Source organism: Streptomyces sp. NPDC014727 (genome assembly GCF_043083485.1).
Lineage (GTDB): Bacteria > Actinomycetota > Actinomycetes > Streptomycetales > Streptomycetaceae > Streptomyces.
In genome coordinates this window covers 225,714-334,106 of the sequence record NZ_JBIBYR010000001.1, presented here as the reverse complement: position 1 = coordinate 334,106, position 108,393 = coordinate 225,714, and the positions used below count along the sequence as shown (strand labels likewise).

The window sequence follows — 108,393 nt, the reverse complement described above, 5'->3', positions numbered from 1 at the left end:
CGTCGGCGCAGTCGTCCCGCCACCGGTCGTCGGCGCAGTCGTCCCGCCACCGGTCGTCGGCGCAGTCGTGCCACCACCGGTCGTCGGCGCAGTCGTGCCACCACCGGTCGTCGGCGCAGTCGTCCCGCCACCGGTCGTCGGCGCAGTCGTGCCACCACCGGTCGTCGGCGCAGTCGTCCCGCCACCGGTCGTCGGCGCAGTCGTGCCACCGACCGTGTTACCGCCGCCGACCGTATTACCGCTCCCCGCGATGACGGAGCCACCGATGGTGGAACCGATGATCTGGTTCAGGTTGTTGGTTGTCTGATTGACGACTTGGTTGATCACCGTCTGCGACAGGCCAAGGCTTCTCCCCGTGGCCTGTGCCGCCGCTACGCCCTGCGCCCTCGCCTCTTGCGGGGAAGCGCCCCTGCTTCTCGCCGCTTGTGCCGCGTTCGTTCCGGCAGCTGCGGCAGCGGCTGCACCTGCTCCTGCCGATGTCGCCGATCCCCCGCCGGTGCAGGCCACAGGGCCTACGGCGAAGCTGCCCGCGCCCGTTACGGCGGTCGGTCCGATACGACCGTCAGAAGAAGGTCGCACCATCATTCCCCCGGGGGAGACGGTGAACGTCCCCTTGGGATCGAAGTTCTCTCCCGTCAAGGTACTTGCTACCACCCGACACGTCGCGGTCGGGGCAGCGGAAGCAGGTACGACAGTGGTCGCAGCCAGTCCTCCGACGAGCGCGACTGTTGCGGCGGAACTCAGGACGACGTTTCCTCTCACGGTTTTCTCCTTTTCGGCACTGTGCTTGCTTTTCCCGTCACCGTCGTGAGCGGCGGCCACAGCCACGGCGTGGCTCCGGCGTAACGCTGACGTAGTGACGGAACTGGGCAGCAGCAACTCCGAGCGGAATCCCGGAATCCCTCCTCGTACAGCTTGCGCGTCCTCTTTGAAAATGTCGCGCCGAAATCTTTTTTCGTATTCAACCAGCCATGACTGGGGAGTTGACTCCGGCGACCGTTCACTGGGCACCGGTACGGTGTGCGCGGGAAAAACCGAAGAACAGGAGAAGGATGAGAAAATGTACGCGAAGGCACTTCGACGGCTGGAACAAGTGCCGTACGAGGCGCAACCCGGAGAATGTGACCCAGCTGAACGAGACGGGCCAGCAGCAGGCCGGACCGAACGCTACGATGATGGTCGACGCCCAGTACCAGTTCTACGAGAATCGTCCCCGTTGAGCCATGATGCCGGTGCCACCGAAGCCTCGGCGCGCTGATGGGACGTTCCAGTTCACTCCGAGCCTTTGGGCTGATGAACATGAAGAAGACAACCTTGCGAAACATCGGTGTCGCAGCGGCGGCCTCCTTCTTGGCGGCCGGCATATTGGGCACAGCAGCGAGCGATTCCGTTGCCTCACCGAATAATTCCCAGGTCGCATCGTCGGCAGCCGAGTGCTACACAGCCATTAACAATCCGAACAAGACTGTTTGCTACCGGGTTTCGCAGCGGGCTCTGAATACGGGCAGTCGGATTGTATTCCTGCCCTTCCTCATTCAGGTGCCCACTCCTTCGAATCCACCAACTCCGGCCGTCGTGAATGTTTTGCCGCCACCCCCGCCGGATCTGCCTCCAGGGGATTCCTCCGACGGCACCGGGCAGTCGCTCCAGCCACCAGCCGGCTGAGACCGTCCTCACCGCGGGGACCGGCGGGCTGCCCCCGGCAGACCGTGGGCCCGGCGCACCCCGGAGCCTGAGGGCTGTCCCGTAATCCCTGGCGGGCAGAGCAGCGCTGTTGTGGTGCGATCAGTGCCGCAGGGCGGTTGCCCGCGGACCTCGCGCGACTTTCCTCGTCATCGCGCCTCCCAGCACCGGCCCATCCCCTCAGTCAAAAGGACGGCGGCCGGGACCGCATGCCGTGTGCGCCGGACGGGTGAGGTCCGGAGCAGCAGTGGCACTCAGGGAAGGGCTGCCCCTGGAGTTGCGGCGTCCCGGAGGCCTGCGTCGTGACGGCGGACGGACGGGACCGCCCGGACGGCCTCGGCGTCCGGGGGCCGTGCCACTGCCACCTGCGGGGGGCCGATCCGGGTGCGGTCGTACGTGCCTGTGCCCCCGGGGATTCCGAGGGCACAGGCTTCGCGTGTGCGAGCAGTCGATCGTCAGCGGCCGTATCGGATCAGGGCGCGGACCATGCGGCAGGTCGTGTCGGACGGCGGATGGATGCCGACGCGCTCGGCGATCGTGTGTATCTTGTCGTTGGTCGCGGTCGACGGGTAGTAGACGCCCGTGTCGAGCAGGGCGATCGCCAGGCGCATGGCCTTCAGGCGGCGGTTGTGGGTGACGTACCACTCGCGGGGCCGGCCCGCGGGGAGCGGCTTCTTCCGCAGCGGCTTGTGGAGCGGCTCGGTCGTGACTACGGCAACGGCCATGGGCAACCTCCTGGCACGGTCGTGGAACCCTCACGAACTCCCTCTATTTTACGGCCCACCACTGACAATCGTCGCTGGCCGGCGGGGCTTTCGGAACGTCATTCCCGTACCGTTGGCCCCATGGAGATCTGGATCAATCCCGCCTGTTCGAAGTGCCGCGGCGCGGTGGAACTGCTCGACGCGGAGGGTGCTGAGTACACCGTCCGCCGCTACCTGGAGGACGTGCCTTCGCCGGACGAGATCCGGGCGGTGCTCGACCGGCTCGGGCTGGAGCCGTGGGACATCACACGGACGCAGGAGGCGGAGGCGAAGGAACTCGGGCTCAAGGAGTGGCCGCGCGAAGCCGGTTCACGAGAGCGGTGGATCTCGGCGCTCGCCGGGCATCCGAAGCTGATCCAGCGTCCGATCATCACGGCCGACGACGGGACCGCCGTCGTGGCACGCACGGACGAGGCGGTACGGGACGCCATGAAGCGCTGAACGCGTCGCGGGGCGGGAGCGGCCGGGTCATCGCAAGCTCTCGGCCCTCAGGAAGTCCTCCATCCTGCTGTTCAGTTCGGTGGCCGTCGGCTCGTGCAGCGGCAGGGTGTGGTGTGTCGCGCCGGGGATCACCGCCGTCCGCGCGTGCGGGATCAGCCGGGCCGCCGCCGCGGCGACGCGGGCCGCGTCATGGGCCCGGCTGCGTTCGGCGAGCAGGATCAGGGTCGGCACATCCAGTCCGCCCAGGGACCCGGGCGCGGGGCGGGGTCCGGTGACGGGGCGGGCGGACGGGAAGCCGACTGCGGCGCAGCGCAGTTGCAGCCACACCGGGTCGAGTTCGGCATGACCCGTCTCCCACTCCAGGAAGGCACGCGTCCGTTTCGCCCCGGGGCGGAGCAGCATCGGCAGCGCGTGCAGCAGATAGCCGGGGCGGAAACCGGCGAAGCACCGGGTCGGGTCGAGGAGGATCAGTTTCCGGACGCGGTGGGCCGGCGCGTGCAGCACATGGTGGAGGGCGATCCAGGCTCCGTACGAATGCCCGCACAGTGCGCCCCCGTCGGCGTTCAGGCCGTCCAGTACCGCGTCGAGCCACGTCGTCAGGTCCTCCACCGTACGGATCGGGCGCCTTCCCGCGACGCTGCGGCCCGGGTCACCGACGAGGTCGACGGCATGGACGCGATGGGTGCGGCCCAGATGGGCGGCCTGGGCGTACCAGACGGTGGAGGTACAGCCACCGCCGGCCAGCAGCACCAGGGACGGGGCACCCTCGGGACCATAACTGTTGACGTGGGTGGTGCCGTACGGGGTGGGGACCCGGGTGCTGCGGGTGCCCGTCGGCCACTTGGCCGCCAGGACCTCGTCGTACGCGGCGAGGAATGACGTAGCGGTGGTCATGGGAGGCCTCCCCGGTCGGATACCGACGATATTATCTCGCTCAGCGAGACAATAAAGGTGATCGGAGAAAGGAGGCGCCTGCATGACCGACCAGGGGCCCGAGCTGGAGATCGTCCATCTGCTGCGCAAGGTGACGGTCGAATTCGGCCTGCGCCAGGCCGAGTTCGCCACCCGGCACGGCATGCATCCCACCGATGTGCGGGCCCTGATCTGTCTGCTGGACGCCGGGCGGGCCGGCACGGACGCGACGGCCGGGTGGCTCGGTGCACAGCTCGGACTCAACTCCGCGGGCACCACGTCACTCATCGACCGCCTGGAACGCCTGGGCCACCTCGCTCGCGCCCGTGACCCGCGGGACCGCCGACGGGTCCTGCTGAGCGTGACGCCACGTGCCGTGGAGCTGGGCCGGTCCTTCTTCGGGCCGCTGATCGACGACACGGTGGCAGTGCTGCGCACATTCGACGAGAGCGAGACGGTCGCGGTCCGACGCTTCCTGCACACCGCTCACCGGGCCGTCGCACCACCTCCCCCGTCCGGGCGGGGTGCTGACGGGGCGGGCGGAACGGATGGATAGTTCCTCATGCGCAGGGACACGCCCGCCGCCCCACGCCCCGCTCCCCTTACTTCCCCGCCTGCTCCTCCGCCTCGGCCAGCAGCTCCGTCATACGCAGGCCGAACCGTACGTCGCAGGGGTGCGGCTCCCCTGTGCGCACCGAGTCGATCAGGGCGTCCACCGCTGACCGGAAGGAGCCGACCGGATCGCTCCACCGCGGCAGTGCGACGGTTCCTTCTTCGCCCCTGAGTTCGATCTCCGCGCCCACCGCGCCGACCGGGGCGCCCAGCGCGAGCGTCACCGTGCTGGAGGCACCGGAGGTGTGGCGGAGGATCAGGTGCGTGGTGTCGGACGGACCGCGGGCCGCGGTCAGTTGTGTGACGTCGCCCAGGATGGGGATCAGGACCGACAGGACGTGCGGGCCGACGTCCCACAGACCGCCCTTCTCGCGGCGCCAGGGGGAGGCAGCGTACTCACTGGTCGTGCCGGGGGCGAAATGCGCCCCGATCCACTCGGCGCGGGCGGTGAACCAGCCGTCCACGGCGGCCTGTTCGGTGACCCAGTCGGATGTCTCGGCCGCGAAGCGCAGGGTGCAGAAGACGATGGACGCCGCCCCCGCGTCCTCCGTGGCCCGGGCGACCTCGCGGGCTGCCGTCACGGTGGTCGCGACCGGCTTGTCCAGCAGCAGATGACGGCCGGTGGCGGCGGCGCGGGCGGCGAGCGGGGCCTGGACGTCCGGCGGCACGGCGAACGCGATCGCGTCGCTGGCCGCGAAGAGCTCGTCGATGCCCGCCTCGCCCGTGTACGGCGTGGTGCCGTGGGCGGCGGCCAGCGCGTCCGCGGCTTCGCGCCGTCGGCCCCACACGCCGCTCAGAGCGACGCCGGGGTGGGCTGCGAGGGCGGGGGCCTGGGTGTTCCGGGCCCAGGGGCCCGCACCGACGAGGCCGATACGCAACGAGGTCGGGGGAAGAGTCGTCATGGGGCAAGTCTGCCGGGTTCGCCGGACCGCTCCCGTATTGAACTGGCGCCACGTGGACTTCCTGGCTACGTTTGCGGTGCCGGCCGCGGGACTCCGGCGCGACTTCCGGGACTTGCCTCTGAAGCACTGATTTCGCTGTTCGCGCCCCCATTCCCCGGCCGGCGTTCCGCCCCTTCGCACCAGGGCGGGCGACACCACGGGGGAAACCATGACGACCAGCGGCGAGACCGCGCGCGCCGGGGCCGGTTCCGGCCTCGTCGCCGCCGAGGACGTGCTCCTCTTCGTCAACGCGGCGATCACCGCGACCGGACAGCGCGAGTTCCGTACGACCGCGTATCAGCAGCAACTCTCGCTGGACTTCCTCCATGAGTACGTACGGGTCAACTACCGTCGCGTGTACGCCGCCGCGCTCGCCCTCGACATCAACGACCACAACGCCGCGCGCATCGTCCAGGGGCTGCTGGAGACCGCCGCCGACGCGACCGCCGAGGAGAAGCGCACCGAGGGCCGGCTGATCGCCGCCCGGCTGGCGAAGCTGCCGCCGCAGCGCGTCTATCGGCTGTTCCGGGCGCTGCGCGGGGCGAAGGTGAACAACCGGCGGACCCGCGCGATCGTGCGCGACTGGCTGGCCGCCCGGCCGGACAAGGCGCACGACGCGGTGAAGTACCGCTCCGGTCTGAAGACCGCCGCGCGCCATGTCCACCTTCGGTTCGACGGGCCGGACGAGCCGGACGAGACGGGGGACTTCCTGTTCCGGCCGGGGCGTCGGCCGCGCTACCGGCACCGGCTGCTCGACGCGTGGCGGCGCGCCCACTACGAGCAGGGGGCCGTCGACGAGCTGCCCTTCACCGTCGCGGAGGGCTTCGCCGCCCGGCACGGGATGAAGCGCGAGGTGTTCCTTGAGCGGGCGGTGCCGAGGATGACCCGGCTGGAGCGGCTGCGGACCCTGGGCCGGCGCACCGCCGGGGACGAGGCTCCGCTGCCCCAGGGCGTCGACCTGACCGTGATGCCGCTGACCCGGCTCGCCCTGTACGTCCTGTCGCTCGGCTTCGGGGCGCGCCGGCTCCACCGCGAGGAGCTGACCCATGCCCTGCGGGCCGCCGCCCGCCGTACGGCGGGACCGCATGCCGGGAGCTGGGGCCGGGTCGCCGCCGTACTGGACGACAGCTACTCGTCGTCCGGATCGGGCGAGAAGCGGCGTCGTCCGCTCGCCGTGGCGCTGGCCTGCCACTTCCTGCTGGAGGCGCTGGCCGCGCCTGGGGCGTACACCGCGCTGTGGACCTCGGGCGGCACCGATCCGCTGCTGGCCAGGCCCTGGGGACCGACCCCACTCGGCATCCGGGTACTGGACGCCCTGGAGCGCGGTCCGGACCGGCTGGTCATCGTCTCGGACGGCTGGGACAACGCGCCGTCCGGACTCGCGGGCGAGGTGCTGCGAGTGTGGCGGACCCGGCTCGACCCGGACCGGCGCACGGCGGTGGTGCATGTGAACCCCGTATACGACGCGGACGGATTCGACGTGCGGCACCTCGCACCGGGCGTCCCCACCGCCGGTATCCGGGACGCGGAGGATCTTCCCGCGCTGGTGGAGATCGCACAGTTCGCCGAGGGGCGTACCGGTACAGCGGCCCTGTACGCCTATCTGGACCGCCAGGTCGCACGTTTCACCGGTGAGCACAGAGGGGCAGCGGCGTGAACAGGCTCGAACTGTCCGGGCTCGCCGCCCGCCCCGCGCAGGTGTGGGGCGGCATCCGGCTGGTGCCGCTGGTGCGTGAGCAGCCGGTCGAGGGACTCCGGCTGCACCGGGTGCTCTACACGGGGTACGGGAACGGCGTCGTGGACATCGGTCCGCGCTCGCGCTACACCTCGTACATCCCCCACGGCTTCGTCGCCGACTGGTCCGGCGAGGGCGCACAGTCCGCCGCGTACGGTACGCAGCTCGGCGCCGGACCGGGCGCCCCGGCCGGGAACCCGCCGCCCCGGACCGCCCGGCTCCAGCGCCACCACCACCGGATGGCCAAGCGGCAGCCGGGCGACCGGCTGCGCTTCCTGCCGTTGCACCTCGCGCTGGAGGGCTACCTCGCCCTGCACTTCGGTGGCCCCGCCGTCGCCTGGGAGGAGTGGTCGCGCCGGGCGCTGCGCGACGGGCTCTCCCCGCGCGCCGAGGACGCGTACCTGGGGTGGTCGGTGCGCGGGCTCGGTGACGCGCTGCGGGCCTTCGAGATCCATCCCGGCCAGTGCGGGGTGATGGTGTACGCGGCCGACGCGCTCGCCGCCGCCTTCGTGACGCCGCATCCGGACGACTACCGCCTGCTGCACCCTTCGCTGATCGAGGATCTGTACGGGGAACTGGTCCACCAGTACGCGCTGTACGGTGCGCCCGTCCCGGAGTTCACGGCGCGCATTCCCGACGGTCCGCGGCTGGGAACGCTCGCCGGTCTGCGGGCGGCGGCGCTGGCGCAGGAACGGGAGTGGGCCGAGGCGCACGGCACGCTGTTCGCGAGCGAGCTGCTGGACACCCCGTACACCTTCGACCGGGTGTACCGAATGGGTTCGTTCACGCTGTGGCGGTTCCTGCCGCCGTTCCTCCGTAACGGGGAGGGCCGCCACATCGGCGAGACGATCACCGACCACAAGGGGCAGGTCGCGTATCTGAAGACGTTCCGGCTGTCCGAGGCCCAGATCCGGCGCGGACATCTGCTGCACCGGCTCTCCGACGCCGACTGGCGGCTCGCGCGGGCGGCCGAGGCGCTGGGCACCAGTGAGGAAGAACTGGTGCGCCGGATCCGCGCCGCCGGTTTCGAGACCCTGCTCAGAGCCCGCGCGTAACGCGGAAATCCTCGGTAACACGGGGTTCACATTCGGGCAACGGACGGGAAATCGCGTCTTGCGAAGCTGCGCTGCAGAGACCGGACCGCAGCACCGCAACACCCGCGAAGGATGGCTTCCGTGACGTTCAAGGCCGAGTACATCTGGATCGACGGCACCGAGCCGACCGCCAAGCTCCGTTCGAAGACGAAGATCGTGGCCGGGAGTCCGTCGCAGGATGTGGCGGAGCTGCCGATCTGGGGCTTCGACGGTTCGAGCACCAGCCAGGCCGAGGGCCGCGCCTCCGACCGGGTACTGAAGCCGGTCTTCACGTGTCCGGACCCGATCCGCGGCGGCGACGACATCCTCGTCCTGTGCGAGGTCCTCGACATCGACATGACGCCGCACGAGTCCAACACCCGTGCCGAGCTTCGTCCGACGGCCGAGCGGTTCGCCGGCCAGGAGCCGGTCTTCGGCATCGAGCAGGAGTACACCTTCTTCGACGGCCACCGCCCGCTCGGCTTCCCCGAGGGCGGCTTCCCGGCCGCGCAGGGCGGCTACTACTGCGGGGTCGGTGCCGACGAGATCTTCGGCCGCGACATCGTCGAGAAGCACCTCGACAACTGCCTGAAGGCGGGCCTCGGCATCTGCGGCATCAACGCCGAAGTGATGCCCGGCCAGTGGGAGTTCCAGGTCGGCCCGCTGTCCCCGCTGGAGGTCTCCGACCAGCTGTGGGTCGCCCGCTGGCTGCTGTACCGCACCGCCGAGGACTTCGGCGTCTCCGCGACCCTCGACCCGAAGCCGGTCAAGGGCGACTGGAACGGAGCGGGTGCGCACACCAACTTCTCCACCAAGGCGATGCGCGAAGGACCTGAGGGCTATGCCGCGATCATCACCGCGTGCGAGTCGCTGGGCGAGGGCTCGAAGCCGATGGACCACGTCAAGAACTACGGCGCGGGCATCGACGACCGTCTGACCGGTCTGCACGAGACCGCTCCGTGGAACGAGTACAGCTACGGCGTCTCCGACCGAGGCGCCTCGGTCCGCATCCCGTGGCAGGTCGAGCAGGACCAGAAGGGCTACATCGAGGACCGCCGCCCGAACGCCAACGTCGACCCGTACGTCGTCACGCGGCTGATCGTCGACACCTGCTGCACCGCGCTGGAGAAGGCCGACCAGGTCTGATCCTCGACCGTCGCCAGCACGAGGGGGCGTCCGACCGGCCGGTTGGACGCCCCCTCAGCGCCTTCGCCGCCCCGCGGGCCCGCCTCCCGGACAGGTGAGGACATAACGCCAAAGGTCCCGTGTCGACGGCTGAGAGAGGCCTGCTGCGCCGTCACGTTCTCTGGTTCAATGGGGTCATGGCCAGCATCCAGCACACCTCGACAGGTCGCAGCGACCTCGAACCGTTCTGGCCGTCCCGTCAGCATCACGACTTCGACCGGGTGTGTTGCCGCGCGTTGAACGCGCAGGCCCTCTAAAGCCGCTCACCCCGGCCTTCGGTCCGCGCGCCAGTAAGTCCGTCCCTCGACGACTCCTTCGCGCGAAAGAGCTGACCCTCATGGCGAACACTGACACCTTCTCCGCCGCAGCCGCTGCCACGGCGTCGCCTCCGGCGGCCGCTGCGGCCACCACCTCCGCCCGCCCGCTCTCCCCCAACCGCCACCGGCTGCGCGCCGTCGCCCCCGACGAGGTCGTCCAGCTGGCCGATGTGGCTGAATTCCTGCCGCCGGGTGCCACCTGGCTGCCCGCACCCCAGCACACCCTTCCGGCGCTGCCGGGCCGCCCGCCGATGATCGGCTACCTGGTGCTCGTACCGGCCGACCAGCAGCCGGCCGTCACCGCGGCCACCGCCGCGGCCGCCCAGTACGTGGTGCCGTCGCCGGTGAAGGACCCGGTCGCGGGTCCGGTGCGCATCGACCCCGTACAGCGCGTCGCCGCGGTCGACGGGAACACGCTCGACCTCACCTACCTGGAGTTCGAGCTGCTCGCCCACCTCGTCGCGCACCCGCACCGGGTGCACACCCGCGATCAGTTGGTGACCACGGTCTGGGGCTACGGACATGTGGGCGATGGACGGACCGTGGACGTCCATGTCGCCCGGCTGCGCCGCAAGCTGGGCGCCGAGCACCGCCGGACGATCCAGACGGTGCGGCGCGTCGGCTACAAGTACGCCCCCTGAGGCCCATTACCGTACGCAGCCAAGCACGACGCTCGGTCGGATTCCTGCTCTCAGCTGCGCATATCGGGCGCCCGTGCCGAGCGGCAGCCCGATCGACTGCCGTTCGGCAGCTCCCCGGTGAGGTCGCGTGCCTCCAGGATTTCCTGGGTCTTCCTGCTGCTCTTCACACCGGTCGGTTTCGCGGCCGGAATCGGTTCGAGCCCCGGGAGACATGGCCCGTAGGGGAGTCCTTGGCCAGGTCCGGGGCGCAAGTGGCCGCCTGCGGGGAGTGTCCGCAGGCGGCCGTCAGCCGAGCCCGGTCACGCCGACGTCACGCCGCGGTGATGCCCGGCACCCCACTCTGGCTGGTGCAGGCAAGCGCAAACCCGCTTTCACACGCAAGGAATCCACCATGATGAAAAGCATTCGGCAAGGAATTCCCCGCATCATCGGCGCGTCGTGCTTGGCCGCGGCCCTCGCGGGCGGCGTAGGCGCGACAAGCGCCGCAGCAGCGCCCCAGACCCCGCCAACGGCCCCGTCCGCAGTCTGCAATCGGTTCCAGCCACAGTTCTGCAACGGCAACGTCCTCCAGCAGGGCGCTCAGACCGGCCGGGGGCGCGGCAACGTCCTCCAGCAGGGCGCACAGACCGGCCGCGGCAACGGCAACGTCCTCCAGCAGGGCGCACAGACCGGCCCCAACAACGGCAACGTCCTCCAGCAAGGCGCACAGACCGGCCGCGGCAACGGCAACGTCCTCCAGCAAGGCGCACAGACCGGCCGCGGCAACGGCAACGTCCTCCAGCAAGGCGCACAGACCGGCCGCGGCAACGGCAATGTGCTGCAGCAGGGTGCTCAGACCGGCCGCGGCAACGGCAACGTCCTCCAGCAAGGCGCACAGACCGGCGGCAACGGCAACGTCCTCCAGCAGGGCGCACAGACCGGCCCCAACAACGGCAACGTCCTCCAGCAGGGCGCGCAGACCGGCCGCGGCAACGGCAACGTCCTCCAGCAGGGCGCTCAGACCGGCGGCAACGGCAACGTCCTCCAGCAGGGCGCGCAGACCGGCGGCAACGGCAACGTCCTCCAGCAGGGCGCGCAGACCGGCGGCAACGGCAACGTCCTCCAGCAAGGCGCGCAGACCGGCCCCAACAACGGCAACGTCCTCCAGCAAGGCGCACAGACCGGCGGCAACGGCAACGTCCTCCAGCAAGGCGCGCAGACCGGCCCCAACAACGGCAACGTCCTCCAGCAAGGCGCACAGACGTGACCTCTGGCGCGAGCTGACCACGCACACCTACCGACCAGATTCGACAACGCGAACCCGCCACTGGGCAGTGGCGGGTTCGCCATTTCCGTGATAAATCCGGTCCCTCGGACTGTGGAGCCATTCCGATGCAACCAGCTCTGCGGCGAGGCCGGTCCGGTACTGGCGTTGCCCTGATCCGGGCCTCGGCCCGGATCTCAGGCCGGCCGGGGAAGGTATGACGGTGGACGTACTTGGCCTAAGAACTCGTCACACGATCCTGTTGAAGTGTGCCTCGCATCCGCCGACGCAGCGTCGTACGGTTGCGCCGGCTCCGAGATCGATTCGTACGCCCTCAAGACCAGCGGCGGGGTGACAAACGGGACCATCCACCTGTTCTACGACTCATCGTCGGGGAGAACTGTGCGGTGGCCGTGGCGACCTCGACGGGAGGGTACGGCACGCCCACCCTGAAGATGGTGTGGCTGATGAAGTGCCCTGCCGGGTACAAGGCGTGGGCGTCGTGCGACGACGCCCACGCTGCGTACGTACAGGACCCCGCCGTAGGCAGCTCGACGAAGTACTCCCGGTATGCGGGGCCCGTTTCGCTGAGTGCAGCCGGGCGGTGCATCTCCGTCGGCGGGAGCATCACGTCCCCGAGCGGGACCAATGCCCATTACAAATCCATTTCTGGTCTGCCTACTACGGAACCTTTGGTTCTGCGCCTGATCAAGGGCTGTGTCGAACGCCCCGCTCAGCTGTGTCTCGTCGCGGGTGCACAGCCGGTACGCCAGGGCTGTGGCTGATCTCGCGGTCGGTGGCAGCCCGGTGGTGATCGAGCTGTCGGTACGGCGCTTGCCCCGAGACAGACGCGCTGTCACCCTCATCAGGAAAATCTCGCGGCACCCGACCCCGTTCAAGTGAGCGGCCATGCACGTCGGCTCGTACGCCGACGTGCATGGCCGCTCACGCAGTCACAGCTACAGGGATCCGTTGCCGGGGCGCGACTGCTGCAGTTCGGACACGAGCCGGCGCAGCCGCGGTGTGGGCCGAAGCCCCAACTCGTCGTGGAGGTGCTGCTCGTAGCGTTCGAAGTTGCACAGCGCCTCGGACCGGTTGTCCTCCGCCAGGTGCGCGCGGATCAGCAGAGCCTGGCTGCTCTCCCGCAGCGGATCCGCTTGGACGGCCGCATGGGCGGCCGTCACAGCCCCGGCGAACTCCTTCGTGTCGATGAAGACTCCCGTCAGTGCCTCAAGGGCGTGGAGTCGAAGTTGCCGCCACTGCTCCGCCTCCGGCAACATCCACTCGTCGTACCAGCCGGGCAGCAAGTCGACGGAGAGCTGGTCGACGGTCGCCGCGTTGAGGTCGAGCTCCTCGGCCGGGACATGGGGATCGAGTATGTGCTGGGCCAACGACCGAGCTCGGTACAGGTCGACGGTGGCTTCCCGCGCGAGGCGCAACTCGGCGGGGCAGATGTTCAGCGCTTGCTTCCCGAGGCCCTGCAGGCGTGAGAGTGCCGACCGCAGGTTCGTGTTCGCACCCTGCTCGGATGCTTCGGGCCAAAGACTCCCGGCGACCAGAGCCCGAGGGACAGCAGCCCGGTAGTTGAGCGCGATAAACGCCAGAAGTCGCTTCGAGCCGACTGGGACGGTCACCGGTTCATCGCCGACCACGATGTCGAAACCGCCGAGAAGAGAGATGCTCACGGGCGGCTCGAGCCTGGTGGGCGGCGGAGAGAAAGCGAGATCATATGAACTCATGGCTTTGGGATCGCGTAGGGGTCGGTATACCCGGCGCCCGTCGACCGGCCGCGCCGCCATTGCTGAGGGCCAGCGATCTTTACACCTCCCGCTTAGCCATGCTGCTCTACCCGTCGAGAGTTGTCGAATTGTCCCAATCCGTCCCACGAAATGGCGCCCTCCGGCCGAGCTTTTGCAGGTATGGCGCACGAGCCGAGCCGACGGGCGGTGGCCACGGTCAGTGCACGGCACAAGTGCGCCGGGGTGACCATCGCACCATTCGCTCCTTCTGTTGAACGTATAAACACTGCCGGCGGTATCTGCCGCGGCCGCCCCGGCCGGTGGTGAGCAGGCCGGGGCAGTCGGTCAGCCGCGCGTCCCCGACATCGCCAGTGCCTCGGGCGTACCCGTCTCCGGCTCGCCGTGCTCCAGGCCCGGCAGCCGGGCCAGCCCGCGCGGGGTCCGCCAGTTCCGCTCCCCCAGCAGGGCCATCACGGAAGGCAGCAGGATCATCCGTACGATCGTGGCGTCCAGCAGTACCGCGACGGCGAGGCCGACGCCCATCTGCTGCATGTCCTGCATCGACAGCGTCCCGAAGACGGCGAACACCGCGACCATGATCATGGCGGCACCGGTCACCGCGCCCGCCGTCCGCCGGATGCCCTCGTCGATGGCGGCCCGGGTGCCCAGACCGCGGTCACGGGCCTCACGGATCCGGGAGACCACGAACACGTGGTAGTCCATGGAGAGTCCGAACAGGACGACCAGGACGAACAGCGGAATCCAGGCCTCGATCGCGCCGACGCCCTCCGAACCGATCAGCGAGGCCCCCCAGCCGTGCTGGAAGACGGCGACCATCACTCCGTACGCGGCGGCCACGGAGAGCAGGTTGAGCACGATCGAGGTCACGGCGATGACGTACGAGCGGAAGCAGAACAGCATCAGCAGGAAGGTCACGGCCGTGATGAAGACGAAGACCGGGACGATGCCGCGCTTCAGCTGGTCGTTGAAGTCCACGGACCCGGCGATCTCCCCGGTCACGTACACCTGGGCCCCTGTGCCGTCGAACGCGGCGGGCAACCGCTTCTCGCGCAGCTCGGAGAGGTCGGCCTCGCCGCCGGGGAGCGGTACCTCGATCTCTGCGACGTTCTGCGCCGTGTGGACGGTGACCTTGTCGAAGCCGTCGAACGCCTTGCGCAGCGCGGGTGTCCCGATGTGGTCGGCCTTGATCACGACGCGCGCCGGGGCGGGGCCGCCGGGGAAGTTCTCGTTGATCTGCCGGTAGGCGACCGAGAGCTGCGAATCGGAGCCGAACTGCTTCTCCAGGCCCAGCTGTTCGGTCTTCATGCCCAGGGCGGGCGCGGCGAGGGCGAGCAGTACGACGACCGAGGCCGCCGCGAAGGTCTTCGGCCGCGACAGAACCGGCTTCAGCACCGTGCCGGCGAATCCGCCGCTGGTACGTGCGCGCCGGTTCCCCCGCCGGTTTTCCCGGCCCCCGAGGAACGGCACCCGTCCCGCGTCGGTCCGGTCGCCCAGCCAGGACAGCAGTGCGGGAAGCACCGTCACCGAGCCCAGCATCGCGATGAAGACCACGATGATCGTGGCGAGCGCGAAGCCTTTGAACAGCATCAGCCCGGACAGGAACATGCCGGCCATCGCGACCATGACCGTGAGTCCGGAGACGAGCACGGCCCGGCCGCTGGTCGCCGCCGCGATCCGCAGGGCGGTTTCGGCATCGCGCCCCGCCGCCCGCTCGTCGCGCTCGCGCCGCAGGTAGAAGAGGCAGTAGTCGACGCCGACGGCGAAGCCCATCAGGAACATCACGGAGTACGTGGTCTGGAACAGGTGCAGTTGGTGGCTGGCGAGCGAGAGCAGTCCGAAGGCGGCCATGCAGGCGGTCAGTGCCAGCCCGACCGGGAGCAACGCCGCGACGACCGCCCCGAAGGCGACCAGCAGAATGCCCAGGGCCAGGGGTACGGCGGTGAACTCGGCCTTCTTGAAGTCCTCGGACAGCAGGTCGCCCAGCCACTTCCCGGCGCTGGCCTCGCCGAACTGGTGGACGGTGACGCCGGGGTGGTCCGCCCGGACGCCGGACACGGCGTCGAGCACGGGCTGCACCCTGTCCGGCGCCGTCGCCGCGTCCCCCTTCATGTCGAAGGTGATCAGCGCGTCCTTGCCGTCCTTGGAGGGGATCGGCGCCGCGACGCGCGTCACCTCACCGGTCCTGTCGAGGGCCGCGGCGATCTCACGGGCGGCTCCTCGCCAGTCGTCCGCCTTCGCGGTCGACACCATGACCAGTTCACCGGCCGGCTGCCCGAGCCCGGCGTCGGCGAGAATGCGCTCGGCCCGCGCCGAATCGCCCGCGGCGTTCTCCGCGTCGTCCATCTCGACCAGGCCGGATGCCCCGCCGATGGCCGTGGCGAGCACGACGAAGAGCAGCCAGCCGAGAATGGCGGTCTTGCGGTGGTGTGCGCTCCACCCACCGATGCGTGCCGCGAGGTTGCGCCTCATGGCGTGTTCGCCCCCAGAAGTCGGATCGAAGTCAATGGCAGCCGACGCCGGACGCGTCGCTGACGGACGCTGATGAATCTAGGAACGGCCGGCCGGCCGCCCCAGCCGTCGGGCACCCCTCTCACGGAGCCGTAGGGCGAAGGCGTCGGGGTGGTGCTGGGTACACCCCCGCCCGGGTGGCGAAACGGCTGCCCCCCGGAGGGCCGTCCGGGTGAGACTGTCCTCGGACGGGCCCGGCACGAGGGCCCGGCGAGGGGAGACGGACCGAGATGAACCCGATACGGACCCGGACACGGGGCGCGCTGCTGGCAGCCTGGCGGGGCGTCGTGGTGTCGATCGCCAGCCTGGTCGGGTCGATCACCCTCTTCGTGTGGGCCGTGCTCTCCATCGTCTTCATCCCGCTGGGCATCGGCCTGGTCACGACCCCCTACGTGCTGGAGCTGGTCCGCAAGCACGCCAACCGGCGCAGGCTGCTCGCGGTCACGTGGTGCGACGTCCGCATCCCGGTCCCGTACCGGCCTTTCCCGAAGGATGTGCGCACCGGCTTCACCGGGCAGGTGGAGCGGACCACGCTGTTGCTGAAGGACCCGGCGACCTGGCGTGACATCCAGTGGCTGCTGGTCGACATGACCGCCGGCTACGTGGTAGCGGTCCTGGCCTCCGCGCTGCTGGTGTACCCGGTGGAGGGTTTCGTCCTGGCGGCCGGGTTGTGGCGGGTCTTCACCGACGACCGTTACTGGTACGCGTTCGTGCCGGTCGACAGCCAGGCGACGGGACTTGCCGCCGCCGCGCTCGGTGTGGTGTTCTTCGCGATCGGTCTGCTGGTCGGCCAGCCGCTGCTGCGGCTGCACTTCGTGATCGCGCGCGCGATGCTGGCTCCCACCCAGGAGCAGGAACTGGCCCGGCGCATCGACCGGCTGACCGAGACGCGGCACGAGGCCGTGGACACCGCCGCCTCCGAACTGCGGCGCATCGAGCGGGACCTGCACGACGGGGCGCAGGCCCGGCTGGTCGCCATGGGAATGAACCTGGGCGCGGTGGAGGCGCTCATCGAGAAGGACCCGGAGCAGGCGAAGAAGCTTCTTGCCATGGCTCGCGAGTCGTCGGCCGAAGCCCTCACGGAGCTGCGCGATCTGGTCCGCGGCATCCACCCGCCGGTCCTCGCCGAGCGCGGACTGGGGGACGCGGTCAGGGCGTTGGCGCTGCGGCTGCCGATCGAGTCGGAGGTCCGGGTGGAGATGAGCGGACGGGCGGACGCCGCGGTCGAGTCGGCGGCGTACTTCGCGGTGAGCGAGACGCTGACGAACACCGCCAAGCACTCGGGGGCCGACCGGGTCTGGGTGGACATCCACCACGCGGACGCCAAACTGCGGGTCTCCGTCACGGACAACGGCCAGGGCGGTGCCGCGGTCGGATCCGGCTCGGGTCTGAGCGGAATCGAACGCCGACTCGGTACATTCGACGGCATCATGGCCGTCAGCAGCCCCGCGGGCGGTCCCACCATGGTGACCATGGAGATCCCTTGCGAGTTGTCCTAGCCGAAGATCTCTTCCTGCTGCGCGACGGCCTGGTCCGCCTGCTGGAGGCGTACGACTTCGAGATCGCGGCAGCTGTGGAGACCGGGCCCGAACTGACCCGGGCCCTGGCCGAGGCGGCGCCGGACGTCGCGGTCGTCGACGTCCGGCTTCCGCCGTCGCACACGGACGAGGGCCTGCAGTGTGCGCTGGCGGCCCGGCGGGCCAGGCCGGGGCTGCCGGTACTCGTGCTCTCGCAGCACGTGGAGCAGTTGTACGCGCGCGAGCTGCTGGCGGACGGCAACGGCGGCATCGGCTATCTGCTCAAGGACCGGGTCTTCGACGCCGACCAGTTCATCGACGCGGTGCGCAGGGTCGCCGCGGGCGGCACCGCGATGGACCCGCAGGTGATCTCGCAGCTGCTGTCGCGGCGCTCGCAGGACAAGCCGATGGGCGGGCTGACCCCGCGTGAGCTGGAGGTCATGGAGCTGATGGCGCAGGGCCGTTCGAACGCGGCGATCGCCTCGCAGATGGTGATCACGGAGCGGGCGGTGGCCAAGCACACCTCGAACATCTTCGGGAAGCTCGGCCTGCCGCCGTCCGACGACGACAACCGCCGCGTTCTCGCGGTGCTCGCCTATCTCGACCGGGGCTGAACCGGGCGCGTGGCCGTGGGCCGCGCGGCCCCCGTGGGGTGCGCGGCCACGGTGGTCACGGCGCCGTGGTCAGGTGCAGGGTCGTCGCCCCCAGATGCGGTGTCGCCCGGGACTCCAGCACCTTCACCCGTACCGAGGTGGCGGTGACCGGCGCGGCCAGGGGCAGGATGCGGCGGTGGCCGATCGTCGTACCCTCGGCGATCCGCTGCCAGGTCCCGCCGATCCGGGCCTCCACGGCGAACTTCTCCACCCGCTGCCCGTGCCGGACGTCCTCACGGACGGCGACCCGGTCGAACGTGTACGGGGCCGGGCCCTGCTTGCGTACGTCGGTGTCGTAGATCCGTCGCACGTCGGAACCGAAGGCGGTCAGTGACGCGACATCGGCGTCGTCGATCCGGCCGTCCTTGTTCGGCGGGACGTTGAGCAGCAGGGAGGCGTTGCGGCCGACGCTCTTCTCGTAGAGGTTCATCAGCCGGGCGGGGGACTTGGGCTCCTCGTTCGGGTGGTGGAACCAGCCGGACCTGATCGAGACGTCGGCCTCGGCCGGGTACCACTGCAGGTAGTTGACCGCCGGGTCGAGGATCCTGGCCCTGGAACCGATGTCGGAGTCGGTCGAGTCGTTGGGGAGGCTGCCGAGCCCCGTCCACGGGTCGGTGGTGTGCGGGGTGACGCTCCACTCGGTCTCGCGGGCGACGCCGCTCTCGTTGCCGACCCAGCGCACGCCCTGCGGGCCCTGGAAGACGACGGTGTCCGGCGAGAGCGCCTTGACCATGTCGAACCACTGCTTGACGTTGTACTTCTGCGTGATGCCGGAACCGGACCAGGGGTTGGCGCCGTCGAGCCAGAGTTCCTCGATCGGCCCGTACTGGGTGAAGAGTTCGTAGAGCTGGTTGAGGTAGTACGCGTCGTAGTCGTCGGCCATCACCTCGAAGGTGGGCAGCGTGCCGCGCTCGACCGCGGCGGCCCGGTCGTCGCCGGGGACGAGGGTGGGGATGGTGCGCCGCGTGACCGCGCTGCCGTTGCCGAAGCGGCCCTCACCGGCCGGGGCGCGGTCGCCGTCCTCCAGGGCCATGCGCTCGGGCAGGCTGAGCGGCTTGCCCTCGGCCTGCTTCTTGCGGATCGTGTCGACCCACTGCGCGTGCCAGGCGTGCGGGAGTTCGGCGCCGTCGGAGGGCGAGAGGTAGAGCCCGACCTTCAGGCCCGCCTTGCGGGCGGCCTTCACGTACGCGGCCACTACATCGGGGCTGCCGGGGCTGAGCGCGACCGAGTGGTCGGTGTACCGGCTCGGGTAGAGCACGAAGCCGTCGTGGTGCTTGGCGGTGAGCATGACCTGCTCGGCACCGGCGGCCTTGTAGGCGCGCATCCACTGGTCGGCATCGATGGCCGTGGGGGCGAAGAGCTTCTCGTCCTCCGTACCGGAGCCCCACTCGCGGCCGGTGAACGTGTTCATCCCGAAGTGCGTGAAGGCGGTGACCTCCCGCTGCTGCCAGGCGAGTTGACCGCGGGTGGGAACGATGTTCGCGGCCTTCTCGATGATCCGGTCCGGGCTGTCGCAGGACTCGACGGTCATCTGCGAGGCGGGCTTCACAGGCGCGGTGCACGGGGTGCCCGGCGGCGCCGACCGCTGGTCCACGGGCTGCTGCGCGATGGCCTGTACGGGGACGAGCGCGGCGGCCGCCGCCAGTGCGAGCGCACTGAGCACACGGGTACGTCGTGCCATGGTTCCCTCCCATTCCCGACCAGCATTGGTCGGATCTCTTGGGTGTCGACGTGCGCATGCTGCCGCACGGAACGACTCACGGGAAGTGTGTGCACAACATACGTCCTATCTCTTGCCCTCTAAAGTCCATGCATGAGCCGGGACCGGAGCCCGGCACCCGCCCCGGTCACCGAACCAGCCCGGAACGCCCGGAGTCCGGCACCGGCGCCCACCTCAGTCACCGAACCAGCCCGGCACGTCCAGCCGGAACGCGCCCGCGGGCACCATCGTGCGCAGATCGTCCTCCAGTGCGCGCACCCGGTCCTCGCCGAGCACCCGGACCCACTCGGCACGCAGCCGGTCGAAGCCCTCGGCCGATCCGACCAGGACGTCGACGCCCCGCACGGTCAGCCGGACCAGCTTGCGCCGGCCGTCGCGGGGGTCGTCGACGCGCTCCACATAGCCGAGCCCCTCCAGCTTCTCGACCGTCTTGCCCGCGGCCTGTTTGGAGATTCCGAGCCGTCGGCCGATCTCGCTGGCCGTCGCCCCGTCACGACCGACGGCCTGGAGCGCGAAACCGTGCGCGGGCCGCACATCGGGATGCCCCCGCTCGGCGAGCTCGCGGTGCAACTCATCGATGATCGACCGGAATCCGGCGAACATCAGCAGGGGCAGCTCGAAGCCCGCCCCGGCGCTCGCGGACGACCGGGCCGCCACCCCGGCCCTCGGCTCAGTCATTGCAAAACTCGACAACCTGGTTTACTTTTTCGTCAATCACGTTGTCGAGTTTAGCGTGAGCACCCACGGTGAGAACCCACCACGAGAGGTCACCCATGCCCGCGTCCACGTTCCCCGACCACACCCTCGAATCCGCCCCGCCCGCCGCCCGCCGCGCCATGGAGGCGGTGTCGCGGAAACAGGGCTACCTGCCCTCCGCGGTCGCCCGGCTCGCCTCGTCCCCCGAACTGCTCGACGGCTTCCTGAAGATCAGCGCGCTCTTCGAGTCGACCACCCTGGACCCGCTCTCCCGCGAGGCCCTGATCATGACGATGGCGGTCCGCAACGAGTGCCACGTCTGCGTGGCGATGCACAGCGCGAAGCTCACCGCCCTCGACGCCGCCCCCGAGGTGCTCGCCGCACTGCGCGAGCAGCGCGTGGTCCCGGACGAACGGTTGGAAGCGATACGGCAGTTCACCCTGTCCGCGATCGCGACGGCCGGAGCCGTGGACGACGGGACGCTCCAGGCTTTCCTGGCCCACGGGTACACCACCCGCAACGCCCTGGAAGTGGTCCTGGGCATCGGCGCGTACACGATGTCGACGCTGGGCAACCGGATGACGGGGGCCTCGCTGGATCCCCAAATGGCCGCCTTCGCCTGATCCTTGGCCGCCTCCTGCCCGGGCCGGAGGCGGCCGGGCCCCCCGGCGGAGGCAGCCGGGCCCCGTGGCCGCGACCGGCCCTCCCAGCCGGTCGCGGCGGCCGAACGGCTGGACGCCGCGCGCGCCAATGCGCCGGGGCACACCGTGACGCACCGGGGTGACCATCGCACGATTCGCTCGTTCTGCCGATCGTGCGCCCACTGCCCGAGGTACCTTCCGCAGCCGCCCCGGCCGGGGCGGAGCAGGCCGCGCTCGTCGCGCACTATCCGCGGCTGGTCCGGCTCGGCTATCTCGTGCTGTCGCCGTCCCTCGGCAGCCATCGCCGGGTTCTGACGGCGCACACGCTGGCCCAGCGGTCACTGTTGTCGGTGCGCCGGGAAGGGGGTGCGGCCGAGGGCGGCGTCCCGCTGCCGCGTCGGCCCGGTGGCCCGGCGGTGGACCCGTCCTACGCCCGCGCCCGCGAGCGGGTGCTGCGTGCGGCGCTGACGGCGGGCCGTCCATGGCGCCGCGTCCGGCTGCCGCCGTTCCTCCCGCTGGTGTGGGGGCTGCGGCTGCTGCCGCACTCGGGCGGATCGGATGAACTCGCCCTGGAGCACGCCCTGTCGGCGCTGTCCGGTCCCGGGCGCGCCGCCCATGTCCTGCGCGGCCTGGAGCGGCTGGCCGATGTCGAGGTGCGGCGGGTGCTGGCCGCCGCCGGGGTGGCGGACCCGCATGCGGCGCTCGCGGAGGCGGACGGCGTGTCGGCACCGTACGCGCTCCTCGCGTCCCCGGAGTTCGATCCCTGTTCGCTCCAGGCCCGCCCGCCGGATCTGCCGCGCCGTCGCAGGCGCGCGAAGGCGGCGGTGGCGGCCGTCGCCGCACTGCTGGTGTGCACGGCCCTGCTGGGGCTGCCGGGCGGCGGCTGGGGACGGGACACATCGCCCGCGTCGCGTCCCCGTCAGGCCTCCGCCGTACGGGCCCCGGATCCCGGCGCGTTGGGCCGGGTGCCGGCGACGTACTGGCGACGCTCGCCGCGTACCGACTTCAGCTCCTGGCCCACCCGGGGCGACCGTGCCCGGGACCTCCGGCTGCTGCGCCGCGCGCTCACCGCGTGGGCGCGGCCGGACGGCGCGGTGCGCGTGTCGGCGACCGCGGGCACTCCCACGGGGCCGCCGATGGGCGCCCCTCAGTTGCTGTACGCGGGCGGGGTGGGCCGGGCGACGGTGGTGCTGTTCTACGACGGGCTGCGCGTCGTGCGGTACGCGGAACCGCAGGGTCCCGCTCCGGCCGTGGGCGCGGTGCTCGACTTCGCCCGGGTCGACAGTGCCGACAGGGCCTCGGCGGGCGCCCTGGTCGCGGGCCGTACGGGCGACGGGATCCGCTATCTCACCGCGCCCTGGGTGCGTGCGGTGTCCGTACGGGATCTGCTCGCTCCGGGCGGCGGCGCGCGGCCCCTGCGCCGCACCGCCGACGGCGTGACCGCCGCGCTGAGGAGCACGGTCATGGCCCGGAGCTGTCGCGTCTGGGACGCGATCGAACTGCGGGACGGCTCGACGACCCGTCTGATGACGGACCTCGGCGAGCTGACCCCCGTCCGGCTGACGTCGGGCCCGCCGTCGGCCCCGCACGACGTCGACGGGCGGGCGGAGCGGGACAGTTGGGCGCGGACCGCCTGCCTGCTGCCGGCGGTCCGTTCGCACGGTGTGCGAACGGTGAACTCCTGGCAGTACGCGGAGCAGCCGCTGCCGGAGGACAACGGCTCGGCGCGCTGGCTGTGCACCAGGGCGGAGACCTGGCGGGGCGCCGGGAGCCGGGTGCTCGCCCAGTTCCAGGCCCCGTCGGCCCCGTCCGTGGCGACGGGCGGGCCGCCCGGAGCGGTCGCGGCCCGCGCCGAGGACTCACCGGCGTGCGGAACGCGCGATCCACGGGTGCTGGCCGGGGTGTTGTGGAAGTCGCACGGTGGCCACTGGTACGTACTGGCCGCGGGCAGCGAGCAGTTCGTCTCGCTGACCACGTCGGGCGGGGTGGAGGGGAGGTCCGACGGCCGGTTCCTCGCCGTACCCGCCGGGGCGGGCGACCGGGCACGGCTGAACGGGACACTGGCGGACGGCGGCCGGATGGGCGCCCTGCGCTGAGAGCCCGAACCCCCCGGGGAGGGCCGGGAATTTCGACGCACGCCTCTGTTCCCACGGCTTACCCATCAGTACATTGACACCATGTCTAACACGCAGCCGGCGCCGGTCGCGTCGGAGCGGGCGCAGCTCATGGCCCGCAAGGTCTCCTTCGCCTGGGAGAAGACGCCCCTGCACTGGGTGCCGGGCGATCCGTTCACCACGCACACCATCAATGTGCTCCATCTGCTGCTGCCCGCCGGGGAGCGATGGTTCATCCATGTGTACCGGCAGGTGCTGCCGTACATCCATGACGAGCAACTGCGCCAGGACGTCATCGGGTTCATCGGCCAGGAGGCCGTGCACTCCCAGGCGCACGACGACGTCCTGCCGCGTCTGAAGCAGCTCGGTCTCGATCCGACGCCGTACACCGCGCAGGTCGACTGGTTCTTCGAGAAGCTGCTGGGCGACCGGACGCTGCCGCCGGGCCGGGCGCGCAGATGGTGGCTGTTGGAGCGGGTGGCGACGATCGCCGCGATCGAGCACTACACCGCCTTCCTGGGCGACTGGGTGCTGAACGCCGACGAGCTGGACCGGCGCGGCGCCGATCCGACGATGCTGGACCTGCTGCGCTGGCACGGCGCGGAAGAAGTCGAGCACCGCTCGGTCGCGTTCGACGTGTTCATGCATGTCGACGGCAGCTACCGGCGACGGGTACGGACCTGGGCCACGGCATTCACCGCACTGCTCTTCTTCTGGCAGCGCGGCACGCGATTCTTCATGGAGAACGACCCGACCCTGTTGCAGGGCAAGGCCTCGTTCAAGGAGTTCTACATCAGCGGCAGGCGCGGCACCCTGCCGGCGACCGGTGATCTGCTGCGCTCCATCCCCCGTTACCTGAGCCGGGCCTACCATCCCTCGCAGGAGGGCAGCACCGCCCAGGCCGTCGGCTATCTCGCCCAGTCGCCCGCGGCCACGGCCGCCGAGGCCCGTATGACGGGAACCAGCTGACCATGCCCCTCCCCCTGCCCCGCCCGCGCACCGTCGTCCTCGTCACCGGCGCCGTGCTGCTCGCGAAGCGGGCCATGCGCAAGCGCATCCGGAACTCTCCGCTCTGGCCGCTGCCGGCCCTGGAGAACCCGGTCTCGGGCCACTCCGACCGCAGCTCCACCACCACCCGCCGGCTGCTGATCACCGAGCGGACCACCCCCGCCGAGGGCGTGGTCCGACTCCGCCTGGAAGGCCCCGACCTGCCCGCCTGGCAGCCGGGCGCGCATCTCGATCTCCTCCTTCCCTCCGGCCTGGTCCGCCAGTACTCCCTCTGCGGGGACCCGTCCGACCGCGACGCGTACACGATCGCGACCCGCCTGGTCGAGGACGGCCGGGGCGGCTCCCGCGAGGTGCACACCGGGCTCCACGAGGGCGTGGAGGTCGAGATCCGCGCCCCCCGCAACCGCTTCCCCCTCGCCGAGGCCCCCGCCTACCTCTTCGTCGCCGGCGGCATCGGCATCACCCCGATCCTGCCGATGCTGCGGTCCGTGGCCGCCTCGGGCGCCGACTGGCGGCTGCTGTACGGCGGCCGGTCCCGCGCCTCGATGCCCTTCCTGGACGAGATCGAGAAGCTGGGCGCGGAGGGCGGCCGGGTGACGATCGTCCCCGCCGACGAGATGGGTCACCCGGACGCGGCCGCGGCCCTGGCGGACACGGTCGAGGGCACAGCCGTCCACTGCTGCGGCCCGGAGCCGCTGATGGACGCGGTCGCCGCCGCCCTCCCACCCGGCCGCACCCTGCATCTGGAACGCTTCACGGCGGCGACCACGTCCTCCACCGCCTCCGGCCCCTTCGAGGTCGAACTGCGGCGCTCCGGCCGCACGGTCCGGGTGGCGCCGGACCGGTCGGTGCTGGCTGCGGTGCGCGAGGAGCTTCGTCACGTCCCGTACTCCTGCGAGCAGGGCTTCTGCGGAACGTGCCAACAGCGCGTCCTGGAGGGCGAGATCGACCACCGCGACGAACTCCTGACGGACTCGGAACGGGAGGATTCGATGCTCATCTGCGTGTCGCGGTGCCGGGGGGAGAGGCTGGTGCTGGACCTGTGACGGCGGATGGCCGGATGCCGCCCGGCGCGGTGGGCCGCCTCGGCCCGCCATCTCTCCCCCACAGCCCCACTCGGTACGCTGTCCACCATGACGACCGGGGTGCGGCGCAGGATGGGCGTCGAGGAGCGCAGGCAGCAGCTGATCGGTGTCGCGCTGGAGCTGTTCAGTCACCGTTCCCCGGACGAGGTGTCGATCGACGAGATCGCGGCCGCTGCCGGGATCTCCCGGCCGTTGGTCTACCACTACTTCCCGGGGAAGCAGAGCCTGTACGAGGCGGCGCTGCGACGGGCGGCCGACGAACTGGCGGCGCGGTTCGTGGAGCCGCGCGAAGGTCCTCTCGGGGAACGGCTGTTGAGGGTGATGGGCCGGTTCTTCGACTTTGTCGACGAGCACGGGCCGGGGTTCTCGGCGTTGATGCGGGGCGGACCCGCGGTCGGGTCGTCGACGGCCAACGCGATGATCGACGGGGTGCGGCAGGCGGCGTGCGAGCAGATCCTGGCCCATCTGGGGGTCGAGGATCCCCCGGCGCGGCTGGAGTTGGTCGTGCGGTCGTGGGTTTCGCTGGCCGAGTCGACGGCGCTGATCTGGCTTGACGGGCGGCGGATCGCGCGCGCGGAGCTGGAGTTGCAGCTGGTGCACGACTTCGCGGCGCTGGCCGCGGTGAGTGCCGCGTACAACACGGAGATGGCGGGCGTCGTGCTGCGGGTCCTCGGACAGGAACCGGCGGACGGGCCGTTCGGGGAGCTGTTGGACCGGCTCTCCGCGCTGGCGCCCGCCGTGCCGACCGTTCCCGTGCAGCGACTGCCTTAGACGGGACGGCCTTCAGCCGAGCAGTTCGCCCTGGAGCGCGGCCGCCAGGCCGACCTCCGCGTTGTCCGTCCGCCCCCGCTCGAAGGCGCGCTGGTAGGCGGCGTCGCCGACGGCCGCGCGGGCCTGGCGTTCGCACGCCTCGCGCAACGGGCCCAGTTCCGGGGTGCCGCGCTGCGGATGGCCGACCATGCGCCAGTAGACCTGTCCCGTGCCGTACACCCGGGCGGCGCGGGCGCCCGCGCCCTGCGCGGCGATCGCCGCGGCCAGGATGTCCAGGCCGAGCGCGATACCGAACCTGTCGCGCATGCGGTGCTTGCCCGCGAGCATCGAGCGGGCGTAGGAGGCGGAGGATTCGGCGTCGCCCCGCAGCAGGGCGATCAGGGCGAGTTGGTAGTCGACGTAGCTGCGGGTCCAGCATTCGTCCTGGGCTTCGCAGGCCGCGCGCAGGGCCATGGCCGCCTTCACCGCCTCGTCCAGCCGTCCCAGGCTGGTCAGCGCGAAGACCGTGATGAGGTGGCAGCGCAGCCGGTAGGCCGATTCGAGCGGGGTGGCGGCGCCGGTGATGCGCAGCACCCGGGCGACCTGGCGCAGACTCGCCTCGGGGCGGCCGGTCATCAGATGGGTGAGCCCGCACAGATAGGCGGCGGCGAGGATGCCTTCGTCGGTCCCGTCGTGGGCCGCCGACCGGGTGCACTCCCTGCCCAGGCGCCGGGCGGCCGGGTAGTCGCCCTGGAGCATGACGGTGATGCCCAGCACCCACAGGGCGCGGGTGCGGTGGGGGCCCTCGGCCGGTCCGACGTCCAGGGCGCGCTGTGCGTACTCACGGGTCTGCGGCAGATGACCGCAGCAGCACCAGAAGAAGCCGATCCGGCCCGCCATCTCCTGGGCGGCCGCGGTGTCGTGGACCAGCAGGTGGTCGAGGGCGGCGCACAGGTCGGCGTGCGACTCGGCGATGCGGTGGTACCAGAGGATCTGGTCGTCGCCGGTCCAGCCCGCGTGGGCGTAGCGGGCCAGGCCGAGGAAACAGGCCGCGTGCCGGTCGGCGGCGGCCCGTTCCTCGCCGAGTTCGGCGAGCCACATCCGGCCGTACTCGCGGATGGCTTCGAGCATCCGGTGGCGTGCGCCGTCCCGTCCGACGACGGACTTGGCGACCAGGCCGTTCAGCGCCTCGGTCACACCGTCCGCGGTGAGCGGCCCCTCGGCGCAGACCTCGCGGGCCACGGCCTCGTCGAAGTCGCCACGCAGCACGGTCAGCCGCGCCCAGAGCAGCCGTTCCAGCGGGGTGCACAGTTCATGGCTCCACCCGATGGCGGTACGCAGGGTGCGGTGGCGCGGCGGCCGGATCGACGCGTCGGCCGGTACGTCGAAGCGGGAGCCGATCCGTGCGGCCACCTGCTCGACGGTGTCCCGGCCGAGGGCTCCCGCCGCGAGTTCGATGGCGAGCGGAATGCCTTCGAGGCGGCGACAGATCTCTTCGGCGGCCTCGGCGTTGCCCGGCGCGTCGAGGGCCGGCCGCGGAGCTGCCGCGGCCGCCCGGTCCCGGAACAGGGTCAGTGCGTCACCGGCGCCCTCGACGGGCAGCGGTTGCACCTCGACGACCCGTTCGCCCCTGATGCCCAGGGGCTGCCGACTGGTCGCCAGCACGGTGAGGCCCGGTGACGTGGTGAGGATCTCGCCGAGCAGATGCGCGCACGCGGGGCGCAGATGCTCGCACGAGTCGAGGACCAGTAGCAGTTCCTTGTCGGCGAGCCATGCGCACAGCGCGTCGATGGGCATGCGCAGGGTGTGGTCGCAGAGCCCGACGGCGTCGGAGACGGTCGCGATGAGCAGTCCGTCGTCGTGGAGCGGGGAAAGGTCCGCCCACCACGCTCCGTCGCGGTGTGCGGGCGCCGCCTGCCGGGCCGCGCGGACCGCGAGCCTGGTCTTGCCGACGCCGCCGCTGCCGGTGAGGGTGGTCAGCCGGTGCGTGGCGAGGGTGTGTTCGAGGCGGGCAAGTTCCGCTTTCCGTCCGACAAAGCTCGTTGTCTCCTCGGGAATGTTGCTCGCCATGGTCACCGTCGCCGAAAACAGATGGACCGGCCGGTCCCGGCCCCTGGTTCCGTACGGTCAGGCATGGGAGGACACCTGACGTACCGGAAAGGGGGCCGGGACCGGCCGGGAGTGGGAGGGCGCGCCCGGAAGTGCGGTACTGCGGCACTCCCGGACGGCTGCTGCCTCCCAACGTAGACCGTTTCGGCTCAGCTCAGCGAGAAAACCGCCACTGTGCGTCCCGGGACGGTGAAGCTTCCCGAACTCCGCTCATAAGAGGACTTCTTCACGGTAGGGTCCGCGCCCGCGGCCTGGACGGGATGCAGGGTGTACCGCTTCCCCGCCAGACCGGCGATCCGCTGGGTCTCGGTCCCGGGGGCCGCGTTGAGGACGACCACCAGCCTGCCGAGCCGCATGGTGATCACCCCGGGCGTCTCGTCCTTCCCGGAGAGCGGGAAGGACAGGGCGGACTGCACCTGTCCGGTGGTGGCGAGATCGAAGTCCTTCTCCGTCGCACGGATGGTGAGCAGGTCCCGGTAGGCGGCCGACGCGCCGTCGATCTGCGCACACCCCGGCCTGAGCGCGGCGTCCGCCAGCAGCGGCCGCGCGAAGGACCACTTGGACGCGTTGTCGGCGGCCGGCGGCAGCCCGCGACCGAAGCCGTTGCCGTCGCGGCAGTCCCAGTGCAGGGCGTTGAACCAGTCGCCGCTGTCGTACGAGTTGCGGTCCAGGGACTTGGAGCGCAGCAGGTCGGTGCCCGCCTGGGAGAGCGAGGGGCCCTGCGAGAGGGTGGCCGTAGCCATCGCCAGCACCTGCATGCGGGCCCGGCCCGCCGCCGGGGTGCCCGCCGGGAGCTTGAAGGCGAGTGCGTCGTACAGCGACTCGTTGTCGTGGGCGTCCGCGTAGGCGAGGGCGTCGCCGGGGGCCGCGGCGTATCCGGCGGGGGCGCCGTTGTAGTCGACGCCGGACCCCTTGACGGTCTTCCCCGAGGAGTCGGTGAAGGTGTAGTCGGCGAGGCTGCCGGTGAGGCCGACCTTGATCAGGTCCTGGTAATGGAGCAGCCGGGCCTTCTGTTCGGCCCGGGTGCCGTTGGCGGTCGAGGTGTTGGGGTCGGTGTAGAGGCCGGTGGCGAAGCCCTGCACGCCGGGGTCCTCGTCGAAGGGGCTGCCGCCGCGGACGGCGTCGCGGGCCCGGTCGGAGAAGGTGGCGATGCCGGTGCCGGCCATGTTCTTCTGGGTGGCCTGGACGAAGCGGGCGTCGTCGGCGATCTCGCCGAAGTTCCAGCCCTCCCCGTACAAGATGATCTTCTTCCCGTCGACGCCGTCCTTCGCCGGGGTCAGCGCGTCCAGCGCCTTGCGGACGGCGAGGATGTTGGCCCTGGGGTGGTGGCCCATGAGGTCGAAGCGGAAGCCGTCGACCTTGTACTCCTTGGCCCAGGTGACGACCGAGTCCACGACGAGCTTGCCCATCATGGTGTTCTCGGGCGCGGTGTTGGCGCAGCAGGTGGAGGTGGCGACGGTGCCGTCGTCCAGCAGCCGCTGGTAGTAGCCGGGCACGATCCGGTCGAGTACGGACTTGTCGTCCTGGCCGGAGGCGACGGTGTGGTTGTAGACGACGTCCATGACGGTCCGCAGGCCCGCGCCGTTCAGCCCCTGGACCATCTGCCGGAACTCGACGGTGCGCCGGGTGCCGTTCGGGTCGGAGGCGTAACTGCCCTCCGGGACGGTGTAGTGCAGCGGGTCGTAGCCCCAGTTGAAGCCGTCCCGCGCCGCGGCCTTCGCGACACAGGCCTGCTGCTCCTCGGAGTCGGGGGCGTACACGGACAGGTCGCACGCCGGTTTCCGCTGGTCGGACTTCTTCTCGGGGATGGTGCCGATGTCGAAGGCGGGCAGCAGGTGGACATAGTTCGTGCCGGCGTCGGCGAGCCGCTTGAGGTGCCGCATCCCGTCGGAGCGGGTGTCGGTGAAGGCGAGGTATTCGCCGGGGTGGGTCGAGGTGCGGTCCGCGATGGAGAAGTCGCGGATGTGCAGCTCCTGGATCCGGGCGTCCCGCAAGGGGACGGAGGCGGGCTTCGTCAGTCCGGACCAGCCCTTCGGCGCGAGGCCCGGGTCGTCGAGGTCGACGACGAGGCTGCGTGCCGAGTCCGTGGTCAGGGCGGTGGAGTAGGGATCGGTGACCTTGTTGGTGACCATCTTCTGGACGGTGGGTGCCCAGACGTCCACCACGTAGCGGTAGGGCTTTCCCGTCCACTTCTGCGTGCCCGTGACGGACCACACGCCGGTGCGGTCGTCGCGGCGCATCGGGACGGTGCGGCCGTCGAGTTCGAGGGCGACGGTGCGGGCGGTGGGCGCCCAGACGGACAACGTGGGGCGGCCGTGGTCGAAGACCGGGCCGAGCGAGGCGCCGGCCGCGTTCTTCCCGTAGAGGTCGTCGAGCACGCCCGCGCTCTGTACGCCGGTGGCGGCGAGCAGGGCGCCGTTGGCGGCGCGCTGGGTGGCGATCAGCTGGCCACGCAGCGCCTCGCGCACCCGGTCCCGGTCCCGGACGTCGACGGTGAACGCCGGGTAGTCCTTGAGGTGCGGATACTTCGCCTTCTGGGCGTCGGTCAGCGCGGACGGGGTGAGCCGCAGCCACTGGCCCTCGTCGGAGAGCGCCCCGTCGACGACGGAGATCCCGCCGCCCTGTGCGTGGACGAGCTGCTGGCTGGTGGCCCCGGTGGCCTTCACCTTCCACACGACGGTGTCGGCGTCGATCCACTGCGCCTCGGCCTTGGTGAGGTCGGCCGTGGGTACGCCGCCCGTCTGCGGCAGCAGACAGCCGGGGGTGGAGCCGAGCATCCAGACCTCGTGCCCGTAGGTGGCGAGGTCGAGCGACTGGTCGCTGGGGAGGTCCTTCTCGTCGCCCTTGTGGAGGATGTAGCTGAGCGAGGTGGCGCCGTCGGTGAGCGGCACCTCGAAGGTGAGGCCGGAGGCGTCCTTCTTCACCGGCTGGAGCGGCTTGGCCCAGTCGGTGGGGTTCTTGGCGCCGGTCCAGGTGTGCAGCCCCCAGCCGTCGTAGTCGCCGTCGGCCCGGTAGTAGTGCAGTACGGCCTTCGTCGTGTCCTGCGGCGGATAGGCACCGGCGGGGGCCTCGCCGGCCTGGCCGTCCTTGTCCTGCTCGATCCAGACCTGTCCGGTCCTCGCGAGGTCGACGGTGCGCTGCGGACCGTCGGCGGTGCCGTTCTTCTCCACGGTGTACGGGAGCAAGGAGGCGCCCTCGGCGAGTTTGATCCAGGCGAAGGCGCCGTAGGCGTCGCGCCCGGTGAACGCGGCGGCCTCATCGCCCGCCTTGAGTTGCCAGCCGTCGTAGTCGCCGTCCGCGCGCCTGTAGTGGACGACGGCGTAGTCGCGTTCGACGGCGACGGGCTTCTCGGCGACGGGTGCCTGTCCGGCGGTGGTGGCGGCGAGGGCACTCGCGGTCCGGCCGGCACGGTCGACGACAACGGCCTTGTACCGCAGGGGTGTTCCGGCGGTGGCCTCGTCGCCCACCGTCTGGGTGACCTTGTACGGGGCGTGGTCGGCGGAGCCGAGGGTGACCCACTTCCCGTTGCCCGTCTGGGCGGCGAAGACGACGCGATTGAGCTGTCCGCCGTCGACGTCCGCGGAGATCTCGACGGTGCCGGTGGCTCCGGCGGCGGGCGCCTTCAGGGTGATCGAGGGCTTGGCGGCGGGCCGGCCCATCGTCTTCTCGGCGCGCAGGACGAGGCTGGACAGGGCGGGCACGGTGACGCTGATCTTCTGGTCCGCGCCGCTGCGGACGGTTCCCGAACCGCCGTACAGCGTGCGGAAGTCCATACCGGCGGACGCGGTGGGAAGTTCGACGGTCCGCGGCCCGGTGGCGTTGTTCGTGGCGACGACGTACTCGCGGCCCTGCCCGGCGTCCGTGCGGGAGAACGCGTGGACGGAGCCCTGGGCGTACCGCTCGGTCTGGACGCCGTCGCGCAGGGCGGGGTTCTTCCTGGTCAGCTCGGAGAGCGCGGCGATGTTCCGGTACAGGGGGTGGCTCGTGTCGTACGCGTCGAAGGCGTGGGTGCGGTCGGTGCCCAGTTCGTCGTCGTCGAGGTAGTCGGGGGTCTTCGAGGCGAACATGGTCTGGCGGGCGTCCTTGTCGCCGCCCGCGCCGGTGAAGCCCTGCTCGTCGCCGTAGTAGACGACGGGGTTGCCCCGGCCGAGGAACATCAGCTCGTTGGCGAGCCGGGCCCGCTGGACGAGTTCCGCGTCGTCCCCCTTCGGGTTGTCCTGCTTGAGGAACGACCCGATGCGCCCCATGTCGTGGTTGCCGAGGAAGGTGACCTGCTCGTAGGCGTTGGCCTTGTCGGTGGTGTAGCGGTAGTCGTCACCGAGGACGGCGGCGAGCTTCGAGGCCGGCGCGCCCTGCGAGGCGTACTGCCTGGCCGCTTCCTGGAACGGGAAGTCGAGCGTCGCGTCGAGCCGTCCCCGCGTGACGTAGGGCGAGGTCACGGCCGTGTCGGCGGAGTAGACCTCGCCGAACATGAAGAAGTCCTTGCGGCCGTGCTCGGCGGCGTAGGCGTCCAGCGCCGTCGCCCACCGGGTCCAGAAGTCCAGGTCGACGTGTTTGACGGTGTCGATCCGGAAGCCGTCGATGTCGAAGTCCCTGACCCACTTCTCGTAGATCTTCTCCATGCCGGAGACGACCTCGGGCCGCTCGGTCCACAGGTCGTCGAGCCCGGAGAAGTCGCCGTACGTGGTGGACTCGCCGGCGTAGGTCGAGTCGCCGCGGTTGTGGTACATCGTCGGGTCGTTGAGCCAGGACGGGACCTTGGTCCCGGTGTTCTTCGGGGTGTACGGGAACGAGTCCGCGTCCACCTTCGCCAGTCCCTTGGCGTCGTCGAACGGGCGGCCGTCCCGGTCCAGGTACGGGTAGGCGCCCTTGGGCCGGTAGCCGTAGGTCTTCTCGGCGTAGTCGAGGGTGTCCGCGGTGTGGTTGGTGATGACGTCGAAGAAGACCTTCATGCCCTTGCCGTGGGCCCTGTCGATGAGTTTCGACAGGTCGGCGTTGGTGCCGAAGTGCGGATCGACCTGGGTGAAGTCGGTGATCCAGTAGCCGTGGTAGCCCGCCGAGGCGTCCTTGCCGGTGCCCTGGACGGGGCGGTTCTTGAAGATCGGGGCGAGCCAGATGGCGGTGGTGCCGAGGCCCTTGATGTAGTCGAGCCGCTCGGTCAGGCCCTTGAGGTCGCCACCCTGGTAGAAGCCCTTGTCCGTGGGGTCGAAGCCGGTCTCCAGGCGCGAACCGGTGAGCTTTCCGCGGTCGTTGGCGGTGTCCCCGTTGGCGAACCGGTCGGGCATGACGAAGTAGAACTGCTCACGCGTCAGGTCGTGACGGGCGGGCTCGGCGGCCAGCCGGGCGTCCGAGGGCGGCCCCGGGGGTCTCGGCGCGGCGGACGCGGATGCCGCCGGGACGACGGGGAGGAGCGCGGCGCAGAGTGCGGCCACGGTTCCCCGTCTCAGGGTGGAACGGGACACGGGCAAGGTCTCCTTGTGTGCGGGGTGGGGATCTCGGGGCGGGCGGGACCGCCGGGCGGCGGCTTGGGCGGGGCGGGGGCCCACCAGGGCGTCTCGGCGGACGACACGGACGCGCCCCGCGAGCGTGGGCACGGGGCGCGGGGCGCTGGCTCGGGCGAGCCGCCTTCCGCCGCGTCGCTCCGCGGGGTTCGCCGTGGTGCGCTCCCCAGCCGGTCCGGGGCGCCGAGGACGGGCCCCGGACCGGTCATCGACGTCAGGTGCGCCAGACGTCAGCTGCGCCAGACGTCGCCCGTCAGCGTCGCCCTGCCGGACGACGGCACGGTCGCGGTGCGGTTCGCGCCGCTCTCCCAGGTGACGTTGCCGCTCGCGTCCTTGCGGAGGTACTTGTACTCGAACGAGGTTCCCGCGGGCATGTCCACATCGAGCTTCCAGACCGGGTACGTCGCCGGGTCGAGCTTCAGCGCGCTGCCGGTGTTCCAGTTGCCGAGCGCAGACCGGTTGCCGGTGACGTAGATGTTCTGGCCGAGCTGCGTGGTGGCGTTGACGCCGAAGGAGGCGCCGGAGGTGCCGGTACCGGGGTCCGTGGTGCCGCCGCCCGCGCAGGTACGGGCGTTGGCCTGCAGTGCGACGGCTGTGTCGGCGCCGAGCGTCGCGGTGAACCGGCCCGAGCCGTCGACCGTGACGCCCTTGCCGGACTGGATGTCGCAGTAGTCGCCGGCGGGCAGCGACGTCTGGAACGTACGGGTCAGCGAGGATCCCTCGTGGTTGATCGCGACATACGCCTTGGAGCCGCGGCCGAACGCGATCTGGTCGCCGCCGTTGTCCCACCAGTCGGTGACCGACTCGCCGCGGGCGGTGTTGCGGAAGCCCACCATGGAGGAGATCTCGCGCCAGGCGTGCTGGCACTTCCAGCCGTCGCTGTAACAGGCGTTCACCGTGCCGCCGCCGGGCGGACCGGCGTCCTTGTCGGACCACTCGTAGCCGGAGTGGACGTCGGGCGAGCCGTACGGCCAGGCCAGCATGAAGACACTGGCGAGGGTGTACTTGGCGCCGTCCTTGTAGTTCAGCGTGTCGCCGCCGCGCTCGGTGTCGTGGTTGTCGACGAAGACCGCGGCCTTCGACGAGGGCATGAAGCCCCAGCCCTCGCCGAAGTTCTTCAGGTGGGCGAGGTTCTCGTTGTTGAAGACCTGCTTGAGGCCGCGGGCGTACCGGAACTCCTGGACGTCCCCGGTGCCGGTGTACTCGTCGGGCGAGACGGCCTCGCCCGCCCCGTGGATCGCCTCCTGCTTCCAGTAGGCGTTCGGGTTGCTCAGCCGCGACTTGATGTTGGCGAGGTCGGCGGCGGGCATGTGCTTGGCGGCGTCGATACGGAAGCCGTCGACGCCGAGGGAGAGGAGGTCGTCGAGGTATCGGGCGATCCTCCCGCGGACGTACTCCTCACCGGTGTCCAGATCGGCGAGGCCGACGAGTTCACAGTTCTGGACGTCGGCCCGGTCCTGGTAGTTGCTGATCTGCGCCGTGCAGTCGTCCATGTCGGGCGCGGAGTACACACCGGGGTAGTTGTACTTGGTGTACGAGGATCCGCCGGTGCCGGTGCCCGAGCCCGCCGTCATGTGGTTGATGACGGAGTCGGCGACGACCTTGACTCCCGCGCCGTGGCAGGTACTGATCATGTTGGCGAAGGAGGCGCGGTCGCCGAGCCGGCCGGCGATCTTGTAGCTGACCGGTTGGTACGAGGTCCACCACTGGCTGCCCTGGATGTGCTCCTGGGGCGGCGAGACCTGTACGTAGCCGTAGCCGGCCGGACCGAGGGAGTCCGTGCAGGCCTTGGCCACGGAGTCGAACTTCCACTCGAAGAGGACGGCTGTGACGTCCGTGTCGCCCGGCGTGGACGCCTGGGCGGTCGTGGTGGGGGCCACCAGGGCGGCGGCGCCCGCTGTCAGAGCGAGCGCCGCGGACAGTGGTCTGCGTGCCATGCTTCCTCCTGCTGTGGGGGAAATGCGGGTGACGGTGCAGCCTCACGTGGCAACGCGCCCTGCCCTCAAGGCTCCTGAAGGTTCTTGCTGCAAGCATGCAAACCTTGCTGCGACCGAGACCGTACGATCCTGTCCGGCCGCGGTCAACCCTTTGGACACCGCCCGCTCACATCCGCGAAATACAGCAGTTTTCTTACTGCAAGGCCTTACGCAAAACATTGCAACGCTGTTACGTTTCTCCCGACTCCGGTCCGGTCGGCCGGGGGTTCCGGCGACCCCGGACCCCACGCGCCCGGCCGGCCGGGCCGGTCACGGGAGGCACCCGGAGTCGCTCACTCCCCGCCGGCCCGTTCAGGGCCGACTCCCGGTGCCTCTCCTGTACACCCGGATCCCGTACACCCGGATCCCGTACACCCGGACGCCTCCGGGCCGGGCCTCAGAGGCCGCGGACCGCCGCGGTGGATCCCCGTACCACCAGCTCCGGCTGGAACACGTACTCCGTGCGCTGCACGGGGCTGCCGCCGATCTCCTCCAGCAGGGCGCTCACCGCGGCCGCCGCCATGGCCTGTACGGGCTGACGCACCGTCGTCAGCGGCGGATCGGTGAACGCGATCAGCTGCGAGTCGTCGAAGCCCACCACCGACACGTCGCGCGGCACGTCGAGCCCGCGCTCCCGCGCCGCACGCACCACGCCCAGCGCCATCAGATCACTGCCGCAGACGATGCCCGTGCACCCCAGGTCGAGCAGCGCACCGGCCGCGACCTGGCCGCCCTCGACACCGAACAGCGCGGAACAGACCAGGAGTTCGGCCTCGGCGCGATCCAGGCCCAGCAGGTTCACGGCGGCCTCGACGAAGCCCTCCCGCTTGCGACGGGACGGCACGTAGCGCTGTGGTCCGACGGCCAGGCCGACCCTGCGGTGGCCGAGTTCGGCGAGGTGTCCGACGGCCATCCTCACGGCGGCGGAGTCGTCGGGCGAGACGAACGGGGCACTGATCCGTTCGTTGTAGCCGTTGATCAGGACGAACGGTACGCCGCGTTCGGTGAGCGCGGCGTACCGTGCGGGGTCGGTCGACAGGTCGGCGTGCAGCCCGGAGAGGAAGACGATCCCGCCCACGCCGCGTTCGACGAGCTGCTCGACGAGCTCGTCCTCGGTGGCGCCGCCGGGGGTCTGGGTGCAGAGCACCGGCGTGTAGCCGTGCCCGGCCAGTACCTGTTCGACGGACTGCGCGAAGGCCGGGAAGATCGGGTTGGTGAGTTCGGGCGTCACCAGTCCGATCAGCCCGGCGCTGCGCTGCCGCAGCCGTACGGGGCGTTCGTAGCCGAGGATGTCCAGCGCCGCGAGCACCCGCTGACGCGTGGTGTCCGCGACGCCCGGCTTCCCGTTGAGCACCCGGCTGACGGTCGCCTCGCTGACCGCCGCCTGGCCGGCGATGTCCGAGAGTCTCGGCGCACCGCCGGTTCCAGGGCCCTTCTTCCGGAGGTTGCCGGGCTCGGCCCGATCCGGAGGAGAGGCCCTGGGCAGGGGAACCGTCACACCGTCCACCACACCGTGGTGTCCGCGGGCAGCTCGATCTCGGCGCCGTCGGTGACGACGGGGGTGCTGGACAGCAGGACGGTGCCGCGCACGGGGATGCGCACCGGGCGGGCCGTCGTGTTGATGGTGCAGACGAAGCCGGGGCGGGCGAAGATCAGCAGCCCCTCGGGGGCCTGGAGCCACTCCACCCCGGTCCCGGCGCCGAGCCCCGGGTGCTCCCGGCGCGCGGCGATCGCGGCCCGGTACAGCTCCAGCGTGGAACCGGCGTCACCCGTCTGCGCCTCGACACTCAGCTCGCCCCAGCCGTCGGGCTGGGGCAGCCAGCTGCCGCCGCTGCCGAAGCCGTAACTGCTGCCGTCGCGGGTCCACGGGATCGGGACGCGGCAGCCGTCGCGGAAGCCGTCCTGGCCCTCCGCACGGAAGAACGACGGGTCCTGGCGGGCCTCGTCGGGCAGGTCGGTGACATCCGGCAGGCCGAGCTCCTCGCCCTGGTAGACGTACGCCGAGCCGGGCAGCGCCAGCATCAGCAGGGTGGCGGCGCGGGCGCGGCGCAGGCCCAGCTCACGATCGCCGGCGTTACGGATCTGGGTGCCGAGGCCGGGCGGGTTGGCGAACCGGGTGGTGTGCCGGGTCACGTCGTGGTTGGACAGCACCCAGGTGGTGGGGGCGCCGACCGGCCGCATGGCGTCGAGCGAGCTGTCGATGACCTTGCGCAGCTCGGCGGCGTCCCAGGCGGTGGACAGGTACTGGAAGTTGAACGCCTGATGCATCTCGTCGGGGCGCACGTAGTTGGCGGTGCGCTCGACGGTCGGGGTCCAGGCCTCTGCGACGAGGATGCGTTCCGACGCAGGCCCTCCGGGCCCCCTCTTCGCGGGGTACTCGTCGAGGATGGTGCGCCAGGAGCGGTAGATCTCGTGGACCCCGTCCTGGTCGAAGAACGGCATGACGTCGTTGCCGAGCAGCTTCAGCTGGTCGTGGGTGCCGAGGTCGGGCAGGCCCTCGGCCTTGACGAGGCCGTGGGCGACGTCGACCCGGAAGCCGTCGACGCCCATGTCGAGCCAGAAGCGCAGGATCGAGCGGAACTCGTCGGCGACGGCCGGGTGTTCCCAGTTGAAGTCGGGCTGCTCGGGCGCGAACAGGTGGAGGTACCAGTCGCCCGGCGTGCCGTCCGGGTTCGTGGTCCGCGTCCAGGCGGGGCCGCCGAAGATGGACTCCCAGTCGTTGGGCGGGAGTTCGCCGTCCTCGCCCCTGCCGGGGCGGAAGTGGTAGCGCTCGCGCAGCGCGGAGCCGGGGCCCTCGGCGAGGGCGCGCTTGAACCACTCGTGCTGGTCGGAGGAGTGGTTGGGCACCAGGTCCACGATGATCCGCAGGCCCAGGTCGTGGGCGTCCCGGATCAGCGCGTCGGCGTCCAGCAGGGTGCCGAACATGGGGTCGATGGCACGGTAGTCGGCGACGTCGTAACCCGCGTCTGCCTGCGGGGACGCGTAGAACGGGCTGAGCCAGACCGCGTCCACACCGAGGTCCTTGAGGTGCTGGAGTCTGCCGCGTACGCCTGCGAGATCGCCCATGCCGTCGCCGTTGCCGTCGGCGAAGCTCCGCGGATAGACCTGGTAGATCACCGCGTCCTGCCACCAGCCGGTCTGGTGGGCCGGAGCGTCGGCGGACGTGCCGGTGGAGGGGGCAGCGAGGTGCTGGGTCATGTCGTCCCTGGGGTGTCTGGGGTGGGGAGCGTCGCCGGACCGGGTCGGGATTCCGGCGATCACCCCGGCACGGGGTCGGCCCGTGCCGGGGGCGTGGTCGGTTGCGGTGGGGAAGGTGTTTCCCCGAGGTGCCGGCGGACGCCGTGACTTGGTGCGTGCGGGTCGTACGGGGCGGGCCGCGTCAGCCCTTGACAGCTCCGGCGGACATGCCGGTGACCAGATGGCGCTGGGCGAAGAGGAAGACGAGGGCCGCGGGTATCGCGATCAGCACGGACGCGGCGGTCATCGCTCCCCACTGGGCTCCGTACTGGTTGACGAAGAGCTGCAGTCCGCCCGCGAGGGTGAGGTTGTCCTCGCCGACCATGAAGGCGGAGGCGTACGCCACTTCGCCCCACGCGGTGATGAAGGAGTAGAACGCGGTGACGGCGAGGCCGGGCTTGGCGAGCGGCAGGATGAGCCGCCAGAACGTACCGAACGGGGTGAGGCCGTCGACCTGGCCCGACTCGTCGATCTCGCGCGGAATGGTGTCGAAGAAGCCCTTCATCATCCAGGCGCAGAACGGCACCGAGATGGTGAGGTAGGTGATGACGAGGCCGGCGGGCTGATTCAGCAGCCCCATGCCGGCCATGATGTTGTAGATCGGCACGATGAGGACGGCGACCGGGAACATCTGGGTGATCAGCAGCGTCCACATCAGCCCGCGCTTGCCCGGGAAGCGGAAGCGGCTGACGGCGTAGCCGGTGGAGGCGGAGACGATGACGCCGAGAAGTGTGGTGAGCCCCGCGATGAGCAGGGAGTTGCCGAACCAGGTCAGGAACTTCGTGTTCTGGATCAGGTTCGTGTAATTCTCGAACGTCGTCTCTTTGAAGAAGTCCGTGGTGGTCGCGTACGCGGCGGGCTTCAGCGAGGTGAGCAGGACCCACAGCACGGGGAAGACGGCGATCACGGACGCGGCGATCAGCGTGAGGTGCAGCGCGACGGAGGCGATCGGCGAACGCTCCCCGCGCAGCCGGACCTTGCGCACGGAGCGCCGTGCGGGCGTCGCCGGGGCGGTGGTTGCGGGGGCGGTGGTCACCAGTCGTCTCCCTGGGTGCGCAGGACTCGCCGGTAGACGGCGGCGAAGATCAGCAGGAGTACGAGGATCAGTACGCCCCAGGTGGAGGACTGCGCGAAGTCGCGCGGGCTGATCTCGAAGGAGAACTTGTACGCCTGGGTGACCAGGATCTGGGTGGCCTCACCGGGTCCGCCGCGGGTCAGCAGGAAGATCACCGGGAACATGTTGAAGGTCCAGATGGTGGAGAGCAGGATCACCGTGGTGGAGACCGGCCGCAGTCCGGGCAGCGTGATGTGGCGGAACCGCTGCCAGGCGGTGGCGCCGTCCATCTCCGCGGCCTCGTAGTGCTCGCTGGGGATCGACTGCAGTCCGCCGAGCAGGGCGACCATCATGAACGGCACGCCGAGCCAGACGTTGACGGCGATGACGGAGAACTTCGCCCAGGTGGGGTCGTTCAGCCACGGGACGGCGTCGATCCCGCCGCCGGAGAGGATCTTGTTGAGCAGCCCGCGGTCCTCGTTGTAGAGGAAGCGCCAGGCGAAGACGGAGACGAAGCCGGGGATGGCCCAGGGCAGGATCAGCGCCATCCGGTACGCGGAGCGCCCGGCGATCCGGCGATTGAGGATGTTGGCGAGAGCCATGCCGAGGGAGAAGGTGATGGCCACGCAGGAGACCGTCCACACCAGGGTCCAGCCGAGCGTGCCGAGGAACTGGTCGCCCGTGAGCGCCTCGGTGTAGTTGTCCAGACCCACGAACTTGTACGTGGCGGGCGAGTGGTTGACCCCGATGGACCGGGCGACGTTGCGCTCGTTGGCGTCGGTCATCGACAGGTAGATGCCGCGGACCAGCGGATAGCCGATGATCACGCCGATCACGACGACGACCGGGGCGACCATGGTCCACGCGTACCAGTGGGTCGACAGGGCCCGCCGGAGCCTGCTCGGCGGCGGGGGGTTGCCAGTACCGCGGCTCCGGCCGCGGGCGACGTCGTCGCCCGCGGCCTTCGCCACCGACTGGCTGGTGTGGACAGCCATCAGCCGGCCTGCCTTCCTGTTACTTCCAGCCCTTGAGGAGCTTGCGGTAGGAGTCGCCGGTCGTCTTGACGGCCTTCTCCGGCGTGGTCTGGCCGGTGAGGACCTTGGTGTACTCGGTGACGAGCGGCGCGAAGAGGCTGCCGGTCTCCGGGATCCAGGGGCGCTCGACGGCGGTCTCGACGACGGGCTTGAAGAAGCCGACGATCTCGTTGTCGACGACGTCCTGCTTGGCGTAGGCGGAGGTACGGGTCGGCAGGAGGCTCAGCTCCTTGGTGACCTTGGCCTGGGTGTCCGCGGACGTCATGTAGTCGACGAACGCGTAGGAGGCGTCGAGGTTCTTGGAGCCCGCGTAGACGGCCAGGTTGTGCCCGCCCTGCGGGGCGCCCTGCGCGGCGGAACCGGCCGGGACCGGGGCGATGCCCAGGTTGGCCTTGTCCTTGAACTCCTTGCCGGCGTAGGTGTCGGCGACGGCCCACGGGCCGTTGATCATCATGGCGACCTTGCCGTCCTTGAAGGACGTCTGCATGTTCTCCCAGCCGTCCGTGGCATCGGTCTTGGCCGCACCGGAGTCGACGAGGTCCTTGACGACCTTCATCGCCTTGACGCCCTCGGGGTTGTCGATGGTGACGGACTTGGTGGAGGCGTCGACCATGTCGCCGCCCTCGCCGTAGAGGAAGGAGAGGAACCAGTACGCGTCGTCGCCGCGCAGGTACATGCCGGTCTTGCCGGTCTTCTCCTTGATTTTCTTGGAGACGGTCTTCAGCTCGTCGAGGGTCTTGGGGACCTCGACGCCGGCCTCCTTGAAGATCTTCTTGTTGTAGAAGATGCCCATGGAGTCGATGACCTGCGGCACCGCGTACGTCTTGCCGTTGTACTTGGTGGACGCGGCGGCCTGCTTCAGGAAGTCGTCCGGGTTCTTCAGCGCGGCGGTGCCGTCGAGCGGGGCCAGGTAGTCGAGGTCCGCGAACTCGGGGGTCCAGGCGACCTCGGAGCGGATGACGTCGGGAGCGTCGGAGCCGGACTGGGCCGCGTTCTTGAACTTGTTCTGCGCGTCGCCGAAGGGCACGTTGACGTACTTGACGTGGACCTTCGGGTGCTGCTTGGTGAAGTCCTCGGCGATCTTCTTGAAGACCTTGTCCTCGCTGCCCACGGTGGAGGTGTCCCACCACGTCACCGTGCCGGAGAGCTCGCCCGAGCTCTTGCTCGTGCCGTCGGACTCGCTGTCGCTGCCGCAGGCGGTCGCCGCGAGCGCCAGGGCCGCGACCAGGGCGGTGGCCGTTATGCCACGTCGCATCTGAACTCCTTCAACTGCCGTACCGCTCCGTCGCGGCGCCGGGTCGACGTGAACGTAACAAGGATGAAAGAACGCCGAAAGAGTTTGCGGAAGATTTCTGCAAGCTTCGACGATCGTTACATTCGCGTGTCCTCACGGTTGCCGTCAAGCCTCTTGACGGGAGCAGTCGATCCCTGACAGAGGCAGGCCACAGCCCGTGAACCCGTGGTGCGACGATCTGACCGCAGTCGGCAAACCGGGCCCGCAAGGCTTTGCAAGAAGTTGCCGCGGCGCCCTCCCGGACCGGCGGTCGGTTGCGGCCGCCCGATTCCTGCGGATGGTGGGCAATCCGACATACGCCCGGTACAGTCCACTTCCATGACCGCACGGCTTGCCGATATCGCAACTCAGGCGGGGGTCAGCGAAGCGACGGTCAGCCGCGTACTGAACGGCAAGCCCGGTGTTGCAGCGGCCACCCGTGAATCCGTTCTCGCCGCGCTCGACGTTCTCGGCTACGAACGGCCGGTACGGCTGCGCAGGCGCAGCGCGGGGCTGGTCGGGCTGATCACGCCCGAGCTGGAGAACCCCATCTTCCCGGCGCTGGCCCAGGTCATCGGCCAGGCGCTGACCCGGCAGGGCTACACCCCGGTGCTGGCCACCCAGACCCCCGGCGGCTCCACCGAGGACGAGCTGACCGAGATGCTGGTCGACCGCGGCGTCTCGGGCATCATCTTCGTCTCCGGGCTGCACGCCGACACCTCGGCCGATATGCAGCGCTACGAGCAACTGCGCGCCCAGGGCGTCCCGTTCGTCCTGGTCAACGGCTTCTCCCCCAAGGTGCAGGCGCCGTTCATCTCACCGGACGACCGGGCCGCCATGCGGCTCGCGGTGACGCATCTGGTGTCGCTGGGCCATCAGCGGATCGGCCTGGCGGTCGGGCCCAAGCGGTTCGTGCCGGTCCTGCGCAAGATCGAGGGCTTCCGTTCCACCGTGCAGGAGCAGTTGAACCTCGCTCCGGACGCGGTGGAGGAGCTGATCCAGCACTCGCTGTTCACCCTGGAGGGTGGTCAGGCCGCCGCGTCGGCGCTGATGGAGCGGGGCTGCACGGCGGTGGTGTGCGCGAGCGACATGATGGCGCTCGGTGCGATCAGGGCGGCCCGGCGGCTGTCGCTGGAGGTACCGCGTGATCTGTCGGTGGTCGGCTTCGACGACTCGCCGCTCATAGCGTTCACCGATCCGCCGCTCACCACGATCCGTCAGCCGGTGACGGCGATGGGCCAGGCCGCCGTCCGCACCCTCCTTGAGGAGATCGGCGGGACACCCGCTCCGCACAGCGAGTTCGTCTTCATGCCGGAGCTGGTCGTTCGCGGCTCAACGGCCGCAGGCCCCGGACCCGCTCCGACCGCCGCGGCCGGAACCGTTCCAGGATCGCACGCCCGCTCCTAGCCCGCAGTCCGGGCGCGGACTCCCTGGTTCCGGCGGTCAGATGTGCGGCCCGTTCCCGAGCGGCGGATGATCGGGCGGGAGGAACATTTCTGGCAGACTCTGTGCCTATGGGTGAATTGAGTGTGACGTCACAGGAAGGCCCGTCGGAGGCCACCCCGTCACCCATCGTGGACGAGGCGGCCCCTGCGGCTCACGCGAAGCGGAACGCCAGGCGGCGCGACAGCGGCCTGGCGAGACTGCGTTCCCTGCGATGCCCTCGCCGGCCGCGCATCTGGTTCGAAATCCTGCTCGTCGCGGCCAGTTACTGGGTGTACTCGCTGGTGCGCAACGCCGTCCCGGAGCAGAAGGCCGAGGCTCTGCGCAACGCCGACCGGATCTGGTCGGTCGAGACCTCTCTGGGCATCGCCGTGGAACAGACCGTCAACCACGCGGTGAATTCCGTGACATGGCTGATCGTGTCGATGAACTACTACTACGCGACGCTGCACTTCGTCGTCACCGTCTGCGTGCTGGTGTGGCTGTTCCATCGTCACCCCGGCCGGTACGCGGCGGCCCGGCTGGCCCTGTTCGCGACCACGGCCGTGGCGTTGCTCGGTTACTACCTGTTTCCACTGGCACCGCCCCGCCTGATGAACGGCGGCCATTTCATCGACACCGTCCTGGCCCATCACACCTGGGGTTCGATGGCCTCGGGCAATTTCAAGAACATGTCGAACCAGTACGCGGCCATGCCCTCGATGCACATCGGCTGGTCGCTCTGGTGCGGCCTTACCGTCTTCGCGCTGGTCTCCGCCCCCTGGGCCCGCGTCCTGGGTCTGCTCTACCCGGCGGTCACCCTGCTCGTGATCGTGTCGACGGCCAACCACTTCTGGCTGGACGCGCTGGGCGGCATGACGTGTCTGGTCCTCGGTTACGCGGTCGCACACGCCTGGCACGGCTCGCTGCCGCACCATCTCCCCAAACGGGTGCCGCCGACACGGGGGAGGCTGCGGCCGGCCGGCCTGTCCACGGGCACGTCGGTCCGGACGTCGCGTCCGACGGCGGACGCGACGGTGCGCCGCTGAAGCACCGGCCGGCCGGCCCGAGGACCGAGGCCGGTACGGAGACCATCGGGGAGCAGGCGCCCGGCGGGCCCGCTCCCCCACCGCCTCACCCCCGGTGCACCACACGCCCCCCGCACACCGTGAGCCGCACCGGCGCCTCCCCCAGCTCGTCCGCCGGGGCGGCCACCGGGTCCACCCCGAGCGCCGTCAGGTCGGCCCGGTACCCCACGGCGATGCGCCCCGCGACCCCCTGCTCCCCGGCGGCGACCGCCGCGTGCGAGGTGCAGCCCTCCAGCGCCATCAGCCCGGTCAGCGCCTGCTCGGCGGTGACCGGTTCGGTGTCGTACGCCCCGGGCAGCCGGCGCAGCCGGGCCGTGGCCAGCACCTGCCGTACGTCGTAATGGGCGATCGGCCAGTCCGAGCCCAGTGCCAGGTACGCCCCGGCGTCCCGCAGGTCCCGGCAGCGCCAGGCCTGCCCGGCCCGCTCGTCGCCGAGCCGCTTCGACCACTCGTCGGTGTGGTCGGCACGCGTGTACGCGGTGTGTGTGGGCTGCATGGAGGCGATCACCCCCAGTGAGGCGAACCTGGCCGCCAGACCGTTCGGCACGGTCTCGATGTGCTCGACGCGGTGGCGGAGCCGGCCGCTCTCCCCCAGCGCCTGAACCGTGTCCAGCACATGCCGGACGGCCGCGTCCCCGATGGCGTGCGTGGCGGTCCTCACCCCGGCACGGTGCAGATGGTGCACGGCCGCGGTGTACGCCGCCGGGTCCGGCCAGAACGCCTCGGTGCCCTCCCCGTGGCAGTCGGCATGCTCCAGCCACGCGGTTCCGCCCTCGACGGTGCCGTCCATGAAGAACTTCACGCCGCCGACCCGCCAGAGCCGGCCTGCCTCGCTCTGCACCCGTACCAACTCGTCCAGGGCTTCCTTGTCGGCTCCCGGCATGCACCAGGGGGCCAGCCGGAGCCGTACCGGCAGATCCGTCCGCTCCTCCACGCCGGCCAGCAGCTCGGGTACGGAACCGTCGCCGAGGTCCATCACATGGGCCCCGGTGAGGCCGGTGGCGGCCATTTCGGAGAGGAGTTCCACGAGCCGGCCGCGGCGCTCGGCGGACGAGGGCCTGGGCAGCCGTTCGGCGACCAGATCCATCGCGGCGTGCTCGACGAGATGGCCGGTGGGACGCCCGTCGGGGTCGCACACGACGGCGGAGCGCTGGGCGAAGGCGCGGGTGCCCGTGATTCCGGCGCGTTCCAGGGCCGCGCCGCTGACCAGCGCGGAGTGTCCGTCGTAGAGCCGGATGAAGGCGGGGGCGCCGCCGACGGCGTCTTCGATGAGGGCACGGTCGACGGGCCGGCCGCCGAAGGCGTTGTGGTCCAGCCCCCAGGCGATGACCCAGCCCTCGGTCCGTTCGGCCCCGGCGAGTGCGGCGCGCAGCTGGTCGAGGTCGCGGACGGCGGTGAGGTCGGCGCCGTTGGCCATCTCCAGACCCCAGACGGGGTGGCTGTGCGCGTCGACCAGGCCTGGCGTGAGGGTGGCCCCCGCCAGGTCGATGCGCTCGGTGCCGGTACCGCGCCACTCGCGCAGCCCGGCCTCGTCGCCGACGGCGGCGATCACCCCGTCCCTGACCGCCACGGCGGTGGCCTCGGGCCGGGCCGGGTCGAGGGTGCGGACATGGGCTCCGGTGAGGAGGAGATCGGCTGCGGGCACGGTGGGACTCCTTAGACGGTGAGGGAGGCGGGCGTGGTGGGGTCGGGGTCGGTCGCGGCCCCGTCCTCTCCCGGCGGCGACGGCTCGGCCGCGAACCGGGCGTACACCTCGGGTCTGGTGCGCTTCAGCCGGTACGCGAGTCCGAGCCCGATCAGGAAGACCGCGGGCACCAGCGAGACGAGCACGACGTTCACACCGGTCGAGGCCCCGGAGAACAGGTCGACGTTGTCCGTGACCAGCACGATCGCGGCGGCGAGCAGTACGGTCGCGACAACCGGCGCGACGACGGTGCGGAGCCTGCCCTCGCTGTGGTCGAACCGCCGGAAGTAGAGCGGCACGGCGATCGCGGCGAGCAGTTGCAGCGCCATCAGGCCGATCATTCCCGGGGTGTTGACCCAGAGCAGCAGTTGCGCGTACGGGTCGGCGCCGGCCGCCGCGAAGCCGATGACGATCACGGCGCCGAGCACGGACTGGGCCACGCCGGCCACGTACGGGGAACGGTGCCGGGGGTGGACGCGGCCGAGGGCGGCGGGCAGCACCCCCTCCTCGGCGAGCGCGAGCCCGTAGCGGTTGATGGCGTTGTGGAAGGCCAGCAGCGAGGCGAGCACGCTGGTGACGATGAGGATGTGCATCAGGTCCGCGGCCCAGCCGCCGACGTAGTGGGTGATCGCGGAGAAGAACAGCCCGCCCGGGTCGGTGGCGGCGGCCTTGACGACCTGGGCGTCGCCGAAGGCCTGGATGACGGTCCAGACGATGAACGAGTAGAAGAGCCCGAGGAACGCGACGGCGATGTAGGTGGCGCGCGGCACGGTACGGTCCGGGTTCCGCGCCTCGCGCCGGTAGATCACCGTGGACTCGAACCCGGTGAACGCGGCGAAGGCGCAGGCCAGTACGGCTGCCATGCCCGGTACGAAGACATGGCCGGCCGTGAACGAGGCGAGCGAGATCCCGTCGGCTCCGCCGTCCAGCAGCACACCGCCCGCGAGCAGCACGAGGATGCCGGTCTCGGCGACGAGCAGCACCCCGAGGACCTTGGCGCCGAAGTCGATGGAGCGGAAGCCTCCGTACCAGATGAGCAGCAGCCCGGCCAGGGAGACCGGCAACCAGGGGATGTCGATGCCCCACAGGGCCTGGGCCGTGTCGGCGGTGGCCGAGCCGAGGAGCCCGTAGACGCCGATCTCCATGCCGTTGTAGCCGAGCATCGCCAGCAGGGCGGCGGCGATGCCGAGGGGGCGGCCCATCCCTCGGGTGATGTACGCGTAGAACGCGCCTGCGCTGCGGACATGGCGGCTCATCGTGGTGAACCCGACCGCGAAGACCGCGAGGGTGATGCCCGCCAGCAGATAGCCGACGGGGGCGCCGATGCCGCCGAGCAGGATGGCGATGGGGGCGACCCCGGCCATCACCGTGAGCGGTGCGGCGGCCGAGACGACGAAGAAGGCGATGTCGGCGGTGCCGAGGGTGCCTCTCCTGAGGGTGAGCGCGGACATACGAAAGGAAGCCCTTCTGCGACTGGCGGGGCAGGGACCGGGAACCAGAAACCTAAAGGCTTTCGGTTTTGGCAATGTAGCCTCGCCCATGGGCATCCGGGAAGACCTTTCAGCAGACTTGCCCGCAGGCATACGTCAGGAGAACGGCACATGGGACGGCCGCGCACGCCGCTGCTCGACCGGGAGCGCATCACCGCCACGGCGCTCGAACTCATCGATGAGCAGGGCGAGTTCAGCGTCCCGCAGATAGCCCGGCGACTCGGGGTACAGACCGGGTCGGTCTACCACCATGTGGACGGAAGAGGCGGAGTCGTCGAGCTCGTCCGGGAGCGCGTCTGTTCGGCGATCGACTCCGCGACCCTCGACGTGGAGCCGTGGGACGCGGCGATGACGGCCTGGGCCCGTTCCTACCGTGCCGCGTTCGCCGCCCACCCGCAGGCGATCCCGCTGCTGACCACGTCACCGGTGCGCGCCCCGAAGGTCCTGGAACAGTACGAGCGCGCGGTACGGCTGCTGCTGGGCGTCGGCTTCGCCATGGCCGAGGTGATGACGGTGATCACCGCCCTGGAGAACCTGGTCCTCGGCTCCGCGCTGGATCTGGCGGCGCCGGAGACGATGTGGGAACTGCCGGACGACAGCACGACACCCCGCCTCGCCGAGGCGCTGGCCGCGGTGGGGACGGGCCGGGCGGACGCGGCGTTCGAACTGGCGCTGGGGGCCTTCATCGGGCACTGCCGCGCGCTGCTGGACGAGGACGCGTCGAGCCCGTCCGCCGACTGAGCACCGGGCCTTCCCGGGGCGCGGCCTTCGAAAGCCCCGCGCAGTACCCCCTCACGCCCCGTAGAACCGCTCCTCCACCACCGCCCGCGCCCGTCGCGTGATCCGCCGGTAGTCGTCCAGCATGTCCCCGACATGCCCAGGCTCATACCCCAGATACCGCCCCACCGCGGTGAGTTCACGTGGTCCGGACGGAAACGTGTCGCCCGGCCGCCCCCGTACCAGCATCACCGCGTTGCGGACGCGCGTCGCCAGCACCCAGGCCTCGTCCAGCGTCTGCGCGTCCTCGACCGGGATCAGCTCCGCCGCGCACGCCGCGGCCAGCGCCTCGCGGGTGCGCGTCGTGCGCAGCCCCGGTTCCACCCAGCCGTGCTGCATCTGCATCAGCTGGACCGTCCACTCGACGTCGCTCAGCCCGCCGCGCCCCAGCTTGGTGTGGAGCGTCGGGTCCGCGCCGCGCGGCAGCCGTTCGGACTCCATCCGGGCCTTCAGGCGGCGGATCTCGCGGATCGCGTCCTCCCCGAGACCCTCCATCGGGTAGCGCAGCGGATCGATCAACTCGATGAACCCACGGCCGAGTTCCTCGTCGCCCGCCACCGGTTCGGCGCGCAGCAGCGCCTGACTCTCCCAGACCAGCGACCAGCGCCGGTAGTAGGCCTCGTACGAACGCAGCGTACGCACCAGGGGTCCGTTCTTGCCCTCCGGCCGCAGATCCGCGTCGATGATCAACGGCGGGTCGGCGGTGGGCAGTTGCAGCAGTCTCCGCACCTCGGCGACCACCGCGTTCGCGGCCTGCGCCGCCTCGTGCTCGTCCACGCCCTCGCGCGGTGAGTGGACGAACAGCACATCGGCGTCGGAGCCGTATCCGAGCTCGTGCCCGCCGAATCGGCCCACGCCGATGACGGCGAACCGAGTGGGGAGGGTGTCCCCCCACCGTTCGCGCACGGCGGCGCGCAGGGCGCCCGCGATCGTGACGGCGTTCAGATCGGTGACGGCACTGCCGACCCGGTCGACGAGGGCCCCGGGATCCTCCTCGGCGGGGCGCTCCTCCGTACCGTACGAGCCGATGAGGTCCGCGGCCGTGGTCCGGAACAGCTCCCGCCGCCGCACTCCGCGCACCACGGCGACGGCGGATTCGGCATCCTCCGCTCGCCCCACCGCGGCCAGCACCTCCTGTTCCAGGTGCCCCCGGCTGCGCGGCTTCAGTCCCTGCGGATCGCCGAGCAGCGCCACCGCCTCGGGGGCGCGCAGCAACAGGTCGGGGGCGAGCCGGCCGGCCGACAGCACCCGGGCGAGATTCTCGGCGGCCGCGCCCTCGTCCCGCAGCAGCCGCAGGTACCAGGGGGTCTTGCCGAGCGCGTCGGACACCTTGCGGAAGCCCAGCAGTCCGGCGTCCGGGTCGGCGGAGTCCGCGAACCAGCCGAGCAGCACGGGCAGCAGGGTGCGCTGGATGGCGGCCTTGCGGGAGACCCCGGACGACAGCGCCTCCAGGTGCCGCAGCGCGGCGGCCGGGTCGGCGTATCCGAGGGCTTCGAGCCGGTGCCCGGCCGCCTGGGCACTGAGCCGGGTCTCGCCGGGCGCGAGCTGGGCGACGGCATCGAGCAGCGGCCGGTAGAACAGCTTCTCGTGCAGCCGCCGCACCACGGAGGCGTGCCGCTTCCAGGCCTGGTTGAGCTCGGTGATCGGGTCCGTGCGCATCCCCAGGGAGCGCCCGAGCCGTCGCAGATCCCGCTCGTCCTCCGGGACCAGATGGGTACGGCGCAGCCGGTAGAGCTGGATCCGGTGCTCCAAGGCGCGCAGGAAGCGGTACGCGTCGTCCAGTTGCGTGGCGTCCACGCGTCCCACGTAGCCGCCCGCGGCGAGCGCCCGAAGCGCCTCCAGGGTGGAGCCGCTGCGCAGCGTGGCGTCGCTGCGGCCGTGCACCAACTGGAGCAGCTGTACGGCGAATTCGACGTCCCGCAGCCCGCCGGGACCGAGCTTGATCTCGCGGTCGACGCGGTCGGCGGGGATGTTGTCGACGACGCGTCGGCGCATCTTCTGCACGTCGGCGACGAAGTTCTCGCGGTCCGCGGCCTGCCATACGAGCGGCGAGACGGCCTCGACGTACTCCGCGCCCAGTTCGGGATCGCCGGCCACCGGCCGGGCCTTGAGGAGCGCCTGGAACTCCCAGGTCTTGGCCCAGCGCTGGTAGTACGCGAGATGCGAGGACAACGTCCGGACGAGGGGCCCGTTGCGGCCCTCGGGGCGGAGGTTGGCGTCGACGGGCCAGATGGTGCCCTCGACGGTCGTGTCGGAGCAGATCCGCATCATGTGTGCGGCCAGCCGGGTGGCGGCCTGCACGGCCGCGCTCTCCTCGACGCCGTCGGCCGGTTCCATGACGAAGATGACGTCGACATCGGAGACATAGTTCAGCTCGTGCCCGCCGCACTTGCCCATCGCGATGACGGCGAGCCGGCACAGGGCGGCGTCGCCGGGTGCGGCCGTTCGGGCGATGGCGAGCGCCGCCCGCAGGGTCGCCGTGGCCAGATCGGCCAGTTCGGCGGCGGCCTCGGCGACGTCCGTCGTACCGCACACGTCGCGGGCCGCTATGGCCAGCAGGCACCGGCGGTAGGCGACGCGCAGCGAGTCGGGGTCATCGGCTCCGGCGAGCTCCTGCTCGAATTCGTGCACCCCGGGGTGCAGGTCGGTGGCCTCGTAGGTGACGAGCGCGTGCCAGTCGCGGGGGTGGCGGGCCAGATGGTCGCCGAGCGCCTCGGACGCCCCGAGCACTCCGAGCAGCCGGTCCCGCAGCGGTTTGGCGGTGACGAGGGTGTCCAGCAGGATCTGCCGCTCGTCCGGCTCCTCGGACTCCACCAGCCGGACGACCCCGCGCAGCGCCAGATCGGGGTCCGCGGTGGCACCGAGGGCGTCGAGCAGCACCGGATCGGAGCGTACGGACGACAGCACGGGCAGATCGAGGAGGCGCTCGGCGGCCGAGGGGTCGGTGAATCCGTGCCGCAGCAGTCGGGTGAACGTACTGCTCCTGCGTCCCGGCACCGTCGTCATTCCACGCTCTCCTGCTCGCCGCCCACACACCATCCAGCATTCCGAGCCTAAGGGCTGTCCCGTGATCCTTGGCGGGCGCACGACGACAGCTACGGCACCTCGCCCCATTGTCGGACCATCCGAATACATCCGGTATGCGGATGCCCCTCCGCCTTGCGAGGCACCGCATCCGACGCCGCGCGCCGGCCAGCAGGGATTACAGGACAGTCTTTTGTCCCGCGCCGATGAATCCGGAGCAGGTGCACGGTCCACACTTCGCAGACAGAATGCTTCAAGAACCCGACCGGAGGCCCGCATGTCCACATTCGAACCCGTCGCCGAGCTGGATGCCCGCTACAGCGCCGAGGGGGCGACAGCGGGCTCGTGGCCGGCGGCGGAGTCACTGCTGACCAGGGCGGAGATCTACTGGCTGAGCACGGTCCGGCCGGACGGCCGCCCGCATGTCACCCCGCTCATCGGGGTGTGGTCACAGGGCGCGCTGTACTTCAGCACGGGGGCGTCGGAACGCAAGGGCCTGAATCTGGCCGCCAACCCGGAGGTGGTGCTGACGACCGGTGACAACACCCTTTCGGAGGGGGTCGACGTGGTGGTCGAGGGCCGGGCGGAGCGGGTGACGGACGAGGACCGGCTGAACGGGCTGGCCACGGCCTGGGAGTCGAAGTACGGCCCGCAGTGGCACTTCGACGTCCAGGACGGCACGTTCCGGCACGCGGGCCACGAGGCGCTGGTGTTCGAGGTGTCGCCGCGTACGGTCTTCGGCTTCGGCAAGGGCGCCCTGTTCAGCCAGACGCGGTGGCGGTTCGCCTGAACAACCGGGGCCTCATGTCGACACCCGTGTCCTCCCGGGCCTCCCGTCGCGGGCGTCGGGCGGTGCGCTCTCAGCCACCGGAAGGGGCCGAAGGGCCGGAAGGGTCGACGGAGCCCGGCCGGGTCGCGATGACGACGGTGGCGTACAGCTCGTCGGAGGTGACCACACGCGGGATCAGACCGCTGCGGGCGACGGTCTCCTCGGCCCGTGCCGCCTGCCGCTCGCTCGTCTCGACCAGCAGATGCCCGCCCGGCGCCAGCCACCGCGGCGCCTCGGCGGTGACCCGCCGCAGGACGTCGAGGCCGTCCGCGCCCCCGTCGAGTGCGACGCGCGGCTCATGGATACGGGCCTCCGGCGGAAGCAGTTCGACATCGTCCGTCGGTACGTACGGCACATTGGCGAGCAGGATCTCCACCCGGCCGCGCAACGAACCGGGAAGCGGATCGAAGAGGTCGCCCTCGTAGACCCGGCCCGCGCCACCGACGTTGCGTCGGGCGCACCGTACGGCCGCGGGTTCGACATCGGCGGCGTGCAGTTCGATCCGGTCCAGCGTCGCGGCGAGCGCGGCGCCGAGGGCTCCGGAGCCGCAGCAGAGGTCGACGACGACCGCCCCCGGCCCGGCGAGGGCGACGGCCTGCCCCACCAGGAACTCGGTGCGGCGGCGGGGTACGAAGACGCCGGGGTCCACGGCGATCCGCAGGCCACCGAACTCGGCCCAGCCGAGGACGTGTTCCAGGGGAAGACCGGCGACCCTCCGTTCGACCATGGCCGCGAGTCCGGCGGCGTCGGCGGCCGTGGAGACGATCAACTCCGCCTCGTCCTCGGCGAATACGCAGCCGGCGGCGCGGAGAGTGGTGACGATGGAGGAAACGGTGAGCGGTGAAGCGGAAACCGACATGAAGCGCAGCCTTTCGGGAAGCCGATGGGCGCTCCGCGGTCGATTATGTCGCGTCGACCGTGCGATCGTGCGGGATGAGCACCCAGCCTGATACAGCGGTAATGGGGCTCACCTCCTTGGTCGGTCCCGTGTTCGGGATGGGTCACACTACCTCAGCCGCGGCGCCGTTGGAGGTCACCTCGCACGAAGCGGCCGTCCCGGGCTCGTCCTTGGCGTGTGCGGCGCACATGGCTGTGCCCCGCGCCGTCAGGACGCGGGGCACGGTACGAGAACCGGCCGGGCAAAACCGGCCACGGGTCCACGCAGATCAGCTGCGGATCAACCACAAATCAGTGGGGACCTGCTACAGGTCGACGCTGTCGCGCAGCTTCGTCGGCGTCAGGAACAGCGCGGCGATCACACCGATCACCGCGATGCCCGCCGAGATCAGGAAGATGGTGCCGGTCGCGTCACCGTACGCGGCACGCACCACCTCCTGGATCTGCGGCGGCATCGCATCCATGTTCAGCGTGGAGCCGCCGCCCGAGGACGAGACCGCCGGGTCGACGCCGAGCTTCGCCAGGCCGTGGGTGATCTTCGTGGCGACCTGGTTGGCGAGCACCGCCCCCAGCACCGAGACTCCGATCGTGCCGCCGAGCGAGCGGAAGAAGGTGATCGCGCCACTGGCCGCGCCGAGTTCGCCGAGCGGGACGGTGTTCTGCAGCACCAGGACCAGGTTCTGCATCGACATGCCGACACCGATGCCGACCGCGAGCATGCCGATCGAGACAAGGACCAGTGAGGTCTCGTGGTCGATGGTGGACAGGCCCAGGAAGCCCAGGGTGAGGACGACGACGCCGGTGATGATGTACGGCTTCACCTTGCCGGTCCTGGAGACCAGGCGTCCGGCAACGGTGGAGGAGACCAGCACGCCGAGCATCAGCGGAATGGTGAGGAGTCCGGCCTCGGTCGGTGAGTAGCCGCGGCCGATCTGGAAGTACTGGCCGAGGAAGACCGCGCCGCCGAACATCGCCATGCCGACCGCGAGGCTCGCGACGATGGCGAGCGCGGGGTCGCGGCGGCGTACGACGTGGAGCGGGACGACCGGCTCCTTGACCCGGCTCTCGACCACGACGGCCGCGATCAGGATCAGGGCACTGGCGCCGACCATGACGACGGTCTGCCAGGACAGCCAGTCGAAGTCGTTGCCGACGAAGGTGACCCAGAGCAGCAGCAGGCTGACGCCGCCGGCGATGAGCGAGGCACCCAGGTAGTCGACCTTCGCCTCCGGGCGGCGCACCTCGGTGAGATGCAGGGTGCGGGTGAGCATCACGAAGGCGATCAGCGTGAACGGTACGGCGATGAAGAAGCACCAGCGCCAGCCGAGCCACGAGGTGTCGGTGATGAAGCCGCCCAGGAGCGGTCCGCCGACGGTGGCGACGGCCATGACGCCGCCCAGGTAGCCGTTGTAGCGGCCGCGTTCCTTGGGACTGATCATCGCGGCGATGATCACCTGGACGAGCACCTGGAGCGCGCCCATGCCGAGTCCCTGCACGGCGCGGAAGGCGATCAACTGCCCGGTGGACTGGGCGAATCCGCAGGCGATCGACGCGAGAACGAAGATGCCGATGGATATCTGGAGCAGCAGCTTCTTGCTGAACAGATCGGCGAGCTTGCCCCAGATCGGGGTGGAGGCCGTGGAGGCCAGCAGGGTCGCGGTGACGACCCAGGTGTACTGCGACTGGGTGCCGTTCAGCGAGCCGATGATCTTCGGCAGCGCCACCGAGACCACCGTGCTGCTGATCATGGCCACGAACAGCACGATCAGCAGCCCGCTCAGCGCCCTCAGTACATGACGGTGATCCATTGGCGCGACTTCGGTCGGCGCGGCCGTTTGTGCGCTCACGCGCAACCTCCGGAAGGTTCGAACAGGGGGCGGGAAAGACTTCACCATACATGCCCACTGGGCAATTTTGCTCACTGGGCAATTATGCCCGCCGGGGCGATACTGAACCCATGGAGAGCTCTGTGGGACTGCGGGAACGCAAGAAGGAAGCCACGAGGCAGGCCGTGCACGAGGCGACGCTGCGGCTGACCGTCGAGCACGGCTTCGACCACGTCACGGTGGAGGCCGTCGCGGACGCGGCCGGAATCTCCCGCAGAACGTTCTCCAACTACTTCATGGGCAAGGAGGACGCCCTCCTGTACGGCGAGGAGCAGCAGATCAGGGCCCTCGTCCGGACCGTGCGCGACCGCCCCGCCGAGGAGAGCGCCTGGACCGCACTGCGGGCGGCCATGACACAGTTCGCCGAACGGGTCGCACCGCCGGAGCGCGAGTGGGCCCTGCGGACCAGGCTGGCGATGCGGCACCCCTCGCTGCTCGCCCGGCAACTGGCCAACCACGCGGCGCTGGAAAGGGACTTGGCCGATGCCATGGCGGTGCGCCGGGGCCCGACGGAGAAGGCGGTCCGCCCCCCGGTCCTGGCTGCGGCGTTCCTGTCCTCGCTGCGGATCGCCATGCGCATGTGGATCGAGGAGGACCTGGCCCGGGAGCCCGCCGAGGTGATCGACGAGATCCTGGACGAGATGGGCTGCCGGTTCGACTGACGAGGGGTGCGGCGGAGGGCGGCGCCGACCGCTGGAAACCACCGCCGGCACCGGCCCTCCGCTCTGCGATTCCCGGCGCGGGGGAAGCCGGGCGGGGCGGGTCCGGAGAACGGGACGAATCCGGGAAACGGTGTCCGGAGAGCGGGGCGGGTCCGGAGAACGGGGCCGGGTCCGGAGAGCAGGGCCGGGACCGGAGAGCAGGGCGCCGCCGCCGTCGACCCGGGTCGGCCGGGAGGTGGGGGCAGGGCTCCGTGCCCGACGTACCGGCAGCGTCCTGATCCGGCCACACCGAAGCGGCTATGGTTCCCGGACCGTGTGCCTCGGCCCGTCAACCGCGTTTCTGGGCCTCACGCGCACGGTCACACATGATCCGCATGAGCTGCTCCGCCTGGCGCTCGGAGCCTGCCTCGTCGCGGATCGGCCCGTAGTGCATCTCGATGACGACGGTCCCGACGCGCGCCCTCGACATCAGGTGCTGACCCACCTGAGTGGGGTCTGCCAGGTACTCGTCCTCGACCTGGTACGTGGTCGTCGTGCTCTCGTCGCCGAACTTCCGTGCCGGGAACGGGTACTCCTTCCCGCTCCCCGGGTTCTGCCGCAACCTCACGCGGCCGGTGTACCCCTCGGCCGCGAGCGTGGTGTCCGGGCAGGCATAGGTCAGGAACCGCACCTTCAGATCATTCGGGCCGGAGCCGTTCGCCCCCTCGTACTCCGCCCCGCCCTCGTGGCACTTCCCTTCACCGCTCGCGCCCGGCGCTATGGAGGTCGCCCACGTTCCCGGCAGGTCCGTCAGACCGGGCATCATCTGCTCGGTCTCGGCCACGCTCAGCGCCCGCGCCTTGACGGTTTCGCCCTCGCCGCTCTCCGGTGAGCCGTCGACGACGAACCGCACCCCGCCGTAGACGAGGAGAGCGACGGCGACCAGAAGAGCGGCCGCCAGGGCGAGCATCCCACCTGTCGTATTCGGCTTGTTGACGGTGATCGGCCCGAGCGAGATCTGATTGCCGCGCAGCTTTCCGCCGTTGATGACGACGCTGCCGGTCGTATGACTCACCGACGTGTTCAGATGCGTCTCCAGAGTGCTCCGGAGACCCGGGTCCTCCCGGACCTCTTCCCGGAGCACCGCCTCCGCTTCCCGCCGCGCGCCGGCGTCGCCCGGCACGGCGTCCAACCCGGCCAGAGCCGCCCGGCCCCGCGATGTCGCCCCCAGACGCTCCCTCACGGCCCGTACCAACGCGGACGCGGCCTCCTGCCCGAGGTTGGTCGCCGTCCCCGTCAACGTCGCGGCCAGCACCCCCACAGCCACAGCAGCGAGATCGGTCTCCACGAGCACCCCCCTGTATCACGCGGTAATCCGGAACCATGGTGTTCCCCCGTCCGACGAGGAGCACACCGTTCCGCGATACGGTCCGACATCCGATCGCCATCGGCTGCGTACCGTCCCCGGCCTCCCCGGCTCCACCGCCACGACGATGTGCTTCGCGCGTCGTGCTGCCGGTTGCCGGTTGCCCCGGAAAACGGTTCAACGGTTTTGCGGGATCCTGGCACGGTGGCGCGCCAAGGCGGACTCCGAGCCTGTGACCGCCGCGGACGTACGGCTCATGCAGGGACTGGCGCCGCGTGTCACCGCCACCCGCCCGGACCTGGTGAACAGCGACGCGACGTTCGGCGAGCTGGCCTGGACCCGGGGGCGACGGTGCGGCGGCGGACATCGGGCGCAGGGTGATACCGAGCGCCGCCGATGAGTTCGCCCTGAAGCGATGGGCGGCGCACTGCTATGAGACCGACCCGGCCTCGCTCGGCGACGCCGGGTCATGGACCCAGCTCAACGAGCGGGACCTCACCGACGTGGAACAGCCGGTGCTGCCGGACGGGTTCCGGTTCCGCACCGCGGACGAGGCCGGGCCGGAGGCCGAGGTCCAGGCCCATCACGACGCGCACGGCGCCGGCCTGCGCCTACAGCACCGGCAGCAGCGCCTTCAGCTCGAAGGCCGTGACCTCGGAGCGGTACTCCTCCCACTCCTGCTTCTTGTTGCGCAGGAAGAAGTCGAAGACATGCTCGCCGAGCGTCTCGGCGACCAGTTCGCTCTTCTCCATCAGCGAGATCGCCTCGCCCAGGTTCTGCGGCAGGGGCTCGATGCCCATCGCGCGGCGCTCCGCGTCGGACAGCGCCCAGACGTCGTCGTCGGCACCGGCCGGGAGTTCGTAGCCCTCCTCTATGCCCTTGAGGCCCGCGGCGAGCAGCACCGCGTACGTCAGGTAGGGGTTGGCGCCGGAGTCGATGGAGCGGACCTCGACGCGCGCCGAACCGGTCTTGCCGGGCTTGTACATGGGGACGCGGATCAGGGCGGAGCGGTTGTTGTGGCCCCAGCAGATGTACGAGGGGGCCTCGCCGCCGGCGCCCGCGGCGCGGGAGGAGCCGCCCCAGATGCGCTTGTAGGAGTTGACCCACTGGTTGGTCACGGCGGAGATCTCCGCGGCGTGGGTGAGCAGGCCGGCGATGAAGGAGCGGCCGACCTTGGACAGCTGGTACTCGGCGCCCGACTCGTAGAAGGCGTTGCGGTCGCCCTCGAAGAGGGAGAGGTGGGTGTGCATGCCCGAGCCGGGGTACTCGGAGAACGGCTTCGGCATGAACGTCGCCTGCACGCCCTGCTCCAGCGCGACCTGCTTCATCACCAGGCGGAAGGTCATGATGTTGTCGGCGGTGGAGAGCGCGTCCGCGTACCGCAGGTCGATCTCCTGCTGGCCGGGGGCGCCCTCGTGGTGGCTGAACTCGACCGAGATGCCCATGGATTCGAGCATGGTGATCGCCTGGCGGCGGAAGTCCATGCCGACGTTCTGCGGGGTGTGGTCGAAGTAGCCGGAGCTGTCGGCGGGAGTGGGGCGGCTGCCGTCCACCGGCTTGTCCTTCAGCAGGAAGAACTCGATCTCCGGGTGGGTGTAGAAGGTGAAGCCCAGGTCGGAGGTCTTGGCGAGGATGCGCTTGAGGACGTAGCGGGGGTCGGCGAAGGACGGCGAGCCGTCGGGCATCAGGATGTCGCAGAACATCCGGGCCGTGCCGGGGGCTTCCGCGCGCCACGGCAGGATCTGGAACGTCCCCGGATCCGGCTTGGCGATCATGTCGGACTCGTACACCCGGGCGAAGCCCTCGATGGCCGAGCCGTCGAAGCCGATGCCCTCGTCAAACGCCTGTTCCAGTTCGGCGGGGGCCACGGCAACGGATTTGAGGTAGCCGAGGACATCGGTGAACCACAGCCGTACGAAGCGGATGTCGCGCTCCTCAAGCGTTCTGAGGACGAATTCCTGCTGCTTGTCCATAGCCACATCCTTGCAGTTCAGACGGTCCGTGCACCACCACCCGGGGTAGGGGAGGGGCTCCAGTGTCACGACCCGGGATTTCACCCAGATTACGCACACGACGTGAGAGGGAGCACCCGGCCACCCACTACGATCGGCGCCCATGGTGCGCACGGGGTGGAGCGGCTCCGCGACCGCCCGGTGCACGCCGGTTCTCCCGACCGATTCCTGTCACTTCCCGCCCCTTCGCAGAAGGACCCGACGCCATGAGCTTCGACCGCAGGCCCCGTATGGAGCAGATGCGCAACGCCGACCGCGCCCGCGAGCGCCGCAACCGTGTCCTGGCCATAAGCCTGAGCGTCCTCGTCGTCGTGGGGCTGGTCGGCTTCGGCTCGTACATGGTGCTGGACAAGTCCGAGGCGTCGGAGAAGAAGCGGGACGTCGGGGCCGAGGACGCCAAGGCGCCCTCGACGGATCGGGAGAAGCCGGCCGACGGGCCGATCGAGGGCCTGAAGACGTGGGACGCCAAGAAGCTGACCCGCAACCACGTCACGACGCCCGTCACGTACCCGATGAAGCCCCCGGTCGGCGGTGACCACAACCCCGTATGGATGAACTGCGACGGCGAGGTCTACCGGAAGGCGATCCCCGACGTGAACGCCGTGCACTCGCTGGAGCACGGCTCGGTGTGGGTGACGTACACCGACAAGGCCTCCGACGCCGATGTGGCGAAGCTCGCCGAGCGGGTCGGCCGGACGCCGTACTCGCTGATGAGCCCGTACAAGGACCAGGCCGGGACGATCATGCTGAGTGCCTGGGGCAATCAGGTCACGGTGGACGGCGCCGACGACCCGCGGGTCGGCCAGTTCTTCGCCGCGTTCGTGCAGGGGCCGCAGACCCCCGAGCCCGGCGCGGCGTGCACGGGCGGGCTGGGGGCCCGGTGACCGCTGTACGGCGTGGCCGGCGCGTCGAGTGGGTGGCGGGCTCCACCGTCGGGCTCGCGCTGTTGTTCGCGGGGGTGGCGACGGTCGCCTCCGCGCGGGACGACGGTGCGGGCCATGCCGCCGCCCCCGCCCCGCGCACGCCCGCGGTGGACTCGGCGGACGCCGGTTTCGCCCGCGACATGGCGGTCCACCATCAGCAGGCCGTGGAGATGTCCTTCATCGTGCGTGACCGCACGCGTGACGAGGAGGTGCGCCGCCTCGCGTACGACATCGCCAATACGCAGGCCAACCAGCGGGGCATGCTGCTCGGCTGGCTGGACCTGTGGGAGCTGCCGAAGGCGGCCGCCGGGCAGGAGCCGATGGCCTGGATGGCGGCCGGCGGGCACGAGGGACACGGCATGGACGGCATGGACGGCATGGCGGGGATGGAGAGCACGGGGACCGGGTACCGCGCGCACGACGGCTCCCTCATGCCCGGCATGGCCACCAGGACCGAGCTGGACCGTCTCCGCAGGGCGAGCGGCAGGAGTGCCGAGGTCCTGTATCTCCAGCTGATGACCGACCACCACAAGGGCGGCATCGACATGGCTCGCGGCTGCGCCCGGCTGTGCACGGTGAAGGTGGAGAAGCGCCTGGCCCAGGGGATGGCCGACGCCCAGCAGTCCGAGCTGGACACGATGACGCGGATGCTGGCGGCACGAGGGGCGAAGCCCCGGTCCTGAAGCATTCCCTCCGGGCCGCAGATGCACCCGAACGGGTGATAGCGGTCGCGTCCGCCGAACGGGCCGATGACGATGAGTTGACTCGGGGTCGTACAGCATGCCCGACGGCACGCAGGAGGAATCCCTCATGACCACCGCCAAGGACATCATGCACACCGGGGCCACATGGATCCCCGCGCACGAGACGCTCGACCGCGCCGCACAGCTGATGCGCGACCACAAGGTGGGCGCGCTGCCCATCTCGGCCCACGGCGAGAAGGACCGGATGATCGGCATCCTCACGGACCGCGACATCGTGGTCGGCTGTGTGGCGATGGGACACGATCCGTCGAGGATGACCGCGGGCGACCTCGCCCACGGCACCCCGCGCTGGATCGATGCGGGGGCGAACGTGGAGAAGGTTCTCGAGGAGATGCAGACCCATCGGATCCGCCGGCTTCCGGTGGTCGAGAACAAGAAGCTGATCGGCATGATCAGCGAGGCGGATCTGGCGCAGCACCTCTCCGAGGAACAGATCGCCGCCTGGGCGGAGAAGGTCTACGCCCGCGGCTGACGGTTCCGCGAACGCACCGCTCAATGGCCCGGTACCCCTCGTGCGCGAGAGGTACCGGGTCGCCGTGCTGTGCGCCCCGCCGGGCCCCTCAACACTGAGGAGATACGTTTCAGCACTCCGTCGGCACATCTCCCCGCGCGGTGCATACCCAGCAGGGGTAGGGTGCCTGACATGACACTGAGTAGATGTGCGACATACGGACAGTTGTCTCCGTCCGTCGCGCTGCCCATCGAGGTCGCCCACCTCGTCGGGGGCGGCACGGCGCGAGTGTCGCCGGTTCCCGGGCCGGACGCCCGGCCGGGCCGGACGCGTCGTGTCCCGTTGTCGGTGCTGCGGATACGGAAGGGGCGCCGCCCCTCCCCCAGCAGGCCGTCCACCGACAACACCCCGAGGTGCTCTCCGTCATGCGCACTCCACCCACCCGGCGCGCCGTGCTCGGCGCCGCTGTCGCCACTGCCGGTACGACGGTCCTGGCCGCTTGTTCCGGCGAATCCGAGACGGGCCGCAGCGGCACGAAGGCCGGCGGCGCCGACGCCGACGGCACGGCCCGCGGCAGCGTGAACCACGGAACCTCCCCCCGGAGGAGGTCCACGGGCGAGTACGTCTCCCCCGACGGGGAGGAGGTCGCCGCGGCCGAGGCGAAGCGGCCCTCCGGTCCCTCACGGAAGATCGACCTCACCGCCACCCCGTCCCGTCTCGATCTGGGCGGCGGGCTCGTCGTCGGCTCCTGGGCCTACGAGGCCCGGCTGCCCGGCCGGGAACTCCGGTTCGCGGTGGGCGACAACGTGACGCTCACCCTCGCCAACCACCTTCCGGCCGAGACCACCCTGCACTGGCACGGCCTCAACGTGCGCAACGACATGGACGGCGTCCCCGACCTGACCCAGAAGGCGATCAAGCCGGGCGCGGAATTCGCGTACCGCTTCAAGGTGCCGCACCCGGGGACGTACTGGTTCCACCCGCACACGGGTGTGCAGCAGGACCGCGGGCTCTACGCGCCACTGATCGTCGACGATCCGAAGGAGCCCCTCAAGTACGACAAGGAGTGGGTCGTCGTCCTCGACGACTGGGTCGACGGGGTGGACGGCTCCACGCCCGACTCGGTGCTCGACGAGCTGAGCCGGGGCAGGGGCGGCATGGACCACGGCGGCTCGGACCAGGACGGCATGGACCACGGCGACATGGACCAGGACGGCTCGGACCACGGCGACATGGACCAGCAGGGCGACATGGACGACAAGGGCGGCGCGGGGGACAGCGGACACGGTGGGTCCCCCAAGTCCGCCAAGCGCCGCTTTGGCCCCTCGCGAATCATGACGGACTCCTTCAGCAGACTGCTCGACAGCCACGGGGGCAATGTCGCGTACCCGTACTACCTGATCAACGGCCGCATCGCGAAGTCGCCCTCCTCCTTCTCCGCCAAGCCCGGTGACCGCATCCGGCTGCGCATCATCAACGCGGGCGGCGACACCGCGTTCCGCGTGGCGCTCGGCGGTCACCGCATGACGATCACCCACACCGACGGCTACCCGGTCCGGCACACCACGACGGACGCCCTGCTGCTGGGCATGGGCGAGCGGTACGACGTGATGGTCACCGCCGGGGACGGGGTGTTCCCGCTGACCGCGCTGGCCGAGGGCAAGCGGGCGTCGGCGCTGGCCCTGCTCCGTACCGGAAAGGGCACGGCACCCTCCGCCTCCGTGCGGCCGAGGGAACTGGACGGAAAGCTGGTCGAGGCGGGCGAACTGTCGCCGGACGGGTCCGTGGCGCTGTCCGTCCGCGAGCCCGACCGCACCATCCGGTTCAAACTGACCGGCAGCATGAAGGCGTACGACTGGGCCTTCGACCGCGAGCCGTACAACCCCCGGCGACGCCATCCGGTCAAGGCGGGCGAGCGGGTCAGGCTGGAGTTCTACAACGTCACGACGATGTGGCACCCCGTCCATCTGCACGGGCACTCGTTCGGCGTGGTGGGAGCGGCCGGACCGCAGCACCGGGCCTCTCACCGGCGCGCGGCCACCTGGGCGCGCAAGGACACCGCGATCGTCCGCCCGCACAGCTCGCTGGCCATCGAGTTCGACGCGGACAACCCGGGCCTGTGGATGCTCCACTGCCACAACATCTACCACTCGGACGTGGGCATGATGACGGTCGTCGGCTACCGCCGCTGACCCGCTCCCGGCGGGCCACCCAGCGGGCGCGCGGCCCGCGAGGACATCGCGTCAGTCAGACGATTACACTGGTGCGCGTGCCTCAACTACGCCTCGCACTGAATCAGATCGACTCGACCGTCGGTGATCTCTCCGGCAACGCCGAGGCGATCGTCCACTGGACCCGGCACTCCGCCGAGCAGGGCGCCCACCTGGTGGCGTTCCCCGAGATGATGCTGACCGGCTACCCCGTCGAGGACCTGGCCCTGCGGTCGTCCTTCGTCGATGCCTCGCGTCAGGCCCTGCGCGCGCTCGCCGCCCGTCTCGAAGCGGAGGGCTTCGGGGAGCTGCCGGTCGTCGTCGGTTACCTCGACCGTTCCGAAACGGCCCAGCCGCGCTACGGCCAGCCGGCCGGCGCCCCGCAGAACGCCGCCGCGGTGCTGCACCGCGGACAGGTCGCGCTGACCTTCGCCAAGCACCACCTCCCCAACTACGGCGTCTTCGACGAGTTCCGGTACTTCGTGCCGGGGGACTCGATGCCGGTGGTGCGGGTCCATGGCGTCGATGTGGCGCTCGCGATCTGCGAGGACCTCTGGCAGGACGGCGGCCGGGTGCCGGCCGCGCGGGCCGCGGGCGCCGGGCTGCTGCTGTCGATCAACGCCTCGCCGTACGAGCGGGACAAGGACGACACCCGGCTGGAGCTGGTCCGCAAGCGGGCCCAGGAGGCCGGCTGCACCACCGCGTATCTGGCGATGATCGGCGGCCAGGACGAACTGGTCTTCGACGGTGACTCGATCGTCGTCGACCGCGACGGCGAAGTGATCGCCCGTGCCCCGCAGTTCGCCGAGGGCTGCGTCGTGCTTGATCTGGACCTGCCGGCCGCCGAGGCCGAGACGCCGTCGGGCGTGGTGAACGACGGGCTGCGGATCGATCGCGTGGTGCTCTCCGAGGAGCCCCTCGCGGCGTACGAGCCCGAGCTCGCCGGCGGATACGCGGAGCGGCTCGACGACGACGAGGAGCTGTACTCCGCGCTGGTCGTGGGCCTGCGCGCGTACGCCGCCAAGAACGGCTTCAGCAGTGTGCTGATCGGGCTCTCCGGCGGGATCGACTCGGCGCTGGTCGCGGCCATCGCCTGCGACGCGCTGGGCGCGCAGAACGTGTACGGCATCTCGATGCCGTCGAAGTACTCCTCGGACCACTCCAAGGGCGACGCGGCCGAGCTGGCCCGCCGTACCGGGCTGAACTTCCGCACCGTACCGATCGAGCCGATGTTCGACGCGTACATGGGCTCGCTGGGGCTCACCGGTCTCGCCGAGGAGAACCTCCAGGCACGGCTGCGCGGTACGACGCTGATGGCCGTCTCCAACCAGGAGGGCCAGATCGTCCTCGCGCCGGGCAACAAGTCCGAGCTGGCTGTCGGCTACTCGACGCTGTACGGGGACGCGGTCGGGGCGTACGGCCCGATCAAGGACGTCTACAAGACGTCGATCTTCCGCCTGGCGAAGTGGCGCAACCGGGCCGCCGAGGAGCGCGGGCAGACCCCGCCGATCCCGGAGGCGTCCATCACCAAGCCGCCCAGCGCCGAACTGCGGCCGGGCCAGGTCGACACGGACTCGCTGCCCGACTACGAGGTACTGGACCGGATCCTGGAGCTGTACGTCGACCGGGACCAGGGTCTGGACGAGATCGTCGCGGCCGGGTTCGACGAGGCCCTGGTGACGAGGACGCTGCGGATGGTGGACACGGCGGAGTACAAGCGGCGGCAGTACCCGCCGGGCACGAAGATCTCCCCGAAGGGCTTCGGCAAGGACCGGCGGCTGCCGATCACGAACCGGTGGCGCGAGTCGGGCTGAGCCGTGCGGTACCGGGCCGTCCGGTGGCCGGCCTGTCCTCGGTCACCGGACGCCCCGTGCCGGGCTCGCCCTCCGGGGACCAGCCGGGCCCGACCCGGCCCGCACCTCAGCGCGCGTCCGCCCGGACCTCGCTCCGTACGGTTCGTGCCTCCGCGTCGGCGCTCGCGACGATCCGCGACGGGGACGGTCCCGGTCCAGCAGGCCGGCCACGGCCGCGACCGCCAGGCCCGCGCCGACCAGGGCCAGGGACGTCCAGCCCCGGCCCGCCGCGATCGCGGCGCCGCCCAGCGCCGCACGGGCCGGGGTCGGGCCGGGTGGCGGCGGGCCTACCTCGTACCTGTCACAGCTTCAGGCGTGCGGCGATCGGGAGATGGTCGCTGCCCGTCGACGGGAGCGTCCACGACGACACCGGTTCGATGTCCTTCACCAGGATCTGGTCGATCCGCGCCATCGGGAACGACGCCGGCCAGCTGAAGCCGAAGCCGTTGCCGGCCGCGCCCTGGGTGGACCTCAGCTGCGAGGTGACCGCGTTGAGCGAGCGGTCGTTCATCGTGCCGTTGAGGTCACCGAGCAGGATCACCTTGCCGAGCCGTTCGTCGGCGATGGCCTCGCCCAGGGCGTCCGCGCTGTCGTCGCGCTGGTTGGCCGTGAATCCGGCGTGCAGCTTGACCCGTACGGACGGCAGATGGGCCACATAGACGGCCACCTCGCCCCGGGGCGTCTTCACCGTGGAGCGCATCGCCCGGGTCCAGCCCATCTTGATGTCGACCGGCCGGGTGTCGCTCATCGGGTACTTGCTCCACAGGCCGACGGTCCCCTGCACGGAGTGGTACGGGAAGCGTTCGGCGAGCGCCGCCTCGTACTTCGACACCTGGCGCGTCGGCAGCTCCTCCAGGGCGATGATGTCGGCGCCGGAACCCGCGACCTGCCGGGCGGTACCCGCCGGGTCGGGGTTGTCGGCGTTGACATTGTGCGTGGCCACGGTGAGGTCGCCGCCGCTGCCCGACTTGTCGGTGAGCAGCCCGCCGAAGACGTTGAACCAGACCACGATCGGCAGCAGCAGGGCGATCAGCGCGGTCGCCGAGCGGCGTACCAGACCCAGGATCAGCAGCAGCGGGACGAACGCGCCGATCCACGGCAGGAACGTCTCGGAGAGGCTGCCCAGGTTGCCGATGGTGTTCGGGATCTTCGCGTGGAAGGCCATCACCAGGGTGAGGAGAACCGCGCAGAGGGCGAGCACGATTCCGCGCCGCCAGATGCCCGGGTCGCGGGTCCACTTGTCGCGCAGGTCCCGGAAACGGGATCCGGACCCGGTGCGCTGCGGCCCCGTACGGTCGTTCCCGGTGTCCGCTCCGTACGCCTGCACCATCGCGCTGTCCTCACTGCCTTGCCGTGCGTATCGCCGCGCCCTCGACCCTAGGTGATGGGCGGCGTGTTTCCTGCCGTCCACGACGGCTGTACTGCCACGAGGACGAAGGGCGGGGCCCAAAGGGTTCCTGACAGGAGCGGTGTGCGGGGGCTTGTGACAGAACGATCACACTCGCGCGGGCCCCGGGCGCGTCAGCCGTCGGCGGCCGGGGCGGAACCCGTCCGGGCGGCGAGGCCCTCGGTCAGGGTCCGGATGATGCGGTCGGCGAGGTCCTCGGGCAGCGGAGCGTCGGGCCGGTGGATGGTACGGACGAGCATGGGCCCCAGGAACAGGTCGTTCATCAGCTCCACGTCCAGGTCCCCGCGCAGCTCGCCCGCGTCGACCGCCCGCCGCACGGCGGCCAGCATGGCGGCGCGGCGGGGCGCCATGACGGTGCACTGGTATTCGGACCACAGCTTGGGGTGGCTCTTCATCTGCGCGAAGACGTTGTGGAGCAGGACGGAGGAGCGCTGGGCGAGACCGCGTCTGCGCAGGGAGTCCAGCAGCAGCCGCAGGTCGTCGAGGCCGGCGGTGCCGGAGACGGTGGGTTCGGGGGGTTCGATGTCGCGCAGGACGTCGACGAAGAGCTCCTCCTTGCCGCTCCAGCGCCGGTAGATGGTTGCCTTGCCGACCCCGGCGGTCCGGGCGATCCGCTCGATCGACACGCCGGCGAGGGGCTCACCCGCCTCCAGCAGTCGGACGACGGCGTCCAGGATCGCCCGCTCGGCCGCCGCGCTGCGCGGCCGACCCCTTCGCGGTTCCGGATCCTGCCGGACCGGGTGGTTCCGGCCCTGTGCCTGCGCCTCTACCTGCATCTGAATCCGCCTCTCGCCGCACCGTCCGCTCTTCCGATTCTCGCCGAGGGCGGCGTGGCCCCGGTGCGCCGCCTCCGGGTCCCGGGGCCGGCCGGGACCCGGAGGCGGCACTTTTCAGCTCTCCGGGGCCGTCACCGGCCCGCCTCGGCAGGTATCGAGGGCTCGCCCTCGTCGGAGCCGCTGGAGCTCTGTTCGACGGGTGTCTTCCCCGGAAGGAAGAGCGCGACCACGAGCGTGCCCACCAGGGCGACGGCCGCCGAACCGATGGCGGTGACATGCATGGCTTCCAGGAACGCGTCGTGCGCCGCGGCGACCAGCGGGGCACCTGCCGGGCCCAGCTTGTCCGCGATGCCGAGCGTCGCCTCGATCGACTCCCCCGCCGCCTGCCTGGCGGCGGCAGGGAGCGCACCGAGGTGACCCTCGATATTGCCGCGGTAGACGGTGGACAGCACCGAGCCGAGCACGGCGATGCCGAGCGCCCCACCGACCTGCCGGAACGTGTTGTTGACCGCCGATCCGGAACCGGCCTTCTCCCTGGGCAGTGCCTGCATCACGGAGACCGTGACCGGCGTCATCACATGCGCCATGCCTGTCCCCTGCACGAAGAAGAGCACGCACAGCACCCAGACCGGCGTGGTGGCGTCGAACAGCGCGAAGGCCGCGAGGCCGAACGCGACGAGCAGCATGCCGACGCTGCAGACCAGGCGGGCACCGAACCGGTCGACGACCAGCCGGGCGCGCGGCGCGAAGATCATCTGGGCGACGGCCAGCGGCAGGATCAGCAGACCGGCCTCCAGCGCGCTCCAGCCACGCACGCTCTGCATGTAGAAGGCGGAGAAGAAGGTCACCCCCATGAGCGCGAAGAAGACCAGCGCGATGGCGGCGACGGCCGCGGAGAACGACGGCTCCTTGAAGTACGTGAGGTCGAGGGCCGGGTGGCTGGTGCGCTTCTCGTACCCGACGAACGCGGCCAGGACGATCAGGCCGCCGACGACCGAGAGGAGCACGACGGGGTCGGTGAAGTCGGCGAGCTGTCCGCCGCGGATGATGCCGTACACCAGCAGGACCAGACCGACGATGGACAGCAGCACCCCGACGGGGTCCGTCCGGCCCGGCTTCGGGTCCCTGGAGTCCGGCACCAGCAGCACCATCGCGATCAGCGCGACGACCACCACGGGCACGTTGACCAGGAAGATCGAGCCCCACCAGAAGTGTTCGAGAAGCAGCCCGCCGGTGATCGGGCCGATCGCGATGGCGAGGCCGACGCTGCCGGCCCAGATACCGATGGCCTTGGGCTGCTCGTCACGTTCGAAGACGTTCATCAGGACGGCGAGCGTGGCGGGCATGACGAACGCGGCGCCGAAGCCCATCACGGCTCGCCAGGTGATCAGTTCAGCGGGCGAGCCGGACATGGACGCGAAGGCGGAGCCGACTCCGAACAGGAGGATGCCGAAGAGCAGCACCTTCTTGCGGCCGACGCGGTCGCCGAGCAGCCCCGCCGTGAAGAGGAGTCCGGCGAAGACGAGCGTGTAGGCGTTGATCGCCCACTCCAACTCGCTCTGGGTGGCACCGATGCCGGTGGGCGCGGGGCTGGCGATGGTCTTGACCGCGACGTTCAGGATCGAGTTGTCCAGCACCACGATGAGCAGACTGAGCATCAGAACGACGAGGATCGCCCAACGGCGGCGGTGAACCGCCTCGGGAACCTGGGGCAGGGCGGGGCGAGCGCCCGACGGTATTGACATGTCAGGAGCTTATATGATTTCGATACGACACCGTCTCGTATTGGAAAGTCTTTACCGGGCGCCGACATGGACGCGGACGGGTGGGCCCACTTCCCGTGGACGGCCGCGGGATGCCACCATGGAACCGGTCCGGGGACGCCGTCAGGGCGCCTCGAGATGACGAAGGAGCCGTTGGCAATGTCGCTTCAGGCTGCGCAGAACAAGTCCGCCGCCACCCCCGCGGGAGCCACCACCGACAGCAGCAAGGCGCTGTACGGGGGCAAGGGCACCCGCCGTATCTCCATCCATGACATCGCCGCCGCCACCGAGCGCGGCGAGAAGTGGCCCATGCTCACCGCCTACGACGCGATGACCGCGTCCGTCTTCGACGAGGCCGGCATCCCGGTCATGCTGGTCGGTGACTCCATGGGGAACTGCCACCTCGGTTACGAGACCACCGTGCCCGTCACGATGGACGAGATCGCGATCCTCTCCGCCGCTGTCGTACGGGGCACCAAGCGCGCCCTGGTCGTCGCCGACCTGCCCTTCGGGGCCTACCAGGAGGGGCCGGTCCAGGCCCTGCGCAACGCCACCCGGCTGATCAAGGAGTCGGGTGTCGGCGCGGTCAAGCTGGAGGGCGGCGAGCGCAGCCACGAGCAGATCCGGCTGCTGGTCGACGCCGGTATCCCGGTCATGGCCCACATCGGTCTGACCCCGCAGTCCGTCAACGCGATGGGTTACCGGGTGCAGGGCCGCGGCGAGGAGGCCGCCCAGCAACTGCTGCGCGACGCCAAGGCCGTGCAGGACGCGGGCGCGTTCGCCGTCGTCCTGGAGCTCGTCCCGGCCGAGCTGGCCGCCGAGGTCACCCGCACCCTGCACATCCCGACCGTCGGCATCGGCGCCGGTCGGGACACGGACGCCCAGGTGCTGGTCCACACCGACATGGTCGGGCTGACCGGCGGCAAGGTGCCGCGCTTCACCAAGCAGTACGCGAACCTCCGCCAGGTGCTGGGCGATGCCGCGAAGGAGTTCGCGGAAGAGGTCGTGGGCGGCGCGTTCCCGGCCGCGGAGCACACCTTCCACTAGGGCCTTTCGTCCGGATCCGGCGTGATCCGGACGAAGGCCCCGGTTCTCCCGGGGCCCGCCCGGTCAGCGGGTCGGGCCCCGGATCCGGACCACTGCCCGCACCACCGACAGCCCGCCGACATCCCCCATCGGCGGGCTGTCGGCCCGTTGTCGGCGGACTGTCGGTGGCACCTGGTCCCATGGTGGGCATGACGCGAATCGACAAGAACCCCAGGAGCGGCCCGAACGCCGTCGAGGTCCGGGGACTGGTCAAGCACTACGGCTCGACCAAGGCTCTGGACGGCGTGGACCTCGATGTCCGCGAGGGCACCGTGCTCGGTGTGCTCGGCCCCAACGGAGCCGGCAAGACCACGCTCGTACGCTGCCTGTCCACCCTGATCGTCCCCGACGCCGGGCACGCCGTCGTGGCGGGCTACGACGTGGTGAAGCAGCCCCGGCAGCTGCGCCGCACCATCGGCCTGACCGGGCAGTACGCCTCGGTCGACGAGAAGCTCTCCGGCTGGGAGAACCTCTACATGATCGGGCGGCTGCTCGATCTGCCGCGCAGGACCGCCCGCGCGCGTGCCGACGAGCTCTTGGAGCGGTTCTCGCTCACCGACGCCGCCAAGCGCGCCGCGATGGACTACTCCGGCGGCATGCGGCGCCGACTCGACCTGGCCGCGTCGATGATCGGCAGCCCGGCCGTCCTCTACCTCGACGAGCCGACGACCGGGCTCGACCCCCGGACCCGCAACGAGGTCTGGGACGAGGTGCAGCGGATGGTCGCGGAGGGGGCGACCGTCCTGCTCACCACCCAGTACATGGAGGAGGCGGAGCAGCTCGCGAACGAGCTCACCGTCATCGACAAGGGCCGGATCATCGCCAACGGCGGGGTCGACGAGCTCAAGGCGAAGGTCGGTGGCCGCACCCTGCAGATCCGGCCCTCGGATCCGGCGCAGCTGCCCGCGATGGCGCAGGCGCTCAGGGAGGCCGGCCTCGACGGCGTCGCGGGCGCGCAGGCCGTGCCGGACGAAGGGCTGCTGTACGTACCGATCCTCAGCGACGAGCAGTTGACCGCCGTCATCGGCCTGCTCGGCACCCGGGGATTCTCGCTGGCCCATGTCGCCACCGCGCTGCCCAGCCTGGACGAGGTCTTCCTGGCCATCACCGGCGAGAAGAGCACTTCCGCCACCGACTCGATCCCCGCGGAGGTCGCGGCATGAGCACGACGATCCAGAAGCCCGCTCCCGCCGACACCGCCACCACTGCGGGCCGGCCGAAGGCGCCCGCCGGTGAGGGCCGGATCGGGCTGCGCGGCAACATCCGGCACATCGGGGCGCTGATGCGGCGCAATCTTCTCCAGATCAAGAAGGATCCGGAGTCGATGTTCGACGTGCTGCTGATGCCCATCATCTTCACCCTGCTGTTCGTGTACGTCTTCGGCGGGTCCATCGGCACGAGCCTGGGCGGCGACCGGCAGACATACATCAACTACGTGGTCCCCGGCCTGATGGCGATGATGGGCATGAACATCGCCACCGCGGTCGGGACCGGTGTCAACGAGGACTTCCACAAGGGGGTCATGGACCGGTTCCGGACGATGCCGATCGCCCGGTCCTCGGTCCTCGTCGCGAAGATCGCGGTCGAGCTGGGCCGGATGATGGTCGCCACGGCGATCCTGCTGGGCATGGGCTTCCTGCTCGGCATGGAGCTGAAGACCTCGGTGCTCGGTCTGCTCGCGGCGGTCGGCCTGTCGGCGGCCTTCGGTGCCGCCATCATGTGGATCTTCATTCTGCTCGGGCTGTCCCTGAAGACACCCCAGGCGGTTCAGGGACTGGGGATGCTGGTGCTCATTCCGTTGCAGTTCGGCTCTTCGATCTTCGCCCCGACCGCCACGATGCCCGGCTGGCTCCAGGCGTTCACCGACTACAACCCGCTGTCCAACCTGGCGGACGCGGCGCGCGGGCTGATGATCGGCGGGCCGGTCGCCCACTCGGTGTGGCTGACGCTCGGCTGGGCGGTGGCGATCACCGCGGTGACGGCTCCCCTCGCGGTCGCCAAGTTCCGCAAGCGGACCTGACGCGCACCGGTGACGGTTCAGTCCTGGCACGCCTCGACGAGGGCGGTGGCCTCCTTCAGGGAGAGGTCGCCGCCCTCGGCGTACGCGGTCTCGTAGGCGGCCCGGCCGAGGACGGCCACGGCCAGCCTCTCCGCCTCGGCCCGGTCGTGCCGCTCCATCGACGTCGGTACGTGGCCCAGGGGCAGCAGCGCTCGGCCCGCCCCCAGCAGCCGGGCCGCGAGTGCGGCCCGGCGCTCGCCGCCGATGCCGGCCGACGACCGTGCGAGACCGACGAGATGGGTGACGGACATGTGGGGCGCCACCATCTGGGACAGTCGGTCCTGAGACCGGACCAGCGCCTCCCGTCCCTTGGGCAGGGCCTCGGCGTACAGGCCGTCCTGGTTGTCCAGCCAGGCCAGTCCGCCCAGCATGAAGCCGTCGAAGAAGGCCAGCGTCTCGGAGCGGAACTCCTCGCGCACCGCGTCCAGTTGTTCCCGCGCCTCGCCGGTTCGTCCGGTCCGTCCCAGCCACAGGGCGAGGTAGAGCCGGGCGGCGGGCATCGCCTCGTGACCCGAGCGTCCCTCCGCGACCACCTCCCGAAGGATCACCTCGCCCTCGTCGCCGCGGCCGAGTTCGGTGAGCACGGACGCGTACCGGGACCGCAGGACCGACACCTGGGACTGGGCGCCGAGCTTGCGCGCGTAGCCGATGGCCGCCTGGTAGTCCTCGGCCGCGCGCGCGTACTCGCCCCGCTTCTCGTTCGCCTCGCCCCGGGAGGAGAGCGCTTCGGCGACGCCCCAGTCGTCGCCGAGACGGACGAAGATCTCCAGGCTCTCGTCCGCGTCACGGCGCGCGTCCCCCGCCCATTCGGACCGGTTGGCCAGCACGTTGGCGCGCATCTGGAGGGCACCGGCCAGTTCCCACGCGTAGCCGAACTCCCGGCTGGCGCGGACCGTTTCGTCCAGCAGCTCGCGCAGGTCGTCGACCCCGCCGGTCAGCATGACCGCGAAGAACCAGAGCGACGCCGGGGTGCGGCAGGTCTGCGGCTGGCCCGCGTGGTAGGTCTCCGCGATGACGCGCAGCCGGGCCATGCCTCGCGCGTCGGTCCACAGGTCCTGGGAGTGGTCCATGCTGACCAGTTGGACCAGGGCCACCTGGCGCCGTGCTTCCTGGAGCAGTTCGGGCGACATGGGCGGCGGCGCGTCGGTGCAGCGCTCGTGGAGGGACGGCGCGGGTTCGGCGGGCCCGGCGAACGGATCGGGGCCCAGCGTGGCGGCCGCGTCGGCCCAGTGCAGGGCGTCAGTGCGCAGATCGTGCATCTGCCAGTACCAGCACAGCGACAGCACGATGCAGAGCGCCTCCTGCTCGTCGCGGGCGGCGACGGCCCGGCGCAGAGCGGTGCGGAGGTTCTCGTACTCGCGCTGGAAGAGGTCGATGGCGGCACGCTGCCCGGCGCCGCGGAGCCGGGGGTCGGTGGTCCGGGCCAGTTCCCGGAAGTGCACCAGGTGGCGCCGCTCCACGGCGTCCCGCTCCGCCGCCTCGTCGAGCCGTTCGGCGGCGTACTCGCCGACGGTCTCCAACAGCCGGTAGCGCATCTCGCCGTCGTCGGCGGGCGCGGCGACGACGAGGGACTTGTCGACGAGCGAGCCGAGCAGCCCGGCGACGTCCGGCACGCCCCGCGGGTCGTCCGTGCAGACGGCCTCGGCGGCGGCCAGGGTGCAACCGCCCGCGAAGACCGACAGGCGGCGCAGCACGGCCCGTTCGGAGTCGTCGAGCAGGTCCCAGGACCAGTCGACCACGGCACGCAGCGTCTGCTGGCGGGGCAGGACGGTGCGGGCGCCGCTGGTGAGCAGGCGAAACCGGTCGTCGAGCCGGTCGGCGATCTGGCGCGGGGTGAGCATCCGGAGCCGGGCCGCGGCGAGTTCGATGGCGAGCGGCAGCCCGTCGAGGCGGCGGCAGATCTCGGCGGCGGCCGCGGCGGTCTCCTCGTCCGCGTCGGCCCGGAAGCCGGGCCGCGCGGCGGCGCCGCGGTCGGTGAACAGCCGGAGCGCCATCGGGTCGGGCAGCGGGTCGACGGGCCGCACGAACTCGCCGGGCACCCCGAGGGGTTCGCGGCTGGTGGCCAGCACGGTGAGTTCCGGACAATGGGCGAGCAGATGGTCGGCGAGGGTGGCGGCGGCCCCGACGACGTGCTCGCAGTTGTCCAGCAGGAGAAGCATCCGGCGCCGTGAGCAGTGCTCGACGAGGCGTACGAGGGAGTCGCCGGCATTGCCCTCGGCGACCCTCAGTTCCTCGGCGCCGGCCCCGCGCAGCACGGTCTCGCGGGCGCCGAGCGCGGTCAGCACGGCCTGCGGTACCGCCTCGGGGTCGTCGACGGGGGCGAGTTCGGCCAGCCAGACGCCGTCCGGCCAGGCGGCGGCGACGGATTCGGCGGCCTCCTGGGAGAGCCGGGTCTTGCCTGCCCCGCCGGGGCCCAGGAGGGTGACCAGCCGGGCGTGCGAGAGGTCCTCGCGCAGGGCGTCGATGTCGCCCTCGCGCCCGACGAAGCTGGTGAGCCGGGCCCGGAGGTTTCCCTGCGGGACGGCGGGGGCCCGGGTACGGGCGGCCGGGACCGGCTCGGCCGCCACGACCGGTCGCTCCGGGGCCTGGTGCAGCAACTCGGCGTGCAGGGAACGCAGTTCGGGACCGGGATCGGCGCCGAGACGGTCGGCGAGCAGAGTGCGCATCTCGTCGTACGCGGCCAGCGCCTGCGCCGGGCGTCCGGCGTCGCGCAGGGCCCGCAGCCGCAGTGCCTGGAGGGGTTCGTCGATCGGGTGCTCGGCGCAGAGGGCGAGCAGTTCGGGCAGGACCTCGTCCGCGCGGCCGAGCGCGAGGGCCGCGGCGAGCCCGGTGCGCCGGGCGTCCAGACGCCGGGCCGCCCAGCGGGCCGCGACGGCGCCGCGGTCGGGGAGATCGGCCAGGACCGGCCCCCGCCACAGGGCGAGCGCGTCGGCGACCACGGCCCCGGCCTTCGCCGCGTCCCCCTCCTCCAGCGCCCGCGCTCCCTCCGCCGCGAGCCGCTCGAAGCGGTACAGGTCGACCGCGTCCGGCTCCGCGGCGAGCCGGTAGCCGCTCTCCGCCGAGGCGACGGCGGCATGGCCGAGCGCCCGCCGGAGCCGGCCGACGAGCGCCTGCAGGGCGCCCACCGCGTCGGCCGGCGGGTCGCCGTCCCACACCTCGTCGATGAGGACGGCGGCCGGGACGGCGCGCCCGGGGCGCAGCGCGAGAACGGTGAGGAGCGCGCGCAGCCGTGCCCCGCCGAGGGCGACGGCCGTGCCGTCTTCGCGGAGTGCCAGAGTGGTTCCGAGGATGCAGTAACGCACGCGCCTATTCTCCGTGACCGGGATCGGGAAGGAGACGCACGTTCGGTCGTACCCGTGTTCGCCGTGTGCCGGAATCGCTCGTCATGCCCCCACCCTTCACGGAACCACCGCCCCGGCGCGAGACGTTTGTGACGTGTCGGCTGTACGGTCGCTCTCGCCGCCCGTCGCCCCGCCCCCCTTCCGGCCAGCCACCAGGAGTTCGCCGATGACCACCGCAAGCGCCCGCAGCGACCGGCGGATCAGCCCGGTCTTTCTCGGGATCGTCGCCGTGATGGCGGTGTCGGCATGGGCGGTGTGGACGGATTTCGCGAAGCAGCCCGGGATCGCCTTCTTCCTCTTCGTGACGGCGGCCTGGGTGGTGTCGCTCTGTCTGCACGAGTACGCGCATGCCCGTACCGCGCTGCACAGCGGGGACATCTCCATCGGGTCGAAGGGCTATCTGACCCTGAATCCGCTGAAGTACACCCATGCGCTGCTGAGCATCGTGCTTCCGGTGCTGTTCGTGATCATGGGCGGTATCGGTCTGCCCGGCGGTGCGGTCTTCATCGAGCGGGGCCGGATCAGCGGTCGCTGGAAGCACAGTCTGATCTCCGCGGCGGGCCCGCTGACGAACGTGCTGTTCGCGATCGTGTGCACGGCGCCGTTCTGGCTGCACGCGCTGGACGGCGTGCCGGTCGGCTTCCGGTACGCGCTGGGATTCCTGGCGCTGCTCCAGGTCACCGCGGCGATCCTCAATTTCGTCCCGGTGCCGGGGCTGGACGGCTACGGCGTGATCGAACCCTGGCTCTCGTACCGGATCCGCCGACAGGTCGAGCCGTTCGCCCCGTTCGGGCTGATCGCGGTCTTCGGCGTGCTGTGGATCCCCGGGATCAACCACGCGTTCTTCGACGCGATCCACGCGCTGCTGCGGACACTGGGCATCAGCGAATTCACGACGTACTGCGGATTCGACACCTACCGCTTCTGGCAGGCGGCCGATCCGGTCTGCTCCGTCAACCCCTGAACCATCGCTCAGCCGGCGGCCTGTGCGCGCTGCCGGCGGAGGTAGAACCACGCCATGTTGGACGAGAGGCCGGCCAGCAGCACCCAGACGATCCCGAGCCAGCTGCCCTGGACGAACGAGATCACGGCCGCGACGACGGCCAGGACGCAGACGGCGATGGCGTAGAGAGCGAGGCGGGGCATGGGGGGCGGCTCCTGTCCGGGGGTGGTGCACGGTCCCGTCCAGTGTCCCCCATGCCCCGTTCCGCTCACCGCAGGGTGGGGCGGGAACGTGCTCAGACGTCGGTGGTACGCAGCCCCGCGTGCGCCTTGTAGCGGCGGTTGACGGAGATCAGGTTGGCGACCAGCGACTCGACCTGGTGGGCATTGCGCAGCCGCCCGGCGAAGATGCCGCGCATGCCGGGGATCCGGCCCGCCAGCGCCTGCACGAGGTCGGTGTCGGCACGGGCCTCGCCGAGCACCAGCACATCGGTGTCGATCTCCTCGATGGCCTCGTCCTGCAGCAGCACGGCGGAGAGGTGGTGGAAGGCCGCGGTGACCCGGGACTCCGGCAGCAGGGCGGCGGCCTGCTCGGCGGCACTGCCCTCCTCGGGCTTCAGGGCGTAGGCGCCCTTCTTGTCGAAGCCGAGCGGGTTGACGCAGTCGATGACGAGCTTGCCCGCGAGCTCGTCGCGCAGCGACTCCAGGGTCTTGGCGTGGCCCTCCCACGGCACGGCGACGATCACGACATCGCTGCGGCGCGCGCATTCGGCGTTGTCCGCGCCCTCGACACCGTGGCCGAGCTCGTCGGCGGCGGTCCGCGCGCGGTCGGCGGCACGGGAACCGATGATCACCTTCTGCCCGGCGCGGGCGAAGCGGTAGGCGAGTCCGCGGCCCTGCGGCCCGGTGCCGCCGAGCACGCCGACGGTCAGTCCGGACACATCCGGGAGGTCCCACGGGTCCTTGGCGGGGGGCTTGGGTGCGCTGCCGCTGTCATTCGTAGTCATGGCTGCGACACTACTGCCCGCGATGGGAAGGAACGTTCCGTCGCCCCCTCGGCGGTCCGGCTCGCGACGGCGGACCCGTTCGGGGGGTTCCGGCGTCGTTCACCGGTGGCGGGGCCGGGCCCCGGGGCAGGATGCCGGGCCATGGATGCCGTACGTGTCGCCCTGCTGCGCGAAGTGCTCGCCGGGACGGAGTGGCCCGCGGCGGCCCGGCGGTTCGCCGGGGCGCTCAGGTCCTCCGTCGTCCCGCACGGCGGTGGTCTGCTGCTGGTGGGCACGGTGGCGTACGAGCCGTGGCATCTGGCGGCCCATCTGGTCGACGAGTCCGCCTGGTCCGGGCTGCCGGAGCTGGCGCCCACCCTGGTGCGCCATCGGGTGGATCCGGGTGATCCGGCGCATCTGGCCGTCGGGCTGGCCCGGATCGAGGCGGCCGGAAGGGGCGAGACGCTGCTGCTGGTGGCTCCGGAGCGGCCCGGCGCCGGGCTGCTGGAGCGGGTGCACGACGCCCGTCGGGCCGGGGCGACGGTCCTCTCGCTGGACGGCGGCGACCCCGAGGTGCGGGGGCTCGCCCACGAGACGCTCGCGGTGACCGCCACCGACGATGTCGGCCTGGACACCGTGCAGCACCTGGTGAGCGCGGCCGCCGGGGAGAACAGCGTCCCCGCGCCGCGCGGCCGCCGTCGCTTCCGGGACCGGCTGTCCCGGCTCGCCGACCGGCTGACGGCGCCACCACCGGCCCGGTGGTGAGGGCGGCACGATCCGCTGGGGCCCCGGGACGCCGCGAAAAACTGTTGCAGCTGCACCCGCGGCGCCGGAGCATGGCCTCTCGTGACCTCAGCTCCCTCCCCGGCCACCCGGCTGCGCGCCCTGCTGCCCGACCTCTCGCCACTGCGCTCCTCGGCCGACTTCCGGCTGCTGTGGATCCAGGGCCTGGTGACCTACTTCGGCAGCTTCATGGCGTTGATCGCGCTGCCGCTCCAGATCAAGGAGCTGACGGGTTCACCGCTGGCCGTCGGCGCGATGGGCGCGGTCGAGCTGGTGCCGCTGGTCGTCTTCGGCCTGTACGGAGGGGCGCTCGCGGACTCCGCGGACCGCCGCAAGGTGATCCTGGGCACCGAGGCGGGGCTGGGGCTGCTCGCCCTCGTACTCCTGGTGAACGCCGCGCTGCCCGACCCCCTGCTCTGGCCGCTCTATCTGGTCGCGGGCGGTGTCTCCGCGCTCGCCGGGCTCCAGCGGCCCGCACTGGACTCCCTGATGGCCCGGATCGTGCCGCACGACCAGCTGACCGCGGCCGCCGCGCTGAACTCGTTGCGCTGGCAGTTCGGCGCGATCACCGGCCCCGCGGTGGCCGGGCTGGTGGTGGCCTACGCCGGACACGCCACGGCGTACACGGTCACGGTGGTCACGTTCGCCGTCTCCGTGCTGCTGTGCCTGCGGCTGGCACCCGCGCCGCCCTCCCCGGACAGCCCGAAGCCCTCGCTGCGCGGCATAGCGGAGGGGGCGAGGTACGCCTGGAGCCGGCCGGTGCTGCTGGGGACGTACGCGGTCGATCTGGCGGCGATGTTCTTCGCCTTCCCGAACACGATCTTCCCGTTCCTCGCCGACGAACTGGACGCCGAGTGGTCACTGGGCCTGATGTACGCGGCGGGGTCGGTCGGTTCCCTGGTCCTGGGCCTGACCAGCGGCTGGACGTCGCGGGTACGGCGGCACGGGCTCTTCGTGGTGTTCGGGGCGGCGGCCTGGGGGCTGGCGATCGCGGCGGCCGGGTGGTTCGGCAACGTATGGCTGGTGCTGCTCTGTCTGGCGGTGGCGGGCGCGGGCGACATGCTCAGCGGTCTCGGCCGCTCCACGATCTGGAACCAGACCATCCCTGAGGAGCTGCGGGGCCGGCTGGCGGGCATCGAGGTGCTCTCGTACAGCGTCGGCCCGCAACTGGGCCAGGTGCGGGCCGGTGCGATGGCGGGGTGGACGGGGACCCGCTCCGCGATCTGGAGCGGGGGCGTGGCGTGCGTCGCCTCGGTCGCGCTGCTGACCGCGGCGCTGCCGAAGCTGCTGACGTACGACTCCGAGACGGACGAGGACGCGGTGCGCAGGCGTGCGGCCAGGGTGTCGAGCCCGTCCGGCGTGTGAGGAACGGGGACCGGGGGCGTGCCCCCGTCCCCGCACGCCGGTGTCCCGGTCCCGGCCGCCCCGGGGTCCCGGTCCCCGGCAGCCGGTCAGGCCTCCGGATCAGACGGTGTGCCCCGGTCGTGCCACTTGGGGTCCGTCTCCCACTCCAGATTCCGCTCCTGCGCCGTCTCCATCGCGTGGCGCGCCTCCTCGGGGGAGGCGTACGGCCCGAAACGATCCTTGGCCGGGCACTCGGGGCCTTCCTCGACCTTCTGATGCTGCAGGCAGTAGTACCACTCGCCCGGCTTGCCGACCGTGCGCTTCTTGAACAGGGCCATCATCGGCTCCTTCCCTCGGGGCCATGCTGCCCCAAGCGCGCTGGTTAGACTCGCTGACATGTCTGGCCAGTCGCTGCTCGTACCCGGGGAGATCACTCCCATCCGTTCCGTACCCGGAAACATCCGGCGCCCCGAATACGTGGGCAAGCCGGGCCCCACCCCGTACACCGGTCCGGAGCTCCAGGACGCCGACACCGTCGAGCGCATGCGCATCGCGGGGCGAATCGCCGCGCAGGCGATGGCGGAGGCCGCGAAGCACATCGCCCCGGGCGTCACGACGGACGAACTCGACCGGGTCGCCCATGAGTTCATGTGCGACCACGGCGCCTACCCGTCGACGCTCGGCTACCGGGGATTCCCCAAGTCGCTCTGCACCTCGCTCAACGAGGTGATCTGCCACGGCATCCCGGACTCCACGGTGCTGCGCGACGGCGACATCGTGAACCTCGACGTCACGGCCTACATCAACGGGGTGCACGGCGACAACAACGCCACGTACCTCTGCGGCGACGTGGACGAGGAGTCCCGGCTGCTCGTGGAGCGCACCGAGGAGTCGCTGAACCGGGCCATCAAGGCGGTCCGGCCGGGGCGGCAGGTCAATGTGATCGGGCGGGTCATCGAGTCGTACGCGAAGCGCTTCGGGTACGGGGTGGTGCGGGACTTCACCGGGCACGGGATCAATTCCTCGTTCCACTCCGGTCTGATCATTCCGCACTACGACAGCCCGCACGCGACCACCGTGATGCAGCCGGGCATGACGTTCACCATCGAGCCGATGCTGACGCTGGGCAGCCATGACTACGACATGTGGGACGACGGCTGGACCGTGGTGACGAAGGACCGCAGGCGTACGGCCCAGTTCGAGCACACGCTGGTGGTCACGGAGACGGGCGCCGAGATCCTGACGCTCCCGTAACGACGCGGACAGTTCTTCCCTCAAGCGGCCGCCCCCGGGCGGCCGCTTTCGCATGTCCCCGCTGCTCCCGCCGCCCGCGCGAACTCCCGCACGGAGGCGGAACCAGGCGTATCGTTTTTACCGACAGGCTGTCGGGAAGCCGTTGACTTAGGTAAGCCTAAGTAGGAAGATCGGGGATGTCGACAGCCACCGCCGCACGCGGTCGCCGCCGATGTTTCTGTCCCTTTCCGGACTTCCCGTCCCCCTCGGCCCCCGGAGGCCCGCCTTGGACGCAACCGCCGCTCCCACGCCCTTCTCGACGCTCATCCGCACCGCCTCGCACGAGCAGCACACCGAGGCGGAGACCTCGACCTTCATGAGCGACCTGCTCGGCGGGCGGCTCGGAGTGGACGCGTACGCGCGCTACACCGAGCAGCTGTGGTTCGTGTACCGGGCACTGGAGGAGGGGGCCCAGGCGTTGCGGAGCGACCCGGTCGCCGGTCCGTTCATACGGCCCGAGCTGATGCGCACCGCCGAACTGGAGCGCGATCTGGCCCATCTGCGGGGTGCCGGCTGGCGCGAGGGGCTGGAGCCGCTGCCAGCCACGGCCGCCTACGCCGCCCGGGTCGCCGAGTGCGCCCGCACCTGGCCCGCCGGTTACGTCGCGCACCACTACACCCGGTATCTCGGCGACCTCTCGGGCGGCCAGATCATCCGTGACAAGGCGGAGAGGACCTGGGGCTTCGCGCGCAAGGGCGACGGGGTCCGGTTCTATGTCTTCGAGGAGATCTCCAACCCCGCCTCGTTCAAGCGGGGTTACCGCGAGCTGCTGGACGCGGTGAACGCGGACGACCTGGAGAAGCAGCGCATCGTCGACGAGTGCAAGCGCGCGTTCGCACTGAACACGGCGGTGTTCCGGGAGCTGGGGGAGGTGTTCCCGCTCAGCGCGTAGGGTCCTGGCGGCGCGGCCGGCGCGGCCGGCGGGGTCGACCGGGGTCCGCCGGTCGGCCCCTCCCGCCGCGCCGCTCCGTCCTCAGACGCCGGAAGGTCTCCGACTCCCGCCGGACGGGATCGATCGAGCGGCCGGCCTGACGCGGCCCCCGATCTCCACCGTGCCGTCCGGTGCGGGTGCGGTGAGGATCTGGGAGCCGCGTCCCTGTGTGATGTTGAGGGCACGCCCCAGCTCCGCGCTGAGCAGCAGGGCCGCCGCGCCCGTCGCCTCGTCCTCCACTGTGCCCATGGTGCGGGCCCCGGCTCCGTCGGCGCCGCGCCCCTCGACACGCCTCGGGAACGCCCGCGCCCGCACCCGCCCCGCCGCCTCGTCCTCCCAGGCCCATACGTACAGCCAGCCCTCACCCGGCGGCGGCCCGGTCAGCGCCTCGACCTCGGCGACGGACGCGTACCGCTCCAGCGTGCGCGGCGGCGCCCACTCGGGGCGGGCCGTGATCCAGGTGAACTCCCCGTCCTGGCGGGCGAAGACGTCCCCGACCGGCAGTTCCAGGATCTCCAGATCGAGCAGCCAGGCGGTGCCGACGAGCGGATGCCCGGCGAACGGGAGACGGAGTCCCGGGGTGTGGATGTCGACGTGTCCGCGCTCGGGGTCGTCGACGAACACGGTCTCGCTGAAGCCGAGCCGCACGGTCAGGGCCTGCCGGGACGCCTCGTCGGGGTACCTGCGCCCGTCGCGCACCACCCCGAGGGGATTGCCGTGCCGGCCGTCGGGGCCGCAGAACACCCTCAGTACGTCGATGCCCGCGGGTAGGTCGAAGTCGCTGTCGCTCACCCGGGCATTGAAACACCGCCCGAGCGGCGGCCGTACAACTGGGCCGTCACCCGGGCGGTGTCGTCGCGCGGCGGAGTCCTGCGGTGCGGACGGATCAGACGGTACGGCGACGGCGGGCGGCGAACACCGCTCCGGCTCCGGCCGCCAGGACGACGGCCGAGGCGGCGAACAGGGCGCCGGCCGGGATGTCGGAGCCGGTGGAGGCGAGGGAACCCGGGCCGCCGACCGAGCCGCCGCCCGCGCTGCCGCCGCCGGCGGTCGCGGAGCCTCCCGCCAGGCCGGTGGAGCCCGTTCCACCCGCGCCACCGGGGAGTTCGGCGTCCTCGTCGAGGGCGACCGCGACGGTCAGCGCGTCGAGCTGCTCACCCGTCGGGTACATGCCCCCGAAGGCCTTGGTGCCGTCGGCGCTGAGGGTCGCCGGCACCGCCGAGAGGGTCACCACGCCGTTCTTCGCGGCGAGTTCGCCCTTGGGCAGCTCCAGGTCGGCGATCGCGAGAGCGGTGTAGGTGGAGACCTTCTTCGTCTCGCGGTCCTTGGTGGTGACGTCCGCGATCAGCGTGCCCTTCGTCCCGTTCACCTGGATCTCCAGGCCGGTCAGGGAGAGGTCCAGGGTGTACGCGCCGTTCTCCTCGTGACCCAGGAAGCGGACCTTGCCGTCGAACCCGGCGTTCAGGGTCTGCTTCGCGGCGTCGAAGCGGCCGGTGGCGTCGGGGAACCGGTAGCCGTCCCCGGACGCGGTGGCACCGCCCGTCGTCTCGACCCTGCCGTGGGCGACGGGGCCCGTGACGTAGGCACGGAAGGACTTCTTCACGCCCCAGTCCAGGGTGCCGTCGACGATCGCGCCCGGGTCGGCGGCGGCCGCCCCGTCGGTGGCCGGGGCGGAGGGGGACGGGGACGCGGGCGAGGTGGGCTTCCCGGTCGGCCCGGTGGACGGCTCCGTGGTGGGCTTCCCGGTGGGTTCGGTCGTCGGCTTCCCGGTCGGCTCGGTGGTCGGCTCCTCCGTGGGCTTCCCGGTCGGGGCCGTGACCGCCTTCACCGAGAGCGTGGCCGGATCGAGCGCGTCGCCCTCCTCGTACTGGCCGTCGAATGCCTCGGAGCCCGCCTTCGTCAGCGTCGCCGGGATGTCCTCGAAGACCATCGCACCGCCCGCACCCCGGCCCGGCTTCACCGCCGAGAGGTCGAGAGTCGCGAATGCCACGTCGTCGCGGGTGCCCTGCGGGGTCGTGACGTCGACGGTGATCGTGCCGCCGGTACGGGTCGTGGCGAGCTTCACGTCGGAGAGCGTGATGTCGAGAACGCCCCCATGGGCGTAGAAGTTGACGCCGCCGCCGAAGGCGGTGTCGGTGCCGTGCGTGGCCGTGTCGTAGGTGCCCTTGCCGTCGGCGAAGGTGAACACACCGTTGTCGGGTGCCTGGGTGGCGCCGTCCTTGACGGTGATTCTCCCGCCGGAGAACGACGAGGCGAGGTACTCGCGGAAGGACTCCTTGACGCCCCATTCCAGCGTGCCGTCCTTCAGCTCCAGCTTCGGCGCGGTGGCGGTCGCCCCGCCGGAGGCGGTGCCGTCGGCGGCGAGCGCCGGGAGGGCGAACACGGTCGCGCCGAGGGCGGCCGCCGTGGCGAGGGCGGCGGCGAGAGCTGTGGGACGGCGGGTGGCTGCCATGGTCGGTGGTCTCCTCAGGGGATGGAAAGCGAGGGTGGGACGGGGGTCTAGTTGTTGCTCTGCTGGGTGTTGTTGTTCTGCTGGGTGTTGTTGTTCTGCTGGGTGCCTCTGCGGCGGGCGAGGTACAGCGCGCCCGCCGCGGCGGCGAGTACGCCCGCACCGCCGATGCCGAGGTACAACCCGGTCCGGGGACCGGAACCGGAACCGGGATCGGCGTCGGATGCCGACGCGGCGGTGGTCGTGCTCTTCTGCGCCGGCGGGCCGGACGGGTCGGGTGTGCTGCCCAGGTCGGGCAGGGCGGGGAGTTCGGCCCCGGTGTCCACGGCGACGGCCAGCGAGACCGGGTCCATCGCGGTGCCGGCCCGGTAGAGCGAGCCGAACGCCTCCGCACCGTCGGCGGTGAGGGTCGCGGGGGCCTCGGTGAGAACGGCGAGCCCGTTCTTCGGCGTGAAGTCCTTCGCGGTGAAGGTGACGAGCGGGACGGCCTTGCGCCGGTCGCCGCCGCTCGTGACGTCGGCCGAGAGCGTGCCCTTGCCCGCCTTCACCCGGACCGCGACCGCGGAGAGTTCCAGATCGAGCCCCTCGGCGCCCGTGAAGCGGACGCTGCCTGCGAAGCCTGCGTCCAGGGTCCGCCCCGCCGGGTCGTACGTGCCCTTGCCGCGGGGGAAGCGGAAGAGCGCTCCGCCGTCCTGGGCGCCCTCGGCGAGGGTCCACTTCCCCTTGCCGAAGGAGCCCGTGACGTATTCGCGGAAGGTCCGGCGCACGCCCCAGTCGACGGCGGCGTCCTCGAAGCGTCCCGCGGCCTTCCGTACCTTCTCCGTCCTCTTCGAATCCTTCGGCATTTCGGGGGACTTGGACGCGGACGGCTGCCCGGCGGGGGCGGAGGTGTCCACGGAGAGGCTGATCGGGTCGAGCGGCGTGCCGGCCGTGTAGTAGCCGGCGAACGCCTTCGCGCCCTGCGAAGTCAGCGTCGCCGGAATGTTGTTGAGGGCGATGGGGGTGGAACCGCTTTTCATGTCGATCCCGGACAGCCCGAGCCTCGCCAGCGGCACCTGGGCGGCCGAGGTGACGCGACCGCTCCCCCGGTCCTTGCTGACCATGTCCGCGTGGACGGTGCCGCTGCCGCCCGTGATGCGGACCGTGGGGCGGCTGATGGTGAGGTCCAGCTCGTAGCCGCCGACGGGCTTCTTGTGGCCGAGGAACCGGACCCCGCCCGCGAAGCCGGAGCTGAAGGCACCGGTCGCCGGGTCGTAGGAACCGGTGGCGGAATGGAAGCGGAACTGGCTGCCGCCGACCGTGGCGGCACCACCGGCCAGGCTCCAACTGCCCTTCGCGACGGGGCCGGTGACGTAACTCTGGAAGGTGGACTTGATGCCCCAGTCCAGCCTGCCGCCCTGCACCGTGCGACTCGCCGCTTGCGCGGGGGTGGCCGGGAGCAGCGCTCCGAGCAACACCGCGAGAAGCGCGACAGTCAGGGCAGGTCTGGACGACAGCATGAGGACCCCTCCGAGGCCTGGAAAGTGAGGTAAGGCTAACCTAAGTCACGCGAGCCATCCGGTGGGACCCCCTTCCACCGCATTGCTCGCACACCATGCCCAACCACTCACCGCAGAAGGACAGGACGGTGCCCTCAGTGCGCTTCTCGCAGGACTTCGCCCCGCCGGTCCGGGGCGCCCGGCGACCACGGCGCGGGCCGGTCAGGACCCGTGGACCGCTGGCCGCGCGGACGGCCGTCGCCGCCCTTGCCCTCGTTCTGAGCGGCTGCGGCGGCAGTTCGCACACGGGGGCTCCCGTCGCCCGTTCCGACAACGCCGAGGCCGATCGCGTCGAGCCCCTGACCACCGCACCGAAGCCCCGGCTGCCGGTCACGGTGGAGTCGGCGCACGGCACCGAGGTCACCGTCACCTCGACCGACCGCATCGTTCCGCTGACCGGTGGCCTGAGCGAGATCGTCTTCACACTCGGCCTCGGCGAGCGGGTCGTGGCCCGTGACATCACCGCCACCTTCGAACAGGCCGCGAAACTCCCGGTGGTGACCCGCGCTCATGACGTCTCGGCGGAGAGCGTGCTCTCGCTGAAGCCGACGGTCGTCCTGGCGGAGACCACGACCGGCCCCGCGGAGGCCATCGACCAGATCCGCGATGCCGGCATCCCGCTCGTCGTCGTCGCACCGGCCAAGGAACTCGACGACGTCGGCCGCCGGATCGACGCCGTGGCGGCAGCCCTGGGCGTGCCGGACTCGGGCGCCGAACTCGACGCGCGCACCCGGTCCCGCATCGAGGCCGTACAGAAGTCCGTGCCCGCCCCGGCCGACGGGCGCGAGAAGCCCCGGGTCGCCTTCCTCTATCTGCGCGGCTCGGCCTCCGTCCATCTGCTGGGCGGCAGGGATTCCGGCGCGAGTTCGCTCATCGAGGCGGCGGGGGCCGTCGACGCCGGCAAGGCGTCCGGGCTGAAGAAGGACTTCACCGCCATCACCAGCGAGGCCCTGGCCAAGGCCGCACCCGACGCCATTCTGGTGATGACCAAGGGACTCGACTCGGTGGGCGGCGTCGACGGTCTGGTGAAGATCCCGGGCGTCGCCGAGACCCCGGCCGCAATGGACCGGCGGATCGTCTCCATCGACGACGGCGTGCTGCTGAACTACGGGCCGCGCACGGACCGGGTGCTGAGCGAACTGGTCGCCCGGCTCCACCCGAAGGACGGGGCGCGCCGGTGACCACCTCGCACGACGAACGCACCCGGCCGGCCACCACCACCGCGGCCGCGGAGCCGCGGACGCCCGGACCCCGGCGCTCCACCGGCCTCGCGCTGGCCGGGGGGCTGCTCGCCGCCCTCGTGGTGTGCTGCCTGCTCTCCGCCGGACTCGGCGCGTACAGCATCCCGCTCGGCGACGTCCTCGCCTCCGTCCAGCACCGGCTCGGCCTCGGCGGCGCCGCGCTCGACCGGGTCGGGGAGAGCGTGCTGTGGAACGTACGGCTGCCGAGGGTCGTCCTCGCCCTGCTCGTCGGGGCGTCGCTGGGCTGCGCGGGCGCCCTGATGCAGGGCGTGTTCGGCAATCCGCTCGCCGAGCCCGGGGTGATCGGGATCTCCTCCGGCGCGGCGGTCGGTGCCGTCGCCTCGATCGCGCTCGGGCTGAACTTCCTCGGCAACTGGACCATCACGGTCTGCGCGTTCGCCGCCGGGCTCGCGACCGTACTGCTGGTGTACACGCTGTCGCGGTCGGGCGGCCGGACGGAGGTCGTGACGCTGATCCTCACCGGGATCGCGGTCAACGCCTTCGCGGGTGCGCTGATCGGGCTGTTCGTCTTCTTCGCCGACAACGCGCAGATCTCCCAGATCACCTTCTGGCAGCTGGGCTCGTTGGCACAGGCGACCTGGCCCAAGGTGCTCGCCGTGCTGCCGTGCGCGGCGCTCGGGCTGCTCATGGCGCCGCTCCACTCCCGGAGGCTGGACCTCCTCGCGCTCGGCGAGCGGCCCGCCCGGCATCTGGGGGTCGACGTCGAGCGGCTGCGGATCGTGCTCGTTCTCGTGGTGGCGCTGCTGACCGCCGCCGCGGTGGCGGTCGCCGGGATCATCTCGTTCGTGGGGCTGCTGGTTCCTCATCTGCTGCGGATGGCCAACGGACCCGGGCACCGTTTCCTGGTCCCCGGCAGCGCGCTCGGCGGCGCCCTGGTGCTGGTCGTGGGTGATCTCGCGGCCCGCACCATCGCCGCTCCCGCCGAGTTGCCACTCGGCGTGCTGACCGCACTCTTCGGCAGTCCGTTCTTCTTCTGGCTGCTGCGCAGGACCCGTCGTGGGCAAGGTGGTTGGGCATGAGGTCACCGAGGAATCCGTTCCGGGTACGGAGCCGACGGCTGCCCGCTCCCGTCCCGCCCGGCTCCCCCGTCACCGAGGCGCGCCGGCTACGGGTGCGGCTGGGCCGGCGGCCGGTGCTGGACTCCGTCGAACTGACCGCGTACGCGGGCGAGGTGCTGGCGCTCGTCGGGCCCAACGGAGCGGGGAAGTCGACCCTGTTGGCGGCGCTGGCCGCCGATCTTCCCGCCGAGAGCGGCGCGGTACGGATCGACGGGCGTCCGGCCACCGACTGGTCCGCCGCCGAACTCGCCCTGCGCCGGGCCGTGCTGCCGCAGTCCGCCGCGCTGTCGTTCCCGTTCCCGGTGGCGGACGTCGTACGGATGGGGCGGGCACCGTGGGCCGGGACGGAGCGGGCGGGCGAGGACGATCGGGCCGTCGCCGCGGCGATGGCCGCCACCGAGGTGGCCGAGTTCGCCGGACGGCCCTTCTCCGCGCTGTCCGGTGGGGAGCGGGCCCGGGTCGCGCTGGCCAGGGTGCTGGCACAGCGCGCCCCGCTGCTGCTGCTCGACGAGCCGACCGCCGCGCTCGATCTGCGCCACCAGGAGCTGGTGCTGCGACTCTGCCGGGAGCGGGCCGCCGCCGGGGACGCGGTCGTCGTCGTGCTGCACGATCTGGGGCTGGCCGCGGCGTACGCGGACCGGGCCGCCGTGCTGCGCGACGGGCGGATCGCGGTGGCGGGCCCGCCCGTCGAGGTGTTCACGGGCGAACTGCTCGGCGAGGTCTACCGGCAGCCGGTCGAGGTCTTCCCGCACCCGCGCACCGGGGCACCCCTCGTCGTACCGACACGAGGGACTTGACTATTGCTTGACCTTCCCATGAACCTTCCATGAGGCGATCGTGATCTCTCCGTTCCCGCGCCGCCGGGATGAGAGCTGAATCACTGCACAGGTGGGGCCGGGTCAGGTAAGCCTCGGTTAAGTTAGGTTCGCCTCACCTGTCTTTGTCCGACCTTCTCCCGCTTCTCCTTCATCCTCTGTGGAGCCCGCATGCGAGCCGTTCGTTTCTCCGTCGTCACCGCTGCCGCGACGGTGGCAGCCCTGACCGCCGTCACGGGCTGCGCGCAGAAGAGCGACGGAAAGGGGGACAACGCCCTGCAGGTCGTCGCGAAGGACGACGCCTGCGAGCTCTCGAAGAAGAAGCTCCCGGCCGGCCACGTCGAACTGGCCGTACAGAACAAGGGCTCGAAGGTCACCGAGGTCTACGTCCTCTTCCCGGACGACCGCATCGCCGCGGAGCGCGAGAACATCGGCCCCGGCACCAAGGCCACCATCACCGCCGAGGTGAAGGCCGGCTCGTACAACGTCGTCTGCAAGCCCGGCATGAAGGGCGAGGGCATCCGGCAGCAGATCGAGGTCGCCGGCGGCACCGTCGCCAAGCGCAGCCCCGAGATGGACAAGGCCGTCGCGGAGTACCGCACCTACGTGCAGGCGCAGGCCGACGAGACGCTGCCCAAGGCCAAGAAGTTCACGGACGCCGTGGCCGCCGGTGACATCGAGGCCGCCAAGAAGATCTACGCCGACTCCCGGCTCGGCTGGGAGCGCACCGAGCCGGTCGCCGAGTCCTTCGGCGACATCGACCCGAAGGTCGACCTCCGCGAGGACGGTCTTCAGGACGGCCAGAAGTGGACCGGCTGGCACCGTCTGGAGAAGGCGCTGTGGCAGGAGAAGAAGTTGGGCGCCGAGGAGAAGGCCCTGGCGCCGGTGCTCTACAAGGATCTGCTCGACTGGCAGAAGCGGGTCGGCACGGCGGAGATCACCCCGACCTCGATGGCCAACGGCGCCAAGGAGCTCCTCGACGAGGTCGCCACCGGCAAGGTCACCGGTGAGGAGGAGCGCTACAGCCACACCGACCTGATCGACTTCAAGGGCAACGTCGAGGGCGCGGAGAAGTCCTACGAGCTGCTGAAGCCGATCGCCTCGAAGAACGACCCGACGCTGACGGCGACCCTGGACAAGCAGTTCGCGGCGCTGAACACGCTGCTGGACAAGTACCGCAAGGACAAGAGCTCCTACGAGTTCACCTCGTACGAGAAGGTCGGCAAGGCCGACCGCAAGGAACTGTCGGACGCCGTCAACGCGCTGGCCGAGCCGCTGTCCCGGCTCGCCGCCGCGGTGACGAAGTAACGGGCCGGGAGGGACCGGGATGTCCGAGGACACGCAGAACAACACCGCCGTGGACGACACCGGGACCGGTGGCCGTGCCCCGTCCCGTCGGGCGCTGCTGGGCTGGGGAGGCGCCGGACTGGCGCTGGGCGCGGCCGTGGCGGGTGGCGCGGTCGCCGCGGTGCGGCCGGGGAGCGACGCGGTGCCGACCGCGGACAGCGGTGCGGCCGTTCCGTTCCACGGTGCGCACCAGGCCGGTATCGCCACCGCCGTACAGGACAGGCTGCACTTCGCCGCGTTCGACGTGACGACGAAGGACCGCGCCGAGCTGATCTCGCTGCTCAAGGAGTGGACCCGGGCGGCCGAGCGGATGACGGCCGGTCACGCGGTCGGCGACGGCGCCTACGGTGGTCCCGCCGAGGCCCCGCCGGACGACACGGGCGAGGCGCTGGGGCTCAAGCCGTCCCGGCTCACGCTCACCATCGGCTTCGGCCCCTCGCTCTTCGCCAAGGGCCGGTTCGGCCTGGAGGACAGGCGTCCCGAGGCACTCGTCGAGCTGCCGAAGTTCCCCGGCGACAACCTCGACGCGGCCCGCAGCGGCGGCGACCTCTGCGTCCAGGCGTGCGCGGACGACCCGCAGGTCGCGGTGCACGCCATCCGCAACCTAGCCCGGATCGGCATGGGCCGCACCGCGATCCGCTGGTCCCAGCTCGGCTTCGGCAAGACGTCCTCGACGACGCCCGGCGCCCAGACCCCGCGCAACATGTTCGGCTTCAAGGACGGCACCCGGAACGTCTCCGGAACCGACACCGCCGCCCTGGGCAAGCACGTGTGGGTGGGCGAGAAGGACAAGGCGGGCTGGATGACCGGGGGTTCGTACCTGGTGGCCCGGCGCATCCGGATGCACATCGAGACCTGGGACCGCACCGCGCTCCAGGAGCAGGAGGACGTCTTCGGCCGCGACAAGGGCGAGGGAGCCGCGGTCAGCAGGTCCAAGGAGCACGACGAGCCGTTCCTGAAGGCGATGCTGCCGACCGCGCACGTGCGGCTCGCACACCCGGACAGCAACGACGGTGCGACGATCCTGCGCCGCGGGTACTCCTTCACCGACGGCACGGACGGCCTCGGACGGCTCGACGCCGGGCTGTTCTTCATCGCCTACCAGCGCGATTCCCGCAAGGCGTTCATTCCGCTGCAGCGGCGCCTCGCGGCGAACGACGCACTCAACGAGTACATCCAGCACGTGGGTTCGGCGCACTTCGCCGTCCCGCCGGGCGTCCGCGACAAGGACGACTGGTGGGGCCGGGCGCTGTTCTCGTAGAGAAGGAGAACCGAGACGTGTTCAGCAATTTCCTGATCGGTCTGCGCGAGGGCCTCGAGGCCAGCCTGGTCGTCTGCATCCTCATCGCCTATCTGGTGAAGACCGGCAACAAGAACAAACTGGTGCCGATCTGGATCGGTGTCGGTATCGCGATCGTCGTCAGCCTGGCGTTCGGCGCCGGTCTCGAATTCGGCTCGCAGGAGATGACGTTCAAGGCCCAGGAGGCGCTCGGCGGTTCGCTGTCGATCGTCTCGGTCGGCCTGGTCACCTGGATGGTCTTCTGGATGCGGCGCACCGCGCGGCATCTGAAGACGGAACTGCACGGCAAGCTCGACACGGCGCTCGCGATGGGTACCGGCGCGCTGGTCGCCACGGCGCTCCTCGCGGTGGGCCGGGAGGGCCTGGAGACCTCGCTGTTCGTGTGGCGTGCGGTGCACGCGGCGGACGACGGCTGGCACCCGATGATCGGCGCGTTCCTCGGTATCGCGGCCGCCGTCGTGCTGGGCTGGCTGTTCTACCGCGGCGCGCTGAAGATCAACCTGTCGAAGTTCTTCACCTGGACCGGCGGCATGCTGGTGATCGTCGCCGCGGGCGTGCTCGCGTACGGCGTCCACGACCTGCAGGAAGCCGGGTTCCTGGGCGGTATCCACAACCAGGCGTTCGACATCAGCGCCACGATTCCGCCGGACAGCTGGTACGGCACGCTGCTGAAGGGCACGTTCAACTTCCAGCCGGACCCGACCGTTCTTCAGATCACGGTGTGGGCGCTGTATCTGATCCCCACCCTCGCGCTGTTCCTCGCCCCGGTAGGGTTCGGACGGTCAGAGGGCCGGGCAGTGGGCAGCGCGGGTTAAGGAGCGGGGCCGGGGTGCGTGCATCGCAAGGCGGAGGATCGAGGCAGATGGGGCCTCCCCTGCTCGAGCGAAGCCGAGAGCTTGGGGAAGGAGCGTTGGTGATTGACGACAACGCCGCGAGGTGCGTGCCCCGGCCCCGCGACGCCGCGAAGTCCGCTGCCCGGCCCTCCCTGTGGGGGCGACGGATCAGAAGGCGCGGAAACCAACGGATGAGAAGCCCGAGGCCGATTCGGCCGGCGGCGGTGCTCGCGACGGTGACGATGCTGTCCTTGACGGCGAGCGGGTGCGTGACGGTGCACGGCGAGCTGGAAGTGGTGCCGGCGGCAACCAGGTCCGAGGCCGCCCGGGCACTGAAGGATTTCACCTCCGCGTACAACGCGGCGGACAAGGCCTACGACCCGGCTCTGGACGCGGACCGGGTCGCGGGCCCGCTCGGCGCGATCAACCAGGCCGGGCTGCGGGCGCGGCAGAAGAACAATCCGAACGGCAACGCGAACCACAAGCCGTTGGAGCTGACCGACGCCAGATATCTCATCCCGAAGAAGGCCGGCTGGCCGCGCTGGTTCCTCGCGGACACCGACTCCAACCGCGACGAGGACACCGGGAAGCTGGACACCCGCTGGCTGCTCGTCTTCGTCAAGTCCGGGCCCGGCGCGGGCTGGAAGACCTCGTATCTGTCGGTCGTCCCGTCGTCCCAGGTTCCCCGCTTCTCGAAGGACGCCGACGGCCGGGCCGAACCGGTGGCCCCGGACGGTCCCGAACTGGCCGTGGCACCGGAGGATTTGAGCACCCGGTACACGGAGTACCTACAGAAGGGCACCCCGGACGTCTTCGCCCCCGGTGCCGCCACTTCGGGCTGGCGGGAGGCGCGCCGTACCACCCGGCGGGCGGGTTTCTCGTACCAGTACATCGATCAGCCGCTGGACGGAGGCACGTTCGCCCCGCTCGGTCTGAGGACGGACGACGGCGGGGCGCTGGTCTTCTTCAGCAGCAAGCACTTCGAACGGCAGACCGCGGCGAAGGGGCTGCGCCCGCCGCTCAACGCGGATGTGGAGGCGCTGCTGACCGGTGAGGTGCGCTCCACCCTCACCAAGGAGCGGGTCTCCAGTCAGCTGGTGTACGTCCCGAAGAAGGGTGCGAAGGACGGCAAGGTGGTCATGCTGAACCGGCTGCCGGGCCTGACGGCGGCGAAGGGTTCGTGACCGGGGCGGAATCGAGCCCCCGCCCAGGATTCGTCCGGGCCGGTCCACCGGACCGGCCGGATCACAGCGCTAGCGGCTCATCGGCCACGCCACCGAGCCCTGGTCGAGATCGCCCTGGTCCGCCGCGTCCGCGTACTGCGCACACGCGTCGGTGAGCGTCTCCAGCAGCGTCAGCGGATCGGGCAGCGGGTTCTCCGGCCCCCGGACCCACTGCACGTCCAGCTCACCGGGAAGCCTCGCCGGCGGCAGGAGTACGTAGCTGCCGCGGCAGTGCCAGCGCAGTCCCGGGTGCTCGTCCATGGTCTCGGGGTGGCAGTCCAGCTCGCACGGCCACCACTCGTCCTCGTCCTCGGGGGTACCACGGGTGGCGGTGAAGAAGAGCATCCGGTCGTCGCCGGACCGGGCGACGGGGCCGACGTCGATGCCCGCGGCGAGGAGCCGCTCCAGTGCCTGGCCGCCCGCGGACAGCGGGACGTCGAGCACGTCGTGGATCATGCCGGTCGCCGTGATGAAGTTGGCCTGACGCTGACTGCGTGCCCAGCGCTCGATCTGGGCCCGGTCGGTGGTGGACTGCGTCTGCCAGGCGAAGGAGATGGGGTGCCGGGCGGGAGTGGGACAGCCGATGCGTTCACAAGAACATCGGTAGCCGACCGGGTGGGCGGCGGGCGCGATCGGCATTCCGGCCTCGGCGACGGCCAGGAGCAGCGCCTCCCGGGCGGTGTCGTCGACCTCGCGCTGCTGCGGTTTGGGTCGGCGGCGAAGCCATTGGGAAAATTTGCTCTCGGAGCCGCGATAACGGCCGAAATCGGCGCCCATCTATCCCCTTACCTCTGCGTTGCCCCTGTCCATCGTCCCACCATCCTGCGCCTCGGGTGGCCGGAGTCCCGAAGCGGGGTACGGCAGACAGCGCGATGAGCTGGGCGCTATCACGCTTCTTGTCATGAAATGACGGGTGCGTCTCAGTGCGGTGTCAGCCCGCGCAGGGTGTAGTCGACGACCGTGTCCACGTACGCGTGGGTGAGCGGGAGGGTCCGCAGCAGCCAGCGGTGGGTGAGCGGTCCGACGAGGAGTTCCAGGGCGATCCGCGGGTCGACGTCGGCGCGCACCTGGCCCGCCTCCTGGGCGGCGCGCAGCCGTGCGGCGTACAGCTGGAGCGACGGGTCGAGGAGCTTCCGGACGAATTCGGCACCGAGCCGCGGGTCGACGATCCCCTCGGCCGCCAGCGCCCTGGTCGGCGCCTCGAAGGCGGGGTCGGTGAGCTCGTCGACGGTGGCCCGCAGCACGGCCCTGAGGTCGGCCGCGAGATCACCGGTGTCCGGAATTCCCTGGGCCGCGCCCCCGCCGCTCCGCTCGGCGGCCCGGTCGCCGAGGGCGACGAAGGCGTCCAGGAGGACGGCCGCCTTGGAGGGCCACCACCGGTAGATCGTCTGTTTCCCGACGCCGGCCCGTGCGGCGATGGCCTCGATGGTGGTCCTGGGGTAGCCGACCTCACCGACCAGGCCGAGAGCCGCGTCATGGATCGCGCGGCGCGAGCTCTCGCTGCGGCGGCTGGAGTCGGGCGGCCTGTTCTCTGCCATGCCGGTCAATCTAGCAGCGGCACGAGCCGATACGTATCGTCTCGTCATTGTCAGGAACCACCCGATCGGATCACTGCACAACCGGCCCCGGAGAGCGGACCATGGGCTCACGCACACACCCGTGCGAAGTCCCCGCAGGCCACCCCTGCCGTGTTCGTGAGGAGCCTTCATTGCCTCGTGAAGCCACACCCCGCCGTTACCTGATGTGCGCTCCCGCCCACTTCAGGGTGACGTACTCCATCAACCCCTGGATGGACCCCAGCAAGCCCGTGGACCTCCCTCTGGCCCAGACCCAGTGGGAGGACCTGCGCGACCGCTACCGCACCCTCGGGCACACCGTGGAACTGCTCACTCCCCGGCCCGAGCTGCCCGACATGGTCTTCGCCGCCAACGGCGCCACCGTCGTCGACGGCCGCGTCCTGGGTGCCCGGTTCGCGTACCGGGAGAGGTTCGAGGAGGCGGAGGCCCACCGTGAGTGGTTCCGGGCCGACGGCTTCACCGAGATCCACGAGCCGGCCCACGTCAACGAGGGCGAGGGCGACTTCGCGGTCACCGCGTCGTACCTCCTGGCCGGTCGGGGCTTCCGGTCCAGCCCGCTCTCGCACGACGAGGCGCAGGAGTTCTTCGGCCGCCCGGTGATCGGGCTCGATCTGGTCGACCCGCGCTACTACCACCTGGACACGGCGCTGTGCGTGCTCGACGAGGCGGGGGACGAGATCATGTACTACCCGGGTGCCTTCTCGCCGGGCAGCCGGTCGGTGCTGGCGCGGCTCTTCCCCGACGCGCTGATCGCCGGGGAGGCGGACGCGGCGGCGCTCGGCCTGAACGCGGTGAGCGACGGGCTCCATGTGCTGCTGCCGCAGGCGGCCACCGGGCTCTTCGATCCGTTGCGGGCACGCGGCTTCGAGCCCGTGCCGATGGATCTGGGCGAGCTGCTGAAGGGCGGCGGCAGTGTGAAGTGCTGCACGCAGGAGCTGCGCGGGTAGGGGTTGTCCCGTAGCCGGCCCGTGCGGCGGTTCGGTCGTCCGGCGGGCCTCAGTCGCCGGAGCGGCCCGCGTCGTGCGGCGGCCACGCGTCGCCCCACGCGATGTCCCGGGCGGCCCGGTACAGCTCGCCGTGCCGCTTGGTCACCGTGGCGCGCCGCAGCGCCTCGTCACGGGTGCACAGGTCCAGCAGTACCTGCCCCTTGCGGATCTGCGGTTTGCGGGTGACCCGCGCCCGGACGGGCTCCGTCCCGAAACGGGTCGCCACGACGTAGCTGAACTTCTCGTCCTCGTACGGCAGCGAGCCGCCCTTGACCTGCCGGTGCAGCGAGGACCGGCTGACCCGGGCCGAGAAGTGGCACCAGTCCGTGCCCGGCTCGATGGGGCAGGCGTCGTCGTGCGGGCACGGGGCGGCGACCTTCAGCCCAGCGGCGATCAGCCGGTCGCGGGCCTCGATGATCCGGGCGTAGCCGTCCGGGGTGCCCGGCTCGACCACCACGACCGCCTGTGCCGCGGCCGCCGCGGTGTCGACGAGGCCGGTGCGGACATCCGAGGTCAGTTCCTTGAGTACGTAGGAGATGGTGACGAGGTCCGTGGGGGCGAGGTCGAGGCCCGCGCCGATCCGGGCCCGGCGCCACTCGGCGGCGCGCAGGGCGGGGATGCCGGAGAGCGCGGCCAGTTCACGGCCGAGGGCGAGTGCGGGCTCGGCCCAGTCCAGGACGGTCGTCCGCGGCCCCTCCCAGGCCCCTGCCACGGCCCAGCTCGCCGCTCCGGTACCGCCGCCGATGTCGGTGTGCGTGGCGGGCGCCCAGTCCGGGGCGGCCTCCTGGAGCGCGGCGAGGGCAGCTCGTACGGCTTCGAAGGTCGCGGGCATCCGGTACGCGGCGTACGCGGCGACGTCGGAGCGGTCACGGAGCACCGGGGCGTGGGTGGGGGTGGTCCCGCGGTAGTTGGCGATGAGCCGGTCGACGGCCTGGGCGGCCTGCTTGGGCGGCAGCCCGTCGAGCAGTCCGGCCAGCGCCGCGCGCAGGGCTTCCGCGGTGGGGAGGGTGGCGTTCACCGACGAATTGTAGGCGCAGGACACCTGCCCGCTTCCGGCCCGGCACCGGTGGTGAACAACAATGCCGGCGAACTGCCGCGAGCCCTGCGCCAGTTGCTACGCTGACCGGCGCGAGGTCGGGATCGCCCATCGAGGGAAACCATGAGACAGAAGATCGTGCGCCTGGTTCTGGTCGGCGGAGTTCTCCTGCTTGCCATGCTTCTTCTGCTGGCCACCTGCGGCAGCGGTGAGAAGAGCTCCGACAAGTCGAAGAAGCAGGTGAGGACGAGTGCGTCCGCGGTGACGCGGCTCACCGTTCCCTCCGTGTTCGCGCCGGAGCGCGGCTGGGAGCTCATCGGCACCTCGCCCGACTACGCGATCTCCCGGACGACGGGCGCTCTCGCCTACCTGGCGCGGGTCTCGGAGGGCAAGTACCAGCTGCGGACCATCGACTCGGAGACCGGAGAGGCGGGCTGGCACGGAGAGGCGTGGCGGCCCCCGTCCCCGCAGCACTTCCCGAAGCTCGTCCCGGTCACCGTGGGCGACCACGAGTACTTCGTGACATGGGCGTACGGGAAGGTCGGCGAGAACGCACTGACCCCCGCCGACACGATCGTCTCGCTGGATGTCTACAACGTGCAGGACGGCTCCCGGCGACGCGTCGAGGTGCCGTGGAACTCCGTGCCGACGGTCTCCACCACCGGCCCCGGCATCCTCATCAGCGACGGCCGGACGAACAGCGCGGTCGTCGACCCGGTGACCGGCCGGGTGTCCACGGTCACCGCCCCCGCGCTCAAGTACCCGAAGGGCTGCACGAGCTGCAAGCAGCTCACCGAGGTGCTCGGCATGACGGAGAAGGGCCTTCTCGTCAGCGGGGCCAAGGAGTTCTGGGTGCAGGGCGGCTGGTTCAGCCGCAATATCGCCCCCAAGGGCACCGACCGGCTCAGCGGCATCCCGACCTCGGTGATCCCGGGCATGGTGCTGGCGAAGTGGCAGCTCGCGAAGGGGGCCAAGCGCGCCACCACCCACGACCTGTGGACGGTGCACGACGTGGAGACGGGCAAGCCGCTCGCCTCGGTGGAGTGCAGCAAGCCCGCGATCAAGCCGGGCCAGTACCCGCAGCTCGTCTCCGCGCCCTCGGGGAACTTCCTGGTGGCCGGGCCGCTCGCCTTCGACCTGCTGACCAAGCGGGGCTTCTGCTTCGAGGGGACGGACGGCACGAAGCCGCTGACGCTGGCGTCGGTGAACGACGACGGCATCGCGTACGGCGCGGCGAACGCCCGCAACGCGGCGGACGTACTGGCCGGCGGCGGCACCCCCGTCGCGGTCGCGATCAGGAGCGGCACGACGGGGGCCCTGCCCTCGAACCAACTGGTCCCGGGCGAGGTGACATCGGACGGTGTCGGTCTGTTCCACTGGACGGACGAGAAGGACCGCCCGCATCTGATCGGCTACCCGAGCGCCCATTAGGGCCTCTCGTCCGGATCGTGCCGGGCGGATCCGGACGAAAGACCCCAGGTCCTGTCCGGCCGTACGGAAACCCGCTCGCGCCGCACCCCGCTACGCCGCCCGCTGCCAGGGCCGGCACAGCCCCAGGAAGCAGGCCATCGCGCCCGCCGCGCACACCAGTTGCACGAGCGCCATCGGGACGGCCGTGTCCTCGCCCGCGATCCCGACGAGCGGCGAGGCGACGGCTCCGATCAGGAACGACGACGTGCCGAGCAGCGCGGAGGCGGACCCGGCCGCGTTCTTCGTACGCATCAGGGCCTGCGCGTTCGTGTTCGGCATCGCGAGCCCCATCGCCGACATCAGCACGAAGAGACCGGCCGCCACCGGGACCAGCCCCACGTCCCCGAAGACCCCGGAGGTCATCAGCAGCAGCGCGGCCGAGGCCAGCACGATGACCGAGAGGCCGAAGGCGAGCGCCTTGTCCAGGCTGACCCGGCCGACCAGCACCTTGCCGTTGATCTGGCCCACGACGATCAGGCCGACCGAGTTGATCCCGAAGAGCAGGCTGAACGTCTGCGGCGAGGCCCCGTAGATCTCCTGCACCACGAACGGCGAGGCGCTCACGTACGAGAAGAGGGCGGCGAAGGCGAGGCTGCCCGCGATCATGTAGCCGGTGAAGACCCGGTCGGCGAGCAGCCCGCGCATGGTGCGCAGCGCGTCGCCGATGCCGCCGGTGTGCCGGTCCTGCGGCGGCAGGGTCTCGTGCAGCCACTTCCAGACGATCAGGGTGAGGGCCACGCCGACGACGGTGAGGACGGCGAAGATCCCCCGCCAGTCGGTGAACCGCAACACCTGGCCGCCGATCAGCGGGGCGACGACCGGCGCGACGCCGGAGATCAGCATCAGGGTGGAGAAGAACCTGGCCATCTCCACGCCGTCGTACATGTCGCGCACCACCGCGCGGGCGATGACGATCCCCGCCGCACCGGCCAGACCCTGCAGGAGACGGAAGCCGATGAGGAGTTCCGTGGTGGGGGCGAAGACACAGATCGCGGTCGCGACGACGTAGATGATCATGCCGAGGAGCAGCGGCCTGCGTCTGCCCCACCGGTCGCTCATCGGTCCGACGACGACCTGTCCGAGCGCCATGCCGGTGAGGCAGGCGGTGAGGGTCAGCTGGACGGTCGCGGCGGAGGCGTGCAGGGAGTCGGTGACCGCGGGCAGCGCCGGAAGGTACATGTCCATGGAGAGCGGCGGCAGCGCGGTGAGGCCACCGAGGACCAGGGTGACGAGGAGTCCGGTGCGCCGGGCCGCTTCGGTGGCGGCCGGATTCCCGGGAGGTGCGCCGGTGGCCGCGGGCTCCTCGGCCCCGGTCCCGGTGGTCGATATGTGCGTGCGTTCCTGCTGGGCCCGGCTTGCGCCGCTCTCCGGCATTCTCATCTCCATGTCATTGAATCCGCCTCTATGCTCTCAGCTCAGCCGCACTGGTCGAGACCTTTTTGGGGAGCAGTCATGACAGGCATGAGCAGGTCCGTGCGTTGGGGCGTACTGGCGACCGGCGGCATCGCCGCGACGTTCACCGAGGATCTGCGGGCGATGCCGGACGCGGAGGTGGTGGCCGTCGCATCCCGTACGGACGCCTCGGCGCAGGCGTTCGCGCAGCGGTTCGGGATACCCCGGGCGTACGGCAGCTGGGCCGCTCTCGCCGCCGACGACGAGGTCGACGTGGTGTACGTCGCGACGCCGCACTCGGCGCACCGGGAGGCGGCCGCCCTCTGCCTGGAGGCCGGCAAGCACGTGCTGTGCGAGAAGGCGTTCACGCTCAACGCGCGGGAGGCGGGCGAGCTGGTGAAGCTCGCCCGGGACCGCGGTCTCTTCCTGATGGAGGCCATGTGGACGTACTGCAACCCGGTCATCCGGCGCATGACGGAACTCGTCCGGGACGGCGCCATCGGCGATATCCGCACCGTGCAGGCCGACTTCGGCTTCGCGGGCGACTTCGGCCCCGGACACCGGCTGCGCGACCCGGCGCTGGGCGGGGGCGCGCTGCTGGACCTCGGGGTCTACCCGGTGTCGTTCGCCCAACTGCTGCTGGGCGAGCCGGACCGGGTGCAGGCCGACGCGCTGCTCTCCCCGGAGGGCGTCGATCTGAACACGGCCATGCTGCTGAGCTGGTCGCAGGCGGGCGCCTCGGCGCTGCTGAACTGTTCGATCGTCGGGGACACCCCGGTCACCGCGGCGATCACCGGGACGAAGGGACGGATCGACTTCCCGCACGGTTTCTTCTATCCGGAGCGCTTCGTGCTGCACCGGCCGGGACAGGAGCCGGAGGAGTTCACGGCGGGGGCGGCGGGGGCGGGGCTGCGTGGGATGCAGTTCGAGCAGGCGGAGGTGGCGCGGGCGCTGCGGGCGGGCGAGACGGAGTCGCCGCTGGTGCCGCTGGACGGTTCCCTGGCCGTGATGCGGACGCTCGACGCGGTGCGTGACCGCATCGGCGTCCGCTACCCGGCCGACGACCTCGACTGACCGGGACCTCTGCGCGCGGGGCCTCGGAGGAGCTCGCACAACCTCTTACGCGGGCGTGAGGCCCTGGTTGCCCACCTCCGTGACGAACGATCCGGCCGTCGTGACGGGCGCGCCGGGTGTGGTGACGGCCGACACCGTGCGGTAGTCGGCACGCGCCCGCTCGCGGCCCAGTGTGATGACGGCGTAACCGCGACGGCCGTTGAAGAACTTCATGTGCGGATTGGCCCGCATCTGGTTGTTCCAGGCGGCCGGCTTGTCCGAGCCGTTCTTGCCGCTGGTGATGGACGTGGCGACGATCTCCGTGCCGACGGTGCGGGACGACGGGTCGTCGAAGTCCTGCTTCAGGTCGAAGCCGTAGCCGACGTGCACATCGCCGGTCAGCACCATCAGGTTGTGGATCCCGGCGGCCTCGGCCCCCTTCAGGACCCGGTCGCGGGAGGCGGGGTAGCCGTCCCACGCGTCCATGGACAGCTTGAAGGCATCGGTGGGCACATCGCGCCGCTGGGCGAAGGTGACCTGCTGCGGTACGACGTTCCAGGTGGCCCGCGAGGCATGCCAGCCGCTGAGCAGCCAGCGTTCCTGGGCGGCGCCGGTCATGGTGCGCAACGGGTCCTCGGACTCCGGTCCCGGCTTCTGCCAGCCGTCGCCGTACGCCTGGTCACTGCGGTACTGGCGGGTGTCGAGGATGTCGAACTGGGCGAGGGCCCCGAAGTGCAGGCGCCGGTAGAGCCTCATGTCGGGACCGGTCGGCCGCTGCGGGATGCGCAGCGGCTGGTTCTCCCAGTACGCCCGGTAGGCGGCGGCGCGCCGCAGCAGGAACTCCTCGGGCGGGACGTCGTTCTCGGGGGTGTCGCCCGCGTAGTTGTTCTCGGTCTCGTGGTCGTCCCAGGTGACGACGAAGGGGTGCGCGGCGTGGGCGGCGCGCAGATCGGGGTCGGCCTTGTAGAGGCCGTACCGCAGCCGGTAGTCCTCCAGCGTGACCGTCTCCTTGTCGAAGTGGGCGGGGAGCGTGGGGTCGGTGTGGTTGCGGGCGCCGCCGGTCGCGTTGACGGCGTACTCGTAGAGGTAGTCGCCGAGGTGGAAGACGACGTCCACGTCCTCCCGGGCGAGGTGCCGGTACGCGGTGAAGTAACCGTCGTGGTAGGCCTGGCAGGATACGGCGGCCAGGCTCAGGGTGCTGTTGCGGGCGCCGCGGGCGGGCGCGGTGCGGGTCCGGCCGACGGGGCTGGTCCATGCCCCGGTGCGGAAGCGGTAGTAGAAGACGCGGTCGGCTTCGAGGCCCTTGACCTCGACGTGGACGCTGTGGTCGAACTCCGGGTGGGCGGTGGCCGTTCCGCGCCGGACGATGCGGGAGAAGCGCTCGTCGCGGGCGAGCTCCCAGCGCACCTGGACGCGGGCCCGGGGCAGTCCGCTGCCGGGCTCGTACGGTCGCGGGGCGAGTCTCGTCCACAGCAGGACCGAGCCGGGCAGCGGGTCGCCGGAGGCGATGCCGAGCGTGAACGGGTCGTCGCTGATCCTCCGGGCGTCCAGCTCGGCGGCGCTCGCGGTGCCCGCGGCCGGCAGACCGACCGAGAAGGCGAGCGCGGCGGCGGCACCGGTGACGGTGAGGAAACGGCGGCGTCCGACGTGCCTGGCGGCGTCGCGCATCTCCTGCTGGTGCGATGAGTACGTCATCTGTCCCTCCCCTGGCTGGTGGTGTGCTCGGAAAGTCCACCGGTCCAGCACATCGAACTGTTGTCGTGTTCGCGTCGTCCCGGCGTCGCGCGGATGAGGAACGCGGCAGGAATGGATCCACGAGGCAAAGCGCGCATACAGGACGGGAACCATGATCATCATCGCGCGCCGCGCGAAGTGCGAACCCGCCGCCCCGCACACCTTCTTGACCCCATGTGGCCCCACGCGACCCGCGGAACGCGAAGGCGTACGCTGCGGCGCCATGAGCAACAAACTGTTGAACGACTCGAAGACGGCGGTCGTGACGGGCGCGGGCTCCGGAATCGGCCGCGCGGTGGCGCTCGCGCTGACCGGCGCCGGCTGGTCGGTGGCACTCGCGGGCCGACGCCCGAAACCCCTCGCCGAGACCGCCGCACTGGCCGGGGAGAAGGCCCGGGTGATCACCGTCCCCGCCGACGTCTCCCGCCCCGAGGACGTGGCCGCCCTCTTCTCCTCGGTGCGGGAGTGCTTCGGCCGCCTCGATCTGCTCTTCAACAACGCGGGCACGTTCGGCCCGCATTCCGTCCCGGTCGAGGACGTCTCGCTGGAGGACTGGCGCGCGGTGGTGGACGTGAACGTGACGGGCGCGTTCCTGTGCGCGCAGGCCGCGTACCGGCTGATGAAGACACAGGACCCGCAGGGCGGCCGGATCATCAACAACGGTTCGATCTCCGCCCACGCGCCGCGCCCCCACTCGGTCGCCTACACCACGACCAAGCACGCCATGACGGGCCTGACGAAGTCGCTGTCACTGGACGGCCGTCCGTACCGGATCGCCTGCGGCCAGATCGACATCGGCAACGCCGCCACGGACATGACCGAGCGAATGCGGACAGGCACCCTTCAGGCCAATGGCGAACTGGCGGTGGAGCCCGTGATGGCGGCGGCGGACGTGGCCCGGACGGTGCTCCACATGGCGGAGCTGCCCCTGGAGGCGAACATGCAGTTCGCGACGGTCCTGGCGACGACCATGCCGTACGTGGGACGCGGCTGACGGATCCGCCCGAACCGAGCGCCCGGCGCGGGCGGTTGCCGCCGGACGACCGCACCTCGGCCGGATTGCGCTCCTTCCGTCCGAACAGGTGCGCGCTGCCCTTATGATCACAGTTCTTCACCAGAACTCCACGCAAGGATCACAGCATGCGCATACCCACCGCGGCACCGCTCGCCCTGGCCGCCGCCACCGCCCTGGCCGGCTCGCTGCTCCTCACGGCCCCGGCCTCGGCCGCCTCGCACAAGGGCGGGCTGCACCTCGGCAGGATCCAGTACGACAGCCCCGGCAAGGACACCCGCACCAACGCCTCCCTCAACGCCGAGTGGGTGGACATCCACAACAACGGCAAGTCGAAGCTGCAGCTCAAGGGGTACAAGCTCAAGGACAACACCGGCTACACGTACACCTTCGGCAGCTACACCGTCGGCGCGGGCAAGACCGTCAAGGTCCACACGGGCAAGGGCCGGAACGGGTCGGGCCACGTCTACTGGAACCGCGGTTCGTACGTCTGGAACAACACCGGTGACAAGGCCCGGCTGATCAAGCCGAACGGCAAGCTCCAGGACTCCTGCTCCTGGACCAGGTCGGACAAGGGCGTCAAGAACTGCCACTGAGCCCGGCGACCGCGGCCCGGGGCGCCCGTCCGGCCCACCGGCCGGGAATGCCCCGGGCCGCGGCGGAGTTGACCTTCGGCATGACCCAGAACTCAGCCACCGGGATCCTGCGCTACACCGCCTTCTCCACCGACCCCGAGGGCGGCAATCCGGCAGGGGTCGTCCTCGACGCGTCCGGCCTCGACGACGCGGCGATGCTCGCCGTAGCGGCGGACCTGGGCTACAGCGAATCGGCCTTCCTGACCGGGCGGTACGAGCCCGGTGACGAGGAGCCGGCCGCCGCCCGGGGGTACACGATCCGCTACTTCAGCCCGAAGGCCGAAGTCCCGTTCTGCGGCCACGCCACCGTGGCGACCGCGCTCGCACTCGCCGAGCGCGACGGCCCAGGCGATCTGGTGTTCAGCACCCCCGCGGGCACGGTCCCGGTCACCGTCACCCAGGAGGGCACCGAACTCCGCGCCACCCTCACCAGCGTCGAACCGGACGTCTTGGACATCGCCCCGGACGACCTGGCGGAGGCGCTCGCCGCCCTGGACTGGCCGGCCGCCGATCTCGACCCGGCCCTGCCGCCCCGGATCGCCTACGCGGGCGCCCGCCACCTGGTGCTGGCCGCCGCGACGCGTGAGCGCCTCGCCGACCTCCGTTACGACTTCGCGCGCCTCGAAGCCCTGATGCACCGGCTGGACCTGACCACCCTGCAGCTGGTGTGGCGGGCAGCGCCGGACGTCTTCCACGTCCGCGACCCTTTCCCGGTCGGCGGTGTGGTCGAGGACCCCGCCACGGGTGCGGCGGCGGCCGCCTTCGGTGCCTATCTGCGAGCCCTGGAACTCGTCCCCAACGCCTCGGTCGTCACCCTTCACCAGGGCGAGGACATGGGCCGTCCCGGCACCCTCACGGTCGAACTGCGGGCGGGCGACGCCCGGGTGCGGGTGAGCGGCACGGGCACCCGGATCAGGGACTGACGCGGGCACGCCCCGCGGGCGGTCACCGGCCGAGGTGCCCTCGGTACCACGGGGCGTACCGGGCGAACGCGGCCGTGAACCCCTCGCCCGGCTCCCAGTCGAAGTCCTGGCCGACCCGTTCGTCCGTGAACCAGTGGTCCACGGCGAGCATGCCGAGGTGGTGCAGGGCGTACGGGACACCGGCGAGCCGTTCACGGGCCGTGTCCACGTCGACGCCCGTGGCTCCCCAGGGCAGCCGCAGCCCGTCGACGACCGTGGACAGCAACTGCGAACAGCTCACCGGTTCGGGGTGGTTGACGTGGTAGACCCCGGCCGTCTCCTTCGGGGAGAGCGCCGCACTCAGCAGCGCCCTGCCCAGCGACCGGACGTCGATCATCGAGTGCCGCGCCTCGCACCCGGTCAGACCGGCCGAGAGCTGCCGGAGCAGCCCGACCAGTCCGGGCACGGCCCAGCGGTCCCCGGCCCCGTACACGATGTGCGGGCGCACGACGGCGCCGCCGGCCGCGAGGACGTGCCGCTCGGCGGCGGCCCGGGTCATGCTGGTGGCCGAGGCCGCGGCGGGCTCGGCCTGTCCGGGCCGCAGCCGGGTGAACGGCCCCCGGCCGTAGACGGATGCCGTGCTCAGATGGATGATCCGGGTGACCCCGCAGCGGGCCGCCTCTTCCATCAGCGCACGAGTTCCTTGATCGTTCACGGACCGGGCGGTCGGTTCGTCACCGCCGATCGAGGAGGCGCAGTGGATCAACGCGTCGACGCCCTCGCAACTGCCGTGCAGCGTCGCGGGATCGGCGAGATCCCCGTAGACCGTCTCGGCGTCGGGCCCGGTGGGTGCGGCGAGGACGGTCCGGTGGGTCATCAGACGCAGCCGGAGACCGGGGACGGACCGGGCCTCGGCCACCACGTGGCCGCCGATGAAACCGGTCGCTCCGGTGATGAGTATGCGCGATGTCATGACGGGTCATTCTGCCGGTCGTCCCGCCGGCTCCCTCGATCGCCCACCACATCGTGGCGCGGGTCCGGGGATTCGAGGGTGCAGCTGAAGACCGTCTCACCGTCCTGTGTCGCCGAGACCCGCACCCCGGCCGCCGTGCGGTCGCCGGCCGGCACGAGCCGGGCCTCGACCCAGCACGGGCGGTCGAGTTCCACGTACCGGACGAAGTCCGTCCGCACCGAAACCGGGAGGAAGTAGCGGCCCGGGGTGACGGCGACGGCCGCCTGACGGGCCGCCTCCAGCAGCAGAATGCCCGGCACATGGTCGTTGGGCCGGGCGAAGAGCGTCGGATGCGTGGTGTCGAGCCGAAGCTGCCAGACGTTGTGCCGCGACGTCGGCGCCAGGACGACGTCGCGCTCATCGGTCCTGCCCACCTCGCCCGGCGCGACGGCGGGCAGGAGGGGTATCGGGGCACCGATGACGTGCTGCCGGTCGCCCCGCAACCTGCCGTACACCCTGGCCGAGGTGCAGCTGATACGTCCGCCGCCGCTGGCGAGAACGGTGCCGAGGCGGTGCAGGAGCAGTTCGACGTGCATGGAGCCGATGCTCCGGCCGCGCCGCCGGATCCGGGAGCAGGACACGTCCACGGTGATGTCCCAGGGCGCCTCCCCCACCAGCAGCTGATCGGGCTCGGAGACGTACGCCAGCTCCCACATCACGAACTGGTCCCCCATCGGGACGTCGAACGCCGCGTGCCCCAGGAGCATCGTCGTCTGACGCATGGTTTCCGCGATCAGCAGCGGGTCCTGGTGGCGGCCCGACACGGGGGCGAAGAAGCGGTGCGCGTGCGGCCAGCGGGCCGACACCGAGAACTGGGTCTCGGTCTGCCGGGTCCAGCCGGTGGGAAAGATGTCCTCGCCATCGGACCGGTGGACCAGCGGCCCCAGGAGATCCGTCTCGGCCCGTCTCCCCCTCGATGCCGCCCCCTCCGCTCCGGGGACCCCGGTGGATTCGGCGGACCCGACACCCTCCACGGAGGACGAAGCACTGTGCGAGGTGAGCTGAACCATGAATTTTCCTCCCAGAGGATCCATACCGGGAGGGCAGGCAGCCCCCGCAGTAAGATACTGACAGTCCGGTTTTCCTATCCAGCCATATCCCAGTGGTGCTGACCACGCCACGACTGAGAGAGACTCGTAGCTGATGGCACAGCAGGCGCGCGCGATCCAGACTCGACGGTCGATCCTGGTGGCGGCCGCCGCCGTTTTCGATGAACGCGGCTACAGCAGCGCCACCATCAGCGAAATCCTCGCGCGTGCGGGTGTCACCAAGGGTGCGCTCTACTTCCATTTCACCTCGAAGGAAGACCTGGCTCTCGGGGTGATGGATGTGCAACTGGACAGTGATCCACCGCCCCCGCAACTGACGAAGCTTCAGGAATTGGTGGATCAGGGCATGCTGCTCGCCCACCGGCTCCGCCATGAACCGCTGGTGCGCGCCAGCGTGGGACTGGCCATGGACCAGGCGGTGGAGGGGCTCGACCGGGGCACCCCGTTCCGCGCCTGGATAGACCGGCTCGAACATCTGCTGACCGCCGCGGGGAGCCA

The 108,393-nt window shown here is 70.9% G+C and carries 89 protein-coding genes (1 of these 89 cut by a window edge); 50 read left to right on the top strand and 39 right to left on the bottom strand.

Features of this window, described 5'->3' with window-relative positions:
- The 3 genes from ACF1B9_RS01525 to ACF1B9_RS01515 form a co-directional block, all read left to right on the top strand.
- A partial coding sequence (locus tag ACF1B9_RS01525) for a hypothetical protein (RefSeq protein WP_391795888.1) occupies window positions 1-307 on the top strand: 307 nt, incomplete at its 5' end.
- 745 nt (window positions 308-1,052) lie between these two features.
- Entirely contained in the window at window positions 1,053-1,220 is a 168-nt protein-coding gene (locus ACF1B9_RS01520; protein WP_391741919.1) for a hypothetical protein, read from the top strand.
- 73 nt (window positions 1,221-1,293) lie between these two features.
- Window positions 1,294-1,665 carry a hypothetical protein gene (locus ACF1B9_RS01515; protein ID WP_391741920.1) on the top strand — a complete coding sequence of 124 codons (372 nt, stop codon included), beginning with the start codon at window positions 1,294-1,296 and terminating at the stop codon, window positions 1,663-1,665.
- A 473-nt stretch (window positions 1,666-2,138) separates the two neighbouring features.
- Here the strand turns inward: ACF1B9_RS01515 and ACF1B9_RS01510 are convergent, their stop codons facing one another.
- The gene (locus ACF1B9_RS01510; RefSeq protein ID WP_391741922.1) at window positions 2,139-2,408 is read right to left on the bottom strand and encodes a hypothetical protein; all 270 of its coding nucleotides are present in this window, start codon (window positions 2,406-2,408) and stop codon (window positions 2,139-2,141) included.
- A gap of 120 nt (window positions 2,409-2,528) precedes the next feature.
- On the opposite strand from ACF1B9_RS01510, the gene ACF1B9_RS01505 reads away from it, so the two are divergent.
- Window positions 2,529-2,888 (top strand): arsenate reductase family protein, encoded by a 360-nt coding sequence (locus ACF1B9_RS01505; RefSeq protein WP_376472295.1) that lies wholly within the window; start codon window positions 2,529-2,531, stop codon window positions 2,886-2,888.
- A 27-nt stretch (window positions 2,889-2,915) separates the two neighbouring features.
- Here the strand turns inward: ACF1B9_RS01505 and ACF1B9_RS01500 are convergent, their stop codons facing one another.
- A complete protein-coding gene (locus ACF1B9_RS01500; protein WP_391741924.1) occupies window positions 2,916-3,782 on the bottom strand; it encodes an alpha/beta fold hydrolase in 867 nt (288 codons plus the stop codon).
- A gap of 82 nt (window positions 3,783-3,864) precedes the next feature.
- On the opposite strand from ACF1B9_RS01500, the gene ACF1B9_RS01495 reads away from it, so the two are divergent.
- Window positions 3,865-4,356 carry a MarR family transcriptional regulator gene (locus ACF1B9_RS01495; protein WP_391741925.1) on the top strand — a complete coding sequence of 164 codons (492 nt, stop codon included), beginning with the start codon at window positions 3,865-3,867 and terminating at the stop codon, window positions 4,354-4,356.
- 46 nt (window positions 4,357-4,402) lie between these two features.
- Here the strand turns inward: ACF1B9_RS01495 and ACF1B9_RS01490 are convergent, their stop codons facing one another.
- A complete protein-coding gene (locus ACF1B9_RS01490; RefSeq protein ID WP_391741926.1) occupies window positions 4,403-5,314 on the bottom strand; it encodes a Gfo/Idh/MocA family protein in 912 nt (303 codons plus the stop codon).
- Window positions 5,315-5,522: 208 nt separating this feature from the next.
- Between ACF1B9_RS01490 and ACF1B9_RS01485 the strand changes: the two genes are divergently transcribed.
- The 5 genes from ACF1B9_RS01485 to ACF1B9_RS01465 all read left to right on the top strand — a co-directional run bounded on the left by ACF1B9_RS01485 (window position 5,523) and on the right by ACF1B9_RS01465 (window position 11,550).
- Window positions 5,523-7,010, top strand: a complete 1,488-nt coding sequence (locus ACF1B9_RS01485) for a hypothetical protein (protein ID WP_391741928.1) — start codon at window positions 5,523-5,525, stop codon at window positions 7,008-7,010.
- On the top strand, window positions 7,007-8,143 hold the full coding sequence (locus ACF1B9_RS01480) for a hypothetical protein (RefSeq protein ID WP_391741929.1): 1,137 nt from the start codon (window positions 7,007-7,009) through the stop codon (window positions 8,141-8,143). Before ACF1B9_RS01485 ends, ACF1B9_RS01480 begins: the two co-directional genes overlap by 4 nt.
- A gap of 120 nt (window positions 8,144-8,263) precedes the next feature.
- On the top strand, window positions 8,264-9,307 hold the full coding sequence (glnII, locus tag ACF1B9_RS01475; RefSeq protein WP_391741930.1) for a glutamine synthetase: 1,044 nt from the start codon (window positions 8,264-8,266) through the stop codon (window positions 9,305-9,307).
- 376 nt (window positions 9,308-9,683) lie between these two features.
- A complete protein-coding gene (locus ACF1B9_RS01470) occupies window positions 9,684-10,304 on the top strand; it encodes a winged helix-turn-helix domain-containing protein (RefSeq protein WP_391741931.1) in 621 nt (206 codons plus the stop codon).
- 391 nt (window positions 10,305-10,695) lie between these two features.
- Window positions 10,696-11,550, top strand: a complete 855-nt coding sequence (locus ACF1B9_RS01465; protein WP_391741932.1) for a hypothetical protein — start codon at window positions 10,696-10,698, stop codon at window positions 11,548-11,550.
- 956 nt (window positions 11,551-12,506) lie between these two features.
- Here ACF1B9_RS01465 and ACF1B9_RS01460 read toward each other — a convergent pair.
- Together ACF1B9_RS01460 and ACF1B9_RS01455 are read right to left on the bottom strand one after the other, a co-directional pair.
- Window positions 12,507-13,232 carry a BTAD domain-containing putative transcriptional regulator gene (locus tag ACF1B9_RS01460; RefSeq protein ID WP_391741933.1) on the bottom strand — a complete coding sequence of 242 codons (726 nt, stop codon included), beginning with the start codon at window positions 13,230-13,232 and terminating at the stop codon, window positions 12,507-12,509.
- A gap of 399 nt (window positions 13,233-13,631) precedes the next feature.
- Window positions 13,632-15,776, bottom strand: coding sequence for an MMPL family transporter (locus tag ACF1B9_RS01455; RefSeq protein ID WP_391741936.1), 2,145 nt, complete (start codon window positions 15,774-15,776; stop codon window positions 13,632-13,634).
- Window positions 15,777-16,045: 269 nt separating this feature from the next.
- On the opposite strand from ACF1B9_RS01455, the gene ACF1B9_RS01450 reads away from it, so the two are divergent.
- Together ACF1B9_RS01450 and ACF1B9_RS01445 are read left to right on the top strand one after the other, a co-directional pair.
- A complete protein-coding gene (locus ACF1B9_RS01450) occupies window positions 16,046-17,314 on the top strand; it encodes a sensor histidine kinase (RefSeq protein WP_391741937.1) in 1,269 nt (422 codons plus the stop codon).
- Window positions 17,299-17,946 carry a LuxR C-terminal-related transcriptional regulator gene (locus ACF1B9_RS01445; protein WP_391741938.1) on the top strand — a complete coding sequence of 216 codons (648 nt, stop codon included), beginning with the start codon at window positions 17,299-17,301 and terminating at the stop codon, window positions 17,944-17,946. Before ACF1B9_RS01450 ends, ACF1B9_RS01445 begins: the two co-directional genes overlap by 16 nt.
- Before the next feature lie 55 nt (window positions 17,947-18,001).
- Here ACF1B9_RS01445 and ACF1B9_RS01440 read toward each other — a convergent pair whose 3' ends face one another.
- The gene (locus tag ACF1B9_RS01440) at window positions 18,002-19,666 is read right to left on the bottom strand and encodes an alpha-L-fucosidase (protein WP_391741939.1); all 1,665 of its coding nucleotides are present in this window, start codon (window positions 19,664-19,666) and stop codon (window positions 18,002-18,004) included.
- 213 nt (window positions 19,667-19,879) lie between these two features.
- Entirely contained in the window at window positions 19,880-20,383 is a 504-nt protein-coding gene (locus ACF1B9_RS01435) for a MarR family winged helix-turn-helix transcriptional regulator (protein ID WP_391741940.1), read from the bottom strand.
- Window positions 20,384-20,478: 95 nt separating this feature from the next.
- Here ACF1B9_RS01435 and ACF1B9_RS01430 point away from each other — a divergent pair, with 95 nt between their 5' ends.
- The 5 genes from ACF1B9_RS01430 (at window position 20,479) to ACF1B9_RS01410 (ending at window position 26,020) form a co-directional block, all read left to right on the top strand.
- Window positions 20,479-21,024, top strand: a complete 546-nt coding sequence (locus ACF1B9_RS01430) for a carboxymuconolactone decarboxylase family protein (RefSeq protein WP_391741942.1) — start codon at window positions 20,479-20,481, stop codon at window positions 21,022-21,024.
- Window positions 21,025-21,215: 191 nt separating this feature from the next.
- Complete coding sequence (locus tag ACF1B9_RS01425; protein WP_391741944.1) at window positions 21,216-23,138, top strand: hypothetical protein; 1,923 nt, start codon at window positions 21,216-21,218, stop codon at window positions 23,136-23,138.
- An 81-nt stretch (window positions 23,139-23,219) separates the two neighbouring features.
- Window positions 23,220-24,125 carry a metal-dependent hydrolase gene (locus tag ACF1B9_RS01420; protein WP_391741945.1) on the top strand — a complete coding sequence of 302 codons (906 nt, stop codon included), beginning with the start codon at window positions 23,220-23,222 and terminating at the stop codon, window positions 24,123-24,125.
- Between the two features lie 2 nt (window positions 24,126-24,127).
- Window positions 24,128-25,210, top strand: a complete 1,083-nt coding sequence (locus ACF1B9_RS01415; protein WP_391741947.1) for a PDR/VanB family oxidoreductase — start codon at window positions 24,128-24,130, stop codon at window positions 25,208-25,210.
- 87 nt (window positions 25,211-25,297) lie between these two features.
- Complete coding sequence (locus ACF1B9_RS01410) at window positions 25,298-26,020, top strand: TetR/AcrR family transcriptional regulator (RefSeq protein WP_391741948.1); 723 nt, start codon at window positions 25,298-25,300, stop codon at window positions 26,018-26,020.
- 12 nt (window positions 26,021-26,032) lie between these two features.
- On the opposite strand, the gene ACF1B9_RS01405 is transcribed toward ACF1B9_RS01410, so the two are convergent.
- The 8 genes from ACF1B9_RS01405 to ACF1B9_RS01370 form a co-directional block, all read right to left on the bottom strand.
- On the bottom strand, window positions 26,033-28,069 hold the full coding sequence (locus ACF1B9_RS01405) for an ATP-binding protein (RefSeq protein ID WP_391741950.1): 2,037 nt from the start codon (window positions 28,067-28,069) through the stop codon (window positions 26,033-26,035).
- A gap of 188 nt (window positions 28,070-28,257) precedes the next feature.
- Window positions 28,258-33,570 carry a pullulanase-type alpha-1,6-glucosidase gene (gene pulA, locus ACF1B9_RS01400; protein ID WP_391741951.1) on the bottom strand — a complete coding sequence of 1,771 codons (5,313 nt, stop codon included), beginning with the start codon at window positions 33,568-33,570 and terminating at the stop codon, window positions 28,258-28,260.
- Between the two features lie 269 nt (window positions 33,571-33,839).
- Window positions 33,840-35,546, bottom strand: a complete 1,707-nt coding sequence (locus ACF1B9_RS01395) for a carbohydrate-binding module family 20 domain-containing protein (protein WP_391741952.1) — start codon at window positions 35,544-35,546, stop codon at window positions 33,840-33,842.
- 436 nt (window positions 35,547-35,982) lie between these two features.
- On the bottom strand, window positions 35,983-37,095 hold the full coding sequence (locus tag ACF1B9_RS01390) for a LacI family DNA-binding transcriptional regulator (protein WP_376282307.1): 1,113 nt from the start codon (window positions 37,093-37,095) through the stop codon (window positions 35,983-35,985).
- Complete coding sequence (locus ACF1B9_RS01385) at window positions 37,080-38,783, bottom strand: glycoside hydrolase family 13 protein (RefSeq protein ID WP_391741955.1); 1,704 nt, start codon at window positions 38,781-38,783, stop codon at window positions 37,080-37,082. Before ACF1B9_RS01385 ends, ACF1B9_RS01390 begins: the two co-directional genes overlap by 16 nt.
- Before the next feature lie 181 nt (window positions 38,784-38,964).
- Window positions 38,965-39,858, bottom strand: coding sequence for a sugar ABC transporter permease (locus ACF1B9_RS01380; protein WP_391741957.1), 894 nt, complete (start codon window positions 39,856-39,858; stop codon window positions 38,965-38,967).
- The gene (locus tag ACF1B9_RS01375) at window positions 39,855-40,871 is read right to left on the bottom strand and encodes a carbohydrate ABC transporter permease (protein WP_391741959.1); all 1,017 of its coding nucleotides are present in this window, start codon (window positions 40,869-40,871) and stop codon (window positions 39,855-39,857) included. Before ACF1B9_RS01375 ends, ACF1B9_RS01380 begins: the two co-directional genes overlap by 4 nt.
- Before the next feature lie 19 nt (window positions 40,872-40,890).
- On the bottom strand, window positions 40,891-42,165 hold the full coding sequence (locus tag ACF1B9_RS01370; RefSeq protein ID WP_391741960.1) for an extracellular solute-binding protein: 1,275 nt from the start codon (window positions 42,163-42,165) through the stop codon (window positions 40,891-40,893).
- A gap of 357 nt (window positions 42,166-42,522) precedes the next feature.
- On the opposite strand from ACF1B9_RS01370, the gene ACF1B9_RS01365 reads away from it, so the two are divergent.
- Window positions 42,523-43,590 (top strand): LacI family DNA-binding transcriptional regulator, encoded by a 1,068-nt coding sequence (locus ACF1B9_RS01365; RefSeq protein ID WP_351086479.1) that lies wholly within the window; start codon window positions 42,523-42,525, stop codon window positions 43,588-43,590.
- 167 nt (window positions 43,591-43,757) lie between these two features.
- Window positions 43,758-44,654: a phosphatase PAP2 family protein gene (locus tag ACF1B9_RS01360; protein WP_391742278.1), complete on the top strand. Its 897-nt coding sequence runs from the start codon at window positions 43,758-43,760 to the stop codon at window positions 44,652-44,654.
- A gap of 85 nt (window positions 44,655-44,739) precedes the next feature.
- Here ACF1B9_RS01360 and ACF1B9_RS01355 read toward each other — a convergent pair whose 3' ends face one another.
- Together ACF1B9_RS01355 and ACF1B9_RS01350 are read right to left on the bottom strand one after the other, a co-directional pair.
- The gene (locus ACF1B9_RS01355; protein WP_391741963.1) at window positions 44,740-46,338 is read right to left on the bottom strand and encodes an amidohydrolase; all 1,599 of its coding nucleotides are present in this window, start codon (window positions 46,336-46,338) and stop codon (window positions 44,740-44,742) included.
- An 11-nt stretch (window positions 46,339-46,349) separates the two neighbouring features.
- A complete protein-coding gene (locus tag ACF1B9_RS01350) occupies window positions 46,350-47,828 on the bottom strand; it encodes an APC family permease (RefSeq protein ID WP_391741964.1) in 1,479 nt (492 codons plus the stop codon).
- Window positions 47,829-47,978: 150 nt separating this feature from the next.
- On the opposite strand from ACF1B9_RS01350, the gene ACF1B9_RS01345 reads away from it, so the two are divergent.
- A complete protein-coding gene (locus ACF1B9_RS01345) occupies window positions 47,979-48,608 on the top strand; it encodes a TetR/AcrR family transcriptional regulator C-terminal domain-containing protein (RefSeq protein WP_391741965.1) in 630 nt (209 codons plus the stop codon).
- A gap of 51 nt (window positions 48,609-48,659) precedes the next feature.
- On the opposite strand, the gene ACF1B9_RS01340 is transcribed toward ACF1B9_RS01345, so the two are convergent.
- Window positions 48,660-51,650, bottom strand: a complete 2,991-nt coding sequence (locus ACF1B9_RS01340) for a bifunctional [glutamine synthetase] adenylyltransferase/[glutamine synthetase]-adenylyl-L-tyrosine phosphorylase (RefSeq protein WP_391741966.1) — start codon at window positions 51,648-51,650, stop codon at window positions 48,660-48,662.
- Between the two features lie 295 nt (window positions 51,651-51,945).
- Here ACF1B9_RS01340 and ACF1B9_RS01335 point away from each other — a divergent pair, with 295 nt between their 5' ends.
- The gene (locus ACF1B9_RS01335; RefSeq protein WP_391741967.1) at window positions 51,946-52,458 is read left to right on the top strand and encodes a pyridoxamine 5'-phosphate oxidase family protein; all 513 of its coding nucleotides are present in this window, start codon (window positions 51,946-51,948) and stop codon (window positions 52,456-52,458) included.
- A gap of 70 nt (window positions 52,459-52,528) precedes the next feature.
- On the opposite strand, the gene ACF1B9_RS01330 is transcribed toward ACF1B9_RS01335, so the two are convergent.
- Both ACF1B9_RS01330 and ACF1B9_RS01325 read right to left on the bottom strand, forming a co-directional pair.
- The gene (locus ACF1B9_RS01330) at window positions 52,529-53,356 is read right to left on the bottom strand and encodes a putative protein N(5)-glutamine methyltransferase (RefSeq protein ID WP_391741969.1); all 828 of its coding nucleotides are present in this window, start codon (window positions 53,354-53,356) and stop codon (window positions 52,529-52,531) included.
- Window positions 53,357-53,699: 343 nt separating this feature from the next.
- Window positions 53,700-55,202 carry an MDR family MFS transporter gene (locus tag ACF1B9_RS01325; protein WP_391742280.1) on the bottom strand — a complete coding sequence of 501 codons (1,503 nt, stop codon included), beginning with the start codon at window positions 55,200-55,202 and terminating at the stop codon, window positions 53,700-53,702.
- A 149-nt stretch (window positions 55,203-55,351) separates the two neighbouring features.
- On the opposite strand from ACF1B9_RS01325, the gene ACF1B9_RS01320 reads away from it, so the two are divergent.
- The gene (locus ACF1B9_RS01320) at window positions 55,352-55,942 is read left to right on the top strand and encodes a TetR family transcriptional regulator (protein WP_391741970.1); all 591 of its coding nucleotides are present in this window, start codon (window positions 55,352-55,354) and stop codon (window positions 55,940-55,942) included.
- A gap of 328 nt (window positions 55,943-56,270) precedes the next feature.
- Here ACF1B9_RS01320 and ACF1B9_RS01315 read toward each other — a convergent pair whose 3' ends face one another.
- On the bottom strand, window positions 56,271-57,269 hold the full coding sequence (locus ACF1B9_RS01315) for a hypothetical protein (protein ID WP_391741972.1): 999 nt from the start codon (window positions 57,267-57,269) through the stop codon (window positions 56,271-56,273).
- A 250-nt stretch (window positions 57,270-57,519) separates the two neighbouring features.
- Between ACF1B9_RS01315 and ACF1B9_RS01310 the strand changes: the two genes are divergently transcribed.
- The gene (locus ACF1B9_RS01310; RefSeq protein WP_391795887.1) at window positions 57,520-57,687 is read left to right on the top strand and encodes a hypothetical protein; all 168 of its coding nucleotides are present in this window, start codon (window positions 57,520-57,522) and stop codon (window positions 57,685-57,687) included.
- Between the two features lie 211 nt (window positions 57,688-57,898).
- Here the strand turns inward: ACF1B9_RS01310 and glnA are convergent, their stop codons facing one another.
- Window positions 57,899-59,260 carry a type I glutamate--ammonia ligase gene (gene glnA / locus ACF1B9_RS01305; RefSeq protein ID WP_093897617.1) on the bottom strand — a complete coding sequence of 454 codons (1,362 nt, stop codon included), beginning with the start codon at window positions 59,258-59,260 and terminating at the stop codon, window positions 57,899-57,901.
- A gap of 245 nt (window positions 59,261-59,505) precedes the next feature.
- Here glnA and ACF1B9_RS01300 point away from each other — a divergent pair, with 245 nt between their 5' ends.
- The 5 genes from ACF1B9_RS01300 (at window position 59,506) to ACF1B9_RS01280 (ending at window position 65,461) form a co-directional block, all read left to right on the top strand.
- Window positions 59,506-60,183: a DUF3105 domain-containing protein gene (locus tag ACF1B9_RS01300; protein ID WP_391741973.1), complete on the top strand. Its 678-nt coding sequence runs from the start codon at window positions 59,506-59,508 to the stop codon at window positions 60,181-60,183.
- On the top strand, window positions 60,180-60,905 hold the full coding sequence (locus ACF1B9_RS01295; RefSeq protein ID WP_391741975.1) for a DUF305 domain-containing protein: 726 nt from the start codon (window positions 60,180-60,182) through the stop codon (window positions 60,903-60,905). The genes ACF1B9_RS01300 and ACF1B9_RS01295 overlap by 4 nt, the downstream gene beginning before the upstream one ends.
- A 127-nt stretch (window positions 60,906-61,032) precedes the next feature.
- A complete protein-coding gene (locus tag ACF1B9_RS01290) occupies window positions 61,033-61,458 on the top strand; it encodes a CBS domain-containing protein (RefSeq protein WP_391741976.1) in 426 nt (141 codons plus the stop codon).
- Between the two features lie 404 nt (window positions 61,459-61,862).
- Entirely contained in the window at window positions 61,863-63,629 is a 1,767-nt protein-coding gene (locus tag ACF1B9_RS01285) for a multicopper oxidase family protein (protein ID WP_391741977.1), read from the top strand.
- Between the two features lie 77 nt (window positions 63,630-63,706).
- Window positions 63,707-65,461: an NAD+ synthase gene (locus ACF1B9_RS01280; RefSeq protein WP_391741978.1), complete on the top strand. Its 1,755-nt coding sequence runs from the start codon at window positions 63,707-63,709 to the stop codon at window positions 65,459-65,461.
- Window positions 65,462-65,801: 340 nt separating this feature from the next.
- Here the strand turns inward: ACF1B9_RS01280 and ACF1B9_RS01275 are convergent, their stop codons facing one another.
- From ACF1B9_RS01275 to ACF1B9_RS01265, 3 genes are all read right to left on the bottom strand, one after another.
- Entirely contained in the window at window positions 65,802-66,830 is a 1,029-nt protein-coding gene (locus tag ACF1B9_RS01275; RefSeq protein WP_391741979.1) for an endonuclease/exonuclease/phosphatase family protein, read from the bottom strand.
- A 191-nt stretch (window positions 66,831-67,021) separates the two neighbouring features.
- Entirely contained in the window at window positions 67,022-67,684 is a 663-nt protein-coding gene (locus tag ACF1B9_RS01270; protein WP_391741980.1) for a TetR/AcrR family transcriptional regulator, read from the bottom strand.
- A 131-nt stretch (window positions 67,685-67,815) separates the two neighbouring features.
- Window positions 67,816-69,429, bottom strand: coding sequence for an MFS transporter (locus ACF1B9_RS01265; protein WP_391741982.1), 1,614 nt, complete (start codon window positions 69,427-69,429; stop codon window positions 67,816-67,818).
- Between the two features lie 177 nt (window positions 69,430-69,606).
- Between ACF1B9_RS01265 and panB the strand changes: the two genes are divergently transcribed.
- From panB to ACF1B9_RS01250, 3 genes are all read left to right on the top strand, one after another.
- Window positions 69,607-70,494, top strand: coding sequence for a 3-methyl-2-oxobutanoate hydroxymethyltransferase (panB, locus tag ACF1B9_RS01260; protein ID WP_391741983.1), 888 nt, complete (start codon window positions 69,607-69,609; stop codon window positions 70,492-70,494).
- A gap of 179 nt (window positions 70,495-70,673) precedes the next feature.
- Window positions 70,674-71,696 carry an ATP-binding cassette domain-containing protein gene (locus ACF1B9_RS01255; RefSeq protein ID WP_391741984.1) on the top strand — a complete coding sequence of 341 codons (1,023 nt, stop codon included), beginning with the start codon at window positions 70,674-70,676 and terminating at the stop codon, window positions 71,694-71,696.
- A complete protein-coding gene (locus tag ACF1B9_RS01250) occupies window positions 71,693-72,553 on the top strand; it encodes an ABC transporter permease (RefSeq protein ID WP_391741986.1) in 861 nt (286 codons plus the stop codon). The genes ACF1B9_RS01255 and ACF1B9_RS01250 overlap by 4 nt, the downstream gene beginning before the upstream one ends.
- Window positions 72,554-72,570: 17 nt before the next feature.
- Here the strand turns inward: ACF1B9_RS01250 and ACF1B9_RS01245 are convergent, their stop codons facing one another.
- Entirely contained in the window at window positions 72,571-75,894 is a 3,324-nt protein-coding gene (locus ACF1B9_RS01245) for a BTAD domain-containing putative transcriptional regulator (RefSeq protein ID WP_391741988.1), read from the bottom strand.
- A gap of 205 nt (window positions 75,895-76,099) precedes the next feature.
- Between ACF1B9_RS01245 and ACF1B9_RS01240 the strand changes: the two genes are divergently transcribed.
- Window positions 76,100-76,897, top strand: a complete 798-nt coding sequence (locus tag ACF1B9_RS01240; RefSeq protein ID WP_391741989.1) for a site-2 protease family protein — start codon at window positions 76,100-76,102, stop codon at window positions 76,895-76,897.
- Window positions 76,898-76,905: 8 nt separating this feature from the next.
- On the opposite strand, the gene ACF1B9_RS01235 is transcribed toward ACF1B9_RS01240, so the two are convergent.
- On the bottom strand, window positions 76,906-77,079 hold the full coding sequence (locus ACF1B9_RS01235) for a hypothetical protein (RefSeq protein ID WP_361447569.1): 174 nt from the start codon (window positions 77,077-77,079) through the stop codon (window positions 76,906-76,908).
- Between the two features lie 92 nt (window positions 77,080-77,171).
- On the bottom strand, window positions 77,172-77,882 hold the full coding sequence (gene npdG, locus ACF1B9_RS01230; protein ID WP_391741990.1) for an NADPH-dependent F420 reductase: 711 nt from the start codon (window positions 77,880-77,882) through the stop codon (window positions 77,172-77,174).
- A gap of 141 nt (window positions 77,883-78,023) precedes the next feature.
- Between npdG and ACF1B9_RS01225 the strand changes: the two genes are divergently transcribed.
- Window positions 78,024-78,626 carry a hypothetical protein gene (locus ACF1B9_RS01225; RefSeq protein ID WP_391741991.1) on the top strand — a complete coding sequence of 201 codons (603 nt, stop codon included), beginning with the start codon at window positions 78,024-78,026 and terminating at the stop codon, window positions 78,624-78,626.
- Window positions 78,627-78,707: 81 nt separating this feature from the next.
- Entirely contained in the window at window positions 78,708-80,009 is a 1,302-nt protein-coding gene (locus tag ACF1B9_RS01220; protein ID WP_391741992.1) for an MFS transporter, read from the top strand.
- 86 nt (window positions 80,010-80,095) lie between these two features.
- Here the strand turns inward: ACF1B9_RS01220 and ACF1B9_RS01215 are convergent, their stop codons facing one another.
- Window positions 80,096-80,326: a hypothetical protein gene (locus ACF1B9_RS01215; RefSeq protein WP_391741993.1), complete on the bottom strand. Its 231-nt coding sequence runs from the start codon at window positions 80,324-80,326 to the stop codon at window positions 80,096-80,098.
- 58 nt (window positions 80,327-80,384) lie between these two features.
- Between ACF1B9_RS01215 and map the strand changes: the two genes are divergently transcribed.
- Together map and ACF1B9_RS01205 are read left to right on the top strand one after the other, a co-directional pair.
- On the top strand, window positions 80,385-81,242 hold the full coding sequence (gene map, locus ACF1B9_RS01210) for a type I methionyl aminopeptidase (protein WP_351082493.1): 858 nt from the start codon (window positions 80,385-80,387) through the stop codon (window positions 81,240-81,242).
- Window positions 81,243-81,507: 265 nt separating this feature from the next.
- Complete coding sequence (locus ACF1B9_RS01205) at window positions 81,508-82,173, top strand: heme oxygenase (biliverdin-producing) (protein ID WP_391741994.1); 666 nt, start codon at window positions 81,508-81,510, stop codon at window positions 82,171-82,173.
- A gap of 81 nt (window positions 82,174-82,254) precedes the next feature.
- On the opposite strand, the gene ACF1B9_RS01200 is transcribed toward ACF1B9_RS01205, so the two are convergent.
- The 3 genes from ACF1B9_RS01200 to ACF1B9_RS01190 all read right to left on the bottom strand — a co-directional run bounded on the left by ACF1B9_RS01200 (window position 82,255) and on the right by ACF1B9_RS01190 (window position 86,160).
- The gene (locus ACF1B9_RS01200) at window positions 82,255-83,004 is read right to left on the bottom strand and encodes a PhzF family phenazine biosynthesis protein (protein WP_391741995.1); all 750 of its coding nucleotides are present in this window, start codon (window positions 83,002-83,004) and stop codon (window positions 82,255-82,257) included.
- A gap of 94 nt (window positions 83,005-83,098) precedes the next feature.
- On the bottom strand, window positions 83,099-84,664 hold the full coding sequence (locus ACF1B9_RS01195) for an HtaA domain-containing protein (protein WP_391741996.1): 1,566 nt from the start codon (window positions 84,662-84,664) through the stop codon (window positions 83,099-83,101).
- 47 nt (window positions 84,665-84,711) lie between these two features.
- A complete protein-coding gene (locus tag ACF1B9_RS01190) occupies window positions 84,712-86,160 on the bottom strand; it encodes an HtaA domain-containing protein (protein WP_391741997.1) in 1,449 nt (482 codons plus the stop codon).
- 137 nt (window positions 86,161-86,297) lie between these two features.
- On the opposite strand from ACF1B9_RS01190, the gene ACF1B9_RS01185 reads away from it, so the two are divergent.
- The 7 genes from ACF1B9_RS01185 (at window position 86,298) to ACF1B9_RS01155 (ending at window position 93,998) form a co-directional block, all read left to right on the top strand.
- On the top strand, window positions 86,298-87,380 hold the full coding sequence (locus tag ACF1B9_RS01185; protein ID WP_391742281.1) for a hemin ABC transporter substrate-binding protein: 1,083 nt from the start codon (window positions 86,298-86,300) through the stop codon (window positions 87,378-87,380).
- Entirely contained in the window at window positions 87,377-88,480 is a 1,104-nt protein-coding gene (locus ACF1B9_RS01180) for a FecCD family ABC transporter permease (protein ID WP_391741999.1), read from the top strand. Before ACF1B9_RS01185 ends, ACF1B9_RS01180 begins: the two co-directional genes overlap by 4 nt.
- Window positions 88,477-89,316, top strand: coding sequence for a heme ABC transporter ATP-binding protein (locus ACF1B9_RS01175; RefSeq protein ID WP_391742000.1), 840 nt, complete (start codon window positions 88,477-88,479; stop codon window positions 89,314-89,316). The genes ACF1B9_RS01180 and ACF1B9_RS01175 overlap by 4 nt, the downstream gene beginning before the upstream one ends.
- 189 nt (window positions 89,317-89,505) lie before the next feature.
- Window positions 89,506-90,642 carry an iron uptake system protein EfeO gene (efeO, locus tag ACF1B9_RS01170; protein WP_391742002.1) on the top strand — a complete coding sequence of 379 codons (1,137 nt, stop codon included), beginning with the start codon at window positions 89,506-89,508 and terminating at the stop codon, window positions 90,640-90,642.
- Window positions 90,643-90,661: 19 nt separating this feature from the next.
- A complete protein-coding gene (efeB, locus tag ACF1B9_RS01165) occupies window positions 90,662-91,942 on the top strand; it encodes an iron uptake transporter deferrochelatase/peroxidase subunit (RefSeq protein ID WP_391742004.1) in 1,281 nt (426 codons plus the stop codon).
- Between the two features lie 17 nt (window positions 91,943-91,959).
- Window positions 91,960-92,796, top strand: a complete 837-nt coding sequence (gene efeU / locus ACF1B9_RS01160) for an iron uptake transporter permease EfeU (RefSeq protein ID WP_391742006.1) — start codon at window positions 91,960-91,962, stop codon at window positions 92,794-92,796.
- Between the two features lie 209 nt (window positions 92,797-93,005).
- A complete protein-coding gene (locus ACF1B9_RS01155; protein ID WP_391742008.1) occupies window positions 93,006-93,998 on the top strand; it encodes a hypothetical protein in 993 nt (330 codons plus the stop codon).
- Window positions 93,999-94,067: 69 nt separating this feature from the next.
- On the opposite strand, the gene ACF1B9_RS01150 is transcribed toward ACF1B9_RS01155, so the two are convergent.
- On the bottom strand, window positions 94,068-94,814 hold the full coding sequence (locus tag ACF1B9_RS01150) for a bifunctional DNA primase/polymerase (RefSeq protein ID WP_391742009.1): 747 nt from the start codon (window positions 94,812-94,814) through the stop codon (window positions 94,068-94,070).
- A 143-nt stretch (window positions 94,815-94,957) separates the two neighbouring features.
- A complete protein-coding gene (locus ACF1B9_RS01145) occupies window positions 94,958-95,575 on the bottom strand; it encodes a TetR/AcrR family transcriptional regulator (protein ID WP_391742011.1) in 618 nt (205 codons plus the stop codon).
- A 170-nt stretch (window positions 95,576-95,745) separates the two neighbouring features.
- Here ACF1B9_RS01145 and ddaH point away from each other — a divergent pair, with 170 nt between their 5' ends.
- Window positions 95,746-96,561 carry a dimethylargininase gene (gene ddaH, locus ACF1B9_RS01140; protein ID WP_391742013.1) on the top strand — a complete coding sequence of 272 codons (816 nt, stop codon included), beginning with the start codon at window positions 95,746-95,748 and terminating at the stop codon, window positions 96,559-96,561.
- A gap of 49 nt (window positions 96,562-96,610) precedes the next feature.
- Here the strand turns inward: ddaH and ACF1B9_RS01135 are convergent, their stop codons facing one another.
- Window positions 96,611-97,618 (bottom strand): small ribosomal subunit Rsm22 family protein, encoded by a 1,008-nt coding sequence (locus ACF1B9_RS01135; RefSeq protein WP_391742014.1) that lies wholly within the window; start codon window positions 97,616-97,618, stop codon window positions 96,611-96,613.
- 141 nt (window positions 97,619-97,759) lie between these two features.
- On the opposite strand from ACF1B9_RS01135, the gene ACF1B9_RS01130 reads away from it, so the two are divergent.
- Complete coding sequence (locus tag ACF1B9_RS01130) at window positions 97,760-99,067, top strand: hypothetical protein (protein ID WP_391742015.1); 1,308 nt, start codon at window positions 97,760-97,762, stop codon at window positions 99,065-99,067.
- Window positions 99,068-99,157: 90 nt separating this feature from the next.
- Here the strand turns inward: ACF1B9_RS01130 and ACF1B9_RS01125 are convergent, their stop codons facing one another.
- Window positions 99,158-100,480: a multidrug effflux MFS transporter gene (locus ACF1B9_RS01125; protein ID WP_391742017.1), complete on the bottom strand. Its 1,323-nt coding sequence runs from the start codon at window positions 100,478-100,480 to the stop codon at window positions 99,158-99,160.
- 87 nt (window positions 100,481-100,567) lie between these two features.
- On the opposite strand from ACF1B9_RS01125, the gene ACF1B9_RS01120 reads away from it, so the two are divergent.
- Window positions 100,568-101,572 carry a Gfo/Idh/MocA family protein gene (locus ACF1B9_RS01120; protein WP_391742283.1) on the top strand — a complete coding sequence of 335 codons (1,005 nt, stop codon included), beginning with the start codon at window positions 100,568-100,570 and terminating at the stop codon, window positions 101,570-101,572.
- A 45-nt stretch (window positions 101,573-101,617) separates the two neighbouring features.
- On the opposite strand, the gene ACF1B9_RS01115 is transcribed toward ACF1B9_RS01120, so the two are convergent.
- Window positions 101,618-103,246, bottom strand: a complete 1,629-nt coding sequence (locus ACF1B9_RS01115; RefSeq protein WP_391742018.1) for an alkaline phosphatase D family protein — start codon at window positions 103,244-103,246, stop codon at window positions 101,618-101,620.
- 262 nt (window positions 103,247-103,508) lie between these two features.
- On the opposite strand from ACF1B9_RS01115, the gene ACF1B9_RS01110 reads away from it, so the two are divergent.
- From ACF1B9_RS01110 to ACF1B9_RS01100, 3 genes are all read left to right on the top strand, one after another.
- Window positions 103,509-104,279 (top strand): SDR family oxidoreductase, encoded by a 771-nt coding sequence (locus ACF1B9_RS01110; protein WP_391742019.1) that lies wholly within the window; start codon window positions 103,509-103,511, stop codon window positions 104,277-104,279.
- A 146-nt stretch (window positions 104,280-104,425) separates the two neighbouring features.
- Entirely contained in the window at window positions 104,426-104,893 is a 468-nt protein-coding gene (locus ACF1B9_RS01105) for a lamin tail domain-containing protein (RefSeq protein ID WP_376213799.1), read from the top strand.
- An 80-nt stretch (window positions 104,894-104,973) separates the two neighbouring features.
- The gene (locus ACF1B9_RS01100; protein ID WP_391742021.1) at window positions 104,974-105,855 is read left to right on the top strand and encodes a PhzF family phenazine biosynthesis protein; all 882 of its coding nucleotides are present in this window, start codon (window positions 104,974-104,976) and stop codon (window positions 105,853-105,855) included.
- A 22-nt stretch (window positions 105,856-105,877) separates the two neighbouring features.
- Here the strand turns inward: ACF1B9_RS01100 and ACF1B9_RS01095 are convergent, their stop codons facing one another.
- Together ACF1B9_RS01095 and ACF1B9_RS01090 are read right to left on the bottom strand one after the other, a co-directional pair.
- Entirely contained in the window at window positions 105,878-106,807 is a 930-nt protein-coding gene (locus tag ACF1B9_RS01095) for an NAD-dependent epimerase/dehydratase family protein (RefSeq protein ID WP_391742023.1), read from the bottom strand.
- Window positions 106,804-107,856, bottom strand: a complete 1,053-nt coding sequence (locus ACF1B9_RS01090) for a ScbA/BarX family gamma-butyrolactone biosynthesis protein (RefSeq protein ID WP_391742025.1) — start codon at window positions 107,854-107,856, stop codon at window positions 106,804-106,806. The genes ACF1B9_RS01095 and ACF1B9_RS01090 overlap by 4 nt, the downstream gene beginning before the upstream one ends.
- Before the next feature lie 133 nt (window positions 107,857-107,989).
- Between ACF1B9_RS01090 and ACF1B9_RS01085 the strand changes: the two genes are divergently transcribed.
- Window positions 107,990-108,393, top strand: the 5' portion of a protein-coding gene (locus ACF1B9_RS01085) for a ScbR family autoregulator-binding transcription factor (protein ID WP_391742026.1). Its footprint extends 259 nt past the window's final position; the window shows 404 of its 663 coding nt (coding positions 1-404); its start codon is at window positions 107,990-107,992; its stop codon lies beyond the right edge, outside the window.

What these genes read in the sequence shown, in the direction of transcription:
- ACF1B9_RS01520 (WP_391741919.1), top strand. Translation starts at nt 1,053, where the DNA reads ATGAGAAAATGTACGCGAAGGCACTTCGACGGCTGGAACAAGTGCCGT.
- ACF1B9_RS01515 (WP_391741920.1), top strand. Translation starts at nt 1,294, where the DNA reads ATGAACATGAAGAAGACAACCTTGCGAAACATCGGTGTCGCAGCGGCG.
- ACF1B9_RS01510 (WP_391741922.1), bottom strand. Translation starts at nt 2,408, where the DNA reads ATGGCCGTTGCCGTAGTCACGACCGAGCCGCTCCACAAGCCGCTGCGG.
- ACF1B9_RS01505 (WP_376472295.1), top strand. Translation starts at nt 2,529, where the DNA reads ATGGAGATCTGGATCAATCCCGCCTGTTCGAAGTGCCGCGGCGCGGTG.
- ACF1B9_RS01500 (WP_391741924.1), bottom strand. Translation starts at nt 3,782, where the DNA reads ATGACCACCGCTACGTCATTCCTCGCCGCGTACGACGAGGTCCTGGCG.
- ACF1B9_RS01495 (WP_391741925.1), top strand. Translation starts at nt 3,865, where the DNA reads ATGACCGACCAGGGGCCCGAGCTGGAGATCGTCCATCTGCTGCGCAAG.
- ACF1B9_RS01490 (WP_391741926.1), bottom strand. Translation starts at nt 5,314, where the DNA reads ATGACGACTCTTCCCCCGACCTCGTTGCGTATCGGCCTCGTCGGTGCG.
- ACF1B9_RS01485 (WP_391741928.1), top strand. Translation starts at nt 5,523, where the DNA reads ATGACGACCAGCGGCGAGACCGCGCGCGCCGGGGCCGGTTCCGGCCTC.
- ACF1B9_RS01470 (WP_391741931.1), top strand. Translation starts at nt 9,684, where the DNA reads ATGGCGAACACTGACACCTTCTCCGCCGCAGCCGCTGCCACGGCGTCG.
- ACF1B9_RS01465 (WP_391741932.1), top strand. Translation starts at nt 10,696, where the DNA reads ATGATGAAAAGCATTCGGCAAGGAATTCCCCGCATCATCGGCGCGTCG.
- ACF1B9_RS01455 (WP_391741936.1), bottom strand. Translation starts at nt 15,776, where the DNA reads ATGAGGCGCAACCTCGCGGCACGCATCGGTGGGTGGAGCGCACACCAC.
- ACF1B9_RS01450 (WP_391741937.1), top strand. Translation starts at nt 16,046, where the DNA reads ATGAACCCGATACGGACCCGGACACGGGGCGCGCTGCTGGCAGCCTGG.
- ACF1B9_RS01440 (WP_391741939.1), bottom strand. Translation starts at nt 19,666, where the DNA reads ATGGCACGACGTACCCGTGTGCTCAGTGCGCTCGCACTGGCGGCGGCC.
- ACF1B9_RS01435 (WP_391741940.1), bottom strand. Translation starts at nt 20,383, where the DNA reads ATGACTGAGCCGAGGGCCGGGGTGGCGGCCCGGTCGTCCGCGAGCGCC.
- ACF1B9_RS01430 (WP_391741942.1), top strand. Translation starts at nt 20,479, where the DNA reads ATGCCCGCGTCCACGTTCCCCGACCACACCCTCGAATCCGCCCCGCCC.
- ACF1B9_RS01420 (WP_391741945.1), top strand. Translation starts at nt 23,220, where the DNA reads ATGTCTAACACGCAGCCGGCGCCGGTCGCGTCGGAGCGGGCGCAGCTC.
- ACF1B9_RS01415 (WP_391741947.1), top strand. Translation starts at nt 24,128, where the DNA reads ATGCCCCTCCCCCTGCCCCGCCCGCGCACCGTCGTCCTCGTCACCGGC.
- ACF1B9_RS01410 (WP_391741948.1), top strand. Translation starts at nt 25,298, where the DNA reads ATGACGACCGGGGTGCGGCGCAGGATGGGCGTCGAGGAGCGCAGGCAG.
- ACF1B9_RS01405 (WP_391741950.1), bottom strand. Translation starts at nt 28,069, where the DNA reads ATGGCGAGCAACATTCCCGAGGAGACAACGAGCTTTGTCGGACGGAAA.
- ACF1B9_RS01395 (WP_391741952.1), bottom strand. Translation starts at nt 35,546, where the DNA reads ATGGCACGCAGACCACTGTCCGCGGCGCTCGCTCTGACAGCGGGCGCC.
- ACF1B9_RS01385 (WP_391741955.1), bottom strand. Translation starts at nt 38,783, where the DNA reads ATGACCCAGCACCTCGCTGCCCCCTCCACCGGCACGTCCGCCGACGCT.
- ACF1B9_RS01375 (WP_391741959.1), bottom strand. Translation starts at nt 40,871, where the DNA reads ATGGCTGTCCACACCAGCCAGTCGGTGGCGAAGGCCGCGGGCGACGAC.
- ACF1B9_RS01370 (WP_391741960.1), bottom strand. Translation starts at nt 42,165, where the DNA reads ATGCGACGTGGCATAACGGCCACCGCCCTGGTCGCGGCCCTGGCGCTC.
- ACF1B9_RS01365 (WP_351086479.1), top strand. Translation starts at nt 42,523, where the DNA reads ATGACCGCACGGCTTGCCGATATCGCAACTCAGGCGGGGGTCAGCGAA.
- ACF1B9_RS01350 (WP_391741964.1), bottom strand. Translation starts at nt 47,828, where the DNA reads ATGTCCGCGCTCACCCTCAGGAGAGGCACCCTCGGCACCGCCGACATC.
- ACF1B9_RS01345 (WP_391741965.1), top strand. Translation starts at nt 47,979, where the DNA reads ATGGGACGGCCGCGCACGCCGCTGCTCGACCGGGAGCGCATCACCGCC.
- ACF1B9_RS01340 (WP_391741966.1), bottom strand. Translation starts at nt 51,650, where the DNA reads ATGACGACGGTGCCGGGACGCAGGAGCAGTACGTTCACCCGACTGCTG.
- ACF1B9_RS01335 (WP_391741967.1), top strand. Translation starts at nt 51,946, where the DNA reads ATGTCCACATTCGAACCCGTCGCCGAGCTGGATGCCCGCTACAGCGCC.
- ACF1B9_RS01330 (WP_391741969.1), bottom strand. Translation starts at nt 53,356, where the DNA reads ATGTCGGTTTCCGCTTCACCGCTCACCGTTTCCTCCATCGTCACCACT.
- ACF1B9_RS01325 (WP_391742280.1), bottom strand. Translation starts at nt 55,202, where the DNA reads ATGGATCACCGTCATGTACTGAGGGCGCTGAGCGGGCTGCTGATCGTG.
- ACF1B9_RS01320 (WP_391741970.1), top strand. Translation starts at nt 55,352, where the DNA reads ATGGAGAGCTCTGTGGGACTGCGGGAACGCAAGAAGGAAGCCACGAGG.
- glnA (WP_093897617.1), bottom strand. Translation starts at nt 59,260, where the DNA reads ATGGACAAGCAGCAGGAATTCGTCCTCAGAACGCTTGAGGAGCGCGAC.
- ACF1B9_RS01300 (WP_391741973.1), top strand. Translation starts at nt 59,506, where the DNA reads ATGAGCTTCGACCGCAGGCCCCGTATGGAGCAGATGCGCAACGCCGAC.
- ACF1B9_RS01290 (WP_391741976.1), top strand. Translation starts at nt 61,033, where the DNA reads ATGACCACCGCCAAGGACATCATGCACACCGGGGCCACATGGATCCCC.
- ACF1B9_RS01285 (WP_391741977.1), top strand. Translation starts at nt 61,863, where the DNA reads ATGCGCACTCCACCCACCCGGCGCGCCGTGCTCGGCGCCGCTGTCGCC.
- ACF1B9_RS01275 (WP_391741979.1), bottom strand. Translation starts at nt 66,830, where the DNA reads ATGGTGCAGGCGTACGGAGCGGACACCGGGAACGACCGTACGGGGCCG.
- ACF1B9_RS01270 (WP_391741980.1), bottom strand. Translation starts at nt 67,684, where the DNA reads ATGCAGGTAGAGGCGCAGGCACAGGGCCGGAACCACCCGGTCCGGCAG.
- ACF1B9_RS01265 (WP_391741982.1), bottom strand. Translation starts at nt 69,429, where the DNA reads ATGTCAATACCGTCGGGCGCTCGCCCCGCCCTGCCCCAGGTTCCCGAG.
- panB (WP_391741983.1), top strand. Translation starts at nt 69,607, where the DNA reads ATGTCGCTTCAGGCTGCGCAGAACAAGTCCGCCGCCACCCCCGCGGGA.
- ACF1B9_RS01255 (WP_391741984.1), top strand. Translation starts at nt 70,674, where the DNA reads ATGGTGGGCATGACGCGAATCGACAAGAACCCCAGGAGCGGCCCGAAC.
- ACF1B9_RS01250 (WP_391741986.1), top strand. Translation starts at nt 71,693, where the DNA reads ATGAGCACGACGATCCAGAAGCCCGCTCCCGCCGACACCGCCACCACT.
- ACF1B9_RS01240 (WP_391741989.1), top strand. Translation starts at nt 76,100, where the DNA reads ATGACCACCGCAAGCGCCCGCAGCGACCGGCGGATCAGCCCGGTCTTT.
- ACF1B9_RS01235 (WP_361447569.1), bottom strand. Translation starts at nt 77,079, where the DNA reads ATGCCCCGCCTCGCTCTCTACGCCATCGCCGTCTGCGTCCTGGCCGTC.
- npdG (WP_391741990.1), bottom strand. Translation starts at nt 77,882, where the DNA reads ATGACTACGAATGACAGCGGCAGCGCACCCAAGCCCCCCGCCAAGGAC.
- ACF1B9_RS01225 (WP_391741991.1), top strand. Translation starts at nt 78,024, where the DNA reads ATGGATGCCGTACGTGTCGCCCTGCTGCGCGAAGTGCTCGCCGGGACG.
- ACF1B9_RS01215 (WP_391741993.1), bottom strand. Translation starts at nt 80,326, where the DNA reads ATGGCCCTGTTCAAGAAGCGCACGGTCGGCAAGCCGGGCGAGTGGTAC.
- map (WP_351082493.1), top strand. Translation starts at nt 80,385, where the DNA reads ATGTCTGGCCAGTCGCTGCTCGTACCCGGGGAGATCACTCCCATCCGT.
- ACF1B9_RS01195 (WP_391741996.1), bottom strand. Translation starts at nt 84,664, where the DNA reads ATGGCAGCCACCCGCCGTCCCACAGCTCTCGCCGCCGCCCTCGCCACG.
- ACF1B9_RS01190 (WP_391741997.1), bottom strand. Translation starts at nt 86,160, where the DNA reads ATGCTGTCGTCCAGACCTGCCCTGACTGTCGCGCTTCTCGCGGTGTTG.
- ACF1B9_RS01175 (WP_391742000.1), top strand. Translation starts at nt 88,477, where the DNA reads ATGAGGTCACCGAGGAATCCGTTCCGGGTACGGAGCCGACGGCTGCCC.
- efeO (WP_391742002.1), top strand. Translation starts at nt 89,506, where the DNA reads ATGCGAGCCGTTCGTTTCTCCGTCGTCACCGCTGCCGCGACGGTGGCA.
- efeB (WP_391742004.1), top strand. Translation starts at nt 90,662, where the DNA reads ATGTCCGAGGACACGCAGAACAACACCGCCGTGGACGACACCGGGACC.
- ACF1B9_RS01155 (WP_391742008.1), top strand. Translation starts at nt 93,006, where the DNA reads ATGAGAAGCCCGAGGCCGATTCGGCCGGCGGCGGTGCTCGCGACGGTG.
- ACF1B9_RS01150 (WP_391742009.1), bottom strand. Translation starts at nt 94,814, where the DNA reads ATGGGCGCCGATTTCGGCCGTTATCGCGGCTCCGAGAGCAAATTTTCC.
- ACF1B9_RS01145 (WP_391742011.1), bottom strand. Translation starts at nt 95,575, where the DNA reads ATGGCAGAGAACAGGCCGCCCGACTCCAGCCGCCGCAGCGAGAGCTCG.
- ACF1B9_RS01130 (WP_391742015.1), top strand. Translation starts at nt 97,760, where the DNA reads ATGAGACAGAAGATCGTGCGCCTGGTTCTGGTCGGCGGAGTTCTCCTG.
- ACF1B9_RS01125 (WP_391742017.1), bottom strand. Translation starts at nt 100,480, where the DNA reads ATGCCGGAGAGCGGCGCAAGCCGGGCCCAGCAGGAACGCACGCACATA.
- ACF1B9_RS01120 (WP_391742283.1), top strand. Translation starts at nt 100,568, where the DNA reads ATGAGCAGGTCCGTGCGTTGGGGCGTACTGGCGACCGGCGGCATCGCC.
- ACF1B9_RS01115 (WP_391742018.1), bottom strand. Translation starts at nt 103,246, where the DNA reads ATGACGTACTCATCGCACCAGCAGGAGATGCGCGACGCCGCCAGGCAC.
- ACF1B9_RS01110 (WP_391742019.1), top strand. Translation starts at nt 103,509, where the DNA reads ATGAGCAACAAACTGTTGAACGACTCGAAGACGGCGGTCGTGACGGGC.
- ACF1B9_RS01105 (WP_376213799.1), top strand. Translation starts at nt 104,426, where the DNA reads ATGCGCATACCCACCGCGGCACCGCTCGCCCTGGCCGCCGCCACCGCC.
- ACF1B9_RS01100 (WP_391742021.1), top strand. Translation starts at nt 104,974, where the DNA reads ATGACCCAGAACTCAGCCACCGGGATCCTGCGCTACACCGCCTTCTCC.
- ACF1B9_RS01095 (WP_391742023.1), bottom strand. Translation starts at nt 106,807, where the DNA reads ATGACATCGCGCATACTCATCACCGGAGCGACCGGTTTCATCGGCGGC.
- ACF1B9_RS01090 (WP_391742025.1), bottom strand. Translation starts at nt 107,856, where the DNA reads ATGGTTCAGCTCACCTCGCACAGTGCTTCGTCCTCCGTGGAGGGTGTC.